The 115,343-nt window shown below is 65.7% G+C and carries 91 protein-coding genes, 2 tRNA genes, 3 rRNA genes and 4 riboswitches (1 of these 100 running past the window's edge); of the genes, 65 read left to right on the top strand and 31 right to left on the bottom strand.

Going from position 1 to position 115,343, the window contains the following annotated elements; all coding sequences use genetic code 11:
- From rlmB to LDO14_RS03840, 4 genes are all read left to right on the top strand, one after another.
- A protein-coding gene (rlmB, locus tag LDO14_RS03825; RefSeq protein ID WP_018771186.1) for a 23S rRNA (guanosine(2251)-2'-O)-methyltransferase RlmB crosses the window boundary here: on the top strand, positions 1-388 show its 3' end. Its footprint begins 602 nt before the window's first position; the window shows 388 of its 990 coding nt (coding positions 603-990); the start codon falls outside the window, past its left edge; it ends in the stop codon at positions 386-388.
- A 90-nt stretch (positions 389-478) separates the two neighbouring features.
- Positions 479-2,584, top strand: coding sequence for a glycogen debranching protein GlgX (gene glgX / locus LDO14_RS03830; RefSeq protein WP_056389212.1), 2,106 nt, complete (start codon positions 479-481; stop codon positions 2,582-2,584).
- Between the two features lie 5 nt (positions 2,585-2,589).
- Positions 2,590-3,078 (top strand): ribonuclease domain-containing protein, encoded by a 489-nt coding sequence (locus LDO14_RS03835; RefSeq protein WP_018771184.1) that lies wholly within the window; start codon positions 2,590-2,592, stop codon positions 3,076-3,078.
- A gap of 7 nt (positions 3,079-3,085) precedes the next feature.
- The gene (locus LDO14_RS03840) at positions 3,086-3,442 is read left to right on the top strand and encodes a barstar family protein (protein WP_018771183.1); all 357 of its coding nucleotides are present in this window, start codon (positions 3,086-3,088) and stop codon (positions 3,440-3,442) included.
- A gap of 54 nt (positions 3,443-3,496) precedes the next feature.
- Here LDO14_RS03840 and LDO14_RS03845 read toward each other — a convergent pair whose 3' ends face one another.
- The gene (locus tag LDO14_RS03845; RefSeq protein ID WP_223993857.1) at positions 3,497-5,284 is read right to left on the bottom strand and encodes a thiamine pyrophosphate-requiring protein; all 1,788 of its coding nucleotides are present in this window, start codon (positions 5,282-5,284) and stop codon (positions 3,497-3,499) included.
- A 63-nt stretch (positions 5,285-5,347) separates the two neighbouring features.
- Positions 5,348-7,966 (bottom strand): alpha-glucan family phosphorylase, encoded by a 2,619-nt coding sequence (gene glgP / locus LDO14_RS03850; protein ID WP_208324298.1) that lies wholly within the window; start codon positions 7,964-7,966, stop codon positions 5,348-5,350.
- Between the two features lie 192 nt (positions 7,967-8,158).
- On the opposite strand from glgP, the gene LDO14_RS03855 reads away from it, so the two are divergent.
- The 7 genes from LDO14_RS03855 (at position 8,159) to LDO14_RS03885 (ending at position 22,267) form a co-directional block, all read left to right on the top strand.
- Positions 8,159-10,201 (top strand): alpha-1,4-glucan--maltose-1-phosphate maltosyltransferase, encoded by a 2,043-nt coding sequence (locus tag LDO14_RS03855; protein ID WP_134165860.1) that lies wholly within the window; start codon positions 8,159-8,161, stop codon positions 10,199-10,201.
- Positions 10,198-11,991, top strand: a complete 1,794-nt coding sequence (gene treS, locus LDO14_RS03860) for a maltose alpha-D-glucosyltransferase (RefSeq protein ID WP_018771179.1) — start codon at positions 10,198-10,200, stop codon at positions 11,989-11,991. Before LDO14_RS03855 ends, treS begins: the two co-directional genes overlap by 4 nt.
- A gap of 1 nt (position 11,992) precedes the next feature.
- Positions 11,993-15,697 carry a 1,4-alpha-glucan branching enzyme gene (locus LDO14_RS03865; RefSeq protein WP_223993859.1) on the top strand — a complete coding sequence of 1,235 codons (3,705 nt, stop codon included), beginning with the start codon at positions 11,993-11,995 and terminating at the stop codon, positions 15,695-15,697.
- Between the two features lie 458 nt (positions 15,698-16,155).
- Positions 16,156-17,678 (top strand): 16S ribosomal RNA (locus LDO14_RS03870).
- Between the two features lie 512 nt (positions 17,679-18,190).
- A 23S ribosomal RNA gene (locus LDO14_RS03875) occupies positions 18,191-21,319 on the top strand.
- 173 nt (positions 21,320-21,492) lie between these two features.
- Positions 21,493-21,609, top strand: a 5S ribosomal RNA gene (rrf, locus tag LDO14_RS03880).
- Together the 16S, 23S and 5S rRNA genes form the textbook arrangement of a ribosomal RNA operon.
- A 130-nt stretch (positions 21,610-21,739) precedes the next feature.
- Positions 21,740-22,267 (top strand): hypothetical protein, encoded by a 528-nt coding sequence (locus LDO14_RS03885; RefSeq protein ID WP_018772053.1) that lies wholly within the window; start codon positions 21,740-21,742, stop codon positions 22,265-22,267.
- Here the strand turns inward: LDO14_RS03885 and LDO14_RS03890 are convergent.
- Entirely contained in the window at positions 22,264-23,349 is a 1,086-nt protein-coding gene (locus tag LDO14_RS03890; protein WP_018772052.1) for a LacI family DNA-binding transcriptional regulator, read from the bottom strand. The genes LDO14_RS03885 and LDO14_RS03890 overlap by 4 nt on opposite strands.
- Before the next feature lie 2 nt (positions 23,350-23,351).
- The gene (locus LDO14_RS03895) at positions 23,352-25,085 is read right to left on the bottom strand and encodes a glycoside hydrolase family 13 protein (RefSeq protein ID WP_018772051.1); all 1,734 of its coding nucleotides are present in this window, start codon (positions 25,083-25,085) and stop codon (positions 23,352-23,354) included.
- A 177-nt stretch (positions 25,086-25,262) separates the two neighbouring features.
- On the opposite strand from LDO14_RS03895, the gene LDO14_RS03900 reads away from it, so the two are divergent.
- Positions 25,263-26,633 (top strand): FAD-linked oxidase C-terminal domain-containing protein, encoded by a 1,371-nt coding sequence (locus tag LDO14_RS03900; RefSeq protein WP_018772050.1) that lies wholly within the window; start codon positions 25,263-25,265, stop codon positions 26,631-26,633.
- 3 nt (positions 26,634-26,636) lie between these two features.
- Here the strand turns inward: LDO14_RS03900 and LDO14_RS03905 are convergent, their stop codons facing one another.
- The 4 genes from LDO14_RS03905 to otsA all read right to left on the bottom strand — a co-directional run bounded on the left by LDO14_RS03905 (position 26,637) and on the right by otsA (position 31,835).
- A complete protein-coding gene (locus LDO14_RS03905; RefSeq protein WP_018772049.1) occupies positions 26,637-28,055 on the bottom strand; it encodes a DUF4032 domain-containing protein in 1,419 nt (472 codons plus the stop codon).
- A gap of 153 nt (positions 28,056-28,208) precedes the next feature.
- Positions 28,209-29,291, bottom strand: a complete 1,083-nt coding sequence (ugpC, locus tag LDO14_RS03910; protein WP_018772048.1) for a sn-glycerol-3-phosphate ABC transporter ATP-binding protein UgpC — start codon at positions 29,289-29,291, stop codon at positions 28,209-28,211.
- A gap of 218 nt (positions 29,292-29,509) precedes the next feature.
- Entirely contained in the window at positions 29,510-30,343 is an 834-nt protein-coding gene (gene otsB / locus LDO14_RS03915) for a trehalose-phosphatase (protein WP_018772047.1), read from the bottom strand.
- Entirely contained in the window at positions 30,333-31,835 is a 1,503-nt protein-coding gene (gene otsA / locus LDO14_RS03920) for an alpha,alpha-trehalose-phosphate synthase (UDP-forming) (protein WP_018772046.1), read from the bottom strand. The genes otsB and otsA overlap by 11 nt, the downstream gene beginning before the upstream one ends.
- A 178-nt stretch (positions 31,836-32,013) precedes the next feature.
- On the opposite strand from otsA, the gene LDO14_RS03925 reads away from it, so the two are divergent.
- The 5 genes from LDO14_RS03925 to LDO14_RS03945 all read left to right on the top strand — a co-directional run bounded on the left by LDO14_RS03925 (position 32,014) and on the right by LDO14_RS03945 (position 37,180).
- Complete coding sequence (locus LDO14_RS03925) at positions 32,014-32,901, top strand: thioredoxin domain-containing protein (protein WP_018772045.1); 888 nt, start codon at positions 32,014-32,016, stop codon at positions 32,899-32,901.
- 149 nt (positions 32,902-33,050) lie between these two features.
- Positions 33,051-33,127: transfer RNA gene (locus LDO14_RS03930), tRNA-Thr, on the top strand.
- 68 nt (positions 33,128-33,195) lie between these two features.
- Positions 33,196-33,621: a ChaB family protein gene (locus tag LDO14_RS03935; protein WP_134166099.1), complete on the top strand. Its 426-nt coding sequence runs from the start codon at positions 33,196-33,198 to the stop codon at positions 33,619-33,621.
- An 85-nt stretch (positions 33,622-33,706) separates the two neighbouring features.
- Entirely contained in the window at positions 33,707-35,887 is a 2,181-nt protein-coding gene (locus LDO14_RS03940; protein ID WP_223993861.1) for an elongation factor G-like protein EF-G2, read from the top strand.
- Between the two features lie 39 nt (positions 35,888-35,926).
- Complete coding sequence (locus LDO14_RS03945; RefSeq protein ID WP_056391193.1) at positions 35,927-37,180, top strand: MFS transporter; 1,254 nt, start codon at positions 35,927-35,929, stop codon at positions 37,178-37,180.
- 77 nt (positions 37,181-37,257) lie between these two features.
- On the opposite strand, the gene mmsB is transcribed toward LDO14_RS03945, so the two are convergent.
- The 3 genes from mmsB to chvE all read right to left on the bottom strand — a co-directional run bounded on the left by mmsB (position 37,258) and on the right by chvE (position 41,321).
- A complete protein-coding gene (mmsB, locus tag LDO14_RS03950) occupies positions 37,258-38,532 on the bottom strand; it encodes a multiple monosaccharide ABC transporter permease (RefSeq protein ID WP_018772041.1) in 1,275 nt (424 codons plus the stop codon).
- Between the two features lie 4 nt (positions 38,533-38,536).
- The gene (gene mmsA / locus LDO14_RS03955; protein ID WP_026266198.1) at positions 38,537-40,066 is read right to left on the bottom strand and encodes a multiple monosaccharide ABC transporter ATP-binding protein; all 1,530 of its coding nucleotides are present in this window, start codon (positions 40,064-40,066) and stop codon (positions 38,537-38,539) included.
- Between the two features lie 106 nt (positions 40,067-40,172).
- Positions 40,173-41,321: a multiple monosaccharide ABC transporter substrate-binding protein gene (chvE, locus tag LDO14_RS03960; protein ID WP_043425664.1), complete on the bottom strand. Its 1,149-nt coding sequence runs from the start codon at positions 41,319-41,321 to the stop codon at positions 40,173-40,175.
- Positions 41,322-41,566: 245 nt separating this feature from the next.
- Here chvE and araB point away from each other — a divergent pair, with 245 nt between their 5' ends.
- The 7 genes from araB to LDO14_RS03995 all read left to right on the top strand — a co-directional run bounded on the left by araB (position 41,567) and on the right by LDO14_RS03995 (position 48,084).
- The gene (araB, locus tag LDO14_RS03965) at positions 41,567-43,321 is read left to right on the top strand and encodes a ribulokinase (RefSeq protein ID WP_018772038.1); all 1,755 of its coding nucleotides are present in this window, start codon (positions 41,567-41,569) and stop codon (positions 43,319-43,321) included.
- A complete protein-coding gene (locus LDO14_RS03970) occupies positions 43,318-44,034 on the top strand; it encodes an L-ribulose-5-phosphate 4-epimerase (protein ID WP_018772037.1) in 717 nt (238 codons plus the stop codon). The genes araB and LDO14_RS03970 overlap by 4 nt, the downstream gene beginning before the upstream one ends.
- A 56-nt stretch (positions 44,035-44,090) precedes the next feature.
- Positions 44,091-45,611 (top strand): L-arabinose isomerase, encoded by a 1,521-nt coding sequence (gene araA, locus LDO14_RS03975; protein ID WP_018772036.1) that lies wholly within the window; start codon positions 44,091-44,093, stop codon positions 45,609-45,611.
- Between the two features lie 48 nt (positions 45,612-45,659).
- Positions 45,660-46,673, top strand: coding sequence for a LacI family DNA-binding transcriptional regulator (locus tag LDO14_RS03980; RefSeq protein ID WP_018772035.1), 1,014 nt, complete (start codon positions 45,660-45,662; stop codon positions 46,671-46,673).
- Between the two features lie 107 nt (positions 46,674-46,780).
- Positions 46,781-46,984 carry a hypothetical protein gene (locus LDO14_RS03985; RefSeq protein ID WP_018772034.1) on the top strand — a complete coding sequence of 68 codons (204 nt, stop codon included), beginning with the start codon at positions 46,781-46,783 and terminating at the stop codon, positions 46,982-46,984.
- Positions 46,985-47,076: 92 nt separating this feature from the next.
- Complete coding sequence (locus LDO14_RS03990; RefSeq protein ID WP_026266196.1) at positions 47,077-47,379, top strand: DUF4193 domain-containing protein; 303 nt, start codon at positions 47,077-47,079, stop codon at positions 47,377-47,379.
- Between the two features lie 159 nt (positions 47,380-47,538).
- A complete protein-coding gene (locus tag LDO14_RS03995; protein ID WP_018772032.1) occupies positions 47,539-48,084 on the top strand; it encodes a hypothetical protein in 546 nt (181 codons plus the stop codon).
- A 79-nt stretch (positions 48,085-48,163) separates the two neighbouring features.
- Here the strand turns inward: LDO14_RS03995 and LDO14_RS04000 are convergent, their stop codons facing one another.
- Positions 48,164-49,720, bottom strand: coding sequence for an APC family permease (locus LDO14_RS04000; RefSeq protein WP_018772031.1), 1,557 nt, complete (start codon positions 49,718-49,720; stop codon positions 48,164-48,166).
- A 221-nt stretch (positions 49,721-49,941) separates the two neighbouring features.
- On the opposite strand from LDO14_RS04000, the gene LDO14_RS04005 reads away from it, so the two are divergent.
- Positions 49,942-50,421, top strand: coding sequence for a DNA starvation/stationary phase protection protein (locus LDO14_RS04005; protein WP_018772030.1), 480 nt, complete (start codon positions 49,942-49,944; stop codon positions 50,419-50,421).
- A gap of 81 nt (positions 50,422-50,502) precedes the next feature.
- On the opposite strand, the gene LDO14_RS04010 is transcribed toward LDO14_RS04005, so the two are convergent.
- On the bottom strand, positions 50,503-52,062 hold the full coding sequence (locus LDO14_RS04010) for an MFS transporter (protein ID WP_223993863.1): 1,560 nt from the start codon (positions 52,060-52,062) through the stop codon (positions 50,503-50,505).
- Positions 52,063-52,147: 85 nt separating this feature from the next.
- On the opposite strand from LDO14_RS04010, the gene LDO14_RS04015 reads away from it, so the two are divergent.
- From LDO14_RS04015 to LDO14_RS04030, 4 genes are all read left to right on the top strand, one after another.
- On the top strand, positions 52,148-52,684 hold the full coding sequence (locus LDO14_RS04015) for a TetR/AcrR family transcriptional regulator (RefSeq protein WP_018772028.1): 537 nt from the start codon (positions 52,148-52,150) through the stop codon (positions 52,682-52,684).
- A gap of 93 nt (positions 52,685-52,777) precedes the next feature.
- Positions 52,778-52,875, top strand: a riboswitch (glycine riboswitch).
- Positions 52,876-52,901: 26 nt separating this feature from the next.
- Positions 52,902-53,009, top strand: a riboswitch (glycine riboswitch).
- Positions 53,010-53,062: 53 nt separating this feature from the next.
- Entirely contained in the window at positions 53,063-55,909 is a 2,847-nt protein-coding gene (gene gcvP / locus LDO14_RS04020; RefSeq protein WP_223993865.1) for an aminomethyl-transferring glycine dehydrogenase, read from the top strand.
- 11 nt (positions 55,910-55,920) lie between these two features.
- Positions 55,921-57,069 (top strand): glycine cleavage system aminomethyltransferase GcvT, encoded by a 1,149-nt coding sequence (gene gcvT, locus LDO14_RS04025; protein ID WP_223993867.1) that lies wholly within the window; start codon positions 55,921-55,923, stop codon positions 57,067-57,069.
- A 142-nt stretch (positions 57,070-57,211) separates the two neighbouring features.
- Positions 57,212-58,651, top strand: coding sequence for an L-serine ammonia-lyase (locus LDO14_RS04030; protein ID WP_223993875.1), 1,440 nt, complete (start codon positions 57,212-57,214; stop codon positions 58,649-58,651).
- Positions 58,652-58,697: 46 nt separating this feature from the next.
- Here LDO14_RS04030 and LDO14_RS04035 read toward each other — a convergent pair whose 3' ends face one another.
- Positions 58,698-59,243, bottom strand: coding sequence for a TspO/MBR family protein (locus LDO14_RS04035; protein WP_056389195.1), 546 nt, complete (start codon positions 59,241-59,243; stop codon positions 58,698-58,700).
- A gap of 121 nt (positions 59,244-59,364) precedes the next feature.
- Between LDO14_RS04035 and LDO14_RS04040 the strand changes: the two genes are divergently transcribed.
- The 3 genes from LDO14_RS04040 (at position 59,365) to LDO14_RS04050 (ending at position 63,469) form a co-directional block, all read left to right on the top strand.
- Positions 59,365-60,498, top strand: coding sequence for a peptidoglycan bridge formation glycyltransferase FemA/FemB family protein (locus tag LDO14_RS04040; protein ID WP_056389176.1), 1,134 nt, complete (start codon positions 59,365-59,367; stop codon positions 60,496-60,498).
- 132 nt (positions 60,499-60,630) lie between these two features.
- Positions 60,631-61,947 (top strand): peptidoglycan bridge formation glycyltransferase FemA/FemB family protein, encoded by a 1,317-nt coding sequence (locus LDO14_RS04045; RefSeq protein ID WP_018769527.1) that lies wholly within the window; start codon positions 60,631-60,633, stop codon positions 61,945-61,947.
- A gap of 34 nt (positions 61,948-61,981) precedes the next feature.
- A complete protein-coding gene (locus LDO14_RS04050; RefSeq protein ID WP_018769528.1) occupies positions 61,982-63,469 on the top strand; it encodes a threonine/serine exporter family protein in 1,488 nt (495 codons plus the stop codon).
- Here the strand turns inward: LDO14_RS04050 and LDO14_RS04055 are convergent.
- Entirely contained in the window at positions 63,466-64,305 is an 840-nt protein-coding gene (locus LDO14_RS04055) for a siderophore-interacting protein (protein WP_144601296.1), read from the bottom strand. The two genes, LDO14_RS04050 and LDO14_RS04055, sit on opposite strands and share 4 nt — an antisense overlap.
- 14 nt (positions 64,306-64,319) lie before the next feature.
- Positions 64,320-65,090, bottom strand: a complete 771-nt coding sequence (locus LDO14_RS04060; protein WP_144601295.1) for a uracil-DNA glycosylase — start codon at positions 65,088-65,090, stop codon at positions 64,320-64,322.
- 140 nt (positions 65,091-65,230) lie between these two features.
- Here LDO14_RS04060 and LDO14_RS04065 point away from each other — a divergent pair, with 140 nt between their 5' ends.
- The 5 genes from LDO14_RS04065 to groL all read left to right on the top strand — a co-directional run bounded on the left by LDO14_RS04065 (position 65,231) and on the right by groL (position 69,748).
- The gene (locus tag LDO14_RS04065; RefSeq protein ID WP_144601294.1) at positions 65,231-65,560 is read left to right on the top strand and encodes a DUF3263 domain-containing protein; all 330 of its coding nucleotides are present in this window, start codon (positions 65,231-65,233) and stop codon (positions 65,558-65,560) included.
- Between the two features lie 51 nt (positions 65,561-65,611).
- A complete protein-coding gene (locus LDO14_RS04070) occupies positions 65,612-66,250 on the top strand; it encodes a LytR C-terminal domain-containing protein (protein WP_056389168.1) in 639 nt (212 codons plus the stop codon).
- A gap of 53 nt (positions 66,251-66,303) precedes the next feature.
- The gene (locus LDO14_RS04075) at positions 66,304-66,510 is read left to right on the top strand and encodes a cold-shock protein (RefSeq protein WP_134165653.1); all 207 of its coding nucleotides are present in this window, start codon (positions 66,304-66,306) and stop codon (positions 66,508-66,510) included.
- A complete protein-coding gene (locus tag LDO14_RS04080) occupies positions 66,510-67,823 on the top strand; it encodes an ABC transporter substrate-binding protein (protein WP_223995113.1) in 1,314 nt (437 codons plus the stop codon). The genes LDO14_RS04075 and LDO14_RS04080 overlap by 1 nt, the downstream gene beginning before the upstream one ends.
- Before the next feature lie 290 nt (positions 67,824-68,113).
- Complete coding sequence (gene groL / locus LDO14_RS04085) at positions 68,114-69,748, top strand: chaperonin GroEL (RefSeq protein WP_018769535.1); 1,635 nt, start codon at positions 68,114-68,116, stop codon at positions 69,746-69,748.
- Positions 69,749-69,898: 150 nt separating this feature from the next.
- Here groL and LDO14_RS04090 read toward each other — a convergent pair whose 3' ends face one another.
- Entirely contained in the window at positions 69,899-71,209 is a 1,311-nt protein-coding gene (locus LDO14_RS04090) for an extracellular solute-binding protein (RefSeq protein WP_018769536.1), read from the bottom strand.
- A 292-nt stretch (positions 71,210-71,501) separates the two neighbouring features.
- On the opposite strand from LDO14_RS04090, the gene LDO14_RS04095 reads away from it, so the two are divergent.
- Complete coding sequence (locus LDO14_RS04095; RefSeq protein WP_144601291.1) at positions 71,502-72,623, top strand: ribonuclease HI family protein; 1,122 nt, start codon at positions 71,502-71,504, stop codon at positions 72,621-72,623.
- A 25-nt stretch (positions 72,624-72,648) separates the two neighbouring features.
- Here the strand turns inward: LDO14_RS04095 and LDO14_RS04100 are convergent, their stop codons facing one another.
- From LDO14_RS04100 to LDO14_RS04115, 4 genes are all read right to left on the bottom strand, one after another.
- Entirely contained in the window at positions 72,649-72,936 is a 288-nt protein-coding gene (locus tag LDO14_RS04100) for a WXG100 family type VII secretion target (protein WP_018769538.1), read from the bottom strand.
- A gap of 106 nt (positions 72,937-73,042) precedes the next feature.
- Complete coding sequence (locus tag LDO14_RS04105; protein WP_018769539.1) at positions 73,043-74,554, bottom strand: HAMP domain-containing sensor histidine kinase; 1,512 nt, start codon at positions 74,552-74,554, stop codon at positions 73,043-73,045.
- A gap of 2 nt (positions 74,555-74,556) precedes the next feature.
- Entirely contained in the window at positions 74,557-75,267 is a 711-nt protein-coding gene (locus tag LDO14_RS04110; RefSeq protein WP_018769540.1) for a response regulator transcription factor, read from the bottom strand.
- A gap of 73 nt (positions 75,268-75,340) precedes the next feature.
- Positions 75,341-75,841: a DUF427 domain-containing protein gene (locus LDO14_RS04115; protein ID WP_026265813.1), complete on the bottom strand. Its 501-nt coding sequence runs from the start codon at positions 75,839-75,841 to the stop codon at positions 75,341-75,343.
- Between the two features lie 245 nt (positions 75,842-76,086).
- Between LDO14_RS04115 and LDO14_RS04120 the strand changes: the two genes are divergently transcribed.
- Both LDO14_RS04120 and LDO14_RS04125 read left to right on the top strand, forming a co-directional pair.
- Positions 76,087-76,344, top strand: coding sequence for a hypothetical protein (locus LDO14_RS04120; RefSeq protein ID WP_018769542.1), 258 nt, complete (start codon positions 76,087-76,089; stop codon positions 76,342-76,344).
- Positions 76,345-76,349: 5 nt separating this feature from the next.
- Positions 76,350-77,219 carry an FHA domain-containing protein gene (locus LDO14_RS04125; protein WP_018769543.1) on the top strand — a complete coding sequence of 290 codons (870 nt, stop codon included), beginning with the start codon at positions 76,350-76,352 and terminating at the stop codon, positions 77,217-77,219.
- 19 nt (positions 77,220-77,238) lie between these two features.
- Here LDO14_RS04125 and LDO14_RS04130 read toward each other — a convergent pair whose 3' ends face one another.
- Genes LDO14_RS04130 through LDO14_RS04140 form a run of 3 tightly spaced genes read right to left on the bottom strand, consistent with a single transcriptional unit; the run spans position 77,239 to position 81,616 of the window.
- Positions 77,239-78,885, bottom strand: coding sequence for a DNA repair helicase XPB (locus tag LDO14_RS04130; protein ID WP_223993877.1), 1,647 nt, complete (start codon positions 78,883-78,885; stop codon positions 77,239-77,241).
- A 12-nt stretch (positions 78,886-78,897) separates the two neighbouring features.
- Complete coding sequence (locus tag LDO14_RS04135) at positions 78,898-81,372, bottom strand: helicase-associated domain-containing protein (protein WP_134165645.1); 2,475 nt, start codon at positions 81,370-81,372, stop codon at positions 78,898-78,900.
- Positions 81,373-81,382: 10 nt separating this feature from the next.
- On the bottom strand, positions 81,383-81,616 hold the full coding sequence (locus tag LDO14_RS04140) for a hypothetical protein (protein ID WP_223993879.1): 234 nt from the start codon (positions 81,614-81,616) through the stop codon (positions 81,383-81,385).
- Positions 81,617-81,842: 226 nt separating this feature from the next.
- Here LDO14_RS04140 and LDO14_RS04145 point away from each other — a divergent pair, with 226 nt between their 5' ends.
- Together LDO14_RS04145 and LDO14_RS04150 are read left to right on the top strand one after the other, a co-directional pair.
- A complete protein-coding gene (locus LDO14_RS04145; protein WP_018762148.1) occupies positions 81,843-82,226 on the top strand; it encodes a cold shock domain-containing protein in 384 nt (127 codons plus the stop codon).
- Between the two features lie 7 nt (positions 82,227-82,233).
- Positions 82,234-82,782, top strand: coding sequence for a DUF3027 domain-containing protein (locus LDO14_RS04150; RefSeq protein ID WP_056389144.1), 549 nt, complete (start codon positions 82,234-82,236; stop codon positions 82,780-82,782).
- Between the two features lie 79 nt (positions 82,783-82,861).
- On the opposite strand, the gene serC is transcribed toward LDO14_RS04150, so the two are convergent.
- Positions 82,862-83,992, bottom strand: coding sequence for a phosphoserine transaminase (gene serC, locus LDO14_RS04155; protein WP_056389141.1), 1,131 nt, complete (start codon positions 83,990-83,992; stop codon positions 82,862-82,864).
- Between the two features lie 293 nt (positions 83,993-84,285).
- On the opposite strand from serC, the gene LDO14_RS04160 reads away from it, so the two are divergent.
- From LDO14_RS04160 to LDO14_RS04205, 10 genes are all read left to right on the top strand, one after another.
- Positions 84,286-84,987, top strand: a complete 702-nt coding sequence (locus LDO14_RS04160; RefSeq protein ID WP_018769550.1) for a metal-dependent transcriptional regulator — start codon at positions 84,286-84,288, stop codon at positions 84,985-84,987.
- Between the two features lie 107 nt (positions 84,988-85,094).
- Positions 85,095-85,339, top strand: a riboswitch (cyclic di-AMP (ydaO/yuaA leader).
- A 10-nt stretch (positions 85,340-85,349) separates the two neighbouring features.
- Positions 85,350-86,171, top strand: a complete 822-nt coding sequence (locus LDO14_RS04165; protein WP_134165667.1) for a M23 family metallopeptidase — start codon at positions 85,350-85,352, stop codon at positions 86,169-86,171.
- A 112-nt stretch (positions 86,172-86,283) separates the two neighbouring features.
- Positions 86,284-86,479, top strand: a riboswitch (cyclic di-AMP (ydaO/yuaA leader).
- Between the two features lie 70 nt (positions 86,480-86,549).
- The gene (locus LDO14_RS04170) at positions 86,550-87,227 is read left to right on the top strand and encodes a C40 family peptidase (RefSeq protein ID WP_134165666.1); all 678 of its coding nucleotides are present in this window, start codon (positions 86,550-86,552) and stop codon (positions 87,225-87,227) included.
- 163 nt (positions 87,228-87,390) lie between these two features.
- Positions 87,391-88,158 carry an NlpC/P60 family protein gene (locus tag LDO14_RS04175; RefSeq protein ID WP_018769553.1) on the top strand — a complete coding sequence of 256 codons (768 nt, stop codon included), beginning with the start codon at positions 87,391-87,393 and terminating at the stop codon, positions 88,156-88,158.
- Between the two features lie 268 nt (positions 88,159-88,426).
- Positions 88,427-88,927 carry an HNH endonuclease gene (locus LDO14_RS04180; RefSeq protein ID WP_018769554.1) on the top strand — a complete coding sequence of 167 codons (501 nt, stop codon included), beginning with the start codon at positions 88,427-88,429 and terminating at the stop codon, positions 88,925-88,927.
- Between the two features lie 95 nt (positions 88,928-89,022).
- Positions 89,023-89,697 carry an NTP transferase domain-containing protein gene (locus LDO14_RS04185; RefSeq protein ID WP_223993881.1) on the top strand — a complete coding sequence of 225 codons (675 nt, stop codon included), beginning with the start codon at positions 89,023-89,025 and terminating at the stop codon, positions 89,695-89,697.
- On the top strand, positions 89,694-89,990 hold the full coding sequence (locus LDO14_RS04190; protein ID WP_018769556.1) for a DUF6457 domain-containing protein: 297 nt from the start codon (positions 89,694-89,696) through the stop codon (positions 89,988-89,990). Before LDO14_RS04185 ends, LDO14_RS04190 begins: the two co-directional genes overlap by 4 nt.
- A complete protein-coding gene (locus tag LDO14_RS04195; RefSeq protein WP_223993883.1) occupies positions 89,987-91,480 on the top strand; it encodes a molybdopterin-binding protein in 1,494 nt (497 codons plus the stop codon). The genes LDO14_RS04190 and LDO14_RS04195 overlap by 4 nt, the downstream gene beginning before the upstream one ends.
- 50 nt (positions 91,481-91,530) lie before the next feature.
- The gene (fdhD, locus tag LDO14_RS04200) at positions 91,531-92,409 is read left to right on the top strand and encodes a formate dehydrogenase accessory sulfurtransferase FdhD (RefSeq protein WP_223993885.1); all 879 of its coding nucleotides are present in this window, start codon (positions 91,531-91,533) and stop codon (positions 92,407-92,409) included.
- Between the two features lie 125 nt (positions 92,410-92,534).
- Complete coding sequence (locus tag LDO14_RS04205; protein ID WP_223993894.1) at positions 92,535-95,567, top strand: glycoside hydrolase family 38 C-terminal domain-containing protein; 3,033 nt, start codon at positions 92,535-92,537, stop codon at positions 95,565-95,567.
- Between the two features lie 212 nt (positions 95,568-95,779).
- Here LDO14_RS04205 and LDO14_RS04210 read toward each other — a convergent pair whose 3' ends face one another.
- Positions 95,780-96,517, bottom strand: a complete 738-nt coding sequence (locus tag LDO14_RS04210; protein WP_223993896.1) for a hypothetical protein — start codon at positions 96,515-96,517, stop codon at positions 95,780-95,782.
- Positions 96,514-97,245, bottom strand: a complete 732-nt coding sequence (locus tag LDO14_RS04215) for a hypothetical protein (protein ID WP_223993898.1) — start codon at positions 97,243-97,245, stop codon at positions 96,514-96,516. The genes LDO14_RS04210 and LDO14_RS04215 overlap by 4 nt, the downstream gene beginning before the upstream one ends.
- A 250-nt stretch (positions 97,246-97,495) precedes the next feature.
- Here LDO14_RS04215 and LDO14_RS04220 point away from each other — a divergent pair, with 250 nt between their 5' ends.
- Together LDO14_RS04220 and LDO14_RS04225 are read left to right on the top strand one after the other, a co-directional pair.
- Positions 97,496-99,163 (top strand): ABC-F family ATP-binding cassette domain-containing protein, encoded by a 1,668-nt coding sequence (locus LDO14_RS04220; protein WP_223993900.1) that lies wholly within the window; start codon positions 97,496-97,498, stop codon positions 99,161-99,163.
- Complete coding sequence (locus LDO14_RS04225) at positions 99,160-101,073, top strand: ABC transporter ATP-binding protein (RefSeq protein WP_223993902.1); 1,914 nt, start codon at positions 99,160-99,162, stop codon at positions 101,071-101,073. Before LDO14_RS04220 ends, LDO14_RS04225 begins: the two co-directional genes overlap by 4 nt.
- A 10-nt stretch (positions 101,074-101,083) precedes the next feature.
- On the opposite strand, the gene LDO14_RS04230 is transcribed toward LDO14_RS04225, so the two are convergent.
- From LDO14_RS04230 to LDO14_RS04240, 3 genes are all read right to left on the bottom strand, one after another.
- A complete protein-coding gene (locus LDO14_RS04230; protein WP_142068542.1) occupies positions 101,084-101,521 on the bottom strand; it encodes an NUDIX domain-containing protein in 438 nt (145 codons plus the stop codon).
- The gene (locus LDO14_RS04235) at positions 101,518-102,012 is read right to left on the bottom strand and encodes a DUF6314 family protein (protein WP_223993904.1); all 495 of its coding nucleotides are present in this window, start codon (positions 102,010-102,012) and stop codon (positions 101,518-101,520) included. The genes LDO14_RS04230 and LDO14_RS04235 overlap by 4 nt, the downstream gene beginning before the upstream one ends.
- Before the next feature lies 1 nt (position 102,013).
- A tRNA-Arg gene (locus tag LDO14_RS04240) sits at positions 102,014-102,086 on the bottom strand.
- An 83-nt stretch (positions 102,087-102,169) separates the two neighbouring features.
- Here LDO14_RS04240 and LDO14_RS04245 point away from each other — a divergent pair.
- Entirely contained in the window at positions 102,170-102,943 is a 774-nt protein-coding gene (locus LDO14_RS04245; protein ID WP_223993906.1) for a DUF998 domain-containing protein, read from the top strand.
- Here LDO14_RS04245 and LDO14_RS04250 read toward each other — a convergent pair.
- A complete protein-coding gene (locus LDO14_RS04250; protein ID WP_056389110.1) occupies positions 102,940-103,566 on the bottom strand; it encodes a hypothetical protein in 627 nt (208 codons plus the stop codon). The two genes, LDO14_RS04245 and LDO14_RS04250, sit on opposite strands and share 4 nt — an antisense overlap.
- Before the next feature lie 32 nt (positions 103,567-103,598).
- On the opposite strand from LDO14_RS04250, the gene LDO14_RS04255 reads away from it, so the two are divergent.
- The 10 genes from LDO14_RS04255 to LDO14_RS04300 all read left to right on the top strand — a co-directional run bounded on the left by LDO14_RS04255 (position 103,599) and on the right by LDO14_RS04300 (position 115,335).
- The gene (locus tag LDO14_RS04255; RefSeq protein ID WP_134165632.1) at positions 103,599-104,429 is read left to right on the top strand and encodes an inositol monophosphatase family protein; all 831 of its coding nucleotides are present in this window, start codon (positions 103,599-103,601) and stop codon (positions 104,427-104,429) included.
- Between the two features lie 90 nt (positions 104,430-104,519).
- Complete coding sequence (pcrA, locus tag LDO14_RS04260) at positions 104,520-107,075, top strand: DNA helicase PcrA (RefSeq protein WP_223993908.1); 2,556 nt, start codon at positions 104,520-104,522, stop codon at positions 107,073-107,075.
- 20 nt (positions 107,076-107,095) lie between these two features.
- Positions 107,096-107,812, top strand: a complete 717-nt coding sequence (locus tag LDO14_RS04265) for a hypothetical protein (protein ID WP_026265816.1) — start codon at positions 107,096-107,098, stop codon at positions 107,810-107,812.
- A gap of 225 nt (positions 107,813-108,037) precedes the next feature.
- A complete protein-coding gene (gene sucC, locus LDO14_RS04270) occupies positions 108,038-109,207 on the top strand; it encodes an ADP-forming succinate--CoA ligase subunit beta (protein ID WP_018769571.1) in 1,170 nt (389 codons plus the stop codon).
- An 11-nt stretch (positions 109,208-109,218) separates the two neighbouring features.
- Complete coding sequence (sucD, locus tag LDO14_RS04275) at positions 109,219-110,121, top strand: succinate--CoA ligase subunit alpha (protein WP_018769572.1); 903 nt, start codon at positions 109,219-109,221, stop codon at positions 110,119-110,121.
- A 191-nt stretch (positions 110,122-110,312) separates the two neighbouring features.
- Positions 110,313-111,044 carry a FadR/GntR family transcriptional regulator gene (locus LDO14_RS04280; RefSeq protein ID WP_018769573.1) on the top strand — a complete coding sequence of 244 codons (732 nt, stop codon included), beginning with the start codon at positions 110,313-110,315 and terminating at the stop codon, positions 111,042-111,044.
- A gap of 219 nt (positions 111,045-111,263) precedes the next feature.
- The gene (locus tag LDO14_RS04285; RefSeq protein ID WP_223993910.1) at positions 111,264-112,613 is read left to right on the top strand and encodes an MFS transporter; all 1,350 of its coding nucleotides are present in this window, start codon (positions 111,264-111,266) and stop codon (positions 112,611-112,613) included.
- 9 nt (positions 112,614-112,622) lie between these two features.
- Positions 112,623-113,399, top strand: coding sequence for an SDR family NAD(P)-dependent oxidoreductase (locus tag LDO14_RS04290; protein ID WP_223993912.1), 777 nt, complete (start codon positions 112,623-112,625; stop codon positions 113,397-113,399).
- Between the two features lie 115 nt (positions 113,400-113,514).
- Positions 113,515-114,204, top strand: coding sequence for a GntR family transcriptional regulator (locus LDO14_RS04295; protein WP_223993914.1), 690 nt, complete (start codon positions 113,515-113,517; stop codon positions 114,202-114,204).
- 132 nt (positions 114,205-114,336) lie between these two features.
- Positions 114,337-115,335 (top strand): sugar phosphate isomerase/epimerase family protein, encoded by a 999-nt coding sequence (locus LDO14_RS04300; RefSeq protein ID WP_018769577.1) that lies wholly within the window; start codon positions 114,337-114,339, stop codon positions 115,333-115,335.
- The last annotated feature ends 8 nt before the right edge of the window (positions 115,336-115,343 follow it).

Below are 115,343 nucleotides of genomic sequence, written 5' to 3' on the forward strand. Positions count from 1 at the left end.
CTTCAGCGGCCACGGCGTGATCGTGCCCGAGCGCCGCTCGGTGGGCGTCACCGCCTCGGCCTGGAAAACCAGCGCCGGCGCGGCGGTCCGCGTGCCCGTGGCCCGCGCCTCCAACCTGAACAACGCCCTGAAGCAGTTCAAGAACATGGGCATCTTCGTCCTGGGGCTCGACGGCGACGGCGACGTTTCGCTGCCTGACCTCACCCTGGCCAAAGAACCGGTGTGCATCGTTGTGGGCTCCGAGGGTAAGGGCCTGAGCCGCCTGGTCCGTGAGAACTGCGACCAGATCGTCTCCATCCCCATCGACTCCGCCATGGAGTCACTCAACGCGTCGATGGCCGTGGGCATCTCGCTGTACGAGGTCTCCCGCCAACGCGCGGCGGGGTAAGTACTTCCAGCCCGGTATCCCGGGATGGTTACCCGGCGCCGCTGTGGCGTACGGGCAGGTCAGGTGCCGCTGGCGGCTACTATTTAGGTGATGGTCATGCCGCTCTTCGACACTGCTTCCGCCATGGATGCCTCCTCGGCTGTTCCCCTCGGTGTCAGCGTTCCGCGCGCTGATTCCGGAGGTACCCGCCACCACGCCGGCGCGCGCGCCAACGTCGCCTGCCTTGCCCCCGGGGTGTCCAGCCTGGACATCGTGTACTGCCCTCCGGGCGGCCAGTGGCGGGTCCAGACGCTGCCCAACGTTACGCGCGGCGTCCATCACGGCATTGTCGAGGACCTGCCCTACGGATCGCACTACGGCTTCTGTCCCACGCCGGACCGCCAAACCCTGCCCTCCGGGCTTCCTGCAGGCAATGGGAACGGTTCCCGCAGCCAGCCCCTGCTCCTGGACCCCTATGGCCGGGGAGTGGACCAGCGCGACGGCGTCCTCACCAGCGTCCGGACCGCAACCGACTTCGACTGGGGGTCGGACGAACGCCTGCGCCTTCCCTGGCGCAACACGATCGTGTACGAAGCCCACGTCCGTGGCCAGAGCATGCTCCATCCCGACGTGCCGGAAGAGCTGAGGGGCACCTATGCCGGCCTGGCCCACCCAGCCGTGGTGGAGCACCTGACCAGCCTGGGCGTTACCTCCGTCCAGCTCCTGCCGGTGCACTTCCACGTCGATGAGCCGCACCTGCAGGACCTGGGACTGACCAACTACTGGGGGTACAACACCGCTGCGTTCTTCGCCTTGCACCCCGGGTACGCCACCCGGGCCGCCCGGGAGGAAGGCCCGCAGGCTGTCCAGGATGAGTTCAAGGCCATGGTCAAGGCACTCCACGAGGCCGGGCTGGAGGTCATCCTCGACGTCGTCTATAACCACACCGCCGAGGCCGGCCCGGGCGGACCGGTCCTGAGCTTCCGCGGACTGGGGGAGGACACCTACTACCGCGTGGACGGTCACGGCAGGTACATCGACACGACGGGCTGCGGCAACACGCTGAACTTCGCGGACCAGCGCGTGGTCCAGCTGGTGACCGATTCCCTCCGGTACTGGGTGGACGAATACCACATTGACGGGTTCCGGTTCGACCTGGCCGTCACGCTCTGCCGGGACGCCGCGAACGAATTCGACCCCGAACATCCTTTCCTCACCGCTGTCGCCGCCGACCCCGTGCTGTCCGAGGTCAAGCTGATTGCCGAGCCCTGGGACATTGGCTACGGAGGCTGGCAGACAGGCCGCTTCCCGCCCGGATGGGTGGACTGGAACGACCACTTCCGGGACGCCGTCCGTACCTTTTGGCTGGCAGACCGTGCCGCCATCGACACTGGCGGGCACGGCGGGACCATGGCCAAACTCGCCGACGCCCTGTCCGGTTCCGCCAGCCTCTTCCAGGCGTCCGGCCGGTCACGCCTGGCATCGGTCAACTTCGTCACCGCCCACGACGGCTTCACCATGAACGACCTCGTGTCCTACGACCGCAAGCACAACGAGGCCAACGGCGAAGAGAACAGGGACGGGCACGGGGACAACCGCAGCTACAACCACGGCGTGGAGGGCCCCACCGAGAACGGTGTGATCCTCGCCCGGCGGGCGCAGTCGCGGCGGAACCTGATGGCATCACTGATGGTTTCGCTGGGGGTTCCCATGATCACCGCCGGGGACGAGCTCGCCCGGACGCAGCAGGGGAACAACAACGCCTATTGCCAGGACAATGCCATCACCTGGCTTGACTGGACCATGACGCCGGAAGCGCACGAAATGCTGCGCAGCACCAAACGGTACATCCGCCTGCGCAAGGAGTTCCTGGCTGCCCAGCCGCATGATTTCCCGGTGCGGGACGAGCAGTCCTACCTCTACTGGTTCGACCAGCACGGCCAGCCCATGTCCGCTGAACGCTGGAACGATCCGCACCACCGCGTCATGCAGCTCCTGCTGGGTGACGACGGCGGCGAACTGGCCGGCCTGGTGGTAGTGAACGGCAGTGCCTCGGACGTCACGGTCACCCTGCCGGACGCCGGGAGGAAGAATCCAAGCCTGTTCGAGCTTCGGCTGACCACCTCGCCCCGCCACAAGCAGCGGCAAGGCATCCAGGTGGCTTCGGGGGAAACCGACCTGGCCGAGGCCAACTCCATCAGCATCTACCGCACGTAGCTCACATGCGGAACCGCTCCATCCTCCCCCTGCTCCTGGCCGTGCTGGTAGTGCTGGCCATCGTGGCGTTCGGCGGTGCCGGGCTGCTGGGCCGGCAGACGGAAGGCACGACGCCGGAAACTGCTTCCAGCCGCACCCCCACACCGGGCGGAGCGGCAACGTCCCCGGCAGCGAAGCAGTCCCCGCCGCAGCGGGGCGCGAACCCGTCCAGCCTGCCGGAGATCAGGGAGTCTGCCCTTCCCGTGGAGGGCCGCCGGGTGCTGGGGCTGATCCGGGCGGGCGGTCCGTTCCAGTACAGCCAGGACCAGCAGGTGTTCGGCAACTTCGAGCGGGTCCTGCCGGTCCGGAACCGTGGCTATTACCGCGAGTACACCGTCCCCACCCCCGGCGAACCGGACCGGGGCGCGCGGCGCATCGTGGCCGGTGACGGCGGGGAGAAATATTACACCAGTGACCACTACGCAACGTTCAAGTACATAGCGGAAGGCAGCTAGCGCAACCATGAGAATCTTCTCCGGCGACACCTGGACCCTGGAAGAGCTGCAGGAACAGGTGGCGGATGCCGGCCGGCGCAGCGTGGTGGTCCCACCCGCGGACAGCAAACGTGCCGTCCTGGAAACCTTCGGTGAGGTCCTGGATTTTCCCGAACACTATGGCGTGAACCTGGACGCGCTGAACGACTCGCTCCACGACTTCGCGGACAGCATCACCGACAATGGCAACCCACCCGTCACGGTCCTGTGGCAGGTGGCTGCCCCGTTCCGCAGCGACAGGTCGTTCGGGATCATCTGCGAAATCCTGCAGGACGCCGAACGGTACGCGGGCAATGACCTTGCCGTCACCGCCGTCATGCTCTGACCCGGCTCCCGTCCTGAAAGTCCCGTTCCTCCCCAAGGGACCGGGCACACGCGGCTAGCCCTCCGGTCGCTCCTCGTGCGCGGCATAGGTGTCCAGCAGCGCAGAGGCCCGGCCGCCGTCGTCCTCCGCTGACAGCCCTTTCCGCATGCTCTCCGCCTTCTGGCGCCCGGCCGGGAACGGCGGAAGCAACGGGACCTCGGGGTCGGTCAGTACGTCGATCACCACGGGGCAGTCCGCGGCGAAGGCCTGGTCCCAGGCGTCTGCGATTTGCTCCGGGTCCTCCACCCGGATGCCCCTCAAACCCAGCAGTTCCGCGTAGCCGGCGAACGGAAAATCGGGAAGCTCCTGGCTTGCGGCAAACCTCGGCTCGGCCTCCGACTCACGCTGCTCCCACGTGACCTCGGTAAGTTCCCGGTTGTTGAAGACGCACACCACGAACCGTGGGTCCTGCCACTGGCGCCACCTGTGCGCCACCGTGACCAGCTCGGCCACGCCCAGCATCTGCATGGCACCGTCCCCGGCCAGGGCCACGAGCGGGCGGTCCGGATGCGCCAGCTTGGCGGCAATCCCGTAAGGGATGGCGCAGCCCATGCTGGCCAACGTCCCGGACAGGTGCGCCGGGACGTTCAGGGGCAGCACCAGTTGACGGGCATACCAGTAAACACAACTTCCGACGTCGAAACTCAGCTGGGCGTTCTCCGGCAGCCTGCCGTTAAGCTCACGCACCACACGTTCAGGATTAATGGGGCTCGCCGCAACTGCAGCCCGGTCTGCCGAGAGGATGCGCCACCGGCTGACGGCCTCCTCCACATCTGAACGCCATTGGGTGCGTGGGCGGTGTTCCAGCCGTTGGTTCAAGGCTTCCAGGGCGGACGCGGCGTCTCCCGCCAGGCCCACCTCCACGGGGTAGCGGTTGCCGATCTTCTTCTCGTCAATGTCGATCTGCACGGCGCGCGCGGCCCCGGGCGGCGGGTAGAACTCGGTCCAGGGGTCGTTGGAACCCACTATGAGGAGGGCGTCGCAATTGCCCAGAAGGTGGGCACTGGCCGTGGTGCCCAGATGCCCCATGGTTCCCACCGCGAAGGGCAGGTTCTCATCCACGTAGGGCTTGCCCAGGAGGCTGGTGGCGATGCCGGCCCCAAGCTTTTCCGCCACGGCAACCACTTCCTTGCCGGCGTGCCTGGCACCCTGGCCCACCAGGAGGGCTACCCTCTCTGCGGAATTGAGGAGGGCAGCTGCGGCGGCCAGGTCTTCCCCGCGGGGGCTCTTGGCCGCAGCACTCCAGGAGGGGGCTGTGACAACGATGCCGTGCTGCTGTTCCAGCTCCGGGGCAGGCGCGGACTGCACGTCATGCGGAATGATGGCCACGCAGGGGGAGGAGGTTGCCTTCGCCGTCCGGAAGGCACGGTCCAGCACCATGGGCACCTGCTCGGGCGCGCTCACCAGCTGCACGAACTGGGAGGCGACGTCGTTGAACAAGGCGTTGAGGTCGATTTCCTGCATGTAGGCCGAACCCAGCACGGTGCGGCTCTGCTGCCCCACGATGGCCACCACCGGCACGCCGTCCAGCTTCGCGTCGTACAGCCCGTTGAGCAGATGGACGGCGCCGGGGCCTTGGGTGGAGGTCACCACGCCCACTCCGCCCGTGTACTTGGCATGGCCCACGGCCATGAAGGCCGCCGACTCCTCATGCCGGGCCTGGACGAACTCAACCCGTCCATCGGTGCGGCGCAGGGCACCCATGAATCCGTTGATGCCGTCCCCGCTGTAGCCGAAGACCCGCCCCACACCCCACGTGGTGAGGCGCTCCACGATCACATCCGCTACCGTACGTTCGGTCATTGCGCCCTCCTGCGTCGGGTTGGTCCCTGCCTGCCCAGGAGCCGTACCCATCGGAGCGGCGGGCTAAGCGTTGACGATCAGCCCCAGCTCCGCCTTGGAGGCCAGTGCTTCATGCCGGGGCAGTACGCGGACGGTGTATCCGAACGGTCCGGAGCGGTCGATCACCAGCGAACCGCTGAACAGGTGCCGTCCGTTGCCAAGGTCCTCCTTCACCTGCAGCTCCATCATGGTGATGTCTGCCAGGGCGTCGTTCTCTTCGGCCCGGCCATAAGCCACTTCCACGCAGACATCCTCGGGGGTGAGGGCATTCAGCGCTATGTAGGCGTTGACCTGCAGTGTGTCGCCGATCTGCGGATCCTCGGACACACCCACGGAATCCACGTGCTCCACGTGCACCTGGGGCCAGGCCCCGCGGACCTTGGCCGACCACGACGCCAGGGCACGGGCCTGGGCATAGGAGTTGGCGGTGGCGCTGCGGCCGGCTTCGGCGGCGGGGCGGTACAGGATGTTCACGTAGTCGCGGAGCATGCGCTCCGCGGAAACGGCCGGACCCAGGTGGGACAGGGTGTGCTTGATCATGGACACCCAGTGCGTGGGGACCTTCTCGCTCCTGGTGGTCGAAGGCCCGGCAGCTCCTGCCCCCTCGGATACCGTGCTCCCGTAGAAGCGCGGTGCCACCTGCGTTTCAAGCAGCTCGTACAGCGCCGCCGCCTCGATGTCGTCGCGTTCCTCGGGGGAGGCGTCGTTGTTGGCGGTGGGAATCGCCCAGCCGTTCTCGCCGTCGTACATCTCATCCCACCAGCCGTCCAGGACGGACAGGTTCAGCGAGCCGTTCAGCGCCGCCTTCATTCCGGAGGTCCCGCAGGCCTCCAGCGGCCGCAGCGGGTTGTTCAGCCAGACGTCACAGCCCGGGAACAAGGTCCTGGCCATGGCGATGTCGTAGTTGGGCAGGAACGCGATACGGTGCCGCACCTCGGGATCGTCCGTGAAGCGCACCAGGTCCTGGATCATTTTCTTCCCGGCATCATCGGCAGGGTGCGACTTTCCAGCGATGACCAGCTGGATGGGGTGCTCCTTGTGCAGCAGCAGGGCCTTGAGCCGGGCAGGTTCGCGCAGCATCAGGGTGAGCCGTTTGTAAGTGGGCACCCGGCGGGCAAAACCGATGGTCAGCACATCCGGGTCCAGGACGCTGTCCGTCCAGCCCAGCTCGGCGTCGGCCGCGCCGCGCTTCTTCCAGGCAGCGCGCAGCCTGCGGCGGACGTCCTCCACCAGCGCAGCCCGCATCTCCCGGCGAAGCGCCCAGACATCGGCGTCGCTGACGTTGTAGGCCAGGTCCCATTTGCCCAGCGCTTCCGCCTCGCTGCCGAACTGGTCGCGGGCCAGTTTGGAGATGCGGCTGTCCACCCAGGTGGGCACGTGCACGCCGTTGGTAACCGAGGTGATGGGCACCTCGGAGTGGTCGAAGCCCGGCCACAGGGCGGAGAACATGCCGCGGGACACTTCGCCGTGCAGTTTGGCCACGCCGTTGGCGCGCTGGGCAAGGCGCAGGCCCATCACCGCCATGTTGAAGACGGACGGGTTGCCGTCCGCATAGTTTTCCCTGCCCAGTTCCAGGACCCGGTCCAGCGGCACCGCGGGAGCCAGGCCGGCCTGGAAGAAGTGGCTGATCTGGTTGATTTCGAACCTGTCAATGCCTGCCGGGACGGGCGTGTGCGTGGTGAACACCGTGGAGGCACGCCCCGCGGCCAGTGCTTCGTCGAAGCTCAGGGCCTGTTCACCGGACATCAGCTCCTGGATGCGTTCGATCCCAAGGAACCCGGCGTGCCCTTCATTGGTGTGGAACACCTCCGGTGCGGCGCAGCCTGTCAGCTTCTGGAAAGCGCGCAGGGCCTTGACGCCGCCCATGCCGAGCAGGAGTTCCTGCTGCAGCCGGTGGTCGCCGCCGCCCCCGTACAGCCGGTCCGTGATGCTGCGGGCGGCATCGTCGTTGCCCGGCACGTTGGAGTCCAGCAGGAGCAGGGGAACGCGTCCGACGTCGGCACGCCAGATGTGTGCCAGCAGCCGCCTTCCGTTGGGGAGGGGGAGTGAGATCTGCAGGGCCTTGCCGTTGCCGTCGGGGGACGGCTCGCGGAGCAAGGTCAGGGGCAGCCCGTCCGGATCCAGGACCGGGTAGGTCTCCTGCTGCCAGGCATCGCGCGAGAGTGATTGCTTGAAATAACCCGCCTGGTACAGCAGGCCCACCCCGATCAGGGGAACACCCAGGTCCGAGGCAGCCTTCAAGTGGTCACCGGCCAGGATGCCCAGGCCGCCCGAATACTGGGGGAGGACCTCGGTAATGCCGAACTCGGGGGAGAAGTAGGCGATGGAGGCTGGGGCGTCCGGGCCCAGGCCCTGGTACCAGCGGGGCTCCTCAAGGTACCGGTCGAGGTCCTCTTCGGCAGCCCGCACCCGGTCCACCACTGACTGGTCCGCGGCGAGCCGCTGGAATTCCTCGCGGCTGACCATTCCCAGGAAGCCGATGGGATCCTGCCCGCTTTCCTCCCAGAGGCGCGGGTTCAGTGCCGCGAAAAGCTCCCGCGTGGGCCGGTGCCAGGACCACCGCAAGTTGCTGGCCAGCCTGGCCAGGGGCCGGATGGGCTCGGGGAGGACTGTACGGACCGTAAACCTGCGGATTGCCTTCACCTGCGTCACACTAATCGACAACATGCGCGGCTGGAACCAGCTTTCGGTTTCTTTTGGGTAAATGACAGGGGCGTGAAGAAATTGGGCCGCGGCGCGAGGAATTTTAGTGAGCACGCTTAGCAATCCTGGCCATTTCTCGCTAACGTCGAGCCTGTGACGACTAACTCAGGAACCAGTGCCGCATCCACCAAAATGCCCCAGCGCCGTATCACGGAGGGCCTTCGGTTCGGGCGTTTTCCCATTACCGCAGTGCAGCCCGTCGTCGAGGGCGGCAAGTTTCCGGCCAAAGCCCTGCCCGGCGAAGCCATCGTGGTGGGCGCCACCGCCTTCCGCGAAGGGCATGACCAGCTCGGTGTGAGCGCCGTGCTCCTGGACCCCTCCGGCGCGGAGCGCCAGCGTGTGCGGCTCGCGCCGCCCCGCGGGGAACGCGGCATGGGAACGGACCGCTGGGAAGGCGTGCTCACGCCGTCGGAAACCGGGAACTGGTCCTTTGTGATCGAAGCCTGGCACGACCGCTACGGCACCTGGCACCACAACGCCGAGGTGAAGATCGACGCCGGGATCGACGTCGAACTCATGCTTACCGAAGGTGCCAAACTGCTGGGCGAAGCGTCCACCGAGGACTTCCGGGACGAGGTGGACCGGGCAGCGCTGCGGCACGCCTCCGACGTCCTGGCCGACCAGTCCCGCAGCACCGAGGAACGGCTCGGGGCAGGGTTCAGCCAGGAAATCGCTGACATCGTGGCCCGGCAGCCCATCCGGGAACTGGTGACGGTTTCCGAGAAGTTCCCCCTCCTGGTGGAGCGGGACCGCGCCGGCCGCGGCGCCTGGTACGAGTTCTTCCCCCGCTCTGAAGGCGCGGTCAAGGACCACAACACGGGCGCTTGGACGTCAGGAAACTTCCGGACCGCGGCAAGGCGGCTCGACGCCGTGGCCGCCATGGGCTTCGACGTCCTGTACATGCCGCCCATCCATCCCATCGGCGTGCAGCACCGCAAGGGACCCAACAACACCCTGGTTGCCGGCCCCAATGATCCCGGCTCGCCCTGGGCCATTGGAGCCAAGGAGGGCGGCCATGACGCCATCCACCCCGACCTCGGTTCCTTCGAGGACTTCGACGCCTTCGTGGCGCGGGCCAACGAACTGGGCCTGGAAGTTGCCCTGGACCTTGCGCTTCAGGCAGCCCCGGACCACCCTTGGGTGGAGTCCCATCCGGAATGGTTCACCACCCGGGTGGACGGCAGCATTGCCTACGCCGAAAACCCGCCGAAGAAGTACCAGGACATATATCCGCTCAATTTCGATAATGATCCTGAAGGGCTTTCCCGGGAAATTCTGCGGATTGTCCTGTTGTGGGTCAGCCACGGCGTAAAGATTTTCCGGGTGGATAACCCGCATACCAAACCGGTGTGGTTCTGGGAATGGCTTATTGCCGAAGTGAATAAAACGGTCCCGGGCGTGGTGTTCCTCGCCGAAGCGTTCACCCGCCCCGCCATGATGCACGCACTGGGCAGGGCCGGCTTCCAGCAGTCCTACACCTACTTCACCTGGCGCAACACCAAGAAGGAGATCGAGGCGTACTTCGACGAAGTCAGCCACGAATCCCCGGCCTTCTTCCGCCCCAACTTCTTCGTCAACACCCCGGACATCCTGACCGAATACCTGCAGTACGGCGGCCCCGCCGCGTTCCGGATCCGGGCGGTCCTTGCCTCCACCGGAAGCCCGCTCTGGGGCGTCTACGCCGGCTACGAACTGTACGAGCATGTGGCCCGGCCCGGCGCCGAGGAGTACATCGACAACGAGAAGTTCGAGTACAAGGCCCGCGACTGGGACGCCGCAGCCGAGTCCGGGCGCTCGCTGGCACCGTACATCACACGGCTGAACCACATCCGCCGTGACCACCCGGCGCTGCTGGACCTTCAGAACCTGACGGTCCACCAGAGCACGGACGAATCCACGGTGGTGTACTCCAAGCACAAGACCCTTCCCGACGGGACCAAGGACACCATCATCGTGGTGGTCAACGTGGACCCGCATGTCACCAAGGAAAGCAGCGTGGTGCTGGACCTGGCAGCCCTGGAGCTCGATCCGCAGGACCGCACCCCGGGCGGCGGCTTCTACGTTGACGACCTGATCTCCGGCCAAAGCTGGGAGTGGGGCGAGTACAACTATGTGCGGCTCGACCCGCACGTGGAACCGGCCCACATCCTGAGCGTGAGGAGAATGCATTCGTGAGTTTTAATCCGCAAAGTTCCGGCCACTTCACCCCAAAGAGCACGTTCGAGCTAAATGCCCCTGGCCTCCAGCATGACCCGCTGTGGTACCGCAAGGCCGTGTTCTATGAAGTACTTGTCAGGGCCTTTGCGGATGCCAACGGCGATGGGTCCGGGGATTTCTCCGGGCTCATCGACCGGTTGGATTACCTGCAGTGGCTGGGCGTTGACTGCCTCTGGCTGCCCCCGTTCTTCCAGTCACCGCTGCGCGACGGCGGCTACGACATCTCCGACTACAACTCCGTCCTGGACGAATTCGGCACCATCAGCGATTTCAAGCGCCTCGTGGCAGAAGCCCATGCCCGCGGCGTCCGGGTGATCATCGACCTGCCCCTGAACCACACTTCCGACCAGCACCCGTGGTTCCAGGAATCGCGGAAGGACCCGGACGGCCCTTTCGGGGACTTCTACGTCTGGAGCGACACGGACGAGAAGTACCAGGACGCGCGCATCATCTTCGTCGATACCGAGGAATCGAACTGGACGTTCGATCCCATCCGCCGGCAGTTCTTCTGGCACCGGTTCTTCAGCCACCAGCCTGACCTGAACTTCGAAAACCCGAAGGTGATCGACGCCGTCTTCGACGTTGTCCGGTTCTGGCTGGACCAGGGGATCGACGGTTTCCGGGCAGACGCCATCCCCTACCTCTTTGAGGAAGAGGGCACCAACTGCGAGAACCTCCCGGCCACCCACGAGTTCCTCCGCCGGCTGCGGGCCATGGTGGACGAAAGCTATCCCGGCCGCGTCATCATTGCCGAGGCAAACCAGCCGCCCACCGAAGTGGTGGAGTATTTCGGCACCGTTGAGGAACCCGAATGCCACATGGCGTTCCACTTCCCCATCATGCCCCGCCTCTATTACGCGCTGCGGGACCAGAAGGCCGCTCCCATCATCGAAACCATGCGCGACACCCCCGACATCCCCGAGGGCGCGCAGTGGGGAACATTCCTCCGGAACCACGACGAGCTGACACTGGAGATGGTCACCGCCGATGAGCGCGCGGCGATGCTGGGCTGGTACGCCCCCGACCCCCGGATGCGGGCGAACATCGGCATCCGGCGCAGGCTGGCACCGCTGCTTGATAATTCCCGCGCCGAGATCGAGTTGATCAATGCCCTCCTGCTCTCGCTTCCGGGCAGCCCCTTCCTGTACTACGGGGATGAGATCGGCATGGGGGACAACATCTGGCTTGAGGACCGCGACGCCGTCCGCACCCCCATGCAGTGGAACCCGGACCGGAATGCCGGCTTCTCCCATGCGGATCCCGGCAAGCTGTACCTGCCGCCCATCCAGTCGCTGGTCTACAACTACGGCATGGCCAATGTCGAAGCGGAGGCTGCCCACTCCGGGTCCCTGCTGCGCTGGACCCGGCAGATCCTCAGCGTCCGCAAGAACCACCCGGCTTTCGGACTGGGCGGGTTCAAGCACGTGGAGGCGGACCACGACGCCGTCCTGGCCTACCTCCGTGAACTGCCGGACAGCAACCCTGCGGGCGTCGATGGAGAAATAATTTTGTGCGCCTTCAACCTCTCCCAGCACCCCGTCGCCGCCACGCTGCGCATTCCGGAATATGCCGGGCGCGGGTTGCGCGACGTCTTCGGTGGACAGATCTTCCCCGGCATCGGCGATGACGGCACCCTCACCCTGACCCTCGGAAGCCATGACTTCTTCTGGCTCCGCATGCGGTCGGCGGGGTCCAATCCGTCGTCGCCCTTCACCCAGGCCATGCCCATCCTGTCGATAGAGAACTGAGATGAACCAGCCAATCCTCACTCCCGCCCTGACCGCGCTGCTCAAGGAATGGCTGCCGCAGCAGCGATGGTTCCCCGTCAAGACACCCGATTTCGCCATTTCCCAGGCCGGCAGCCTGGGCCTGGAGGATCCCACCGGGCACGCCGCGCTGGCCGTATTCCTCCTCAACGTCACCATGGAGGGGCCCGACGGCGGCCCGCGCAGCGCCGTGGTCCAGGTCCCCTTGAGCTTCCGCCCGGCACCGGCCGGCGGCATGGAACGGGCGCTGGTAGGCGAAGCCGCGGGAATGGATCCAACCCGTCCCTGGGTCTACGACGCTGTCCACGACCCCGACTTCGTAGGCGCCTGGCTCGACCTCATCCGGGACGGGTCGAAGGCCGCGAGCGGCAGTGCCACCGGATTCCGGGTGGAAGGGCCGCACCGCCTGCCCACTGCCAAGGGCGTGGTGAAGGTGCTCTCGGGGGAGCAGTCCAACAGTTCAGTCATCGTGGACGACGGCGAATCTGCCGCCATGGTGAAATTCTTCCGCGTCCTGTCGGACGGGACCAACCCGGAGATTGAAGTCGGTGCTGCCTTGACCAGGGCCGGCACAGCGGAAGTCCCCGCCACCCTGGGCTGGGTCCGCGGGGAGTGGCTCGGAAAATCCGGTAACGCCGGACAAAGCAGCCGCTACGTCCAAGGTGAGCTTGCGGTGGCCCACGAGTTCCTCGCCGGCGGCCGCGACGCCTGGCGGCTGGCGGTTGACGCCGCCCGCTCCGGCACCGACTTCACGGCAGAAGCCCGCGCCCTGGGCGCGGCCACCGCAACGGTGCACAAGCGGTTGGCGGAGGCACTGGGGCAGTCAGCCGAGCCCGAACCCGGAAAGGCGCCAGGAGCTGCTGTTGCCCAGCGTGTCCGCGCTGCTTGGGCGGAAGCCCGTGCCGCCGTCGGGCCTTACGATGACGCTCTGGACGCCCTGCTGGCCGGCCTGGACAAGGTTCCCGCCGGGCCGCTGCAGCGCATCCACGGCGACCTCCACCTGGGCCAGATCCTCCTCGTGACCGGACAATCCGGCGACCAATCGCGCTGGGCCATCCTGGATTTCGAGGGCGAGCCCCTGCGGCCCATCTCCGAACGGAACGTCCCGGACGTACCACTCCGGGACGTGGTGGGAATGCTGCGCTCCTTCGACTACGCGGCCGGTGCGGCGCAGCGCGAGCAGGAAGGTGCACAGGTCCCGGACAGCTGGGTCGACGATTGCGCCGATGCCTTCCTTGCCGGGTACGCGGGGGTCATTCCCGGCACGGTGGACCGGACCTCGCCCCTGTTTGTGGCATTGTGGCTGGACAAGGCGCTGTACGAAGTTGTTTATGAAATGCGTAACAGGCCCGACTGGGTGGCGATTCCAGTAAACGCCTCCAGGCGGCTCCTAAGCGGTAACGGTGCCGGCGATCAGGCCGGTGCAGCATCGGAAGGTAACAAAATGACAGGCTCAGCACGAACTGACCAGCCGGGGGTGCCGCTGCACGTGGATGAAGGCACCCTGGGCAGGATCGCGAACGGTGAACACCACGCCCCCCACTCCGTCCTGGGCGCGCACCTGGACGACTACGGGCATGTCACCATCCGCACCGTGAAGCATCTTGCCGAAGCGATCACCGTGGTCACCCAAGCCGGTGAAGTGCCAATGCAACACGAGGCACACGGCGTTTGGGTTGCGGTCCTGGATCCGCAGGACCAGGGCCACGTTCCCGACTACCGGCTCTCGGTCACCTACCCGGGCAAGGACCCGGTGACCATTGATGAGCCCTACCGCTACCTGCCCACCGTAGGCGAAGTGGACCTGCACCTCATTGGTGAAGGCCGGCACGAAAAACTGTGGCAGGTTCTCGGTGCCCACGTGCGGCACTACAAATCATCGCTTGGGGACGTCAACGGTGTGTCGTTCGCCGTCTGGGCCCCCAACGCGCAGGCCGTCCGGGTCAAGGGCGATTTCAACGCCTGGGACGGACGGGAAAACTCCATGCGGTCGCTGGGTTCCTCCGGTGTCTGGGAAGTGTTCATTCCCGGCGTCCCGGCAGGTGCCTGCTACAAGTACGAGATCCTGACACGGGGCGGCTACTGGGTCGAAAAGGCCGATCCGCTGGCCTTCGGCACGGAGGTGCCACCACTGACGGCGTCCCGGGTGGTGGAACCTTCCTACGCCTTCAAGGACGACGAATGGATGGAAGCACGGGCCAAACGGGACCCGCACAACTCGGCCATGAGCGTCTACGAAGTGCACCTCGGGTCCTGGCGGCTGGGCCTTGGCTACCGTGAACTCGCCGACGAACTGGTGGAGTACGTCAAATGGCTCGGGTTCACGCACGTGGAATTCATGCCCGTCGCGGAGCATCCGTTCGGCGGTTCCTGGGGTTACCAGGTCACCTCCTACTTCGCACCCACGTCCAGGTTCGGACATCCCGACGAGTTCCGCTACCTGGTGGACGCCCTCCACCAGGCGGGCATCGGCGTGCTGCTGGACTGGGTGCCTGCACACTTCCCCAAGGATTCCTGGGCATTGGCCCAGTTCGACGGCGAGCCTCTTTACGAGCACGCGGATCCGGCGCTGGGGGAACACCCGGACTGGGGCACCCTGATCTTCGACTTCGGCCGCACCGAGGTCCGGAACTTCCTGGTGGCCAACGCGCTGTACTGGCTGGAGGAGTTCCATATCGACGGCCTGCGTGTGGACGCTGTGGCCTCCATGCTCTACCTCGATTACTCCCGCCAGGAAGGCCAGTGGCGGCCCAACCGCTTCGGCGGAAGGGAAAACCTGGAAGCCATCTCCTTCCTGCAGGAAGTCAACGCCACCGTCTACAAGACACACCCCGGCGCCGTCATGATCGCGGAAGAGTCGACGGCCTTCCCGGGCGTCACCGCTCCCACCAGCCACGGTGGCCTGGGCTTCGGCCTGAAGTGGAACATGGGCTGGATGCACGACTCCCTCAAGTACATCTCCGAGGATCCCTTCAACCGCAAGTGGCACCACGGAACGGTCACCTTCTCCCTGGTCTACGCCTTCACGGAGAACTTCCTGCTGCCCATCAGCCACGATGAAGTTGTCCACGGCAAGGGCTCCATGCTCCGCAAGATGCCGGGCGACCGCTGGCAGCAGCTGGCCAACCTCCGCGCCTTTTTTGCCTACCAGTGGGCGCACCCCGGCAAGCAGCTCATCTTCATGGGGACCGAGTTTGGCCAGGAAGCGGAGTGGTCTGAGCAGCACGGACTGGACTGGTGGCTCGCGGACATCCCCGCGCACCGCGGACTGCAGCTGCTGACCAAGGACCTGAACGAGCTGTACGCTGCCACACCCGCCCTCTACACCCAGGACAACGTTCCTGCGGGTTTCCAGTGGATCAACGGGGGAGACGCCGACCGTAACGTCCTGTCCTTCATCCGATGGGACGCCGACGGCAACCCGGTCGTCTGCGCCATCAACTTCTCCGGTACGCCGCACGTCGGCTACACCCTTGGAGTTCCCACGGCCGGCGCATGGATCGAGGTCCTTAATACGGACCACACCACCTACGGCGGATCGGGTGTGCTGAACAGTGGAGAGCTGAAGGCCACCAACGAGGGACAGGATGGCCAGCCGGCCACCCTTACTGTCACGCTGCCCCCGCTGGGAGCGTCCTACTTCAAGCCCGGGGCCGCATCGGCTGACCAGGCCGACGGGAAGAAATAACGGCAGATGCAGTAAGCGAAAGGCCCGGAATCCGCGTGGTTCCGGGCCTTTTGGCTGCCCGCAGGACGCCCTCCGGCAGCGGACTGGCGATCCGTAATGAGTGGTGGTAGAGTTTATTTCCGCGCTGCTCCACGGAGTCAGACGGAAAACCGAACCCCCCAAGCTAACGCTGAGGATGGTCGCGGACGCCGGTTTGACACGAGAGAGATCAGCCGGTAAGTTTGGAAAGTTGCTCCGGAGCGAGCCTGGACGTTGGTTTGGGTGGTGCCGGGTGTGTCTGTTGTTTGAGAACTCAATAGTGTGCCAAGTTTGTTGATACCGATTATGTATGTAATTGGTTGATTGTGCTGTGCCGCCACCCCGTGGTGTGCATGGTGTTTTTAGCTGGTTTCAAATTTTGTGCAGCTGTTTCTGCCGTTATTTCCGGTGGTTGTGGTTGTGTCTGTTTTTGTTTTACTTCAACGGAGAGTTTGATCCTGGCTCAGGATGAACGCTGGCGGCGTGCTTAACACATGCAAGTCGAACGATGATGCCAGCTTGCTGGTGGATTAGTGGCGAACGGGTGAGTAACACGTGAGTAACCTGCCCTTGACTCTGGGATAAGCCTGGGAAACTGGGTCTAATACCGGATATGACCTTCCATCGCATGGTGGTTGGTGGAAAGCTTTTGTGGTTTTGGATGGACTCGCGGCCTATCAGCTTGTTGGTGGGGTAATGGCCTACCAAGGCGACGACGGGTAGCCGGCCTGAGAGGGTGACCGGCCACACTGGGACTGAGACACGGCCCAGACTCCTACGGGAGGCAGCAGTGGGGAATATTGCACAATGGGCGAAAGCCTGATGCAGCGACGCCGCGTGAGGGATGACGGCCTTCGGGTTGTAAACCTCTTTCAGTAGGGAAGAAGCGTAAGTGACGGTACCTGCAGAAGAAGCGCCGGCTAACTACGTGCCAGCAGCCGCGGTAATACGTAGGGCGCAAGCGTTATCCGGAATTATTGGGCGTAAAGAGCTCGTAGGCGGTTTGTCGCGTCTGCCGTGAAAGTCCGGGGCTCAACTCCGGATCTGCGGTGGGTACGGGCAGACTAGAGTGATGTAGGGGAGACTGGAATTCCTGGTGTAGCGGTGAAATGCGCAGATATCAGGAGGAACACCGATGGCGAAGGCAGGTCTCTGGGCATTAACTGACGCTGAGGAGCGAAAGCATGGGGAGCGAACAGGATTAGATACCCTGGTAGTCCATGCCGTAAACGTTGGGCACTAGGTGTGGGGGACATTCCACGTTTTCCGCGCCGTAGCTAACGCATTAAGTGCCCCGCCTGGGGAGTACGGCCGCAAGGCTAAAACTCAAAGGAATTGACGGGGGCCCGCACAAGCGGCGGAGCATGCGGATTAATTCGATGCAACGCGAAGAACCTTACCAAGGCTTGACATGAACCGGACCGCTGCAGAAATGTGGTTTCCCCTTTGGGGCTGGTTTACAGGTGGTGCATGGTTGTCGTCAGCTCGTGTCGTGAGATGTTGGGTTAAGTCCCGCAACGAGCGCAACCCTCGTTCTATGTTGCCAGCACGTGATGGTGGGGACTCATAGGAGACTGCCGGGGTCAACTCGGAGGAAGGTGGGGACGACGTCAAATCATCATGCCCCTTATGTCTTGGGCTTCACGCATGCTACAATGGCCGGTACAAAGGGTTGCGATACTGTGAGGTGGAGCTAATCCCAAAAAGCCGGTCTCAGTTCGGATTGGGGTCTGCAACTCGACCCCATGAAGTCGGAGTCGCTAGTAATCGCAGATCAGCAACGCTGCGGTGAATACGTTCCCGGGCCTTGTACACACCGCCCGTCAAGTCACGAAAGTTGGTAACACCCGAAGCCGGTGGCCTAACCCCTTGTGGGAGGGAGCTGTCGAAGGTGGGACTGGCGATTGGGACTAAGTCGTAACAAGGTAGCCGTACCGGAAGGTGCGGCTGGATCACCTCCTTTCTAAGGAGCACCTCCAACTCTTCTGTGCTGGTGAATGCCGGTGTGGGGGGTTGTCAGGAAGCAAGCCCGCAGCATGGACGATTGTTCCGTGGCGGGTGCTCATGGGTGGAATATCAACAAATAGGTGCCTGGTGGCACGGACCGGTTTGGTTAGTACGAATGTTTTGTTCTTCTCTTCGGGGGAGGGCGGGTGTTCTGGAACGCGGCTGGTTTGGGTTGCTGGGTAGTGTTTGGCACACTGTTGGGTCCTGAGGCAACAGGGCCGGGGGTTTTCCTTCGGGTTTGTTTGTTTCTGGTTTCCCTGCCGTGACGTTCCGTGCGCCTGTTTGGGTGTGTGGGGTGTGTGGTGTGGGGTTGTTGTTTGAGAACTACATAGTGGACGCGAGCATCTTGTATAAGAAGCAATTTCCAAGATTAATGAACCTGGATCTGGCTGCGCTGTTGATGCCCTTTGGGGTGTTGGGGTGTGGTTGGTTTCTGTGGTTCTCTCGAGAAATGTTTTTGATCTTTGTGGTCAAGTTTTTAAGAGCACACGGTGGATGCCTTGGCATTAGGAGCCGAAGAAGGACGTAGGAATCTGCGATAAGCCTGGGGGAGTCGATAACCGGACTGTGATCCCAGGGTGTCCGAATGGGGAAACCCCGCCGAGCGCGCGAGTGACTCGGTGACCCGTACCTGAACACATAGGGTGCGTGGGGGGAACGCGGGGAAGTGAAACATCTCAGTACCCGCAGGAAGAGAAAACAATAGTGATTCCGTTAGTAGTGGCGAGCGAACGCGGATCAGGCTAAACCGTTCCATGTGTGATAGCCGGCGGGCGTTGCATGGTCGGGGTTGTGGGACTTTCCATACCAGTTCTGCCGGGCTGGTGGGGTGTGATGTGCGCGCATAGGTGAACGGTTTTGAAAGGCCGGCCAGAGAGGGTGTTAGTCCCGTAACCGTAATGTGTTTGTACCGCCTGTGAGAGTATCCCAAGTAGTACGGGGCCCGAGAAATCCCGTGCGAATCTGTCAGGACCACCTGATAAGCCTAAATACTCCCTAATGACCGATAGCGGACCAGTACCGTGAGGGAAAGGTGAAAAGTACCCCGGGAGGGGAGTGAAACAGTACCTGAAACCGTGTGCTTACAATCCGTCGGAGCCAGTCTGATTCTGGTGACGGCGTGCCTTTTGAAGAATGAGCCTGCGAGTTAGTGTTACGTCGCGAGGTTAACCCGTGTGGGGCAGCCGTAGCGAAAGCGAGTCTGAATAGGGCGTGTGAGTGGCGTGATCTAGACCCGAAGCGAAGTGATCTACCCATGGCCAGGTTGAAGCGACGGTAAGACGTCGTGGAGGACCGAACCCACTTCAGTTGAAAATGGAGGGGATGAGCTGTGGGTAGGGGTGAAAGGCCAATCAAACTTCGTGATAGCTGGTTCTCCCCGAAATGCATTTAGGTGCAGCGTTGCGTGTTTCTTGCTGGAGGTAGAGCTACTGGATGGCTAATGGGCCCTACAAGGTTACTGACGTCAGCCAAACTCCGAATGCCGGTAAGTGAGAGCGCAGCAGTGAGACTGTGGGGGATAAGCTTCATAGTCGAGAGGGAAACAGCCCAGACCACCAACTAAGGCCCCTAAGCGTGTGCTAAGTGGGAAAGGATGTGGAGTTGCCCAGACAACCAGGAGGTTGGCTTAGAAGCAGCCACCCTTAAAAGAGTGCGTAATAGCTCACTGGTCAAGTGATTCCGCGCCGACAATGTAGCGGGGCTCAAGTACACCGCCGAAGTTGTGGCATTCACATTTTAGCTAAGCCCTTGTGGTTCAGGCGTGTGGATGGGTAGGGGAGCGTCGTGTGGGCGGTGAAGTCGCGGTGTAAACCAGCGGTGGAGCCTACACGAGTGAGAATGCAGGCATGAGTAGCGAAAGACGGGTGAGAAACCCGTCCGCCGAATGATCAAGGGTTCCAGGGTCAAGCTAATCTGCCCTGGGTAAGTCGGGACCTAAGGCGAGGCCGACAGGCGTAGTCGATGGACAACGGGTTGATATTCCCGTACCGGCGAAAAACCGCCCATGCTGAGCGGGGGATACTAACTGCCCGAAGCCTGCCCGAGCGCCCTTGTGGTGTGAGGGTTTTGGTGGAGCGCAGGACCTGATCCCGGGAGGCAAGCGTATTAACAGGTGTGACGCAGGAAGGTAGCCGAGCCGGGCGATGGTTGTCCCGGTCTAAGGATGTAGGGCGAGTGGTAGGCAAATCCGCCACTCATGGTGCCTGAGATCTGATGGGACCCCCGTTTGGGGGGATTTGGTGATCCTATGCTGCCGAGAAAAGCATCGACGCGAGGTTTTAGCCGCCCGTACCCCAAACCGACACAGGTGATCAGGTAGAGAATACCAAGGCGATCGAGAGAATTATGGTTAAGGAACTCGGCAAAATGCCCCCGTAACTTCGGGAGAAGGGGGGCCCCAACCTTGATACACCCTTGCGGTGTGGAGGGGATCGGGGCCGCAGAGACCAGGGGGAAGCGACTGTTTACTAAAAACACAGGTCCGTGCGAAGTCGCAAGACGATGTATACGGACTGACTCCTGCCCGGTGCTGGAAGGTTAAGAGGACCGGTTAGCCGCAAGGCGAAGCTGAGAATTTAAGCCCCAGTAAACGGCGGTGGTAACTATAACCATCCTAAGGTAGCGAAATTCCTTGTCGGGTAAGTTCCGACCTGCACGAATGGAGTAACGACTTCCCCGCTGTCTCAACCATAAACTCGGCGAAATTGCAGTACGAGTAAAGATGCTCGTTACGCGCAGCAGGACGGAAAGACCCCGAGACCTTTACTATAGTTTGGTATTGGTGTTCGGAGTGGCTTGTGTAGGATAGGTGGGAGACGTTGAAGCCCGGACGCCAGTTCGGGTGGAGTCATCGTTGAAATACCACTCTGGTCACTTTGGACATCTAACTTCGGCCCGTAATCCGGGTCAGGGACAGTGCCTGATGGGTAGTTTAACTGGGGCGGTTGCCTCCTAAAAAGTAACGGAGGCGCCCAAAGGTTCCCTCAGCCTGGTTGGCAATCAGGTGTCGAGTGTAAGTGCACAAGGGAGCTTGACTGTGAGAGAGACATCTCGAGCAGGGACGAAAGTCGGGACTAGTGATCCGGCGGTACATTGTGGAATGGCCGTCGCTCAACGGATAAAAGGTACCTCGGGGATAACAGGCTGATCTTGCCCAAGAGTCCATATCGACGGCATGGTTTGGCACCTCGATGTCGGCTCGTCGCATCCTGGGGCTGGAGTAGGTCCCAAGGGTTGGGCTGTTCGCCCATTAAAGCGGTACGCGAGCTGGGTTTAGAACGTCGTGAGACAGTTCGGTCCCTATCCGCTGCGCGCGCAGGAAATTTGAGAAGGGCTGTCCTTAGTACGAGAGGACCGGGACGGACGAACCTCTGGTGTGTCAGTTGTACTGCCAAGTGCACCGCTGATTAGCTACGTTCGGATGGGATAACCGCTGAAAGCATCTAAGCGGGAAGCTCGCTTCGAGATGAGATTTCCATACACCCTCGGGTGTGAGAGGCCCCCAGCCAGACCACTGGGTTGATAGGCCGGATGTGGAAGCGAGGACTAACGACTCGTGAAGCTGACCGGTACTAATAGGCCAACAACTTACACCACACAGATACATACAAACTCTGCTTGCGTCCACTATGTGGTTCCCAACCAACAACCCCCCAACACACGGGGTTGTCACGGCACGGAACCACCACAACTGAATAACAACACCACAATGTTGTAACCACCAGACTTCCCACCCCCGAACAAAACACCGGGCGGGCGGGTACAAGGGTTACGGCGGTCATAGCGTGGGGGAAACGCCCGGTCCCATTCCGAACCCGGAAGCTAAGACCCACAGCGCCGATGGTACTGCACCCGGGAGGGTGTGGGAGAGTAGGTCACCGCCGGACACACATTAAGCAGGGCCCTGACAACGAATGTCAGGGCCCTGCTGCTTTAACCGAACAGCACAAAGAGGATGCCCTGCCTCCGGGCGGACTCTACCCCCGGGCACCGTGCCCGGGGGTAGAGTAGTCCCTCATGAGCAGCATCTTCAGCCACCCGCAGGACCCTTTCGAAGAAGCCGGACAGCGGGCAATTGAGCCGCTGGAACCGGTGGTCCACACCGTAGTCGTGCCCGGTCCCGTGGCCCGGGCTTTCGTTGGTTTCACGGAGCACACCCACCTCTGGTGGCCCCTTGAGCAGCACAGTGTCTATGGTGCCGGCTCCTACGTGGAGTTTGAAGAGAACCTCATCCTCGAAACAGCCGATGACGGCCGCACCAGTATCTGGGGAACCCTTGATGACTGGCAGCCGCCCCTGTCCTTCCATGCCACCTGGCATCCCGGCACTACGGCGCTGTGGTCCACCGAGCTCCTGGTGGCGTTCCGCGCCCTCGGCGGCGGAACTGAAGTCCGGGTCTTCCATGAAGGGTGGGAAGGCGCCGAGGATCCTGCCGCCGCGCGTCAAGAGTACGCGGAGGCGTGGCCCCGGATCCTGGACAGGTATGCGCGGTTCATGGGCGCCGGGGACGCCGCAGAGGACAGCGCGACTGGAGGCGTGGCCTAGCCCCGCCCCGCGGCCTTGTCCGGCGGCACGGCGGTGCTGTTCCGGATCACAAACTCCGTAGGGTATTCCTGGTCCCGCGCTCCATCCGCCGCTAGGCCGCCGTCGGAACCTGCGCCCTCGGAACTTGCGCCCTCGGAACTTCCACCCGCATTGTCCAGCAGGGCCAAAGCAGTGGCAGCCGCGAGCCTTCCCTGTCCGCGTGGATCCTGGCTGATGGTGGTCAGCCCAAAGGTCTCTGCAAGTTCGTGCCCGTCAATCCCCACGACGGAAAGGTCCTGTGGGACCTGAAGGCCGAAGTCCCGGGCGGCGAGCATGATGCCCACGGCCATCTCGTCGGACGCGGCGAAGACTGCGGTGGGGCGGTCAGCGGAGGTGCCCAGGAGCCGGCGGCCCGCCGCGTACGCGCCCTGGATGGTGAAGTCGGCCGTGGCCTGCCACTCTTGCCGCACCGTCAGCCCGGCTGCTGCCATAGCCGCTGCAAAGCCCTTCTGGCGCAGCTGCGGAAGGTTGAAGTCCCGGTTCAAGGCCGCATCCCCGGTAACATGCGCGATCCGGGTATGGCCCAGCCCGATCAGGTGCCGGGTGGCCATCATGGCCAGGCCTTCGTCGTCGATCCTTATGGTCGAGGCGCCCCGCAGCGCCCCGCCGATGCCCACAATCGGACGGTGCACGGCGAGCAGCTGGCCGATCTCTTCCTCGCTGAGTACCAGCGCCACCGCAATGACGGCGTCCAGGCGTTTCCGCAGCAGGAAGTCGTTCAAAATGCTGCTGCGGTGCTCCGGCTGCTCTCCCACGTTGTACAGCGTCAGGTCGTAGCCGGCGTCCAGGAGGGCTTCCGAAACGCCCTCCAGGACCGAAGAGAAATACCAGCGCTGGACGTTGGGCACCACCAGGCCGATGTTGTGGTTCCGCCCGGAGGCGAGGCTGGAGGCGTGGTAAGAGGGGACGAACCCGAGTTCCCGTGCCGCCTCCTGCGCAAGGCGGCGGCTCCTGGAGGAGACGTTGGACTTGCCGCTCAGCGCCCTGGAGACGGTGGCCACGGACAGGCCGGCCCGGCTGGCAACTTCTTTGATGCCCGCCATGGTCAGCCTGCTGCTGTGATGCGGATCCAGGCGGTTTCGCCCGAAGCCAGCAGTCCTTCCGTGCCGGACCTCGTACTGCGGATAAGGACGCGGCCCGCAGGTATCTCCAGCGGCTCGTGGTTCAGGTTCATAACCACCAGCGTAGTGCCGTTGAGGTAGCCCAGCGATGACCCGGTGCACCAGTCCTCGGCCCAGGACAGGGATCCCCGGCCCAGGTCCAGGTCGCGGCGGCGTGCCAGGGCGTCGCGGTAGAGGGACAGGTGCGACGACGGCGATTCCGCCTGCAGGTCCCTCGCCAACCCGCCAAAGGAAGCGGGAATGGGCAGCCATGGTTCATTTCCCGAACCGAAGCCCAGGTGTTGTTCTCCGGCACGCCAGGGCAGCGGCACCCGGCAGCCGTCACGGCCAAGCCGCTGCCCGCCGGTCCGGGCGAACGTGGGGTCCTGGCGCAGGTGGCCGGGGATGTCGATGCCGTCCGGCAGCCCCAGCTCCTCGCCCTGGTAGAGGTAGGCGGCACCGGGCAGTCCCAGCATGAACAGCGAGGCAGCAGCTGCGCGCTGCCGGCCGAGTTCCTCATCCGGCTGGGGATCGGCCGCCCCGATGCCGTCGCCGTCCCGTGGGCCATGGCCGTTGTAGCCAAACCGGCTGGCATGGCGGACCACATCGTGGTTGGACAGCACCCATGTGCTCGGGGCGCCGACGCCGTCAAGGACGGTCAGGGAATCGGTGATGACCGAGCGCAGCCGGTAGACGTCCAGGCCCGCATGGAGGTAGGGGAAATTGAACGCCTGGTGCATCTCGTCGGGCCTGACCCAGTGGGCCAGCCGGTGAAGGTCCACGCTTGCCTCGGCGCAGAGGATCCGGTCCGGGCCGTACTCGTCCAGGATCAGCCGCCAGTTGCGGTAGATGTCGTGGACGCCGGGTTGCCCGAACATGGGTGCCTCGTGGCCGGGGTACCCGTCGCTGTTGCCGCCATCGGCCCGGCCGCCCCAGGCGGGCAGGCCCGGGGCCTTGACCAGGGCATGGGCTACGTCCACCCGGAAACCGGACACGCCGCGGTCCAACCAGAAACGCAGCACGCGCTCGAACTCGGCGTGGACGGCGGGGTTGTCCCAGTTGAAGTCCGGCTGGGAGGAGTCAAAGAGGTGCAGGTACCACTGGCCCGGCCGGCCGTCGGCGTCTGTTACCCGTGTCCAGGCAGGTCCGCCAAAGTGTGACTGCCAGTTGTTCGGTGGCTCCTCTCCGTCAGGCCCGGTGCCGTCACGGAAGATGAACATGTCCCGTTCGGGGCTACCGGCCGGTGCCGCAAGGGCTGCCTGGAACGCCGGATGCTGGTCCGAACAGTGGTTGGGCACCAGGTCCACGATGACCCGCAGGCCCAGGCGGTGGGATTCGGCCATCATGACGTCGAAGTCGGCGAGTGTGCCAAAGATCGGGTCAACGTCGCAGTAGTCGCTGACGTCGTATCCGGCGTCACGCTGGGGGGAACGGTAAAAGGGTGACAGCCAAACAGCGTCGACACCCAGGTCCGCCAGATGCGGCAGTTCCTCGGTAATTCCCGCGAGGTCTCCCACGCCGTCACCGTTCAGGTCCCGGAATGACCGGGGGTAGACCTGATAGATCACGGCAGAGCGCCACCAGCCGGGAGCGGTATCGGCAGCGTGGATGAGCGTCAGGGGGCCAGTGGCAGCTGAGGTGTCCTGGGTCACAGTATCGACAGACATGAAAGCCAGCATAGCGGCGGACGGGCGATAAATGAAAACGCTTCCATACATGTTTCGCCTAATTTTGCACGAACTTTCGAGGCTCTGCAGTCCAACAACTGGAAGCGATTGCACGCCGGCAAATCCAGAAGACCGGAGCGTCGCACGCCCTAGACTGGGTAGACATGTCCGACGACGGGTGGAGGCTTTGTGGGAAGCATCGTTGACGAGCTGGAGGCCATCCTGGCGCCAGGGCAGCTGGATGTCAGCGAGGTCTCGCTCCGGCGGTACGCCATCGACCAGGCCCCCGTCATCGATTTCCAGCTTCCCCTGGCGGTGGTGTTCGCCGAATCAGTGGCCGACGTGCAGGCGGTGATGAAAACCTGCGCCGGCAGCGGAGTGGCCATTGTCCCCCGGGGTGCGGGTACAGGCGTTTCCGGTGGTGCCCATGCCACCAGGAACTGCATCATCCTTTCGCTGGAGCGGATGAACCGGATCCTCGCCCTGAACCCAGACGATGAGACAGCCATGGTGGAGCCCGGCGTGGTGAACGCGGTCCTCAACGAAGCCGCAGCAGCGCACGGCCTCATGTATGCCCCCGATCCGGCCAGTTTCCGAAGCTCCACCATCGGCGGGAACGTGGCCACCAATGCCGGCGGCCTGCGCTGCGCCAAGTACGGGGTCACCAGGGATTCGGTCCTGGCACTGGATGTGGTCCTGGCCGACGGGTCCCTCATCCACACAGGCCACCAAACCTTCAAAGGCGTGGCGGGCTATGACCTGACGGGCCTCTTCGTGGGATCCGAAGGAACCCTGGGCGTCGTCGTCGGAATCACCGTGCGCCTGAAGTACCTGCCACGGGAAGTCCACACCGTGGCCGCCTTCTACCCGGACTTCAGGATGGCTGCCGCAGGGGTCCTGGCCGTAGGCAAGGCACGCGTCCAGCCGGCGATCACGGAACTGCTCGACGGCGGTACCCTGGCCCAGCTCGACGACATCCACGGCTCCGACCTCACCGCCCGCGGAAAATCACTCCTGCTGGTCCAGACCGACGGGTTTGGCGCCGCCGCGGAAGCGGAGGTTGTGCGCCAGGTCCTCCGCGCCGGCGGGGCAACGGTGACTACTGAGGCAAGCGCCGAGGCGGAGCGCCTGGTGGAACTCCGCCGGCACAGCAGGGGGACGGAGGTGGACGACGAGTACCGTGTAGGCGAGGACGTGGCCGTTCCCCGCTCCCGGTTGGTGGACTACGTCGCGGAACTCGAAGCCATGGCCGCCAGGCAGCAGGTACACCTCAAGGTGGTGGCCCACGCGGGTGACGGCAACCTGCACCCCACATTTTGGATCGACCGGCAGGGGGCAAGCGTGGACTCCGCAGCCATGCAGCGGCTGCAGGCGGCACTGGACGAGTCCATCACCGCGGCGCTGGCGATGGGCGGCACCATCACCGGTGAGCACGGAGTAGGGCAGTACAAGCTCCGGTGGCTGGGACAGGAGCAGCCGGAACCGGTGCGGGAGCTCCAGCGCAGGATCAAGGACCTGTTCGATCCCGCGGGGATCCTCAACCCCGGTAAGGCGATCTAGGACTCAGTCGTCCGAATCCGGGTATTCGTCCACCGATTCGTCTTCGCCGTAACGGGACTCCTCGGTCTCCACCTCAAGGATTTTCAGCAGCTCGGTATCAGGGTTCAGCATGATCGCGGCCTCGTCCCGGCGGTGCCGGAGGATCGAGTCGATGTAGGACTGGACAGCTTCCGCCAGCGGAATGTGGCGCTCCTGCTTCTCGGACATGTACCACCGGTGCTCCAGGACCTCGTGGACCACTTCGGCGTGCTCCAGTTTGCCGGACAGGTCCCGGGGAATGGCGCGCACGATCGGTTCGAAGATCTGGCTGACCCACAGGTGGGCGCTGTATTCCTCATCCATGTCCGGGTTGTTGTCCGCCCGGAAGGAGTCCATGTCATTGAGGAGGCGGCGGGCCTGGTTCTCCTGGGCGTCCAGGCCGGTAAGCCGCAGCAGCCGCCGCTGGTGGTGCCCCGCGTCCACCACCTTGGGCTGGAGCTGGATGGTGGAGCCGTTCTGGGTGGTCTTTATGGCGTATTCCTCGACGTCGAAGCCGAGTTCGTTCAGGCGCCGGATGCGGGCGCTCACCCGCCAGCGTTCGCCCAGCTCAAAGGATTCCTTCTCCGTCAGCTCGGCCCACAGCCGCCGGTAGCTGTCCATGATCAGCTCACTGGTGGCCACGGGGTCCACCTTTTCCTCGATGAGACCGCCATCCAGGAGGTCCATCAGCTCGCCGGCGATGTTCACCCTGGCGATCTCAAGGTCGTATTCGCGCTGGCCGGTGGAGAGGTCGGGGTAGAGCTCACCGGTTTCGGCGTCCACCAGGTAGGCGGCAAACGCGCCGGCGTCGCGGCGGAACAGGGTGTTGGACAGCGAGACGTCGCCCCAGTAGAACCCGATCAGGTGCAGCCGCACCATGAGCAGCGCCTGGGCGTCGATGAGGCGGGTCAGGGTGTCCTTGCGCAGCATCTGCGAAAACAGTGCGCGGTACGGCATGGAGAATTTCAGGTGCCGGGTCACCAGGACGGGGTTCAGCGGGCGTCCGTCAGGGGTGGTGCGGCCGGTGATCACGGCCACGGGTTCCACGCAGGGGACGTCCAGCCGGGCCAGCTTGCGCAGCATGTGGTACTCGTGCCGGGCCACATGCTCGGAGGTTTCCTTGATGGCAATCACCGAGCCGCCAAGGTGGGCGAAGCGCACGATGTGCCGGGAGATGCCCCGGGGGAGTGCGGCCAGGTACTGCGCCGGCCACTCCTCGAGGGCGATGTGCCAGGGCAGGTCCAGCAGCTCCGGATCCGCCGCTGCGGCGGTGATGCTCAGCGAGGAGGCTACCGAAGCGGCCTTGTTCTCGTCGGCGCTGGCGGCCACGAACCGCGGGAGCTTACCCACCTGGGCATAGTCTGTGGGTTCGTCATGCCACTGGGCGCTGTGTTCCTCGGTCATGGGCTCAATTCTTCCGTACTCAGGGCAGGGACGGTAAATCCTGTGCGGCCATGGTTAAAGGCCGACGGCGGCCCGCACCGTTGCGAAAAGGTGCGGACCGCCGTCAGTTACGCGCGTGGGTGGGCCCACGCCGTTAGGGTGCCGGTGGGGAGTTTAGTCGCCCAGGCGCAGGCCGGTCTTCGTGTCGAAGAGGTGCACGTGGCCGGACTGCGGACGGACGTAAATGACCTCGCCCTTCATCGGGGGGCGGCGGCCATCGACACGGGCCACGATGTCGTGGTCCTTGCCGTCCAGCGTGGTGTGGCCGTAGACGTAGGCGTCGGCGCCGAGCTCTTCAACGACATCTACCTCAACCTTCAGGCCTTCGCCGTGCGGAGCGGTTTCCAGGTCCTCGGGACGGCTGCCCAGCGTAACCGTGGAGCCGTGTGCCTCTTCGAGGACGTCGCGCGGCACGGGGTAGACGGTGCCGCCGAACTGGACGCCGCCGTCGACGACGGGAAGTTCCAGCAGGTTCATGGCGGGGGAGCCGATGAAGCCGGCAACGAAGACGTTCTTGGGGCGGTCGTAGAGGTTGCGGGGGGTGTCCACCTGCTGCAGCAGGCCGTCCTTCAGCACGGCGACGCGGTCGCCCATGGTCATGGCCTCGACCTGGTCGTGCGTGACGTAGACGGTGGTGACGCCCAGGCGGCGGGTCAGAGATGCGATCTGGGTGCGGGTCTGGACACGGAGCTTGGCGTCCAGGTTGGACAGCGGCTCATCCATGAGGAAGACCTGGGGGTTACGGACGATTGCGCGGCCCATGGCAACACGCTGGCGCTGGCCGCCGGAGAGTGCCTTCGGCTTGCGGTCCAGGTACTGCTCAAGGTCAAGGAGCTTTGCGGCTTCGCGGACGCGCTCGGCGCGCTCTTCCTTGGAGACGCCGGCGATCTTCAGGGCGAAGCCCATGTTGTCGGCCACAGTCATGTGCGGGTACAACGCGTAGTTCTGGAAAACCATCGCGATGTCGCGGTCCTTCGGCGGAACATCGGTGACGTCACGGTCACCGATCAGGATGCGGCCTGCGTTGACGTCCTCCAGGCCGGCGAGCATGCGCAGGGAGGTGGACTTGCCGCAGCCGGAGGGTCCAACGAGGACCAGGAATTCGCCATCGGCGATGTCGATGTTGAGCTTATCGACGGCGGGCTTATCTGTGCCCGGGTACAGACGCGTAGCGTTATCAAAAGTAACTGTAGCCACAGTTATCAATCCCTTCACCGGCAGGTACGTGCCGGACGATCCGTTGTGAATGGTTCATGTTTATTCAGTTGTGTTCCCACAAAATGCTCCGCGGCTTTGCGCGGAGCACCACGTGACGCCGCACGGTTGTTGTGCGCCACATCACACCCAAGAGTATGCCAGAAGTTGCTTCTTTTACCGCAAATGTTACGGATGTCACATGTGCTTCCGGCCGCGGGCTATCCGGAAGCGGCCTGGGGGTCTTCCTCGGCGACGGCGATGCTCCGCTCCTGGAGCAGGGCTTCCAGCAGCTCCGCGATATGGACAGGCGCCTCCACCCGGTATTGGGCCTGGGTGAAATCGAGGCCAACCTTGACCCCTACGTCGCCTGGTTCAAGCCGGCCGAAAGCGTCCTCGTCCGTCACGTCATCACCGGCGAACAGCACGGCAGTGGCCCCGGTGGCCTGCCGCAGGAAGCTGACGCCTTCGCCCTTGGAGGCATTGACCACGGAGGTCTCCAGGACGCGCTTGCCCTCCTTGAGGAAGATGCCCTTTCGCTCCTGGAGCACCGACCGGGCTGCTGACACCGCGTCCTCGGCCACGTCATCCGCAGCCAGTCGGGTGTGCAGGACGACGCCGGCGGGCTTGTATTCCAGGGACGTGCCAGGCGCCTCCGCGACGATAGCCGCCAACTCGGCGCGCACCTCTTCAAGGAGGGTCTTCTGGCCGTCGTCCAGCGTCAGTTCCGTGGAGCCCGGCCCAAGCCAGGCTTCGGCCCCATGGCTGCCAATCAGCAGGGTGTCCACGGGCGGGGACGCCACCTCGCGCAGGCTGGCGAGGGCGCGCCCGGAGATGAGTGCCGTCGTCGTGCGTGGAAGCACGGCGAGCCCCGCGAGCGCCGCGGCTGAGCGTGGAAGCGGCCGCGCATCCTGGGCGCGGCCCACGATGGGGGCGATGGTCCCGTCAAAGTCCATGGCCACCAGCAGGTGCTCCGTACCGGCAATGCGGTGCAGCGCTTCCCGCAGTTCGGGGGTGAGCGCCAGCGCTGCCTTGGTGTGGCCGTCAGGAGTCATCGCGGACCACCTTCTCGTTCAGTGCGTTCAGGAAGTCGGCGGACCAGTGGTCCACGTCGTGTTCGAGGATTTGCTTCCGCATGGCCCGCATCCTGCGGCCGGACTCCCGCGGCTGCATCTCCACGGCACGCATGATGGCGCTCTTGAGGCCGTCGATGTCGTGCGGGTTCATCAGCAGTGCCTGCTTGAGCTGGTCGGCTGCGCCGGCGAACTCACTGAGGACCAGCGCGCCGTCGTTGTTGGTGCGCGCCGTGACGTATTCCTTGGCGACCAGGTTCATGCCGTCCCGAAGGGCCGTGACCAGCATGACGTCGGCGGCAAGGTACAGCGCCACCATCTCCTCCACGGGGTAGCTGTGGTGCAGGTAGCGGACGGCGGTGTTCTCGATGGTGTCGTAGGTGCCGTTGATGTGGCCCACCGTGCCCTCCACCTCCTCACGCAGGAGCCGGTACTGCTCGACGCGCTCGCGGCTGGGGCTGGCCACCTGGATCAGGGTGGCGTCTCCAACCGAGAGCTTGCCGTCTGCCAGGAGCTCCTCGAAGGCTTTAAGCCGGTGCCTGATGCCCTTGGTGTAATCCAGTCGGTCGACGCCGAGCAGGATGGTCTTCGGGTTCCCCAGATCCTGGCGGATCTGGCGGGCGCGCTCAATGATGTCCGGCCTGGCGGCTAGCTCGCTGATGTGCTTGACGTCGATGGAGATGGGGAAGGCCTGTGCCCGGGCAATGTGTGTGACCTGCCCGTCCTGGCCCTTTACGTGGACCTGCTGCTGCTTAACGCTGGCACCGAGGAAACGGCGAGCGGAGCGCATGAAGTTTCCGGCATCGCTGGGCCGCTGGAAACCCACCAGGTCTGCGCCGAGGAGTCCGTCGATGATGGCCTGGCGCCACGGCAGCTGGGCAAAGATCTCCGGCGGAGGAAACGGGATGTGGTTGAAGAATCCGATGCGCAGGTCCGGCCGCGCCTCGCGCAGCATGCGGGGCACCAGTTGGAGCTGGTAATCCTGCACCCACACGGTGGCGCCTTGGTCCGCATGCTGTACGACGGCGTCGGCGAACCTGCGGTTGACCCTTCGGTAGGCGTCCCACCAGGTGCGGTGGAACTCCGGCGGGGCAATGACGTCATGGTAGAGCGGCCAGAGGGTGGCGTTGGAAAACCCCTCGTAGTACAGCTCCACGTCGTCGTTGCTGAGCTGGACCGGGACGAGGTCCATGCCGCCGTGGCTGAAGGGTTTGACAGTCTCGTCCGGCGCGCCGTGCCATCCGACCCAGGCGCCGTCTGTCTTGGTCATCATGGGGGCCAGGGCGGTCACCAGTCCCCCGGGGGAGCGGCGCCAGCCAGACTCGTCATCACCGGCATCCCCTGCCGCGACCCGGTCAACAGGCAGCCTGTTGGAGACCACCATGAAGTCGTACTTCGTATGGCCGGCATGGCTGGGACCGGAGCTGCCGGCCGTTGCTTTGCCGGCGGGTTTTTCCTGGACGGGTGTTTGCATTGCTGCCCCCTGGGGTTGCTTGTGCCTCTTAGCCACCCTAGCCGGACGGAATCATCGGGGCTATTCGTCCGTTGGTCAAGCCGGTGGAATGGTTGAAACCGCAAGCGCTCAGCTTTCTCCCCTAAAATGTTGGAGTGCCACGAAGTGGTCCCCCTACGTCGACCGACCCAAGGAACTCATGAGCCCCGCAAACGAAGTACGTAAGTCCAAGGCTGAGCGAACCGCGGAGGCGCGGGAAAAGGCGCGCCTGATCAGGGAAGAGCAGCTGAAGAAGGACAAGCGCAACAAGCTGCTGATCGGCTGGGGCATCGTGGCGGCAGTGGTGGCCATCCTGGTGGTGGTGGCGCTGGTGGTGACGAACAGCCTCAAGCAGAACGCCCCCATAGCGGACCAGGGCCCCACGCCTGCCAACGCCAACGTGCATGGCGGCGTCACTTTGCTGGCCAATACGGATGTGGCCAAGTCGGAACCGGCCACGGTTGACGCCGCCTCCCTGGGGGACGCGCCGAAGACGGCGCCCGCCGAGGTAGTGGCTCCCGGCGCCGAAGCGGAGGCGGGCAAGCCGGTCAAGGTGGTCCTCTACATCGACTTCATCTGCCCCATCTGCAAGAACTTCGAGACCCAGTACAACGACCAGCTCACGTCGCTGCGCAACGAAGGCAAGATCACCGTTGAGTACCGGGCCCTCGGATTCCTGGACAGCCGGTCCACCACCAACTACTCATCCCGGGCCGCCAACGCAGCAGCGTGCGTGGTCAACGAATCCCCGGAGAAGTACTCCGATTTCGTCAACGCATTGTTCGCCAAGCAGCCGGCGGAAGGCAGCGCAGGCCTTTCCGACAGTGATTTGAAGAAGATGGCGTCCGACATGGGCGTCAACATCGGTTCCTGCGTCGATGACAAGACCTACCGCCCGTTCGTGAAGTTCACCACGAAGGAGGCCGCGGCCATCGGCGTCACCGGTACGCCCACCGTGTTCGTGGACGGCAAGCAGTGGGGCAAGGGCGACAGCGCGCAGACGCCGTTCCCGGACTTCCTGCAGGCAGCCATCGCCGCCAAGGGCTAAGGATTCCCAGCCAGGGCAGGGGCCCGCTCCGGACCGTTTCCGGGGCAGGCCCCTGGCGCATTCACCGCCGGTAGTCCGGCGTTTTTACGCCCGGCGGGAGTTGGGCTAACCTTATCTAGCGCCTTCACGGTGCACGCCCGCAGGGGCGCGCCTCCTTAGCTCAGTTGGCCAGAGCACCGCTCTTGTAAAGCGGGGGTCGTCGGTTCGAATCCGACAGGGGGCTCCATTCAACCTCCGGGTTTAAGCTGGATCCATCCACATAATCAGCGTGCTGACTAAAGGAGGATGGGTGCCATGCCCAAGACCGGCAAGAACGATCATGCCCGCAAGGAAGAACTTCCTTCCACCCTGCAGCGTTCTGAGCAAAAGGCGCAGGACACATTCGCCAAGACCTATGATTCCGCCCTTGAGTCGTACGACCAGGATGAGCAGCGGGCGGCCCGCGCAGCATACGCATCCCTGAAGCACAGCTACGAGAAGGTGGGCGACCACTGGGAGCCCAAGGAAAAAAGGGGCCCGTCGGACAAGCGCGCAGAACAGGGCATCCGCTCCTCCGAACCCACCGCGGGCGGAGTCAACGCCAATGCGTCCAAGGACCACCTCTACAAACTGGCCAGGGAACTGGACGTCAAAGGCCGCTCGAAGATGGACAAGGGTGAATTGGTCAAGGCCATCCAGAAGGCCAACGACGCCGCCACCCGCAAAGCCCGCAGCAAATAGCCTGTGCTCTTGCCGTCCTGCCGTCCAAGGTGTCGAATCAGAGGGACACGTCAGGTCGGGTCGGCGATGATGCCAGGAGGTTCCAATGTCGGTGAAGAGCACCAAGGAGTCAGCGCGGGCGGGAGGCGGCAGGAACGGGCCTGAGTCAAAGCGCGCCGACCAAGCCACCGGCATCGCGGCCCAGGACCCGGCGCGGATCCGGAACGTGGCCCTGGTGGGTCACTCGGGCGCCGGGAAAACAATGCTGATCGAGGCGCTGCTGGCAGCCAACGGCATGATCACGCGCAAAGGCTCCATCGCCGACGGATCCACGGTCAGCGACTCGGACCCCGCCGCGGTTCACCAGCAGCGCTCCGTCACCCTGTCCCTGGTGCCCCTGATGGTGGACGAGACAAAAGTGAACCTCCTGGATACACCGGGCTACCCCGACTTCATTGGTGAGCTGCGGGCGGGGCTGCGCGCCTCCGATGCTGCCCTCTTCATAGTGTCGGCCGTGGACGGAATCGACGCCACCACCACCGCCCTGTGGGGCGAGTGCGCGCACATGCTGCTGCCACGCGCCGTCGTGATCACCCGGCTGGACCACCCGCGGGCAGATTACGACGGCGCCCTGGCCGCCTGCCGCAAAGCGTTCGGCGAGGGCGTGCTGCCGCTGTGTGTCCCATTGCCCTCAGCAGAGGAGGCCGCCGGGCCGCTGTCCCTCCTGGGCCTGCTGTCCCGGGAGGTAACGGACTACTCCTCCGGCGAGGCAACCCCTGAAGTCCGGGCCGCCACGCCGGATGAACTCGCGGCTGCCGGGCCTGCCCGGGGCGCACTCATCGAGGGCATCATCGCCGAAAGCGAAGACGAAACGCTGATGGACCGCTACCTGGAAGGCGAGGACATCGACACCGGAGTGCTCGCAGCAGACCTGGAAACCGCCGTCGCACGTGGCTCGTTCTTTCCCGTGCTGCCCACGTCCGCCGTCACCGGGCTGGGGACCGCCGAACTGCTGGACCTGCTGGTCCGCGCCTTTCCGCCGCCAGGGGAGCGCAGCCTGCCGGACACCACCGACCTCGCGGGGGAACCGGCCGGAATCCTGTCCTGCGATCCGTCCGGCCCCCTCGCCGCCGAGGTGGTGCGCACCTCCAACGATCCCTTCCTGGGCCGCATCTGCCTGGTGCGGGTGTTCAGCGGCACACTCCGGGAAGACTCGCCGGTCCACGTGGGCGGCCACGGCCTGGCCGACCGGGGTCACCAGGACCATGACACCGATGAACGGGTGACCCATATCTACTCACCGCTGGGTGCCACCCTTCGCCCCGTCCCCTTTTGCGTGGCGGGGGACATGTGTGCCCTGGCGAAGCTGGGCAGCGCTGAAACCGGCGACACCATTTCCGCCCGGGAAAGCCCGCTGCTGCTCGCCACGTGGGAAATGCCTGAGCCGCTGCTGCCGGTTGCCGTGGAAGCCGATTCCCGCAGCGACGAGGACGCGCTGGCCCGCAGCCTGGGCCGGATAGCGGCGGGTGACCCCACCTTGCGGGTGGACCGGAACGCCGAAACGCATCAGCTGGTGCTCTGGTGCATGGGCGAAGCGCACGCGGAGGTGGTCCTGGACAGGCTGCGCGAACAGGGAGTGAAACTGCACACCGTGGACGTGGTGACGCCGCTGCGGGAAACCTTTGCCACCGCCGCCTCCGGCCACGGCCGCCATGTCAAGCAGTCCGGCGGACACGGCCAGTACGCCGTGTGCGACATCGAGGTGGAACCGCTGGAGCGCGGCGCGGGGTTCGAGTTCGTGGACAAGACGGTGGGCGGCGTGATCCCGGGAACGTTCATCCCGTCCATTGAGAAGGGCGTCCGGGCCCAAATGGACAAGGGCGTCGCCGCGGGCTTTCCCGTAGTTGACCTGCGGGTTACCCTGGTGGGCGGCAAGGCCCACAGCGTGGATTCGTCGGATGCGGCGTTCCAGGCGGCCGGGGCGCTGGCGCTCCGGGAGGCCGCGGCAGCAGGAAGGATCCAGCTGCTGGAGCCGGTGTCATCCGTCTCCATCACGGTCGCCGATGAACATGTGGGCACAGTGATGAGTGATTTGTCCGGCCGGCGGGGACGCCTCACCGGCACCACCTCTTCCGGTGAGGGCCTCACGGAGATCAGCGCCGAAGTCCCGGACCAGGAACTCCTGCGGTATGCGGTGGAACTGCGGGCGCTGACCGCCGGCACCGGGCGCTTCCGCCGCCAGTACCTGCGCCATGACCCCGTACCCCCCAATTACAGCCCATCCTGAGCCCGCCATGGCAGGAACAGATACAGGGAACGGCCGCCGGTGAACGCCGCAGCACGAAAGATCCAGACCGTATACCTGACGCTGACGTTGGGCAACACCCTTGCGGCGTCGTTCATTTGGGGCATCAATACGCTGTTCCTGCTCGACGCCGGGCTGACCAACCTGGAGGCCTTCGCAGCAAACGCCTTCTTCACTGCCGGGATGGTGCTTTTCGAAGTGCCCACCGGGGTAGTCGCGGACAGCTGGGGGCGCCGGACCTCCTTCCTGCTGGGCACCGTAACCCTGGCAGGATCCACCTACCTCTATTACCTGCTGTGGCAGTTGTCCGCACCGTTCTGGTGGTGGGCCGGGGTGTCGGCGCTGCTGGGGCTTGGCTTCACCTTCTTTTCGGGGGCAGTGGAAGCCTGGCTGGTGGACGCCCTGCACTTCTCCGGTTACGACGGCGGCCTGGAAGCGGTCCTGGGCCGCGGCCAGATGGTTTCCGGGATCGCCATGCTGGCAGGGTCAGTGGCCGGCGGCGTCATCGCGCAGGCAACGAACCTGGGCGTGCCGTTCCTGCTGCGCGTCGCGGTGCTGGTGGCAATGTTCGCGGTGGCCTTCCTGCTCATGCACGACGTCGGCTTCACCCCGGAGCGTTCGGCCCACCCGGTGCAGGCCACGCGGGCTGTCCTGCGCGCCTCGCTGGACGGCGGCCTGCGGAACCCGCCGGTGAGGTACATGATGCTGGCTGCGCCGTTCACCGAGGGCGTGGGATTCTATGTCTTCTATGCCCTCCAGCCTTACCTGCTGCAGCTCTTCGGAGATCCCAGGGCCTACGCCATCGCAGGCCTGGCAGCGGCCATTGTTGCCGGCGCGGACATCCTGGGCGGCTGGCTGGCTCCGCTGGTCCGGAAACTGGTCCGCCGGCGCACCACCGTTCTGATCATTTCTACCATCACCAGCTCGGTGGTCCTGGTGGTGCTCCTGGCCACCAGCATCTTCTGGCTGGCACTGGTGCTCCTGGCACTCTGGGCCGTGGTGGCCTCCGCCGGAACCCCCGTGCGCCAGGCCTACCTGAACGACATGATCGGCTCGAAACAGCGGGCAACCGTCCTGAGCTTCGCCTCGCTCATGGGGTCCAGTGGGGGAGTGGTGGTGCAGCCGGCGCTCGGCAGGGCCGCAGACCTCTACGGCTACCCGGCATCGCTCGCATTGGGCGGCGCGGTGCAGCTGCTGGCGGCACCCTTCATCCTCCTCAGCCGCCGCCGGCGCTCGCCGGCAGATGTTGCTACCGGGCTCGCGGCAGCGCCCTGAGCCGCAAAGACCCGGGCCCCGGACGCGTCGTCCAAGGCCCGGGTCTGCACGAAGCAGCGCCGCGGCCGCGGTAGCCGCTACTTGACGCCCACGGTTTCGCTGGCCGCCGGCGTCGGCTTTTCCTCGGCGGGCGGGGGCGTAGTCTTCAGCTTGAACCGCTTGCCGAGGTCACCACCGCCGCCGCTGCGGTTCTTGTTGAAGATGTCGAAGCCGACGGCGACAAGGAGTACCAGGCCCTTGATGAGCTGCTGGTAATCGGTGCCCAGGCCCAGGATGGACATGCCGTTGTTGAGCACGCCCATGATCAGGCCACCGATCATGGCTCCCGCGACTGTTCCGATGCCACCGGTAACGGCGGCGCCACCGATGAAGGCCGCGGCGATGGAGTCCAGTTCGAAGCCTGTTCCACCGGCGGGCTGTGCCGAGTTGAGCCGCGCAGTGAAGACCAGGCCTGCCAGTGCGGCGAGCACGCCCATGTTCACGAAGAGCCGGAACGTGACGGCCTTGGTCTTGATGCCTGACAGTTCAGCTGCATGGAGGTTGCCGCCGATGGCGTACGTGTGCCGCCCGAAGACACTGTTGCTCATCAGGGCGGTGTAGGCGATCACCAGGACGGCCAGGACCACCAGGACGATCGGGGTGCCGCGGTAGGAGGCCAGCAGGAAGGTGATGATGAGCATGAGCAGCGCCGTGAAGGCGGTTTTGATGACGAACCAGACCAGGGGTTCGCTTTCGAGATCGAACTTCCTGCGGATCCTGCGCTCTTTGAGGGCCTGGATCAGCAGTGCCACCGTAGCGCCGACACCCAGGATGACGGTGAGCCATTCCAGGACGGAGGTGCCGCCGGAGATGTCCGGAAGGAAACCGCCGCCCAGGGCCCGCAGTTCGGCGGGGAAGGGGGTGATCTGCTGGTTCTTGAGGGTGATGAGCGTGAGTCCGCGGAAGATCAGCATGCCCGCCAGCGTGACGATGAAGGCCGGGATCCCCACATAGGCGATCCAGTAGCCCTGCCAGGCGCCCACAAGGGCACCCACCACCAGGCAGGCAGGGATTGCGGCCCACCACGGCCAGCCCCAGTGCACGATCATGACGCCGGCCACCGCACCGATGAACCCGGCAACGGATCCGACGGAAAGATCAATGTGCCCGGCGATGATCACCATCACCATGCCGATGGCCAGGATGAGGATGTAGCTGTTCTGGACCACCAGGTTGGTGACGTTTTGCGGTTCCAGCAGGATCCCGCCGGTCAGCCCCTGGAACAGCAGGACGATCAGGATCAGGGCAACGAAGATGCCAACCTGGCGGAGGCGGCTGGTGAGGAATCCGAGCGATTCTCGTAAGGCGGACATTTCGCTATTCCTTCTCTTTGGTCATGTAGTGCATCAGGGTTTCCTGGGTGGCCTCGGCGATGGGGACTTCGCCGGTGATGTGGCCGGCGGCGAGGGTGTAGATGCGGTCGCAGATGCCCAGGAGTTCGGGAAGTTCCGAGGAAATGACGATCACGGCTTTTCCTTCGGCCGCCAGTTTGGCGATGATCGTGTAGATCTCGAATTTTGCCCCGACGTCGATCCCGCGGGTGGGTTCATCGAGGATGAGCACGTCCGGGTCGGAGAACATCCATTTGCTCAGCACCACCTTCTGCTGGTTGCCGCCGGAGAGCTTGCCGGTGATGGCGGCCACCGAGGGCGCTTTGATGTTCATGCTCTTCCGGTAGCCGTTGGCCACCACGGTCTCCTGGTTCTTGTCCACGAAGCCGCGTTTGGCGAGCTTGCGCAGCGCTGCCAGGGAGATGTTGCGCTTGATGTCCTCGATGAGGTTCAGGCCGTAGTGCTTGCGGTCCTCGGTGGCGTAGGCGATGCCGTGGCGGATGGCGTCGGAGACGGTGGAGGTGTTGATTTCCTCGCCGTACTTATAGACCTTGCCGGACATTGCGGTGCCGTAGGTTCGGCCGAAGACGCTCATGGCGAGTTCGGTGCGCCCGGCGCCCATCAGCCCGGCAAGTCCCACCACCTCGCCCTTCCTGACATGCAGGTTGGCGTTGCGGACCACCATGCGGCTGTGGTCCTGGGGATGCCGGACGGACCAGTCCTCGATCCGGAGGACTTCCTCACCGATGTTCGGCTCGCGGTCCGGGTACAGGCTCTCCAGGTCGCGGCCCACCATGCCGCGGATGATGCGTTCCTGGGTGATCTGGCCTTCATCGAGCCGGAGGGTCTCAATGGTTTTGCCGTCCCGGATGATGGTGACGGCGTCGGCCACCTTCCGGATTTCATTGAGTTTGTGGCTGATGATGATGCTGGTGACCCCCTGGCCCTTCAGATGGAGGATCAGGTCCAGCAGGTGGCCGGAATCCTCGTCGTTGAGGGCGGCCGTGGGCTCGTCCAGGATGAGCAGCTTCACTTCCTTGGACAGCGCCTTGGCGATCTCCACGAGTTGCTGCTTGCCCACGCTGATGTGCTGGACGGGGGTGACGGGGTTTTCGTCGAGGCCCACGCGGGCCAGCAGCTTTGCTGCCTCCAGGTTGGTCTTGCGCCAGTCCACCCATCCGTTGGTGGCTTGTTCATTGCCAAGGTAGATGTTCTCCGCGATGGAGAGGTACGGGCTCAGCGCCAGTTCCTGGTGGATGATCACGATGCCCCGCTTCTCGCTGTCCGAGATGCTGGAGAAGTTGCAGGGTTCGTTTTCGAAGAGGATTTCCCCTTCGAAGGTGTTGTGTGGATAGACGCCGGACAACACTTTCATGAGCGTTGATTTGCCGGCGCCGTTTTCGCCGCAGATGGCGTGGACCTCTCCACGGTTCACATCGAGGGTGACGTCCTGCAGCGCTTTCACGCCGGGGAAGGTCTTGGTGATTCCTCGCATTTGAAGAATGGGTGTGTTCATCGTCAATTCCCACTGACTGGTCGAAGCTTGGCCGTCCTGCTGCTGCAGGAGGTTGCGGGCGGGGCTGCGGCCGGATGGAGGTCCGGCCACAGCCCCCGGACGCTGACTACTTGACGTCGGCGTCGGTGTAGTAACCCGAGTCGATCAGTTCCTTCTTGTAGTTGTCCTTGGTGATGATCACGGACTTCAGCAGGAAGGCCGGAACAACCTTGACCTTGTTGTTGTAGGTCTTGGTGTCGTTGGTTTCAGGTTCCTGGCCCTTGAGGACGGCGTCGACCATCTTGACGGCCTGTGCGCCGAGCTGGCGGGTGTCCTTAAAGATGGTGGAGTACTGCTCGCCCGCGACGATGGACTTCACGGAGCCCTTTTCGGCGTCCTGGCCGGTGACCACCGGAAGGCTTCCCTTGGCGTAGCCGCCGGTGCTGGTGAGGGCGGAGATGATGCCGATGGACAGGCCGTCGTACGGGGAAAGGACGCCGTTCAGCTTGGTGCCCGAGCTGTAGGCGGAGGTGATGATGTCCTCCATGCGCTTCTGCGCCACGGGTGCCTGCCAGCGAAGGATGGCGGCCTGCTCAAACTTGGTCTGGCCGCTGGGGACCTTCAGGGTGCCGGCATCCATGTAGGGCTTGAGGGTGTCCATGGCGCCGGTCCAGAAGAAGTTGGCGTTGTTGTCGTCCGGGCTTCCGGCGAAAAGTTCGATGTTGAAGGGGCCCTTGCCGTCCACCTTCTTGCCGCTCGCGTCGACCAGGCCCAGGCCGGTCAGCAGCGAGGTGGCCTGCTGGACGCCCACGGTGTAGTTGTCGAACGTGGTGTAGTAGTCCACGTTCGGAGTGCCGTTGATAAGGCGGTCGTAGGCGATGACCTTGACGTTCTGCTCCTTGGCCTTGGCCAGGACGTCGGTCAGGGTGGTGCCGTCGATGGCAGCGATGATCAGGGCCTTGGCGCCCTTGGTCAGCATGTTTTCGATCTGCGAGACCTGCGTGGGGATGTCGTCGTTGGCGAACTGGAGGTCCGTCTTGTAGCCGAGGTCTTTCAGGGACTTCTCAACATTTGCGCCGTCGGCGATCCACCGTTCAGATGTCTGGGTTGGCATCGAGATGCCAACCAGCGAGTCGCTGGGCTTCGCTGCGCCGCTGGATTCGCTGGTTCCGCCACGGGAGCCGCAACCGGTGGCTCCCACGGTCAGGGCGAGGACAAGGGCCACCGCGCCCATGAGTTTTCTGATTCTCACCATAATCTCCTTCCGCGGCAGCATTGCCGCGAAGTGTTGTTGGGCCGGGAAGCAACGGTGCTCCCGGTCCTGGCCACATGGTTGATGTGTCGGTTCAATATAGACTGATTTGTGAACGCTAACAAGAGCCTGCTCCCGGAAACTCCGAAATCTTTCGATGTCATTGACTTCTTCTTTGTTAGCGTTCACACTTGCTGCAGCACTTAGCTCGACCCTGACCCTACAAAACCGGTAATGAGGCCGCTTGCCTCCCGGATGGAGGCAACCCCATGCCAGATGCGCTGTTCACTTCCAGCTCCGACCCCCGCCACGACCACTGCGTGGTCGGCGTGGACTTCGGGACCCTGTCCGGCCGCGCCGTGGTGGTGCGGGTCCGCGACGGCAAGGAGCTTGGGAGCGCCGTCCATGAATATCCCCATGCGGTGGTGACCGGCTCCCTGCCCGGTGACGTGGCGGGCGACGACGGCACGCGGCTTCCCGGCGAATGGGCGCTTCAGGTGCCCAACGACTACCGGGACGTCCTGCGCACCGCCGTTCCTGCCGCGGTGGCTGACGCGGGGATCGACCCGGCCGCCGTCGTCGGCATTGCCACCGACTTCACCGCCTGCACCATGGTGCCCGTGAAGGCCGATGGCACGCCGCTGAACGAATTGCCGGGCTATGCCAACCGCCCGCATGCCTACGTGAAGCTCTGGCGCCACCACGCCGCCCAGGGGCAGGCCGACCGGATCAACCGGCTGGCGGCCGAACGCGGCGAAGACTGGCTTCCCCGCTACGGCGGCCTGATCTCGTCCGAGTGGGAATTCGCCAAAGGCCTGCAGCTGCTGGAAGAGGACCCGGAGGCCTACGCCGAAATGGACCACTGGGTGGAGGCGGCCGACTGGATCGTCTGGCAGCTGTGCGGCCGCTACGTCCGCAACGCCTGCACCGCCGGCTACAAGGGCATCTACCAGGACGGGCGGTACCCCTCGGAGGATTTCCTGGCCGCCCTGAATCCGGACTTCAAGGACTTTGTCAGTTCCAAGCTGGAGCACACGATCGGGCGGCTGGGGGACGCCGCAGGGACCCTGACGGCGGAGGCTGCAGCCTGGACCGGGCTGCCGGAGGGCATCGCCGTGGCCGTGGGAAACGTTGACGCCCACGTCACTGCCCCTGCTGCCAAGGCCGTGGAATCCGGCCAGCTGGTGGCCATCATGGGCACCTCCACCTGCCATGTGATGAACGGCAGCGAACTGCGTGAAGTGCCGGGAATGTGCGGGGCAGTGGACGGCGGCATCGTGCCCGGCCTGTGGGGCTACGAGGCCGGTCAGTCCGGTGTGGGGGACATCTTCGGCTGGTTCACCAAGTACGGCGTCCCCCCCGAATACCATGAGGCTGCCGGGGACGCGGGGCTGGGAATCCACGAGTACCTCACCGGACTGGCGTCGCGGCAGGCCATCGGGGAGCACGGCCTGATCGCGCTCGACTGGCACTCGGGCAACCGCTCGGTCCTGGTGGACCACGAGCTGTCCGGCATCGTGGTGGGCCAGACCCTTGCCACCCGGCCCGAGGACACCTACCGTGCCCTGCTGGAAGCCACGGCCTTCGGAACCCGCACCATCGTGGACGCCTTCCGCGACGCCGGGGTTCCGGTCAGGGAATTCATCGTCGCGGGCGGCCTGCTCAAGAACAGGCTGCTGATGCAGATCTACGCGGACGCCACCGGCCTGCAGCTGTCCACTATCGGCTCGGAGCAGGGCCCGGCCCTGGGATCGGCCATCCACGCCGCCGTGGCCGCGGGTGAATACGCGGACATCCGGGAAGCCGCCGCCGCCATGGGCGCCGAACCCGGCGAGGTCTACACGCCGATCCCGGAAAACGTTGCCGCGTACGAGGAACTGTTCCAGGAATACAGGGCACTGCACGACTACTTTGGCCGCGGCGGCAATGACGTGATGCACCGGCTCAAGGCCATCCAGCGCAAAGCCGCCCGGGCCAGCCTGCCCGGCTCCGCCGCCGAACCTGCCGTGGGGGTCTCCGCATGAGCACCGACACCGGGATCCTGGAAACCATCGCCCGGGTCCGTGAGGAAGTGTGTGCGCTGCATGCCGAGCTGACCCGCTACGAACTGGTGGTGTGGACCGCAGGCAACGTTTCCGCCCGGGTGCCGGGCACCGACCTCATGGTTATCAAGCCCTCCGGGGTCGCCTACCAGGACCTGACCCCGGAACAGATGATCGTGACGGACCTGCACGGCATGCCCGTCAGGGGCACCAACGTCGGTGGCGGCGGGACCGTGGACTGGGGCAACCCGCCGCTGTCGCCGTCGTCGGACACCGCAGCGCACGCCTACGTGTACCGGCACATGCCGGAGGTGGGGGGCGTGGTGCACACCCACTCCACCTACGCCACTGCCTGGGCTGCCCGGGGGGAGGCCATTCCGTGCGTGCTGACCATGATGGGCGATGAGTTCGGCGGCTCCATCCCGGTGGGCCCATTCGCGCTGATCGGGGACGACTCGATCGGCCACGGGATCGTGGAGACGCTGAAGAACTCCAATTCACCGGCGGTCCTGATGCAGAACCACGGCCCCTTCACCATCGGCAAGGACGCCCGCTCCGCGGTGAAGGCCGCCGTGATGTGCGAGGAAGTGGCCCGCACCGTCCACATCTCCCGCCAGCTGGGCGAACCGCTGCCCATCGACCAGGGCTCCATCGACTCCCTCTATGCCCGCTACCAGAACGTCTACGGCCAATAAACAACACAGGCCAGTAATCCACGGCGCCGTCATTACACAACTTCCCAGGAGAATCCATGAGCACCGCAGCAAGCACCTCCCTCGACGGCTACGAGGTCTGGTTCCTCACCGGCAGCCAGCACCTGTACGGGGAGGAGGTCCTCAAGCAGGTGGCCGCCCAGTCGCAGGAGATCGCCAACCAGCTCAACGCCAATTCCGCCGTCCCGGTCAAGATCGTCTGGAAGCCGGTCCTCACCGATTCGGATGCCATCCGGCGCACCGCCCTGGAGGCGAACGCCGATGATTCCGTGATCGGTGTGACCGCCTGGATGCACACGTTCAGCCCGGCCAAGATGTGGATCCAGGGCCTGGACCTGCTGCGTAAGCCCCTGCTGCACCTGCACACCCAGGCCATCCGGGACCTGCCGTGGGCGGACATCGACTTCGACTTCATGAACCTGAACCAGGCCGCGCACGGCGACCGCGAGTTCGGGTACATCCAGTCCCGGCTGGGCATCGCCCGGAAGACCGTCGTCGGGCATGTCTCCAACCCCGAGGTGGCACGCCAGGTGGGCTCCTGGCAGCGCGCCGCCGCCGGCTGGGCCGCCGTCCGCACCCTTAAGCTGACACGCTTCGGGGACAACATGCGCAACGTCGCCGTCACCGAAGGCGACAAGACCGAGGCGGAGCTGCGCTTCGGCGTCGCCGTGAACACCTGGTCCGTCAATGAGCTCGCGGACGCCGTGCACGGCGCGGCGGAGGCCGACGTCGACGCACTGGTGGCGGAATATACGGACCTTTACGACGTGGTGCCGGAGCTCCGCGCAGGCGCGGCCAGGCATGAATCGCTGCGGTACGGCGCCCGGATCGAGCTGGGCCTGCGCAGCTTCCTCGAAGCCAATGGCTCCGCCGCGTTCACCACCTCCTTCGAGGACCTGGGCGCGCTGCGGCAGCTTCCCGGCCTCGCCGTGCAGCGGCTCATGGCCGCCGGGTACGGGTTCGGCGCCGAAGGCGACTGGAAGACCGCCATCCTGGTGCGCGCCGCGAAGGTGATGGGTGCCGGCCTGCCCGGCGGTGCGTCCCTGATGGAGGACTACACGTACCACCTGGAGCCCGGGTCCGAGAAGATCCTGGGCGCCCACATGCTGGAAGTTTGCCCCTCCCTCACGGCGTCGAAGCCGCGCCTGGAAATCCACCCGCTGGGCATCGGCGGCAAGGAGGACCCGGTCCGCCTGGTGTTCGACGCCGATGCCTCCCCGGGCGTCGTCGTCGCCCTGTCCGACATGCGGGACCGTTTCCGCCTGGTGGCCAACGCCGTCGACGTGGTTCCCCTGGACCAGCCGCTGCCAAACCTGCCCGTGGCCCGCGCCCTGTGGCAGCCGAAGCCGGACTTCGCAACCTCCGCCGCCGCCTGGCTCACAGCCGGCGCAGCCCACCACACCGTGCTCTCCACCCAGGTGGGCATGGACGTGTTCGAAGACTTCGCCGAGATCGCCAAAACCGAACTGCTGACCATTGACCACGACACCACCATCCGGCAGTTCAAGAAGGACCTGAACTGGAACGCCGCCTACTACAAGCTGGCAGGCGGGATCTGATCCAATGGCACGGCTGAGCTCCCGGCGCCCGCCACGGACAACAACCCCGTGACGCACGGCAAACCACGCCGGCTGCCGAGGCTTGAGGACGTGGCGGAGCTGGCCGGGGTCTCACACCAGACCGTGTCACGGGTGGTCAACAACCACCCCAACGTGAGCCCGGGGACGCGGGAAAAAGTGGAAGCGGTGATAGCCCGGCTCGGCTACCGCCGCAACACCGCAGCCCGGAGCCTGGTCACCCGGCGCTCGCAGACCATAGGCGTCCTGGGCAGCGAGCTCTCCCAGTACGGTCCTGCCAATACATTGCTGGGCGTGGAACGCGCTGCGAGGGACGCCGGATATTTCGTCAGCGTCGCCGCGTTGCGGGAGGTCAGCCGGGACGCGATCCTGGACGCCGTCAGGCACTTCCTGGACCAGTCGGTGGACGGCATCGTGGTGATCGTTCCGCACCTTGAGACGCTGGCCGCCCTGGCGGAACTTCCCATCGGGGTCCCGGTGGTGGCCGTTGGACCCGAGGGGAATGACACTGTTGGCGGCGTCAGGGTGGACCAGCGCCGCGGGGCCGAACTCGCCGTGCGGCACCTCATTGGGCAGGGGCACGTCAGGATCGGGCACGTCGCGGGCCCGCAGGACTGGATCGATGCCGTGGCGCGTGCCGACGGCTGGCGGTCCACCCTTGCCTCCGCAGGACTCGAGGCGGACCTGATCATCGAAGGTGACTGGAGCGCCGGCAGCGGCTACGCCATCGGCCGACGGATCGCGGCCACCCGCCGGGCCACCGCCCTCTTCGTGGGCAACGACCAGATGGCCCTGGGAGTCCTGCGCGCCCTGACCGAGGCCGGCATCAAAGTGCCGCAGGACGTGTCCGTGGTGGGCTTCGACGACCAGCCCGAGGCCGGCTATTTCAGTCCGCCGCTGACGGTGGTCCGGCAGGACTTCGAGGAACTGGGCCGGCGGTGCATGCAGATGATGTTGACGGCGTTCAGCGGCGCGGAAGGACCCCGGACACTTGTCGTGGAGCCGGAACTCGTCCTGCGCAGCAGCACGGCACCGCCCGCCTGAAGAACCCGCCTGCCGAATCCGGCCGGAGATCCTGCCGGCAGCTGATTTAATCCGGGGGAGACCGGCGCGAAACGTGGCCACAACAATCGCTGCGTAGTTTTCAGTGCATGACGGCTACCCTGCTCATCCGACTCCGCGACTGGCTGCTGGACACCTTCACCTACGAATCCGAGTCCAGTGCCGCCGGCGCCATGGCCGACGCCACCCGGTGGGGCTGGCTTCCGGCCTTGAGCGGAGTGTCCCTCGGTGCCGACCAGGCCCGGTCCGGGCATGCAGGAACAGCGGGCGGAAGCGGCAGAATGTCTGCTTAGCCACACTATTGCGCCGGTAGCGCGATAATGCCCTAAACTGCTGCACTGAGGTGCCTGAAATGGCGCTGCGCAGCAACGAAAGTGAACACGCTATGGCTACCGATTACGATGCTCCACGCAAGCAGGAAGAAGAGTCGCCGGCCGACTCTCTCGAGGCCCTCCAGGCGTCACGGGGCGGCAACGCGCAGACCGCGGTTATCGATGTCGACGAGAACGACACCGCTGAAGGCATCGACCTGCCCGGCGCCGATCTGTCCAATGAGGAACTGACCGTCATTGTGGTTCCCGAGCAGTCCGATGAGTTCACCTGCTCGTCGTGCTTCCTGGTCCGGCACCGCTCCCAGGTTGCCCGTGAAAAGGACGGCCTGAAGTACTGCCGCGACTGCGAAGGCTGAGTGTCTTCCTGATTTTTGCCGGCGCCGGCCACCTCCCCGAGGTGGCCGGCGCTGCTTTGTCCCCGGACGCCGTCGTTATCAAAATGCCCCCTCGTTTCCCGGTCCGGACACTCCTACGCTGGAAGCATCCAATGGTCTTTAGTCGTGGATGGCACTGCTATGAAGAAGTTCCTCACCTGGCTCGCGGCAATCCTGTTGGCTTCCGGGCTGGGAATCGTGGTCCAGGCGCCCGCCTCGGCGGCGCCCTACTGCGGCCTCACATGGGGCTCCCTTGCGAAGACCGGGCAGGATACGGGGACCGCATCGGTCACCAATGTCCGGACCGGGCAGCACTACTGCTTCGACCGGCTGGTGGTGGACCTCAACGGGCCCGCCGTGTCCTACACGGTGCAGTATGTGCCGCGGATTGAGCAGGAAGGCTCCGGGGCCTTCATCCCGGTACGGGGCGGCGCGCGCCTGCATATCAGCATCAAGGCGCCGTCCTACGACCAGAACGGCAACCCCACCTACAACCCGGCGGACAAGGCTGAACTCAGCAACGTGGCCGGCTACCAGACGTTCCGCCAGGTGGTTTCGGCCGGAAGCTTCGAGGGGTACACAAGCCTCGGTCTGGGCGTCCGGGCCCGCCTGCCGTTCCGGGTCTTCACCCTGGCCGGTCCCGGCCCGGGCTCGCGCCTGGTGATCGACGTGGCGCACTACTGGTGAAAACGAAAAAGGTGCCGTGCCCCTGATGGGGGCACGGCACCTTTTTCGTTCAGGCAGCGTTGTGGCGGCCTCCAGCGATCTATTCCGGCACTACCAGCGCGGGGGTGTCCCGCTTGAGGGTTTCGCCGCGGAAGAAGCCGGGGTGCGTGCGGGACATGACCAGCATGACGACGGCGCCCAGGGCCAGGATGCCGATGCCCAGGATGAACACCAGGCCCACGCCGAAGACCTCGGAACCACTGCCGAACTCCGGCGCCAGGCTGTCCACGGCGGTCTGGACGAACACCACGAACAGGCCCACGCCGCCCACCACCGGGCATACCAGCCGCAGCAGGAAGTGGCGGGTGCTGTTGAACAGGCTGTGGCGGAAGTACCAGGTGCAGGCCAGCGCGGTGAGGCCGTAGTAGAAGCAGATCATCAGACCCAGGGCCAGGATGGTGTCATTCAGGACGTTTTCGCTGACCACGTGCATCACCGCGTAGAACCCGGCGGACAGGATGCCGGCGGCGATGGTGGCGTAGCCCGGCGTCGCGAACTTCCTGCTGATCCGGCTGAACGGTTCAGGCAGGGCGCCGTAGTGCGCCATGGCCAGCAGGCTTCGGGACGGCGACATGAACGTGGACTGGAGGGAGGCCGCGGAACTGGACAGCACGGCGAGGGACATCAGGATGGCGAAGGGGCCCATGATGGGGGAGGCCAGGGCCGTGAAGATGTTCTCTTGGTTGTCGGCGTTGTTCAGGCCGTTGCCGGTGTCCCCGACGCCGGCGAACATCATGGTGGCGATGCTGACCAGGAGGTAGATGGCCAGGACGATGACGGCGGTCAGGGTGCCGGCCAGTCCGGCCGTCTTCTGGCCGTTCGCTGTTTCCTCGTTGACCGTGAGGCACACATCCCAGCCCCAGTACACGAAGATCGACAGCGAGATGCCGGCGGCAATCTGGCCGAACGTCTCGATCTTCGTGACGTCGAACCAGTCCCAGCTGAACGGGATGGCCGTTTCGGACGTGGACCAGTTGGCGAAGGCCATGGCGACGAACAGGCCCAGGACCAGAAGCTGGAAGCCCACCAGGCCGTACTGCACCACCTTGGTGGTGTGCAGCCCGCGGTAGCTGACCCAAACAGCCAGCGCCACGAACACGAAGCAGGTCAGGACGTTCAACGCTTTGTTGCCGGCCAGGTCTGCCAGTTCCGGTGAGCCGGTGAGCTGGGACAGGAAGAGGTAGAAGAAGTCGACGGCGACGCCGGCCAGGTTGGACAGCACGATGATGTTGGCGGCCAGCAGGCCCCAGCCGCCCATCCAGCCGACCCAGGGGCCGAAGGCTTTGGTCACCCAGGTGAAGGTTGTGCCGCTGTCCGGGGAGTCGGCATTGAGCTCCCGGTAGGCGAGCGAGACCAGGATCATGGGGATGAACCCGATCAGGAAGATGACTGGCAACTGGAGTCCGGCTTCATTGACGGTGGGTCCGAGTGCGCTGGTGAGGGTGTAGGCGGGGGCGATGGTTGAAATGCCCAGGACGACGACGGCGAGGAGCCCGAGCTGCCCGCCCTTGAGGCCTTTGGCGCTGACGCCGTCCGCGGACGGGGCGTGGGCGTGCGGACCGGGTTTGGCCGTACTGGTGCGGATTGTCTCTGTCATGGCACCACTTTCTGGAAGGCTGTGAGACGGAGGTCACTATATGAATGGCGTTCATTTAGTATGGGGGTGCCGGACCTGTGATGCAAGACGCAATATGAATCACATTCGTTTATGACTTCCTTTCCAAATTAGTAAGCTCACTGAGAAATTGCCGAAAGCCCTGCCGCCGCTAGGTGCTCGGCTGGTAGCGTCGGCCGTATTGGACCACTTGAGGAGGACGCATGAAAGCTTCACCGACACTGACCAACAATCTGCAGGCTGTCCTGGCCGACCTGATCGAACTGCACGTCCAGGGCAAGCAGGCGCACTGGAACATCGTGGGCACCAACTTCCGCGACCTGCACCTGCAGCTTGATGAGATCGTCGACGCTGCCCGCCAGTTCGCCGACGACACAGCCGAACGAATGCGCGCCCTGCATGCACTCCCGGACGGCCGCAGCTCCACCGTTGCCGAAACCACCAGCCTGGCCCAGTTCCCTGAAGGGCTGATCAGCACTACGGATGCCATCGAGCGGATCGTTGCTGCCATGGAAGCCGCCGTGGGCACCATGCGCAAAGTCCATGACGAGGTGGACGAGGAGGATCCCACCTCCGCGGACCTCCTGCACGAGTTCATTGCCCGGCTGGAGCAGTTTGCCTGGATGGTACAGGCTGAAAACATGAAGCCGACCGCCAAGGTCACAGCCGCCGACTCCAAGTAGCCGGCAGCCACCCGCCTGGACCCTTTGGGCGCCTGGTATCGGAATTAATCCGGTACCAGGCGCCCTTTTTGTTTCGCTTGGTTAGGCCGCTTTCGGCACCTTCCGCAGCACGACGGCGGCGAGGACTGCCGCCGTCGCCATCAGTACCAGCCCAATTGCCGCAGTGATGTGCACGCCGGAATCAAACGCTGACGCCGCAGCGTCCCGGACGGTGTCCGACAGGGAAGCGGGCAGCAGGTTTGCTGCTTCCACTGCGCCGGCAAGTGTTTCCCTCGCGCTGTGCAGGGAGGAGCCGGGCAGCATGCCGTCAAGGCCTGCGGGCAGCCGCAGGTTCTGCTGGTAGGACGCCGTCAGGATGGAGCCCAGTACCGCCGTGCCCAGCAGCGACCCCACCTCGTAGCCGGTCTCGGAGATTGCCGCGGCAGCGCCTGACTTCTCCGGCGGCGCGGACCCGAGGATGAGGTCGTTGGAGATGGTTTCGGCCGTACCCACGCCCAGTGCAAGGACCAGCAGGGCTGCCAGCAGCAGCGAGGGGCCGCCGTCGTGATTCCCGAATGCCACCATGGTGTAGCCGGTGGCACTGAACGCCAACCCCGCAGCCACCACGTATCCCGGGCGGACCTTGCGGACCAGCGGCACCACCACCAGGCCGGCCACCACCGTGGCGGCCAGTGCCGGGATCATGGCAACGCCCGCTGCGGACGGCGTCATTCCCTCGAGGAGTTGGAGGTGCTGGGCGAGGAACAGGATGAAGCCGTTGAAGGAGAACAGGGCAAGGATGTTGGCGCTGATGGCCATGCTGAACACCCTGTTCCGGAACAGGGACATGTCCAGCAGGGGGTGCGCCAGCCGCTGCTGCCGCTGCACGAACACCGCCCCCATGGCCAGGCCGAAGGCGATGGCGCCCAGACCTGCCGCCCCTGGACCTTCGGTGGCAACTGCCTTGATCCCGTAGACAACGGGCACCATGACCAGCATGGAGAGCAGGATGCTGGGGATGTCCACCTTGCCGGGTGCCGGATCCTTCGATTCCGGGATGAGGGCCGGTCCAAACGCCAGCAGGGGGACCATGAGGGGGACCGCCACCAGGAAGACGGCACCCCACCAGAAGTGCTCCACCAGCCAGCCGCCGAAGATCGGACCCAGGGCCGCGCCGCCGGAGAATCCGGCGGCCCAGATGGCGACGGCCAGCCTGCGGCGATTGGGCTCGGGGAAAATGTTGCGGATCAGCGACAAGGTGGACGGCATCAGCATGGCGCCGAAGAATCCCAGGGCGGCGCGGCCGGCGATGAGCCATTCCGGCGCGGGTGCAAAAGCCGTCGCAACGGACAGCGCGGCAAAGCCGATGCTGCCAAGGATGAGCAGCCTCCGCCGCCCAATCCGGTCGCCGAGGCTTCCCATTGATACCAGCAGCCCGGCCAGCACCAGGGGGTAGGCGTCAACGATCCACAGCAGCTGCACGCCTGTGGGTTCCAGGGCCCGGGCGATGGCCGGCAGCGCGAACGTCAGTGCGGTGTTGTCCACCGCCACCAGCAGCACGGGAAACATCAGCAGCCCCAGCGCCAGCCAGTCGCGCCACGGAGGACGCACGGAAGTGCTGCTTGCCTGCCCGGTTGCAGAACTCTCGATGGAAGTGGTCATGAGATAACTATACCGTCCGGACGGTATAGTTTAAAAATGCGACGGTTTTCCTTATTCCTGCACGGGGGAGGGCATGATGGAGGGCATGCCCCGAAAGCCTGTTGCCCGTGACGCGGTCCTTGACGCCTTCGAGTCCCTGCTGATTGAAGTGGGTGAGCGGGCGGCCACCCTCGATGCCGTGGCGCGCAGGGCCGGCGTATCCAAAGGCGGCCTCCTCTACCACTTTCCCAACAAGGAAGCCATGATTGCCGTGTTGCTCGACCGCCTGGAGGGCCTGGCGGGCGAGGATGCCGATGCCATGGCGTCGGCAGCTGAAGGCGCCGCGGCCTACTTCATCCGTTCCTCGGTCTGGGCGGATACCCCTTTGGACCGTGCCATCGTGGCCGCCACCCGGCTTGCAGAGGTGGCCCACGAGGAGACGCGGCGCCGCTTCGCGGCCATCCAGCAGCGCTGGCTGGACGAAATTGCTGCGGATGTGGGACCTGGGCTGGCCAAGGCAGTCCTCTATATGGGGGACGGCCTGTACTTCAACGCCATGCTGTCCGTGGCCCCTGCGCCGGCCGGGGGAGCGGCCGCTGACGTGGAGGAACTCCTGGCCGCGCTGGAACGGCTCCGCAGGTAGCTCCGTCATTTGCCGGGAGGGGTTGCCGCGTAGGACAATAGAAAGTTGTGAGGGCTGTCACCGGCCTTCATGATCCAACAAATGAATAGCCTTTGATCTGCGGCGGGAGAGTTCTGCCGGAAGTACAGGCAGGCGCCGTAGGAGCAAATCCTCCCCAGGAATCTCGCAGGCCCCCGTACCGCCGCGGCGAGGCACCTCTGGAAAGCAGCAGGCAGTCTTATTCTCTTTTGGAGAGGTAGGGACTGTTGTGCTCACCGACGGTGCAAGCGGGTCCTGCCCAGGCAGGGAACGCGGAAACTCTCAGGTCCAATACAGAGCGGGGAGGAACCCGAATAGCTGTGGCGTACCCTTCGCCGCCTGAGTAAATGGAGTTCCTTCGTGTCGGTTACCCCAGCCTCCACCACTTTCGTAGACCGCCATATCGGCGCGCGCCGCCAGGCCGACGTCGACACCATGCTCAAAGCCGTGGGCTACGACTCGGTCGATTCCCTTGTGGACACCGCGGTTCCCAAGGTCATCCGCCAGGACACCGCCCTTCGCCTGCAGGACGCCCTCAGTGAGGTTGAAGTCCTCACGGAACTGCGGAAGCTTGCCGCCAAGAACAAGACGGCGGTGCAGCTGATCGGCCAGGGCTACTACGACACCGTGACTCCGCCGGTGATCCGCCGCAACATCCTGGAATCCCCGGCCTGGTACACCGCCTACACGCCCTACCAGCCGGAGATTTCCCAGGGCCGGCTTGAGGCGCTGCTGAACTTCCAGACCATGGTGCAGGACCTTGTGGGCCTGCCCATCGCCAACGCTTCGCTGCTGGATGAAGCAACGGCGGTGGCCGAGGCCGTGCTGCTGATGCGCCGTGCCAACAAGACCAAGCCCGCGGCAGACGGCAAGACCGTCCTGGACATCGACGTGCTGCCGCAGACCATCGCCATCGTGCTGGGGCGTGCGGAGGCGCTCGGCTTCGAGGTGGAGGTCGCCGACCTGTCCAAGGGCCTGCCCGAGGGCGACATCAACGGGATCGTGCTGCAGCAGCCCGGCGCTTCCGGCCGCGTCTGGGACCAGTCCGCGGTGATCTCTGCAGCGAAGGACCGGGGCGCGCTGGTCACGGTCGCTGCGGACCTGCTGGCCCTGACACTGATCACACCTCCGGGCGAGCAGGGCGCGGACATTGCCGTCGGCTCAGCCCAGCGTTTTGGCGTGCCGCTGTTCTTTGGGGGCCCCCATGCCGCCTACATGGCTGTCCGCAAAGGCCTGGAGCGTTCCTTGCCTGGCCGCCTGGTTGGGGTGTCAAAGGACGACGCCGGCACGCCTGCCTACCGGTTGGCCCTGCAGACCCGCGAGCAGCACATCCGCCGCGAGAAGGCCACGTCCAACATCTGCACCGCCCAGGCGCTGCTGGCCATCGTTGCGTCCATGTACGCCGTTTACCACGGCCCCGACGGACTGAAGGCGATTGCCCAAACGGCGCACCGCCACGCCCGTAGCCTGGCGGCCTCGCTTGCGGCCGCCGGCGTCGAGGTGCTGCACACGAGCTTCTTCGACACCCTTACGGTCCGGGTCCCCGGACGGGCTGCTGGCATCATCGCCGACGCCGAGGCGCGGGGCATCAACCTGCGCAGCGTCGACGCCGACACCGTAGGCATCGCCCTCGATGAAACCACGACGGCGGCCATCGTCGCCCAGGTTGCCGACGTCTTTGGCGCCACGGTTGCCGAGGTCCAGGGCTTTGGGCTGGAGGCCGCCGTCGAGCGTTCCTCCGACTACCTGCAGCACCCGGTCTTCAACACGCACCGGTCTGAAACCCAGCTGCTGCGTTACATCCGCAAGCTCTCGGACCGCGACCTGGCGCTGGACCGCACCATGATCCCGCTGGGTTCATGCACCATGAAGCTGAACGCCACGGCCGAGATGGAAGCCATTTCCTGGCCGGAGTTCGCCTCGATCCACCCGTTCGCCCCGGACTCCCAGACCGAAGGCTGGCGCGAACTCATCGCCGGCCTGGAAGCGGACCTGACCACGATCACCGGGTATGACCAGGTGTCCATCCAGCCCAACGCGGGCTCGCAGGGCGAGCTCGCCGGGTTGCTCGCGATCCGCGGCTACCACCATTCCCGGGGCGAGCAGCAGCGCAACGTGTGCCTGATCCCGGCCTCGGCGCACGGCACCAACGCCGCCTCCGCCGTGCTCGCGGGCATGAAGGTGGTGGTGGTTGCCACGGCTGCCGACGGCACCATCGACCACGACGACCTGACGGCCAAGATCGAGGCCAACAAGGACGTCCTGTCCTGCATCATGATCACCTACCCCTCCACCCACGGTGTCTACGATGGGGATGTCCGCGAAGTCTGTGACGCTGTGCATGCTGCCGGCGGCCAGGTCTACATCGACGGCGCCAACCTCAACGCCCTGGTAGGGCTGGCCCAGCCGGGCCAGTTCGGCGGGGACGTGTCCCACCTGAACCTGCACAAGACCTTCTGCATCCCGCACGGCGGCGGGGGACCCGGCGTCGGGCCCGTTGCCGCCAAGGCGCACCTGGCACCGTTCATGCCGGGCGACGCGAACAAGGCGGCGCACGAAGCCGGGCACGGTGTGGCGATCTCGGCGTCCCGGTTCGGTTCGGCCGGCGTGCTGCCGATTTCCTGGGCCTACGTGAAGCTGATGGGCGGTGAGGGCCTGACCGAGGCCACCAAGTCCGCGCTGCTGGCGGCCAACTACGTCGCGTCCCGCCTGAACGAATACTTCCCGGTCCTCTACACCGGTGAAGGCGGGCTGGTGGCGCACGAGTGCATCCTGGACCTGCGCGAACTCACGGCGAAGACGGGAGTCACGGCCGAGGACGTGGCCAAGCGGCTGATCGACTTCGGTTTCCACGCCCCCACCCTTTCGTTCCCTGTCGCGGGCACGCTGATGGTGGAGCCCACCGAGTCAGAGGACCTGGCCGAGATCGACCGCTTCATCGAGGCCATGATCAGCATCCGCAAGGAAATCGACCAGGTGGCCAACGGCGACTTTGCTGTAGCGGATTCACCCCTGCGCCGCGCACCCCACACGGCGGCCGCCGTCGTCAGCTCTGGCTGGGACCGCGCCTACCCGCGGGAGCAGGCGGCGTTCCCTGCCCACCACAAGCAGGACAAGTACTTCCCGCCCGTGGGACGCATCGACGGCGCCGCAGGTGACAGGAACCTCATCTGCTCCTGCCCGCCGCTGGAAGACTTCGAAAACTAAGGACCGGCGCCATGACCGAGAAATACACCGCGCTTTACGACGAGCACAAGAAGCTTGGAGCTTCCTTCACGGACTTCGGCGGGTGGCAGATGCCGCTGAAGTACAGCTCGGAGCTTGCTGAACACCATGCCGTGCGCCGGGCTGCCGGCCTGTTCGACCTCTCGCACATGGGCGAGGTCTGGGTGACCGGCCCCGGCGCCGCCGCCTTCCTGGACTACGCCCTGGTGGGAAAGATCTCCGCCATGGCCGTGGGCAAGGCAAAATACTCGCTGATCTGCAATGAGGACGGCGGTATCGTCGACGACCTCATCACCTACCGACGCCCTGCCGCGCAGGACGGCACCGACGTCTTCCTGGTGGTCCCCAACGCGGGCAATGCCACCGTGGTGGCCGCTGCCCTGCAGGAACGGGCCGCCGGGTTCGATGTTGTAGTGGAGGATGCCTCAGCCCGCACGTCGCTGATCGCCGTCCAGGGCCCCAAGGCCCAGGAACTCCTGCTGCGCCTGGTCCCGGCCGCGCAGCACGCACTGGTCACTGAGCTGAAGTACTACGCCGCCGTCAGCGTGCCGCTCCTGGTAGGCGGCGCCGGAAAGGAACTCCTGCTTGCGCGCACCGGGTACACGGGTGAGGACGGGTTCGAAATCTTCGTGGGCAACGGCGATGCCCCCGCGCTGTGGCAGTCACTGATCGCCGTCGCCGACGACAGGGAACTGACCCCGGCAGGCCTCGCCTCCCGTGACTCCCTGCGCCTCGAAGCGGGAATGCCCCTGTACGGCAACGAACTGTCGCTGCAGGGCGACCCGTTCGCCGCCGGCCTCGGCCCCGTCGTCGCGCTCTCCAAGGAAGGCGACTTCGTCGGCAAAGCCGCCCTGGCCGCCAAAAAGGAAGCCGGAGCCGGCAGCACCTCCGGCCGCCGCCTCGTTGGGCTCAAAGGCCAGGGCCGCCGCGCCGGACGCGCGCACTACCCCGTCCTCAAGGACGGCGCCACGGTTGGCGAAGTCACCTCCGGCCAGCCGTCGCCCACCCTTGGCTACCCCATCGCCATGGCCTACGTCGACGTCGAATACTCGGCACCCGGCACCGCCCTCGACGTGGACCTCCGTGGCAAGGCGGAGCCATTCGAAGTCGTCGACCTCCCGTTCTACAAACGCCAAAAGTAAGCCCTGTACCGCACCGTGGCCGGCTTCGGGTCCGGCTCTGCCGGCCCCTGGTGCGCATGGACCGGTGTGTCGAGGCTGACAGGACGTACAGGAAGTGGGTTGAGCGGCAACCGAACCAGATTTAGTTAGGAAATACCCCGTTATGGCTGTTGGAGTCTTTGACCTGTTTTCGATCGGGATTGGGCCTTCGTCGTCTCATACTGTGGGGCCGATGCGGGCTGCTGCGGTGTTCGCTGAGGAGCTCAAGGGCCTGGGTGTCCTGGGTGATGTGGCGGGGTTGCGGGTTGATTTGTATGGGTCGTTGGCGGCGACGGGTCATGGGCATGGGACGATGACCGCCGTTTTGTTGGGGTTGGAGGGGTTCCATCCGGAGTTGATCCTGCCCGCCGAGGTGGAGGAGCGGCTGGCGTCGATCGCGGGGACCGGGGTGCTGAACCTGGCCGGTGCTGTGGCCTTGCCGTACGGGGTGAAGGATATGGTGCTGCGGCCGTTGACGGTGTTGCCGCGGCACACGAACGGGATGACGTTCACGGTCACTGATGCGGCCGGGGAGGTGCTGCATTCGGCGACGTTTTTCTCGGTGGGTGGCGGGTTCATCGTCCGTGAGGGCGAGGAGGACGCGGCGCAGCAGGAACTGGACGCGTCCAAACAGGAACTGCCGCTGCCGTTCCGGACCGCGGCGGAGCTGCTGGGGCACTGCGCGGTGACCGGGCTGGGCATCGCCGACGTGATGCTCGTGAACGAAAAAGTCTCCCGGGACGAGGAGCAGATCCGGGCGGGGTTGCTGCAGATCTGGTCGGTGATGGAGGGCTGCGTGGCCGCCTCGTTGAGGCGGGAAGGGGTGCTGCCGGGCGGGTTGAAGGTCCGCCGCCGCGCCCCTGACTGGTACGACCGGTTGAAGAAGGAATCCGCGGGCGGCCCGGTCGAGGAGACGGATGCGGCGTGGGACGCGGGCCCGTTCGATGCCAAGTATTGGCAGGAGTGGGTTAATTTGGTGGCGTTGGCGGTGAATGAGGAGAACGCCTCCGGCGGGCGGGTGGTCACCGCCCCGACGAACGGGGCGGCCGGGATCATCCCCGCGGTGCTGTTCTACGCCCTGCATTTCGCCCCGGGCATGGACAAAGCCACCCAGGAGGACCGGGACGCGGTGGTGGTGCGGTTCCTGCTGGCCGCGGGCGCGGTGGGGGTGCTGTACAAGGAACAGGCCTCGATCTCCGGGGCCGAGGTCGGCTGCCAGGGCGAGGTGGGGTCGGCGTCCTCGATGGCGGCCGCGGGCCTGGCCGAGGTCATGGGCGGGACCCCGGCGCAGGTGGAGAACGCCGCGGAAATCGCGATGGAACACAACCTGGGCCTGACCTGTGACCCGATCGGCGGGCTGGTCCAGGTCCCCTGCATCGAACGGAACGCGATCGCGGCCGCGAAAGCGATCAACGCCGCGAAAATGGCGCTCTGGGGCGACGGCACCCACCGCGTGTCCCTGGACGAAGTCATCATCACCATGCGCGAAACCGGCAAGGACATGTCCTCCAAATACAAAGAAACCGCCATGGGCGGCCTCGCCGTCAACGTCGTCGAATGCTGATCCCCACCTGGCAACGCGACGCCACAGGCCACGCGGAGACCATCGCTTAGTTATGCGCCGCGGCCCACCAGTTCAGGCTGGCCGCAAACACCAGCCATGACACGTAGGGCAGCAGGAGCAGCCCGGCCGTGCGGCTGATGGGACCAAAATACACAACGGTTACTGCGACGGCGGCGATCAGGGCAAGGATGATGGCCAGCCCCAGCCACAGGGCCGGCGTGCCAAGGGCGGGGTAAAGGGCGAAAAACGCGGGGGTCCAGGCAAGATTGAGGACCAGCTGGACGGCGTAGGCGGCCATTGCCGGACGTGTCCTGCTGGTCCGCCGGCGCCAGACCAGCCACGCTGCGACAGCCATTGCCGCATAGAGGACGGTCCAGACGGGACCAAACACGCCGTTGGGCGGGGACCAGGGCGCCTTGTCAGCGGTGGCGTACCAGCCGGAGACATTGGCCGCCGAGGCCAGGCCGCCCAGCGCCGCCACCAACAGTGACGCCACCAGGAATCCGATAAGCGCGGCCACCTGCACCCCGGCGCTGTAGGGCTGTCCGTCGCTCCCCGTGCGGGCTGTAGTCTCTTCCCCATCCGGCCTCATGCCTACACCCTTGTTGACCGCCAACAGCGGCGTCAAGCGGGCATTCTGAACGCGGATGCCGCCCGTGCACCGCCGGTCGGCGAAAAGCCGGAAGCACATCAGGCTTTAGACTTGAGGCTGCATGTCCGCACGCACCCAGAACTACCGAAACCGCGCACAGACCCGATTGGACAAGGCCCCCTTGCGACAATTCACCGCACGTTTTGCCACCGCCGAGGAAATTGAAAACTGGGACAAGCACGTCACGGCCAATCCGAACGGCGGCAATATGCTGCAGTCCGCCGCCTATGCATCGGTCAAGAACGGAAGCGGCTGGAAAGTCCGGTTCCTAGTGCTGGAAAGCCCCGGAAACTCCAGCTACAACCTGGTGCTGGAGAAGAGCTTCCCCGTCCTGGGACGGTTGTGGTACCTGATCAAGGGCCCCGACCTGGCCGATGCAGCGGACCTCGGCCCCGTCCTTGAATCCGTTGCCGCGTTTGTCCGGGGCAGGAAGCTGAATGTCTTCACCATCAAAGTGGAACCGGACATTATCGACTCCGACGAGGTGCAGAAGGAACTGCGCGCGGCCAACCTGGTGAAAGCGCCCAATATCCAGTCCAACGACTCCACCGCCCTGCTGGATATCTCCGGCTCCGAAGAGGCAGTATTCAAAGCCATCTCCTCGCGCGCCCGCAATGCCATCCGGCGTGCCGAACGCGAAGGCTGCCAGGTGGTCCGGCAGGAACCCGGACCTGAAACCTACCGCGCCCTGTACGACCTGATGGTCAACACCGTCAGCGCCAAGGGATCCATGCCCCTGCGGAGCTACGATTACTACGCACAGTTCTGGGATGAGTTCAGCAACCGCGGCCAGGGCAACTTCTTCTTCACCTACGAGGACGGAAAGCCCAGCGTGGGCGCATTCGTCATCAACTACGGTGCCAAGGCAACCTACAAGGACGGCGGTTCCACCCAGAACCGCAAACAGTACGGTGACTCGCACCTGGTCCAATGGGCGGCCATCCGCCGGATGCAGGAACTCGGCTGCACCGAGTACGACTTCTGCGGCACGCCTCCAGCTGCGCGCATCAAGGACAAGACCCACAACCTTTACGGAATGGGCATGTTCAAGACCAGCTTCACCAAGACAGTGACCGACTTCGTGGGCTGCCACGACTACGTCCTGTCCCCGCTGCGGCACCGGCTTTGGGTCAAAGGCGGCGAAAAGATCTTCCGCCGGATTGAAACCGCACGGACCGGCCAGCAGTTCTACTGACCTGCAGCCGCCAGAACCGCAAAGCTCCCGCGACCCCCGCCGGACCAGCACGCCCGCGTGCCGGCCGCCCCGAACACCGCCCGCCCATCGCGCGCCCACCAGGCCGCGAAGAGTCCAGAAGAAGGTCACCCCTTGAATCCAGTTTCCGCCGCTACCGGGCTTGAATACGCCAACCTCAGCGACGCCGACTTTGAGGCCTTCGCCCTGAAGCACCCGCAGAACAGTTTCCTGCAGTCCATTGATTTTGCCCGTTTCCAGCGAGCACGCGGCCAGCAGGTGGAACTCTTCGGAGTCCGGCGCAATGGGGAACTCGTGGCGGCAGGAAAGCTCAACTACACCACAAACCGCCTCGGCTACACCGTCTGTGAATGCGCCAAGGGCCCCCTTATGGACTACACGGACCGGAACCTGGTGGGCGCCGTCGTCGAGCTTCTCCGCAAGCACGCGGCAGGCCGCAAAGCCGCTGAACTGCGGATCTCGCCGAACGTCAGGTACATCGCCCGGGACGCCGACGGCGCCGAGCACCCCGACGTCGAGGACAACCGGCCCCTGGTGGCCGACCTGGAACGGCTGGGGTTCAAGCACCAGGGCCTGGACATGAACTTCGTCAACGTCAACTGGATGTTCATCAAGAACCTGGTGGGCATCCAGGACGCCGAAGAACTGATCATGAGCACCAGCTACCGGACGCGCAAAGCCATCCGCAAAGCGGAAAAGAACGGCGTCTTCCTGGAACAGGCCACCCTGGACACCCTGGACGACTTCTACGGGGCCCTGAGCCGGGCCGGTGACGAAAAAGGATTCGTCTACCGCGAACGCGCCTACTACGAACACCTGCTCCGGACCACCACCCCGGAATTCACCAAGCTGATGATGGCGAAGATCGACATCCCGGCCTACCGGAAATCCATCACTGAGCGCCTGGAAACGGAGTCAGCCACCGCAGCAGATCTCCGCCGTGAGGTGGAGGAGACCGGCAGCAAAAAGAAGGCCAACCGGCTCAAAGTGGTACAGGACCTGGTGGACAGCTACGAGCGGAGCCTGAAGGACATCGAAAGGTTCCCCGACTCCGTGGGGACGGCCACCGTGGCAGCCATCCACTTCGTTTGCTACGGCGATGAGGTGGTGTGCGTCATCGGCGGCACCGTCCAGGACTACATCTACTTCAACGGCGCAACCTCCCTGTACTGGGGAATGATGCTGCATGCCCTCGAGAAGGGATACCCGCGGTACAACTTCTACGGCACCTTCGGCATCTCCGGCCAGGACGAGGAAGGCCACGGCGGCTACGAATTCAAGAAGGGCTTTGGCGGCGAAGTGGTCCAGCTGGTGGGAGACTTCGTCGTGCCGGTGCGGCCCGCCGTCTTCCATGCCAACAGGCTCGCCAGGTCCGCTGCGGCCGCCGCCCGCACGCTGCTGGGCAAGTTGCCGCTGAAGCGTGCAGCCTGACCGTCCATAAACCGCGTACAGGGAGGAAGCGGGCATGACCGAACGGCACGAACGGCCAGGGCACAGGCCAAAGACTGACGGCCTGCCCAAGACTGAACCGCTGACCCCTGCGCAGCTTCGGCAGGACGCTGCCGCCAAGAGGATGCTGCGCCGCCTGGTGCAGGGCGAGAATCCACCAACCGCCCCGTTGAGCATCGTGGACCGGCTGGCGGGGAGTCCCTACGCCAACCCCACCATCCAGGTGGGTGGCGTGGACACCTCCGCCCGGAAGACCCTGGATTTCGCCCTGCACCTGGCCGAGACCATGTTCCGGTATGGCGCCGGCGCCCTGGAAGTGGAAACCAGCATCATTGCCGTCACCGCGGCCCTGGGGCTGAAGAACATCGAGGTGGACATCACCAACCAGTCCGTGGGTATCAACTACGCACCCAAGGACCAGACGCCGATCGCCCTGCTGCGCGTGGTGCGCTCCTGGACCAACAACTATGCGGGCCTGGCCAAGGTGCACCAACTGGTCACGGACATCGTGGCCGGCGGCGTGGGCCGGGATGAGGCGATCCGCCGGCTGAACGAGGCCATCACCAGCCCGAAACCCTATCCGCGCTGGATGGTCACGGCCGCCTTCGGCATCTTCGCCGCCGTGTTCGTTGGCGTGCTGGGCGGCGGTCCGGTGTCCTCGGCAGTTGCGTTCGTGGCCAATATCGGCATCAGCCTGCTGGCCCGGCAGCTGGGACGCTGGCGCGTACCGGACTTCTTCATCACCGCCAGCTGCTCTTTCGTGGTCACCATGCTGGCGCTGCTGCTCTGGCAGTTCGGGCTCACCGCATCGCCGTCCATCGTGGTGGTGGGCGGCATCCTGCTGCTCCTTCCCACCGGGCGCCTGGTGTCCTCCGTGCAGGATGCCATCAACGGCTTCCCGGTGACGGCGGCCGGACGGTTCCTGTCCACGCTGCTGACGTTCGGCGCCATCGTGGCAGGGATCGCTGTTGCCTTCGTGGTGGGGGAGCTGACCGGGCTGCAGCGCATCGACGTCACCCAGACCTTCCCGCCCGCCTACGATCTGTGGGTCCTCATCATCTTCGTAGCCGCCGCCGTGATGGCCATCGGCATTACGGAACAGACCACCTGGAAGCTCCTGCTGCCAACCGCAGCCGTAGGCGTGGCGGGCTACCTGGTGCTGCTGGGCTGCGGCCTGCTGGGCATCGGCGACCGTTTCGCCCCTGCCATGGCCGCCGTCGTCATTGGCCTGCTGGCACGGGTGGTGGCGCTGCGGATGGGTGCGCCGCAGCTGGTGGTGGCAGTTCCCGCAGCCCTGATCCTGCTGCCCGGCCTCACGATATTCCGGTCCATGTACGTCCTCACCGTTGAGGAGTCCGAGATCCTGGCCGGCGCCGGAGGAATGCTCAGCGCCGGTGCCATCGTGCTGGGAACGGCCGGCGGGATCGTCCTGGGCGACGTGCTGGCCCGGCCCCTGACCCGCAGCCTGGCAAGCAACGAGCGGCGCCGGGCGCGCCGCCGCTAGATCTGGCCGACCGGGAGCTTTTTCTCGGCCTGGAACACGTCCTCCACGCGGCCCTGCGCCCAGTAACCGGAGAGGGACACCTGCCGGCGGTCCAGGCCGCGCTGCTTGAAGAAGATTTCGCGGAGGGCCTTCATATAGCCGCGTTCGCCATGTGCAAACACATCCACGGTGCCGGTGGGCCATTCGGCCTCCGCCACCGCCCTGACCAGCAGGTCGCTGGCACCTGCCGGTGTGCCGTTGCGGGCCAGCCAGGTAATCTCCAGCCCGGCAGGGGCGGAAACAGGCTGGATGTCGGCCTCGGAACCTACCTCCAGGAAGGCAAGCCCGGTTGCCTCCGCGGGCAGGGCCTCGATGCATGCGGCGATGGCAGGAAGCGCTGCCTCATCACCGGCGAACAGGTACCAGTCGGCCTCGGGGTTGGGGTTGTAGGCGCCGCCGGGTCCGGTGAAGGTCAGTGTCTCGCCCGGCTGTGCCCCTGCCGCCCATGGACCCGCCAGGCCCTCGTCGCCGTGGACCACGAAGTCGATGGCGAGTTCGCTCGCCTCCGGATCCACCCAGCGCAGCGTATAGGTGCGGGTGAACGGCCACTGCTCGCGCGGCATGGTTTCCCGGACGGCCCACAGGTCCAGCGGGGAGGGGTAGTCAACCCCGGGCTGCGGGAAAACGATCTTCACGTACCGGTCCACGAAGCCGTTGTTGGCGAAGTCGCTGAAGCCCTCCCCGCCGGCCACGATCCGGACCATGTGCGGGGACAGCTGTTCCTTGCGCAGCACGGTCAGGGTGACCTGGGGGCGGCTCTTCTTCGTGGCGCTGGTGGCGGCGGGGACGGTGCTCATAAGGCAAGCCTAAGCTAGGGCGACGGCGGGAGTTCCCAGGTTACGGCCGTTGCACCCTGTTCGCGCAACAGTTGGTTCACCCTGCTGAATGGCCTGGAGCCAAAGAACCCGCGGGAGGCGGACAGCGGGCTGGGGTGCGGGCTGATGACGGCGGGGGCGCCTGCCAGCAGCGGCTGGAGGCCCTCCGCCTCCTTGCCCCACAACACCGCCACCAAAGGCATCCTGGACCCATCCGCGGCCCGGCGGCATGCCAGGGCGGTGACGGCCGCCGTCGTAATGTCCTCCCAGCCTTTGCCCCGGTGGGACCCAGCAGATCCTGCCCTGACCGTGAGTACCCGGTTCAGGAGCAGCACGCCCTGCTCCGTCCATGCCGACAGGTCGCCATGGACGCGCGGCGGAATGCCGAGGTCCGATTCGAGTTCGCGGTAGATGTTCACCAGGCTGCGGGGGAGGGGGCGCGTGCGGGCATCGACGGAAAACGACAGCCCGACTGCGTGCCCCGGGGTGGGGTAGGGGTCCTGGCCCACGATGAGGACCTTGACGCCGGCGAGCGGCTGGCGGAAGGCGCGCAGGACGTTCGACGGCGGCGGCAGGAGTTGGTGCCCGGCCGCCTCTTCAGCAGCCAGGAAGGCCAGGACCGACCGGAGCTTGCCCTCCACTCCCTGCAGTGCCGTGGCCCAGTCCGGCGCCATGAGCTCCGCCAGGGGCAGGTCAGCCAGGTCAGCGAAGCGGGTGCCGTCCGCCGGGTCCTGCTGCAGCTCGAACAGCGCATCCGATTCAAACATCGTTCCATTCTTGCAGGCCATCGGGGGACGCCCGCCCGCGGCACCGGGCCGGTGCAGGCGCGGGGCGCGAATGACACCCGTGTTATTCGACCGGTAGCATGGGGGTAAGACATTTACCGTAACCAGCGAAGGAGTGTGCCGTGGCGGAACCGGCCCGGGAACACCTGCCGGAGCAGGATCCACGGAAGTCCCTTTTGGCGGATTTCACCCTCCGTGAGTCCTCCCTCTCCGAGCGCGAACAGCAGATGCTGGCCCTGGAACGGCAATGGTGGAAGTACGCAGGGGCCAAGGAGCAGGCCATCCGCGACCTCTTTGACCTCTCCGCGACCCATTACTACCAGCTCCTGAACGCACTGATCGACCGCGAGGATGCGCTGGCACACGATCCCATGCTGGTGAAGAGATTGCGTAGACTACGTACGTCGCGCCACCGTGCGCGCACTGCCCGGCGCATGGGATCCGACGCTTAACAACCCCCAGGCCGGGACAACAGCCGCAATCAACAAGGATGTCCTTCCACCATGACCAGATACGCCCGCGATGAATTCGACAAGGTCCCGGAGGCCGCGTCGCGACAAGGTGTCCACCGGACGGCCTCGGCCCCGTCCCGGGTGCGGCTGTGGCCCATCCTGGTAGTGGGGATGGCGGCCCTTGCCATAGGGCTGGTGTCCTTCCTGATCCTTCCCAAGCTGGGATTCAGCGCCACCGCGAGCCAGGCATCGGCGAGCGTGGAGTCAGCTCCGCTGGCCGGAACCGGAACCACCCCATCGGCCACGCAGGCATCCGCGCCTCCTGCTTCGCCGTCTCCGTCTGCTTCGTCTGAACCAACCCAAAGCAGTGACCCGGAGCCCCAGGCCACACCTTCCGCCACCCGGGAGGCAGCCGTCGACAGGACGCAGGCAGTGGCGGTTTACAACGCGGCAGGCACGGCAGGGCTGGCCAGCCGGGTGGCCGGAACCGTCCAGGCGGACGGATGGCGCCTCGGCCAGGTAGGCAACTGGTCCGGCGCCCCGCAGAAATCCTCCGTGATCTTCTACTCCGGCCCCCAGCAACTGGCAAACGCACAGGCGCTTGCCGGGCTGCTCAACATCCCCACCGTGGTGAACAGCACCGAATTCCAGGTGCCGCTCGTGGTGGTGCTTGGCCCCGGATACCGCTAGCCGCACCCGCTCCGCCCACGGCTGCATAACCCCAACGGAAAGAGTTGTTCATCATGGCACTGGGAACCGTCAAATGGTTCAACGCTGAAAAGGGCTATGGCTTCATCACCGTTGACGGCTCCGGTGATGACGTTTTTGTCCACTGGTCCGCGATCCAGGGGGAGGGCTACCGCGCACTGGATGAGGGGCAGAGGGTGCAGCTGGAAGTCGGGGAGGGCGAAAAAGGTCCCCAGGCAGAAAACGTCCGGCCCGCCCAGTGATGCCGTTTTACCGTTCCCCGGTCCGCGGCCGAGCGGCGCTGGCCGTTTCCCTGGGGGCAGTCCTCGCGGTCACAGCATGTTCGGGCGCCGGCGGCAACGCCAGGGTGGACCCGGTCGAAGCCTCCGGCGATGGCGTCCTCCGGGTGGGCCTGATCCTGGACAACACCGGCGGCAATGCCTTCCTTAATGCGCCCCAGCTGGCGGCCGCCAAGCTGGCCGTCCAGGAAATCAACGCCGCCGGCGGACACAAAGGCCGGCCGGTGGAGCTGCTGCCGGCGCATCCGGACCAGGAAGCCGCAGGCCAGGCCAAGGACCTGGTGGCCGCCAAGGCGGACGTGGTCATTGGACCCACCGATTCCAGCCACGCGGCCGCCGCCGTGGACATCCTGTCCCACGCACGCATACCCCTCATCTCGCCGGCCAACACCGCTGCCGCCCTCTCCGGGATCGCCAGCGGAGGCTACTACTTCCGCACGGCCGCGGCCGACGTCGCGCAAGGTCCTGTGCTGGCCAAACTCGCCAAGGACGCCGGGGCCGCCAGCATCACCGTGGTGTACCAGGAAGGTGCCTACGGCAAGGACCTGTCGGCTGCCGTCACGAAAGCCGCGCAACAGTCCGGCCTGACGGTCCTGCCCGGAGCCGCCTTCAAGCCCGGCGCCGCCGCCGAAGCCGCACGCTCCGCAGCCAAGGCCAGCCCTGACGCCGTGGTCCTGGTTGCCCGGGAAGGGGCGCAGGGCGCGTTGGCCGAGCTGAACAACTCCGGCCTCAGGGGTTCAAAAGTTCTCCTCAGCGATGGCGCCTTTGCCCGCTACGGATCAGGGCTCGCCTCCCGGACCCTGGACGGCGCCCGCGCCGTCGTCCCGGGCCAACTGCCCACCGCCGCCTTCCAGGGAAAGCTCCTGGCCGTTGATCCTTCCCTGAAGGACGTCTCGTATGCTGCTGAAACCTACGACGCCGTTACCCTGGCGGCCCTGGCGGCGGCAAGGGCCCAGGACGATGCCGGACGCTCCATCGCCGCCAACCTGGTTCCGGTTTCGGGTGGCGCCGCATCAGGCAGGACCACATCCCAGGGGATGCCCTCCGCAGGGACGCCTGCCCCGGGGGCAACGGTCCCGCCCGCCCCGTGCCTGACGTACAAGGAGTGCCTGGGCGGCCTTGCTGCCAATCCGGACATCAATTACGACGGCGAGTCAGGACCGGTTGCCTTCGACTCCAACGGGGATATCACCACCGCCGTTTTCTCCGTATTCACCTACGGCCCCGAGAACAACCCCACCCCCACCGGCCGGGAGACGGCCGGACATTCAAGCTGATCGCCCTGGGCGAAGCCGCTGCCCCTACCCGCCCGTCCGGCGTCTTTTCGCTTGCACTCTCACCTGGGGAGTGCTAATTATTGAGTTAGCACTCTGACGTACCGACTGCTAAAGCAAAGCCTGGTTCCGGCCGGCGGCGCGGGGCACCGGACGAGGAGCGAAAGAAACACCTCACTTCAGTGAGATCCCCTCCCGGAGGCATACAGAGGCCGCCGTCAAAGGATCGTCCGTCGCGGGCACTGCAGCGAAGGTTCATTCTTAACGACTGTCCCGAAAGGACTACTGCCGTTATGGCCAAGATCATTGCATTTGATGAAGAGGCACGCCGCGGCCTTGAGCGTGGCCTGAACACCCTCGCCGACGCCGTTAAGGTCACCCTCGGCCCGCGTGGACGCAACGTCGTCCTCGAAAAGAAGTGGGGGGCCCCCACGATCACCAACGATGGTGTTTCCATCGCCAAGGAGATCGAGCTGGACGATCCTTACGAGAAGATCGGCGCTGAGCTGGTCAAGGAAGTTGCCAAGAAGACCGACGATGTTGCCGGCGACGGCACCACCACGGCCACCGTCCTGGCACAGGCCCTGGTCAAGGAAGGCCTGCGCAACGTTGCCGCCGGCGCCGACCCGCTGTCCCTCAAGCGCGGCATCGAGAAGGCCGTCGAGGCTGTCACCCGCGAACTCCTGGCTTCCGCCAAGGAAATCGAAACCAAGGAAGAGATCGCGGCCACCGCCTCCATCTCCGCCGGTGACGACGAAATCGGTGCCCTCATCGCCGAAGCCCTGGACAAGGTGGGCAAGGAAGGCGTTATCACGGTCGAGGAGTCCAACACCTTCGGCCTGGAGCTCGAGCTCACCGAAGGCATGCGCTTCGACAAGGGCTACATCTCCGCCTACTTCGTCACGGACGCCGAGCGCCAGGAAACGGTCCTTGAGGATCCGTACATCCTGATCGTCAACTCCAAGATCTCCAACGTCAAGGAACTGGTTGCTGTCCTGGAAAAGGTCATGCAGTCCAACAAGCCGCTGCTGATCATTGCCGAGGACATCGAGGGCGAGGCCCTGGCCACCCTGATCGTCAACAAGATCCGTGGCACCTTCAAGTCTGTCGCCGTCAAGGCTCCGGGCTTCGGCGACCGCCGCAAGGCCCAGCTGGCCGACATCGCCGTCCTCACCGGCGGCCAGGTCATCTCCGAAGAGGTTGGACTCAAGCTGGAGAACGCCGGCCTGGAACTCCTGGGCCAGGCCCGCAAGGTTGTTGTCACCAAGGACGAGACCACCATCGTTGAAGGTGCCGGCGACGCCGACCAGATCGCCGGCCGCGTTTCCCAGATCCGCGCCGAGATTGAGAATTCGGACTCCGACTACGACCGCGAGAAGCTGCAGGAGCGGCTGGCCAAGCTGGCCGGCGGCGTTGCAGTCATCAAGGCCGGTGCCGCCACCGAGGTTGAGCTCAAGGAGCGCAAGCACCGCATCGAGGACGCAGTCCGCAACGCCAAGGCTGCAGTTGAAGAAGGCATCGTGGCCGGTGGCGGCGTGGCCCTCATCCAGGCCGGTGCCAAGGCATTCGCCAACCTGCAGCTCTCCGGCGACGAAGCAACCGGCGCCAACATCGTCCGCGTTGCCATCGACGCCCCGCTGAAGCAGATCGCCTTCAACGCCGGCCTCGAGCCGGGCGTCGTGGTGGACAAGGTCCGCGGCCTGCCCGCAGGCCACGGCCTGAACGCAGCCACCGGCGAATACGTCGACCTGCTGGCTGCCGGCGTCAACGACCCCGTCAAGGTAACCCGCTCTGCCCTGCAGAACGCGGCTTCCATCGCTGGCCTGTTCCTCACCACCGAAGCAGTGGTGGCTGACAAGCCGGAGAAGAACGCCGCCCCCGCAGGCGGAGACGACATGGGCGGCATGGGAGGCATGGGCGGCTTCTAAGCCCTCCTGCTGGGACCTCTCCCGCCAACCGCAAAGTGCGGCCCCCTCGTTTGCGAGGGGGCCGCACTTTTGTGCCGGAGGTTTTGTTCCCGGCCACGGATGCGGCCTGTGCCGGCTTGGCCGCCCGGACAAGGAGCTGTGGGAGGGGAGTTACTTCCGGGCCGAATCCAGCATCCCCTGGACTTCCTTCTTGAAGGCTTCCGCCGCGGCCTGCGGGGTCATCCGGTCGTACAGCACTTCATCCGTGTACCTCCTGATGACGTTCTGGACGCTCCCTGCACCCACGGGCGGGACAGGCGGTGCGTCCTTGATGTCCGGGGCTATGTCCTTCAGGAATCCAACCACGGTGGTGTCAGCCGGCTTAAGCTGCGGGGTGATGCCCGAAACGATGTCCGGATTGGTGGGGACGCCCCTGTCGGTCATCAGGATGGCACCCGCCTCCGGACTGTTGGTGAGGTAGTTGATGAACTCCGCGGCCTGCTGGGAATGCTTCGAACGGGAGGATGCAGACCAGAACATGGTGGGCTTGTAGTACATGCCATTGCCGGCCGAGGCGCCGTCGACGCTGGGGGCCCGCAGTATCTTTATGCTGCTGCCGGTGGTGGCTTCAAGGGAACCAAGCTGGTTGGTCCACCACCAGGCCATGGCCACCCGGTTTGTTCCGAACAGGCTTTCCTCCAGTCCTGCCCCTGCATCCTCGGTTGCCACGGTGGCCGCCGGGCTGGCCTTGGAGTCGCGCTGTTCCTTGATCCGTTCCCAGAAGGACGCTGCAGTCGCGGCTTCAAAGTCGAGCTTGCCGTCCCCTGAGTACAGATTCTCGCCGTGCTGGCGCAGCCAGATGATCAGGTCGGCTTCGTTGCTGCCATAAGCGGCCCCGTAACTCTTCCCGTCACCTGCTGCGCTGATCTTCGCCGCCGTGTCCACGAAGTCTTTCCACGTCCAGGTCTTGTCGTCCGGCACGGGCACTCCCGCTGCCTGGAACACTTTCGTGTTGGCCATGATGACATAGGCGTTCCGGCCTGTGCTCAACCCGTACTGGGCGCCGCCGTACTGGCCCGACGCAAGCGCTTCCTTGTCCAGTTTTGAGGTATCGATGCCGTTTTGCCTGGACAGGTCCATCAGCGCCCCGCGGCCGCCGTATTCGGCGATGTATTTCTGGTCCATCTGGACGACGTCGGGCGCATCGTTGGCGGCGGTCTTCGTTGCCAGCTTGTCCCAGTAGCTGGACCATTCTCCCGGCTCCGCTTTGATCTTGATGTTCGGGTGCGATGCCTCAAAGGCCGCGATGACCTTGTTTGTCTGTGCGTTCAGGTATTCATTGCCCCACCAGGCGAACCGCAAGGTCACCTGGCCGTTGTCGCCTGAACCGCCGGGGGCCCCGCAGCCGGTGGCCAGGATGGAGAGTGCCAGCGCGGCCGCGCCCAGCTGGAAGCGGCGCCGGCTTACGACTGGAATCGTCATTGATGTTCCTTCCGGATGGGCTCCTTGTGCGCCGGGGTCGCCGTGATGCGCTGACCGGCGAAGATCAGAAACCGTTTTCTCGAGTGATGAAGTGATTGTGTCGCGCCCGGCATGCTCACGTCAAGAAGTTTCGGTAAGCGTTTTCCCAACCCCTGTCGCTTCGGCCGTCAAAGTTGCGCTTACGACCATTCGCACAGCCCGCTGCCGGGGCACCGAAGGGGTGCGGCAGCCCGGCCAGGCTGGGATGCTGTGGCGTCGGTCCAATGTCGGTGGCTTCTGGCAGGATGGTTTGGTGACGATTACTGCAGCGGCTGATGGTTCGGCCTTGGGAAATCCCGGTCCGGCCGGCTGGGCCTGGTATGTGAATGACGATTGCTGGCGGGCCGGGGGCTGGCCGCACGGGACCAACAACCAGGGTGAGCTGATGGCTGTCCTTGACCTCCTGCGCGCCACCGCCCACCTGCCCGGTGAGGACCTGCGCATCCTTTGCGACAGCCAGTACGTGATCAACTCAATTACCAAATGGATGCCGGGCTGGAAGCGCAAGGGCTGGCGCAAGGCAGACGGAAAACCCGTCCTGAACGTGGAACTGTTGAAGGAACTCGACCGCGAGCTGGCCGGCCGGGTTTACACATTTGAGTGGGTCAAGGGCCACGCCGGCCATGAGCTGAACGAGGCTGCGGACGAACGGGCCAGGGCCGCGGCAACGGCGTACCAGCAGGGCGTGGCAGCAAGGTCCGGGCCCGGGTTCCCCGGCGGACACCACCCTGGCGCGCACCACGCAGCTGCACACCACGAAGCCGCACACCAACCTGCTGCGACCCCATCCGGCTCCGGACATGCGGCCGACGGGCAGCCCTCCGGTATTGGCTTCCCGCCCGCCACCCTGGACATCCCGACCGCTGCTCCTGGGCGCCCGGTACCAGGGGCCGGCGGCGGCGCACCGGCCGCGGGCGCCGGCAGGCCGCGCGCCACCCCTGAACCGCTCCCGGCCTTCGATGAACTTGACCTGTTCAGCGAACTGGACACAGACGCCCTTGACATGGCCGAGGCAACGCAACAGGCCGGCGCCATCCCGCCTGAGGCGCTGGTCGAAGAGCTCGAACGTGAGCTGCTGGGCCCACTGGTGCGGGGGGATATCGGCCGGACGGCTGTCCTGCTGCACCCGGACTTCATGGAGATTGGCAGCTCGGGAAGGGTCTGGACCCGGGACGCCATGATGATGGCCCTCGAAGAGGATCCCGGTGAACGGACCGATATCGAAATCCTGGGCGCTGACCGCATCGGCACCAGCGCGGTCCTGCTGACTTACCGCAGTTTCGCCCGCTCAGGCACCACGCTGCGCAGCTCCCTGTGGGTCCTCGACGGCGGCCGGTGGCGGCTACGGTTCCATCAGGGAACGCCGGAAGCGTAGGCGAACCGTTCAGCTCACATGGGCGTCAGCTGAACCGCTGCGTGTTTCCCTGCTCCGCCTGGGCATACGTGGCCGCTGCAGAGGCCAGGGCCGCGTTGATGGACGCCAGCGACGCCTCCACCCGGCCCTGGGTGATGGTCCATTCGGTGATGAGCGCCTGGAAGTTGGTGGCCGCTGCACCGCGCCATGATCCCTGCAGTTCGTCGAGGCCACGCTTCATTGCGTGCACGTCCGCGCTGATCCGGTCCACGGTGGCCTGGACGTTCGCGGACTTCAGCTGCAGTAATTCGGTGTCGACGGAAATAATGCTCATGGCTGTGCCTTTCGATACGGCGGGCGGAGCGCCCCCGCGCCCGGCGGATCCGGGCTGCTGGGACGAGCCTATGGAGCAGAACCGGGCGGCAGCCATGGCCGGAGGACTATATGTGGATAACCGACCCGTCGCTGCCCTTGGCCCCTGCGGCACTGCGGGCGGTGGTTTCCTGCCCGTCCACGCCGCCAGTGCGGGCGGAATCCTCTCGCCGCGGAAGGCTCACCACCAGCGTGGCGCCGCCGCCGTCGGTCTTTTCCACCCTTACCGAACCGCCGTGCGACCCCACGATGGCCGCCACGATGGCGAGCCCGAGGCCGCTGCCGCCCGTCTCCCTGGTCCGGGACGTGTCAGCCCGGTAAAAGCGTTCAAAGACCTTGGCTGCGTCCTCTTCCGAGATACCCGGCCCATGGTCCCGGACTTCGATGATGGAACGTTCTTCGCCGTCGGTCCCGCGGACCCCGACGGCGACTTCGATGGGGCTGCCCTCCGGGGTATAGCGCAGGGCATTGCCCACGAGGTTGCCCACCACCTGGCGCAGCTTGGCCTCATCCCCAAGGACCGGGGCCGGTGCCGCCGGTCCGCCGTCGAGTCCGGTGAGCGTGATCAGCCGGGACCGGTCGCTGGCCTGGGTATCAACCACGGCGTCGTGCGCAATCAGTTGCAGGTCCACGGGCTTCTGCTGCAGCGGCCGCTGTTCGTCGAGGCGTGCCAGCAGGAGCAGGTCCTCAACCATCGAACCCATGCGCTTGGCTTCGCTTTCGATCCGGCCCATGGCTGTGGCCACGTCTTCGTCCGTCGCCAAGGCGCCGTGGCGGTACAGTTCGGAGAACCCGCGGATGGTGACCAGGGGAGTGCGCAGTTCGTGGGACGCGTCGGCGGCGAAGCGGCGCATCCGTGCCTCTGAGGCGGTCCGTGCAGCGAACGCGGTCTCGATGTGCGCCAGCATGGCGTTCAGCGAGCTGCTCAACCGGCCCAGCTCGGTGGCAGGGTTCTCCACCTCCACACGGCGGGAGAGGTCACCGGCGGCAATCGCTGCCGCAGTCTTCTCCACGCGGGCCAGCGGCCGGAAGGACCTCGACACGGTCCAGCTGGCAATAAGCGAGGCCAGCAGCAGCGTCAACAGGCCCACCCCGGTGACCACCAGGGTGGCGTGCTTGAGGACATCGTCGACGCTCTCCAGGGGGAGGCCGATGACCACCACGGCGGTGGTCTGGCCGTTCTGGACGGTCACTGCCACCACCCGCCAGTTTTCCCCGTCCGTTCCACGGACCTGGAAGGGAACCAGCCCGCGTGCCTGCGCCTGCTCCACGGTGATGGCGCTGATGTCCGGGTGGTCGTCCGGATCGCCGCCGAAGGTGTACGGCTGCTCACCCGGGGCGAAGAGCATCAGCGAATAGTCGGTGGGAATGGAGCTGGGCGCCTGCAGCTGCGTGAACGAGCGCTGTTTCCGGGCAGAGTCGACGGCGGCATTCAGCTTGTCGTCCACCTGCCCCTGTAGATAGCTGTGCAGCAGCGTCAGTGTGACCGCTCCGGTCACCGTCAGGGCCACAATCAGCAGGGCCATGATCATGGCCACCAGCTGCGACCTGAGCGAGGCCGACTTCCACCGCTTCAGCAAGGTCAGCGCTTTTCAGCCGTCCGGAGCACGTAGCCCACGCCGCGCTTGGTCTGGATCAGGGCCGGCGCCTCCGGGTCGATGTCCACTTTCCGCCGAAGGTAGGAAATGTAGGACTCCACGATGGACGCGTCGCCGTTGAAGTTGTACTCCCACACATGGTCCAGGATCTGCGATTTGGACAGCACCCGGTTGGGATTGAGCATGAGGTAGCGCAGCAGCTTGAATTCCGTGGGGGAGAGCTCGATGACAGTGCCCCCGCGCCGCACCTCGTGGGCGTCGTCGTCGAGTTCGAGGTCGTCAACGCGGATCACCGCATCGTCGTCCAGCAGGGGCTGCGTCCGGCGCAGGACGGCGCGGATCCGGGCCACCACTTCGTCGAGGCTGAAGGGCTTGGTGACATAGTCGTCACCGCCCACGGTGAGGCCGGTGACCTTGTCCTCGGTGTCGTCCTTCGCGGTCAGGAAGAGGACCGGGAAGTGCTTCCCGGCGGCACGGAGCCGGCGGGTCACGGTGAAGCCGTCCATGTCAGGCAGCATGACGTCCAGCACGGCCAGGTCAGGGGCGTGCGTGTCGGCCGCGGCGAGGGCATCGCGCCCGTTGGCAGCGGAGACCACTTCAAAGCCGGCGAACCGCAATGACGTGGAGAGGAGCTCGCGGATGTTGGGTTCATCGTCGACGACGAGCAGCCTGGCTTCTGGACCGTTCTTGTTCATGTTCCCATCATGCTCCCAGTCTCTGGGAGTTGTCTGGATATTCGTTGTGAGCATGATGAAGGCCCGCTTGGGCTTACCAGTCCATAGTTCCCGGCTCGCCTTTGAAGGGACCCACCACGCGGCTGGTGATCCAGCCACCATAGAAGCGGCCCGGCTGCGCCTGCACCCGTTCCCCGTCAACTTCGCAGAAATCCATCCTCCCGGCGTAGACGGCCACCCGCCCGGCGAGCGCCTCAAACCCGGACGCCGGCTCGGGGTAGGACCAGGCAGCGCCGTCCGCCTCCTTACCCCCGCCGCGCACCGTCAGGTAATTGGCCGCGCCCTTGAACTCGCAGAAGCTGCTGCCGGCAGCAGGCTCCAGCGCGCCGGAGACGAATGCTGACTGCCGGACGTAGTACACCGGTGGATGGCTGGTCTCAAGAACGCGCAGCGAGTCGGTGGTGTCAAGGATCACCTCGCCTCCAAGTACGATGCGTATGCGTTCCGTGCTGGGTTCGATCCGCGGCGGCCGGGGATAGTCCCAGACCGACTCCTGCCCGGGCCCGGGCACGACGGGAATGATTCGTGGACTCATGCTTCCAGTGTGCGTCGCAGACCGCTGTTACGCACCAGGGAACCCAATTCACGGCAAGAACGTTCCGCGCCCCGCATCTTCCCCCGCCCTGCGGCCGGGAATACAGTGATGCTTGCCGGGCGGTCAAGCCCGGCACCAGCGTTCCAACGGATCACCGGCTGCCGCCTCGTCCCGTCCCTGGTGGTCCCGCGCCAACAACGGTAGTAACCCGATAGTTCCTGGCCCATCGAAGGGGATAGACCATCATGACTGACCTGAGTGCTTCTGAAAACGCAGCTGTAAACGAACGCAGCATCCGGGATTGGGCAGACCTTGCCGAGGAGATGTGGTCCTATCTCACCGGCAAGGGTGCTGCGATCAACTACCAGTTCGTCGATATGACCATTGAAGTTCCACGCGACATCGGCCCGGACGCGCCGCGCGCCACATGGAAGCTCAACGGCGGCCTGCGCGTCACCACCAGCGACAGGGATGCCGCCGGGTCGGACGCGAACCGCGGCTGACGGACATGCCCCAGTACCGTCTGGACGTTGATCTGGACTTCTCCTACACGGACGAGTCCGGTGCCGTCACCTCGGGCAGCGCCAGGGCCGCCGGCACCGAGGTAACAGTGTCCCTGGAAGGCCTGGCGCCGTTGACCGGCGGCGGGCTGCCCTCCCTGGAGGAGATCAAACCGCTGGCGGAGCTGCTGGCCCGCAAGGCGGTGAGCATCACCGTGGCCGGCCCCGGCGGAAACATCCTCAGCCTGGGCAACGTGGCCAGCCCTGCCTCCCAGCGGCTGGTCACGCGTTCCCCCCACATCAAGCTCGGCAAACTCGGCTCCCTGCTGCCGTTGGTCCGCCAGGGCAGGCGGAGGCCCAAAGGAATGCGGCTGCTGCCGCCGTCGACTCCCTTGCCGCTGGTGCCCACTGTCCAGCGGAAGATCACCCGCCGCATCACCACCACCCACTACGCCAGGGGCGGTGGCCGGCCGCGGCTGATCTTTGTCCAGGACGCCGCCACCTGGACCGGGCAGATTCCGCGGGAGGTGGCCCTCACGGCAGACGTTACAACGATAGGGAGCGGCGCAGGCGCGGACGTCCGGCTCGAGGGCCTGGCGGAGCTGCACGCCGAAATCAGGCACGACGGGCAGGATGAATACGTCCTGGTACCGAACGGTCCCGTCAGCGGCAGCGTCTCCCGGACGGGACCATCCGTCCTGCGGACCGGGGCAAGGATCCAGATGGGGCAATGGTGCCTGGCCTTCTTCCGGGAGGAATTTGCGGACCACGGCCGTCCCTACGGCGGCCGCAGCGGCGGGGAACTGGCCTACGAACGCCCGCAGTTCGATCCCAGAACGGGCACCATGGAGCGCGACAGTTCCGAGGGCGTGACGTGAACGGCGTGCACGCTGCGGGTCAGTCCGCGGCGTGCACGTCCTTGGCGTCCATGATCCGGTAGGCATACCCCTGCTCGGCCAGGAACCGTTGGCGCCTGGCAGCGAACTCCTGGTCCAGGGTGTCCCGTGCCACGAGTGAGTAGAAGCGGGCCGCCCTGCCGTCCTTCTTGGGCCGCAGCAGCCGGCCCAGCCTTTGCGCCTCCTCCTGCCGCGAGCCGAAGGAGCCTGAGACCTGGATGGCCACCGAGGCCTCCGGCAGGTCGATGGAGAAGTTGGCCACCTTGGACACCACAAGGGTCTGCAGCTCCCCGGCGCGGAACGCGTCAAAGAGCCTCTGCCGTACCTTGACGGAGGTATCGCCCTTGATCACCGGTGCCTGCAGCCGCTCGCCCAGATCGTCCAGCTGGTCAATGTACTGGCCTATCACCAGCAGCTGCTCGCCGGCGTGCAGCGCCACCAGCTGCTCCACCACCTGTGTCTTGGATTCGGAGGTGGCGCACAGCCGGTATTTGTCCGCGTCGTCGGCCATGGCGTAGGCCACGCGTTCGTCCTTTGGCAGGTCGACGCGGACCTCCACGCAGTCGGCCGGCGCGATGTAGCCCTGGGACTCGATGTCCTTCCAGGGTGCGTCATACCGCTTGGGTCCGATCAGGCTGAACACCTCGCCCTCGCGCCCGTCCTCCCGGACCAGGGTGGCGGTCAGCCCAAGGCGGCGGCGGGCCTGCAGGTCGGCCGTCATCCTGAAGATCGGTGCGGGCAGGAGATGGACCTCGTCGTAGATGATGAGTCCCCAGTCGTGGCCGTCCACCAGTTCCAGGTGGGGGTAGATGCCGCCGCGCTTGGTGGTGAGCACCTGGTAGGTGGCGATGGTCACCGGCCGGACCTCTTTCAGGGCGCCGGAGTATTCGCCCACTTCCTCCTCTGTAAGGGAGGTGCGCCTGAGCAGTTCGTCCTTCCACTGCCGGGCGGCCACGGTGTTGGTGACCAGGATCAGTGTGGTGGTGGAACCGGTGGCCATGGCCGCGGCCCCCACCAGGGTTTTGCCGGCGCCGCAGGGCAGCACCACCACCCCGCTGCCGCCCGCCCAGAAGTTTTCGCTGGCCAGGCGCTGGTAGGGCCGCAGTTTCCACCCGTCCTCGTTGAGGGAGATCAGGTGCGGCGTGCCGTCCACGTAACCGGCCAGGTCCTCCGCCGGCCAGCCGAGTTTCAGCAGCAGCTGCTTGAGCTGCCCACGCTGGGAGGCATGCACCACCACCGTCTCGCCATCGATCCTTGGACCCAGCAGCGGTGCGATCTTTTTGGCCCGGATCACTTCCTCCAGCACGGGGTAGTCATCGGTCCGCATGACCAGTCCGTGGCGCGGGTCCTTTTCGAGGCGGAGGCGTCCATACCGGGACATGGTCTCCTCGACGTCGATCAGCAGCGAATGCGGAACCGGGAAACGCGAGTACTTCAGCAGCGCATCCAGCACCTTCTCCGCATCCAGCCCGGCGGCCCGGGCGTTCCACAGCCCCAACGGGGTCAGCCGGTAGCTGTGCATGTGCTCGGGCGCCCGCTCCAGCTCGGCGAACGGCGCAATGGCGTGCCGGGCCTCGGTGGCCAGCTCATGGTCCACCTCGAGGAGGATGGTTTTATCGCTTTGGACGATCAGGGGTCCGTCGGTCACGCGGGGAATCCTTTACTGGCGCAGTTCCTCTGCGGCCTCAATGTCGATGATGCGATGGACGGACAGGACCCGCTCGGTGTCCTTGGCAGGATCGAACACGCGGACCCGGCCCCCGCTCACAGAAAGCGGAACAACAATTTCCAGGCTTGCATTCCCCAGATTGTCCACCACGTTCATGTGGATCCGCTGCTTCAGCCGGATGGCCCGTTGCAGTGCCTCAAGCCCCAGCTGGGTTGCTGCCTCGCCGCCGGCGGCGGTACCGGGGTGGTGTCCGACGGCGGGGCCCGGCCGCCGCAGGACGTCCAGCTGGGCGTCAACCTCCTCCGCCGCGGGCGCCATCCGCGGGGCGGTATAGACGGGACGCAGGCTTTCCTGCGGTACGGAAGACCGGCGGACGTGGGCGGCGGGTTCGACGCCGTCCACAGAAGGGGACAGGCCCAGGCTCCGAAGTGCGGCGGCGAGTTCGCGGGGCGGTGCCGACGACGTGAGGACCGTGGGGGAAAGGCGGGCCAGGCCGAGCTGCGCCGCTTTGGGCCCCGCCAGCAACTCGCGGAGTGCGGCTTCATCATCGCTCTGGACAAAGCTTGCGGCCTGGCCCACCCGGAGCTGGCCGTGCCGGGAGGCCGTGTCCTCCACCAGGTACTCCAGCGGCTGGGGGACAGCGGTGGCGGAGTGTTCCCGGAGAAACGCCAGCAGGCCTGCGGCGTCGTAGCCCTCATCGAGTGCCCGTTTGATGGACGTCGCAGAGAAGCGGTAGATGGTGGCCGGGCCCTGCCCCTCGGCGTCCGCCATGACCAGGAGCTTTTCGGTCAGGGCGGGAGCGAGGTAGCCGGGGGCAACGGCGGTCAGGTCTGCCTGCAACAGCACATGGTTCAGGGCTGCCGGCAGGTGCTCGCCAAGGATGGCAAGGGCAGCATCGGGCTGGTCTTCGGCGAACGCGCTTCCGAGTTGGCTCAGCGCACCTGAGCCCACCAGGCCCAGCATCTCCGCCTCGGCGAGGACTCCCCGGATGAGGGAACTGAACCGCCGGGCCATCCGCGGCTGGGACCATTCCGCACGCTGCAGGACCGCGGCGGCATCCAGCACGGGCACGGTGCCGTCCGGTCCTGCAGCTTCGAGCGTGAGTTCGTGCAGGATCTCCAGGATGCGCTTGCGGACCACCGGGGCGTCAGGCCGCTGCGCACCGGCGGACAACGCCGGGATGGTGGCTCCTGACGGTCCCCGGGATGGTGCTGCCGCTGCCGTGTTCATGGGCTGGCCCACCATAGATGGCACGCGCTCGCTGGCCAGCCAGGCGTTGACCAGCCACAGCCATTGTTCCTGCCTCGGCAGCACCAGCCATTCCAGCTGCGGCGGCTGCACCCATGAGGACGAGTCGACGTCGAGGCGGATCAGGCCTGCCAGGCCGCACAGCTCCAGCAGCCGGCCCGTCACGCCCTGGTCGACGCGCAGCTGGTCGGACAGGCGGCGCATCTCGCGTATCCCCACGCCTCCGCTGCGCAGCGTGGCCAGCGGGTTCTCCCTGACGGCATGCAGCAGTTCGGAGACCAGCCGCAGGGTTTCAGAGATGGCGCTGAGCGCTGCATTCCTGCGCAGCGCCGCGGTGGTCCGGCCAAGCTCCGGGACCGGCGGGGACAGGGTGAAGTCGTCGATGATCGCCCCGCCGCGCAGGGCCAGCCCCACGCTGTGCGGCAACTCCACATGGGCGGCATCCAGCGGAACCAGCAGCCCGCGCGCAAGGAGCCAGTCCACGGGCCCGACGTCGGCACCCTCCGTGGTGACCGACGCTTTCCGTTGCGCCTGGGGGACGGCACCCATGGCCCAGTTGCGGAACCTGGCGAGCAACGCCGTCGTCCGTTCCGGGGCGTTGGCGAGGATGTCCCGCAGTGCCTCGGGGGAGGAGGTCCAATGCTGGAGCGCCAGCGCCGCCTCCATGGGCGTGCTGGCATCGTGGATCGCGAATCCGCCGCGGTGCAGTTCGGAGACCAGCTGGACCACCCGCTGGGCGAAGGCCGGCTGCAGGCGGACCAGCTCCGTGTAGCTGCGGCCCAGCCCGGCGGGATAGATTCCCACCACATCCTTGAGGGAGCCGACAGGGAGGTAGTAGTGGTGCCCGGCAGCCTGGGCGTGGGCGCCATGCGGGGGGACCGCAGGATGCGCCAAAGCGAGTTCCTGCAGGGTGTCCATGATCTGTTCGATGACGGCCAGGGATGAACCCCGGATCAACTGGTGCAGGCCCTCCGCCGAGGCGCTGTGCCCGGTGTCCGTGTTGGTGCACAGATGGAGGGTCTCAAGCACCTGCATCTGCGGCCGGGTGAGGCGCTCCAGCGCACGCTGGACGCTGACCCGTGAACTGGCACGCGCCGCCAGCGCGGCGAAGTCCGGAACAGAGGGGGAAATGAGGTCCGGCCGCGCGGCGAACAACGCGCGCAACGAGTCGTCGCTGCGCGCCTCCAGGTCCTTGCCGAGCGCTCGAATGAGGGACATCAGTCCAACGTTACCGCGGCTCCCGCTTCCCCGCCCGCCGCCTGGCGGCAACGCCGTCCAGGACCACCAGGAGCATCAGGACGAAGGCCGCCGGCAGGCCGTAAAGGGCCGAGTAGGTGACCCAGGCGGGGGCGACCGTGTTGGCGAAGGCAAGCGCCATCACAGTTCCCACAGCAATGAGGGACAGCACGGCTATAACAGCGGCGAGGACCATCAGCGGCCGCCGGTAACGCAAGGGAGTCATGGACGTAACGCTACAGCGGCAGCAGCGCCGCAAGTGAAAGCACCGGGAGCTTGCGCCCGGGGCGGAACGGTGCGGCCGGAAGCGTGATTAGGGCACGCGGCAGGATAACCTTGAAGGATACAGACCAACACGGTTTGCGCTGGCCATACCTTGAACCCGCACAACAATGCGGACGCGGTGGCAGCCGGCCGTGTCTCATGACAGCAGAACGAAGAAGGTTGATTACGTGCCTACCGGCAAGGTCAAGTGGTATGACAAGGACAAGGGCTTTGGGTTCCTCGCGGGCGAAGACGGCCAGGAGGTCTTCCTGCCCAAGTCGTCGCTGCCCGAGGGCGTGACGGAACTGAAAGCGGGCACCCGGGTGGAGTTCGGGGTTGCGGACGGCCGCAAGGGCGCCCAGGCCCTGGGCTTGCGGGTGCTGGACAAGACCCCGTCCATCGCCAAGGCCAAGCGCCCCAGCGCGAAGGACCTCGCCCCGCTGGTTCAGGACCTGGTGACCGTCCTGGACAACCTGTCCGGAACCTTGTCCAAGGGCAAGTACCCGGACGGCAACAAGGGCAAGGCCATTGCTGCCGCCCTGCGTAAGGTTGCCGACGAGCTGGACGTTTAGGCTGCCCATGGACCCCCAACCTGATCAGCCGGGCACGCCAGTGCAGGAGCAGGCTGCCAAGACCCAGCCCAAGCGCAAGGCAGGCGTGCCCGTGTGGCGCACGGGCAAGCCCGATGCTTTCCTGGCCGCGGCGGTGGACACCGCCCGGGCTGCAGTGGAGGGCATCACCCCGGCCGGCACCATCGGGCCGCACCTGGCAGCCAAGAGCGAGGGCGACCGGCTGGTCACGCACCTGTTCGAATCCCGGCTGCCCGGCTATGTGGGCTGGCAGTGGTATGCGGTACTGACCCGTAACTCGCGCTCCAAGGTGGTCACGGTCAACGAGTTGGGCCTGCTGCCGTCCGGGGACTCCGTCCTGGCCCCGGAGTGGGTGCCGTGGGCCGAACGCGTCCGTCCCGAGGACGAACAGCAGCAGGAGCCGGAACAGCAGGAACCGGAACAGCAGGAGCCCGGGCAGGGGACCCCGGATGGGCTTCCGGCAGCGGAGCGGGAACCCGGGGATGAAGGGCCGGCCGACGACGGCGCGGAGCCTGACGCCGAAACAAGGACTTCCTGACCACAAACAAACGGCGCCGTCCAGGGGAAACCCGGGCGGCGCCGTCGTGCTTTAACTGTGGTTACTTGCGCAGCTCGGGTTACTTGCGCAGCTCGCCCACCACGTAGTCGATGCTGGCCAGCAGGGCGGAGACGTCGCTGGGCTCGATGGCCACGAAGGTGGCGATGCGCAGCTGGTTGCGGCCCAGCTTCCGGTAAGGCTCGGTGTCCACGATGCCGTTGGCGCGCAGGACCTTGGCCACGGTGGCGGCATCAATCGATTCGTCGAAGTCGATCGTGGCGATCACGTTGGAGCGTTCCTCGGGCTTGGCCACGAACGGGGTGGCGAAGCCGGACGCTTCCGCCCAGCTGTAGATGCGGCCGGCTGAATCGGCCGTCCGTGCAGCCGCGAAGTCCAGGCCGCCGTTGGAGTTCAGCCACTGGACCTGGGCATTCAGCGTCACCAGCGTGGACAGCGACGGGGTGTTGTAGGTCTGGTTCAGGCGGGAGTTATCGATCGCGGTCTGCAGGTCCAGGAAATCCGGGATCCAGCGGCCGCTGGCCTTGATGCGCGCGGCGCGTTCCAGCGCTGCGGGGGAGAACAGGCCAAGCCAGAGGCCGCCGTCGGAGGCAAAGTTCTTCTGCGGGGCGAAGTAGTAGACATCGCTCTCGGCAACGTCCACGTCCAGTCCGCCGGCCGCCGATGTGGCGTCCACGAGGACCAGTGATCCCTCGTCGGCTCCGGCTACCCGCTTGACGGGGGCGGCGACGCCGGTGGAGGTCTCGTTCTGCGGCCAGGCGTAGACGTCCACGCCGGCCTCGGCCTTGGCTGCGGGCCGGGTGCCGGGCTCGGACTTGATGATGGAGGAGGCTTCCAGGAAGGGCGCCTTGTTGGTGGCGGCGGCGAACTTGGACCCGAACTCACCGAAGGACAGGTGCTGGGCCTTCTTCTCCACGAGGCCGAAGCTCGCGATGTCCCAGAAAGCCGTGGAGCCGCCGACGCCGAGGACCACCTCGTAGCCTTCCGGGGCGCGGAAGAACTGGCTCAGCCCTTCACGGACCGCTCCGACCAGGTTCTTGACCGGGGCCTGCCGGTGCGATGTGCCAAGGATCGTCTTGGAAGCTGCTGCCAGCGCGTCGATCTGCTCCTGCCGGACCTTTGACGGGCCGGCTCCGAACCGCCCGTCCTGGGGCAGGAGGTCGGCGGGGATCGTGATGCTGGTGTCGCTCACAGGTGCTCCAATTCGGCGGGGACAAAAGTTTGGTCCGGAAGGGCGGGCGGTCGGTGGCCGGCAGCGCCGGTGGCTGCGCTGCGGGCCATTCCCATTCTGCCTGAACCGCCGCCGGGGGCGGGAGCCAGGCCCGTCATAGTCCGGACAGTGAGACGTGCCGTCCCCGCGCAGCCCCGCGGGGCGCGGCTATTCGGACAAAGTCAAAATAGGCTAAGCTTTCCCCCGGACTACTTTGCGCGAAGAGGCGATACGGTGGGACAACGCAAGGTACTGCGCTCGAGGAGCTGAGCTGGATGACGGATCTGATCGACACTACGGAGATGTACCTCAGGACCATTCTGGAGCTTGAGGAAGAAAACATCGTTGCCCTCCGGGCCCGTATCGCCGAGCGTCTGCGCCACTCCGGTCCCACCGTTTCCCAGACCATCGGCCGCATGGAGCGGGACGGGCTGGTGGTCGTGTCCGGCGACCGGCACCTGGAACTCACGGACACGGGCCGCAAGCGCGCCACGGAGGTCATGCGCAAGCACCGGCTGGCCGAACGCCTGCTGGCAGACGTCATTGGCCTGGACTGGGCCTACGTCCACGACGAAGCCTGCCGCTGGGAACATGTCATGAGCGAGCGCGTTGAGCGCCGCATCTACGAGATGCTGGACCACCCCACCGAGTCGCCGTACGGCAACCCCATCCCTGGCCTTGCGGCGCTGGGCGGCCAGGCGGGGCCCGGCTTTGCCGACGGCGCCATCAGCCTGGTGGAAGCGATGAAGAATTACGGGCCCGCCTCCGGAGTGACCATCAGCCGCCTGGCGGAGCCGATCCAGGTGGAACCGGAACTGCTGGCGCAGCTGGACGAGGGCGGTATCCGGCCGGGTGCCGCCGTGGCGCTGGAACGCGTGGGCGAATACATCTCCGTGCGGGTCCCCGGAATCGAAGGCGCATTGGAGCTGCCGCCCGAGGTTGCCGCCCACGTCTTCGTGGCCATCAGCCAGCCCTGATCGGGACGCCCATACCCCATAGAGGGGCAACCACGCAAAGGTAACGGAATTGTTACCTAGGGTCTTAAGCCCCTATAGTGGAACCAAGCGTTGATACATAAGCGTTACCTGATCCGGAGCCGAGCTCTGCCAGCGGGTCAGGTGCACGAGTCGTTACTGGCAGAGGCGGGGGAACCACAAGCGGCAGCGGGGGACTGCCTTGGGGTGAAGTCCGTCAGCAGCAAGCCTCTCCAGTGAAGGATTCTTCCGGGAATACCCCCTGTGCAGAAGCTTGCCTACGGCGGACCGGGTCTTTGATCTCTCTGACCCGAATCCGACAGCTAACTCCGCAGGCTTCTTCCAGAGAGGAACCCTTCTTGACCATGCAGACCTCCCGGGGCCGCCGCCGCGCGGCCGGCCCCCCTTCGGCACCCCGGGTTGCCGAAGTTGTCGCAGCGGAGCGCCCCCGCGACCTGCATCGTGACGCGCGCCGCCGCCGGGGTCCCTTCCGGCAGATGACGGAGTTTGCCGCCGCCAGCGGTATTGGCCAAAAAGCCGGCATTGCCCTTGCCGCCACAGGCCTGGTGCTGACGGTCACGGTGCCCGCCACGAGTCCCGTCATGGCCACGGATGCCGCCGGCAGTGCCCCCATGGCCGCGTCCGCCGTCAGCCCCCAGCCCCAGATCTCGGCCGATGTCGGAGCACAGATCGACTTCAGCCGGTCGGCCGTGGTGACCCAGGCCGACCCGGACGGGAAGCTGAAGCAACTCCTGAGCGCCCAGTCCGCCGGCTCCGTCACGCGTGCCGCTTCGGCCGGCACCCTGGCTGCACCCCTCGCCTCCCTCACCACCGCTTCCCCCTTCGGCTACCGGGTCAGTCCGATCACCGGAGGCTCCGGAGACTTCCACCGGGGCCAGGACTTCGTGGCGCAGTGCGGGACCTCGGTCCTGGCCGCCGCGACAGGTACCGTGACCTTTGCCGGCTGGCACCAGTTCGGTGGCGGAAACCGCGTGGTCATTGACCACGGCAACGGGCTGGAGACCACCTACAACCATCTCTCGTCCTTCAACGTCAAGGTGGGCCAGACCGTCTCCCGCGGGGACGTGGTGGCACTGAGCGGTACCACGGGCGCATCCACTGGCTGCCACCTCCACTTCGAGGTGCAGGTCAATGGCGAAGTTGTCGATCCCATGGGCTGGCTGTAGCCAAATGGTTGCCCGCTCTCACATGTCCGCGACGCGCCGTGACCTGAATGTGACATTGAAGCAAAACTGCTGTACCGTCTAACTCGCGTCAACTTTTCCGAAGTTGACGCTCTTGAGTGGATTGCCTAACTCTGCCACCGCTCAAGGTCCGTTCGCATTTCATCGTCTGGCAGGGGCGGGGGAACCAATTTTGGCCTTCATGTTCAGAAGGCCTTGGGGTTAAGTCACAAGCTTCCCAGGAAGCAGCGTGGCCGGGTGACTCCCATCCGAATCCGACAGCTCACCTCGCAGGCATTGGGAGAGGCTACCTTCGTGTCTTCACGCCATCATTCTGCGCGCCACCGTGCGCAAACGGTTCGCACCAACCCCCTGGACGCCATGTCCAAGGCCGTCAGTGCAAATGCCGGGACCGTAGGCCGCCAGGCTGCCGTTGTGGCAGCGGCTTCCGGCCTCATCCTGAGCATGGGCCTGCCCGCCACGGCAGCTGACACCACGGCCGGTGTCTCTGCCTCCACCGAGTCCGGCTCGTCCCAGGCAGCCCTCGCTGTCACGGCCGCACCCACGGCCACGGTGTCCTTCGAGCGTCCGGTCGTCAAGACCACCGCTGCTCCGAAGGTGGAAGCGGTGCGTACCCAGTCCACGGCCTCGGCGAACCGCGCCACCACTGCAGGCCAGGAGGCGTCTCCGGCCGCCAAGACGGCGGAGACCGTATCCGCTGCGGCAACCTCGGGCATCGCTGCCATCGCCTACACCGGCATCGGCCACTCCTACGTGTGGGGCGGCACCAGCCCGGTCACCGGCTGGGACTGCTCCGGGTTCGTGCAGTGGGTTTACGCCCAGGCCGGAATCAGCATCCCCCGCACCAATGCGTGGAGCATCATGACTCCCACCTCCACCCCGCAGCCGGGTGACCTGGTTGTCCAGAACGGTGGCGCGCACGTCGGCATCTACGTCGGCAACGGCATGATGATCAGCGCACTCAACCCCTCCCAGGGCACGCTGCTCCACTCGCCTGCAGCCACTGGCACCTCCTCGTACTACCACTACGGCAACTAGTTCTTGGGCTTAACGCTCCAAGGGCTATTTCTTTGCCCAAGGCTTTTTCGCTAGAAACCACATCCCCGTTCGGGACGCGCCGACGTACCCCCAAGATGCCGGCGCGTCCAACAACCTTCGCCTGCCTACAAGCGGTTTGAGGGAAAAACGAAAGAGAGAACTGATGACGACTCGTGCCACCGCACGGCATCGCGCCGAGGTCACCAAAACCAACTCGATCGCTGTTATTGCAAAGGCCGTCAGCGACAACGCAGGCGGCATGGGCCGCCAGGCTGCGGTTATCGCTGCCGCTTCCGGCCTGGTCCTGACCAGCGGCATCGCGGCCAACGCTGCCGACGCCAACGTCAAGCGTGATTCCGCTCCGGCGTCCGCACTGGAAGTTGAATCCGCAATCGACGCCCCGATTTCCGCGGCTTCCACCATCGCCATCAGCTACGAGAAGCCCGCTGTCACCACCACGCCGGCTCCCGTCGCCGAGCCTGAGCCCCAGGTCGAGGTGCAGGAAGCTGCTCCTGCCGCCGAGCCCGTTGCGGCTCCCAAGGTCACCGCCAAGGTTGCCACCGCTGCTGCTCCGGCCGCTCCCGCTGCCCAGGCTTCCGCCAGCGGCAAGGGCGCTGCAATCCTCTCGGCCGCCTACGCCCAGCTCGGCGTTATGCAGGACTGCACCATGCTGGTCACCAACTCGCTGGCCGCCGTCGGCATCCACTTCCATGACTGGCCCGCCGGCTACCTGTCCCTGGGCCGCACCGTGAGTGCAGCCGAAGCGCAGCCGGGCGACCTGATCTACTACGCTGACGGCGGCGCGGGCATGGCCCACATTGCTGTCTACGCCGGAAACGGCATGGCAGTCCACGGCGGCTACAACGGAAACCAGACTGTGGTCTTCAGCGCAAACGTGGGTTCCGGCCCCGTGTTCATCCGCGTCAACTAAGCATCCCAAGGCAGGCCTGAACGGCCGCAGGCCTGGCAATGCCCCCAAGGACCCCCGCCATCCCGGTGGGGGTCCTTCGCGCTTAATCGGCCCGCGCCGCCCGCGGCCGACCCTCCCGCGGTGTCCAGCCGTTGTCCTGCTCCAGAGTGGCGATTACCCGATTCTGCACTTCTTTGTTTACTCTTGTGATGTCGATCCATAGCCCGGACATGCCGAGGGCAGCCGGCCCTCGTGCCCCTGACGGGTGCGGCCGTGAAGAGGTAAGTGCATGCGCACTCTCGTTCTGAATGCTGGATATGAACCGCTGGCGGTTATTACTTTCCGCCGGGCGCTGGTGCTTGTGCTCACAGGCAAGGCAAGTGTGGTGGCCGAAGGTGACGACCCCGTGGTGGGCCCTACTGACATTCTGGGCCGCCCGTCCGTGATCCTCCTCAACCGCTACATCCGGCCCCGGTACAACCACTCCACGGCCGTCAGCCGCAGGGGCGTACTCCGGCGCGACGGGCATAAATGCGCCTACTGCGGGAAAGCGGCGCACACCATTGACCATGTTCACCCCAAGTCCCGGGGCGGGGCCGATTCGTGGGAGAACCTGGTGGCCGCCTGCCTGCGCTGCAACAACGTCAAGGGCGACCACACTCCAGCGGAGATGGGATGGACCCTGCGGTTCGTGCCCGAACCGCCGCACGGAACCATCTGGCAGATCAAGGAACTGGAGAAGCCCACGCCGGCCTGGGACCCCTTCCTGCTTCCGGAACGCGCCGCCTGACACCCCGCGCTGCCTGAGTTGCCGTGATGCTCCGGTGCGCCGGACGTTCTGACCCGCAGTGCGGCCCCTACGCTGCCGGTCGCTAGGCTGGGGGAGTGGAAGTGAACGGGCTTGCCTTTGATGCCGTGATCCTGGCCGGGGGGAGGTCATCGCGGCTGGGCGGCGTACCCAAGCAGTCGCTCGTCTTCCAAGGCCAAACCCTCCTCGAACGCGCTGTCGCTGCCGCCGCGGGGGCCCGGCATGTGGCAGTTGTGGGCGAGATGGCTTCCCTGCCAATCTGGCCTCCCAACCTGCTGAGCTGCAGGGAGCAGCCGCACTTCGCGGGCCCGGCGGCAGCCATAGCGGCCGGGCTGGATGCGCTGGCGGACATCGGCGAGGGTGCGCCCTACCTCTTGGTGCTGGCCTGCGACATGCCGCTGGCATCCCAAGCGGTGGCAGCGCTTCAGGAAGCTTTGCAGATGTCCACGGCGGCCGACCCGGCAAATGTCATGGCTGCCGAAGGCGACCGCCCACAGCCACTGGTGGGTTTTTACCGCACGCCTGAGTTAACAAAGGCGTGCAGGGACCTCGCTGCCCGCGGGGCGCTGGTCAACGGCTCTGTCAGGTCGCTCCTTGCTAATCTGGACGTGCAGCTTGTCACAGTCCCTGCCGGGTCCACCTCCGATGTGGATACCTGGGATGACGCTGCCGCGCTGGGGATTGCCGCCGGGAACCAGAGCGAACGCCAGGACCGGCAGACGGGCGGAGCAAACGTGGGAGGCAATTCGTGAAGAGCCAGGACGAAACTCTGGAAGAGTGGTGCAGGGCACTTCTCCAGGCGTACAAGCTTGAGGACGTCCAGGTGGACGTCAACGCGGTGCTGGCGCTTGCGGGCGTCGCCGCCCATGCTGTGGTCCGGCCAGCCGCTCCGCTCACCACTTTCATCGCCGGGTTCGCTGCGGGCCTGGCTTCGGCTCCCGGCAGGGAGATGGACGCTGAATCAATGGATGCGGCCCTGGCCGTTGCCCGCACCCTGGCAAAGGACTACGAGGCTGAGGCTGCCGCCGGGACTCCCGGCGAATGACCGCTGAACCCCAAAGCGATCCGGAAGCGCCACCTGGCAGCGAAGCGGAAGGGCCGGCCGGCATAGCTGGACCCGGACCCACTGGACCCGGACCCACTGAACCCGGAACCACTGACTCCGGCGCAGTCCAAGCCGGGACGGCGGAAGCAGGGCATGCGGGCCAGCACCATGCCGCCCACACGTGGGAAGAGGCCCGGCAGGCGGCGTTCGACGCCGCAACCCCCATTCCTCCCGGACCAGTGGCACTGCGTATCGCGTTGGACCGCAAACTGGACCAGGACATTGTGGCCCTCCAGGACATGCCCCACTATGCGTCCTCGGCCATGGACGGCTGGGTAGTCAACGGAAGCGGCCCCTGGATCCCGGTGGAACCCGGCACCCGGCTGGCACCGCACCAGGCCAGCCCCATCGCCACCGGCGGCCTGATTCCTGCAGGCGGCAAGGCAGTTCTTCGCACCGAGAGCGCAGTCCTTGGCCAGGACGATGAAGGACTCCCACTCCTGATGACCGGAGGCAAGGCCCGCCCGGGCGAGCCCCGCGCGGGAGAGCACATCAGGAAAGCCGGGGAGGAAGCCCTGGAAGGGGACATCCTGGTCAAGGCGGGGGTGGAGCTCAATCCCGCCCACCTGGCACTTGCCGCGCTGGCAGGCTACGACGATGTGCAGGTCCAGGGAAAGCCCGTGGTGCGCCTGGTCCTGACAGGGTCCGAAGTGGTGGAACGCGGCACGCCGGCCCCGGGCCAGGTCCGCGACACCTTCGGCCCGCAGCTGCCGGACGTCGTCGCCATGCTGGGCGGCATACCCGGCGGGCAGCAGCGAATCGGCGACTCCTATGACGAATGGCTTTCGGCGCTCGAAGACGTACTGCCGGACGTGCCGGACGCGCCGGACCTGCCGGCCGACGTCGTCATTACTACCGGTGGCACCGGGCGCTCGGGAACGGACCACCTCCGCAGGGCAGTGGCCGAACTCGGCGGCCGGCTCATCATCGATGGCGTGGCCATGCGGCCCGGCCACCCCGCCGTGCTCGCCGAACTGCCCGACGGACGCTTCGTTTTGGGGCTTCCCGGCAACCCGCTCGCGGCCATGATGGCCCTTTCCACTGTGGGGGCCCCGCTGCTGGCCGCACTGGGGCACCGTCCCATGCCGGCGGTGGAGGAGGTGCCGTGCGGGACCATGATCGAGCCGGACCCCGGGCGTACCCGGCTGATGCCGTTCCGGCTGCTGTACGGCATGGCGTCCCCGGCGCAGCATACGGGGCCAGGGATGATGCGCGGGCTCGCCGCCGCGGACGGTGTGCTGGTAGTGCCACCGCACGGCGTGCAGCTCGGCGAGCCGGTGCCCGCGTTCGCCCTGCCATGGGGGCCGCCAATACCTCCTACCCAGGACGGCCCGGCCAAAGCCAAGCCAAGAAGTGCCGCACGGACAGGCCAGCCCAAGGGTAAGCCGGCACCCAGCGGACCCGTGGACTGGAGCGCCCTCCTGGGCTGAGGCGGCCCCTGTTGGTGCCATGATGGAGTAATGAACAAGCAGGGTGGAACATGGGACGCGTAACCCAGCGCCGCAAGGTGCACAAGTATGTCCTGGACGGTTCGCCGGGAGCCCTGGAGTACCCGGTCCGCCACCGCGAAGACGTCCTCGCCGTCGAGGAACCGCTGGAGATCCGGCTGGGAAAGCTTTCCTATTCGGTCACCATGCGAACCCCGGGGGACGACTTTGACCTGGTGGCTGGATTCCTGGTGTCCGAGGGGGTCATATGGGCCCCCGAACAGCTGGTTTCGCTGCGATTCTGTGCCGGCGAGGACGAGAACGGTGTCCAGACATTCAACGTGGTGGAGGCCCAGCTGCGGCCGGATGTGCCAGTTCCCGACACCGGCCGCAACGTCTACACGTCCAGCTCCTGCGGCATCTGTGGAACGGACTCCATCGAAGCTGTCCAAAAGTCCTCCCACTTCAGCCCCCGGACGGACCCGTTGACTGTGGACGCGGAAGTCCTGGCCGCCCTGCCGGGGATGCTGCGGAAGTCCCAGCGTGTCTTCGAGGACACCGGCGGCGTGCACGCGGCAGGCCTGTTCAGGATCGATGACGACGGCGAGCCGCAGCTCCTGTGCCTGCGTGAGGACGTGGGACGCCACAATGCCGTGGACAAGGTGGTGGGCTGGGCACTGCGCGAGGGCCTCCTGCCTCTTACCGGAACCGTCCTCCAAGTATCTGGCAGGGCGTCCTTCGAGCTGGTCCAGAAAGCATCCCTTGCGGGCATTCCCGTCCTGGCTGCCGTGAGTGCCCCTTCCAGTCTTGCCGTGGAACTGGCCGAGGCGAACGGCGTGACGCTGGCGGGTTTCAGCCGGCACACCAGCTTTAACGTCTACGCCGGGGACTCGCGGATCCTGCGCCCTGCACCAGCCGTGCCCAGTGGCTAGGAGGGCCAATGCACGGCTGGGACGTGGCTGCCCGGGCAAGGGGGTTGGTTGCAATGCTGCCGGAGGGTAGATTTGTCCATCGAATGGACGCGATGATCCAGCCCCGAGCCTAAAGAGGACTTATTTTGCATGACGACCGCAGGATCACGGAAGTCCGCCTGGCCAGGTTTGTGCGCGAGCGCATCGCCCCTGCCGTCTACAGCCGGACGGTCCCGCTTGACCTGAGCAGTTGGGAGGCCCCCGGTGAACCGGTCCCCGCGCTCGAAGCGATGCGGCAGGAGTTCCAGCCGCAGGAGCACGGCGCCGCCTGGGGCCGGCCGTGGGGGACCACTTGGCTCCGGCTGCAAGGGGAGGTGCCGGAATCCTGGGGCGGCGGCCCGGAAACCACCGTGGAGGTGGTGGTGGATCTTGGGTTCACCACCGAAGCGCCCGGGTTCCAGTGCGAGGGCATCGCCTGGCGGCCTGACGGGACCATCATCAAGGCCATCTCACCCCGCAACCAGTACATTCCCGTGAAGCTGCTGGGCGGCGGCATGGCCGTGGACTTCTACGTGGAGGCAGCCGCGAACCCGGACATGGCGCAAGGCTGGACCTTTGCCGCCACCCCGCTGGGAGACAAGGCGACCGCCGGGGGAGCACCCCAGTACCGGCTGGGCAACATCGCCATCGCTGAACTCAACCAGTGCGTGTGGGAACTCCAGCAGGACGTGTGGACGCTGGCCGGCCTCATGGAACAACTCCCCCTGGAGCTTCCCCGCCGCCATGAGATCCTCCGGGCCTTCGAACGCATGATGGACGTGATGGACCCTGACGATGTTGCCGGGACCGCGCCGGCAGGACGGCAGGAGCTCGCCGAAGTCCTTGCCCGCCCCGCCTACGCATCCGCGCATCAACTGGTTGCCACGGGCCATGCCCACATCGACTCGGCCTGGCTCTGGCCGGTCCGTGAAACCATCCGCAAATGCGCCCGGACGTTCTCCAACGTGGTGGCACTGATGGATGAAGACCCGAATTTTGTCTTCTCCTGTTCGTCCGCGCAGCAGCTGGCATGGATCAAGGAGCTGTACCCGGAGCTGTACAGCCGGATCCGGGAAAAGGTCCGGGCAGGCCAGTTCGTGCCCGTCGGCGGCATGTGGGTGGAATCGGATACCAACATGCCCGGCGGCGAAGCCATGGCGCGGCAGTTCGTGGAGGGCAAGGGCTTCTTCCTGGCGGAGTTCGGCATTGAGTGCAGGGAGGCGTGGCTCCCGGACTCGTTTGGATACAGTGCCGCCCTGCCCCAGATCGTGAAAGCCGCGGGCAGCCGCTGGTTCCTTACCCAAAAGATCTCCTGGAACCAGACAAACAGGATGCCGCACCACACCTTTAATTGGGAGGGAATCGACGGCACCCGGCTGTTCACCCATTTTCCGCCGGTGGACAGCTACAACTCGGACCTCAGCGGCAGGGACCTTGCCCACGCCGAGCGCAACTACCGGGACCACGGCCGCGGGACGGTGTCGTTGGTGCCCTTCGGCTATGGCGACGGCGGCGGCGGACCCACCCGCGAAATGCTTGCGGCGGCTGCCCGCACCGCGAATCTGGAGGGATCGCCCAGGGTCAGGATCGGCTCTGCGGAGAGTTTCTTCCTGCAGGCCGAGGAAGACTACCCGGCACTGCCTGTCTGGGTGGGCGAAATGTACCTGGAGTTGCACCGCGGCACGTACACCAGCCAGGCGCGGACCAAGAAGGGCAACCGACGCAGCGAGCACCTGCTGCGTGAAGCGGAACTGTGGTGTTCCACGGCTGCAGTCCGGTCGGCCGGCGCATACGACTATCCGGATGCCGAGCTCAAGCGGCTCTGGCAACTGGTACTGCTGCAGCAGTTCCACGACATCCTTCCCGGCAGCTCCATTGCCTGGGTCCACCAGGACGCCGAGCGTAACTACCAGGCCATCGAAAAGGCGCTTGAAGCAATCATCGGCCAGGCAGCTGCCGCCATGCTGGGCTCCGGGGACCGGCAGTTCCTGCTTAACGCTGCGCCGCACGCAAGGAATGGAGTGCCCGCCCTTGCGGCAGCGGAACCAACGCCGCTCCCTGGGCCGGTGCTCGCCACGCCACACCACGGCGGCTACATCCTGGACAACGGGATTATCCGGGTCGAGGTGGACGCCGATGGACTCCTCGCGTCCCTGCGTGACTACGCCACCGGACGAGAGGCCATCGCCCCTGGCCAGCGCGGCAACCTGCTGGAACTGCACCGCGACACCCCCAACGAATGGGACGCCTGGGACATCGACGAGTTCTACCGCCGCAATGTCACTCCGCTGGTCCACGCGGAGTCGGTCCGGCTGGCCAATGAAGACGGCAGCGCCGTGGTGGTGGTGGAACGGATGGCAGGGAGCTCGCCGCTGACCCAGCGCATCACATTGGCCCCCGGCAGCCCGTCACTGGAAATCACCACGGCCGTGGACTGGCAGGAGCGCGAAAAGCTGCTGAAACTCGGCTTTGCCCTCGACGTGCGGGCAGACCGGTCAGCTGCCGAAACACAGTTCGGCCACGTCTTCAGGCCCACCCACACCAACACCTCCTGGGAAGCCGCGAAGTTCGAAATCTGTGCCCACCGGTGGATCCACGTGGGGGAGCCCGGCTACGGGGTGGCGGTGGCCAACTCCTCCACATACGGCCACGACGTGGGCAGAAGCATCAGGGAATCCGACGGCGGAACCACCACTACGGTGCGCCTGTCCCTGCTGCGGGCTCCTAAGTTCCCCGACCCCGACGCCGACCGCGGACACCAGGAGTTGACGGTGACCATCCGCCCAGGTGCTGACATTGCGGCCGCCGTCCAGGAAGGGTACCGCACCAACCTGGCGCCCCGGCTGGTCAGCGGCGGCACCGCGGTGGAGCCGCTCTTCTCCGTCAGCAATCCGGCCCTGGTCATTGAAGCGGTGAAGCTGGCCCAGGACGGATCGGGCGATGTGGTGGTCCGGCTCTATGAGTCGTTGGGGCAGCGGTCCGTGGGAACTCTCACAGCCAACTTCCCTGTCAATGGCGTGGTGTCGACGGATCTCCTGGAGCGTGCCGCCGAGGCGCCCGGAATTGTTCCGGCAGATACCGGTGCCGAGCTCGCGCTCCGGCCGTTCCAGTTGGTGACATTGAGGTTTGCCAGGAAATAGGATCAGTGTCCCTTGGGGGCCATGGTCCTTAAATAGGCTGAGTGGGGGCGGTCCCCAACGATCCGCCACCACTCATCCCCCCAATGCGTGCAAAGGCCCCCGGGGCGGCCGGCGCTTTGGAATTTATCCCCGTTCGAAAACGCTTGGCAGCCCCGCCTTCACACATTCATGATTGTTTCACATTCTAATGTTTTTGTGAAAGCGCACGAAGGTTACATTTCGGTAGATGTCCTCCGGCGTGCCGCGCCGCGCGCATTGACCATTTTGGCGACCCAGATTAATGCCAGCCCGACGACGAAGCACAGCACGGCCGTGTAGTTAATAAGGAACTCTATCTGGCCAAGGGTGGGCGGGATAAGAGGGAAAGACAAACTCAGGCCCGTGGCTACGGCGCCAAGACCCAGCAGCCCCGCGGCAACCCGGACCAGGGCGGGAAGCCGGCCGAAGACTGCACGCACCATTGCCGGCAGCAAAGCCAACGTTATGTAGGCGGGGTAAGCCCGGCCGGCGGCCCCGTAATACTCCAGTAAGGCAGAGTTCCAGGGATCCGTACCCACAACCCCTGTCAGCCCGGCCGACGACCCGCTAGTGCCCATCATGAAGAACAGCGTCACCATGACAACGGAAATGACCGCAAGGACCGAAACCCCGGCCCTTCCGGTTATGAGCCTGTACGCATCCCTTGCACCGAAGCCCCTGGAAACGCGGATACCCATGAAGAAGATGGCGCCGAAAATGACGAAGCGCAGCAACAGGTTGGCCAGGTTGATCCCGCCCAGCGCCTGGTCGATGACGATGTACGGCCCCTGGATGCTCAACAGGATGGCCAGGGTCATCAAGGCAAAGATGCCGAAAAGGGAGCGGTTTTCTCCTCTGAGTGTGCTGGGGACGCGGGCCACCGCAATAAGGGCGCAAATGGCCAGCGTGCTCCATTGAAGGGTTTCGATCATCCCAGGTTCTCCCAAATTTTTTCTGTCTGCGCTTGGTCCTGCTCCTGGCGGCGCAGTACTTTGCCCATTGCCTGAAGCCGGTCTCCAGCAAGGGCTGTGAGTTCTCCGTCGGTGAGGCTGTCCAGCGCCGCCTGCCGGGCACCGGGAGGCCAGCCGGCCTCCTCCTCCGTAATGATTCCCGTGGCCACCAGTCCGCCGGCGGGTCCCACTCCGGCCGCCAATGCCGTCGCTAAGGCGAGCTCCGGGGACAGCCGGTTGGCGGTCAACTGGGCGGAATAGTTTTGCGGCGCCACTCCCGTGGAGGCGGACACGCGGTGCCGGACCTCGCCGTCGTCTATGGCATCGACCCAGTTCTTCACGGAGGTGGCGTGCGGGGCAGGAGTGAGGGCGGGAGAGGCTGCTCCCCGGGCCGCGTCCATTGCGGGGCGGGCCAGGAGCGCCCGCAGGAGGTCCGGCGTGGAAATCTGGCTGACCAGCTCGCTGCGGGTGGGTGGACGCGGAGGGCTTCCCAGGGCGCTGTAGGCGTCAAACCCGGACAGTGAGTCGACGGGGTTGATGTTGTACGCGCGGCTGATGCTGACCACCGTGCTCACGGAGACTTTGCCCCGGACCAGCTGCTGGGCCAGCGTGGTCCGCTTGATTCCGGAGACCCTGCAGACGTCTGCAGTGCTGGCATCTGGCGCGATGCCTTGCAGCCAGCGCTGGAACGCCTTGGCAGGAAGGGTCATGGAGTGCTCTCTGCAGAACGGGTGGTGAGGACGATTTTACCGTGCCGTCCCCGCCCCGGCCGTGCCGCCGATTTTGCCCATGGTCCACCTTCGCCTATAGTTGATGGTCGAGCCCGCTGGTCCGTACACCCCCCAAGTCCGGACCAGCGGGTTCTTCTATGTCCTGCAGCCCCAGCGGCGCCGCGGCCCGGTTTTCGCCGCCTCTGCCGGCCGTCGGCGGCTGTCCGGGCAGCGGCGAAAGGACGATTCGATGACTGCAACCCTTGTTGCGAAAGACATCTCCGGTGGCCACGGCCACCGGGTGCTCTTTTCCGGGCTCTCGCTGACGGTTGCCCCCGGCGACGTGGTGGGCGTGGTGGGTGCCAACGGTGCCGGTAAATCGACGCTGCTGCGCCTCCTGGCCGGTGTCGACCAGCCCCAGCAGGGCTCGGTCAACCTTGCGCCGTCCGATGCCTTCGTTGGATGGCTCCCTCAGGAGCACGAGCGCATTGCCGGCGAAACAGTGGCGGCCTACATTGCCCGCCGCACCGGCTGCGCGGAGGCGACCGCCGACATGGAGTCCACCGCGGAAGCACTCGGTTCCGGCGCTCCGGGGGCGGATGACGCCTACGCCCGTGCCTTTGACCGCTGGATGGCCTCCGGCGCCGCTGACCTGGACGACCGCGTCCCGGCGGTGCTGGCAGACCTCGGACTGGACGCCGGCGCCGATGCGCTGATGACGGGTCTTTCGGGCGGCCAGGCCGCCCGGGTGGCCCTGGCGGCCCTCCTGCTGAGCCGCTTCGATGTGGTGCTCCTGGACGAGCCCACCAACGACCTCGACCTCGCGGGGCTGGCCACCTTGGAGAACTTCGTAACGGGGCTGCGCGGCGGCGTGGTGCTGGTCAGCCATGACCGCGAATTCCTGGCGCGCTGTGTGACCCGCGTCGTCGAACTTGACCTGGCACAGAACAGTGTGGCTGTCTACGATGGCGGCTACGACGCCTTCCTCGAGGAACGCGCTGTGATGCGGCGGCACGCCCGCGAGAAGTACGAGGAGTTTGCCGCCACCAAGGCAGACCTGGTCTCGCGGGCACGGACGCAGCGGGAGTGGAGTTCGCAGGGCGTTCGCAATGCCATGAAGAAGAACCCCGACAACGACAAGATCCGGCGCGCCGCCAGTACCGAATCCTCCGAAAAGCAGGCCCAGAAGGTCCGGCAGATGGAATCCCGGATCGCCCGTCTGGACGCGGTGGAGGAGCCCCGGAAGGAATGGCAGCTCCAGTTCAGCATCGGCCAGGCACCGCGCTCCAGCGCCGTCGTCGCCACCTTGCGCAAGGCCGTGGCACGCCAGGGCGACTTCACGCTGGGACCGGTCAGCCTCCAGCTCAACGGCGGCGAGCGCGTGGGCATCACCGGCCCCAACGGCGCCGGCAAATCCACCCTCCTGCGCCTGCTGCTGGGCACCCAGGCGCCGGACGACGGCGATGCCTCCATGGGTGCCTCCGTCGCCGTCGGCGAAATAGACCAGGCCCGCGGGCTGCTGGACGGCGCCCTGCCGCTGGGCGACGCTGTCGAAGCGGTGCTGGCGGACTGGAACAGTGCCGACGTTCGCACGCTCCTGGCCAAGTTCGGCCTCAAGGCGGACCACACGTCGAGGACCGTGGATTCCCTGTCACCGGGTGAGCGGACGCGGGCGGCCCTGGCGCTGCTCCAGGCCCGCGGCGTGAACCTGCTGGTGCTGGACGAACCGACCAACCACCTCGACCTGCCGGCCATAGAACAGCTGGAAGAGGCCCTTGAAAGCTACGACGGAGCGCTGCTGCTGGTCACCCACGACCGCCGGCTGCTGGAAAACGTTCGACTCGACTACCGGTGGCACCTGGAAAACGGCACGGTCCAGGAACTCCACCACACTGCAACCCAGGAGAAACAGCCATGAGCATGGACCGCGTAGCCTGGAGTTCGCTCTACAACATCAGCACCGCAAAGAGCGCTTCGAAGCCATTTTCCAAAGAGACCCTGAAGCGGGTGCTGGCCTTTGCCGCCCCCCACAAGGGCAAGCTCATCGCCTTTGTGCTCTCCTCCATTGCGGCTGCCTTCCTGGCCGTCGCCACCCCGGTGCTTGCCGGCAAGGTGGTTGACGCCATCATCGCCAAGACCGGCGTTGACACGGTCATCTGGCTGGCAGTGCTGATCGCCATCGTGGCCGTCGGTGAGGCCGGGGTGGGGCTCTTGACCCGCTGGCTGTCCTCGACCATCGGCGAAGGCGTCATCGTGGACCTGCGCACGCGGGTGTTCGACCACGTGCAGCGGATGCCCATTGCCTTCTTCACGCGGACCCGCACGGGCGCGCTGGTCAGCCGCCTCAACAACGATGTCATCGGCGCCCAGTCCGCCTTCGCCGGAACCCTTTCCGGGGTGGTGAGCAACTCGGTGGCGCTGGCCCTGACGCTGGCCGTGATGCTCAATACGTCGTGGCTGGTGACCGTCCTCGCCATGGTGCTGCTGCCGATCTTCCTGATTCCGGCCCGGCGCATGGGCTCCAAGCTGGCTGACCTGCGCCGGGAAGCTGCCGCGCACAACGCCGCCATGGGCACCCAAATGACCGAGCGGTTCTCGGCGCCGGGCGCAACCCTGGTCAAGTTGTTCGGGCGTCCTGACGAGGAATCCCGCGAATTCGCCGCCCGCGCGGGCCGCGTCCGGGACATCGGCGTCCGCATGGCGATGCTGCAGTTCACCTTTGTCACGGCCCTGACCCTGGTGTCCGCGCTTGCCCTGGCACTGGTGTATGGCCTGGGCGGCTGGCTTGCCCTGGGCGGCCAGCTGGCACCCGGGGATGTGGTGGTGCTGGCACTGCTGCTGACCCGGCTCTACGCTCCGCTCACGGCCCTGTCCAACGCCCGGGTGGAAGTCATGAGCGCCCTGGTCAGCTTTGAACGCGTCTTCGAGATCCTGGACCTGCAGCCGCTGATCCAGCAGAAGCCGGACGCGAAGCCCGTTCCTGCCGGCCCCGTGTCCGTCGAATTCGACAACGTCCGCTTCGCCTACCCGTCCGCGGACAAGGTCTCGCTGGCCTCGCTGGAGGAAGTCTCCACCCTGGACACCCGCGGCGGCGAGGAAGTGCTGCACGGCGTGAGCTTCCGGGTGGAACCGGGCCAGACGGTGGCGCTGGTGGGTTCCTCCGGCGCCGGCAAGTCCACCATCGCCCAGCTGCTGTCGCGGTTGTACGACGTCGACTCCGGCGCAGTGCGTCTCGGCGGCACTGCGCGGGGCACCGGGCTGGACGTGCGGGACGCCACCTTCGATTCGCTGCGGGACACCCTGGGCATGGTGACCCAGGACGGCCACCTGTTCCATGAAACCATCGCGTCCAACCTTCGGCTGGCCAAGCCCGACGCAACCGAAGAGGAAATGTGGGACGTGCTGCGGCAGGCACGGCTGGAGACGATGATCAGGTCCCTGCCGGACGGGCTGGAAACGGTGGTGGGGGAGCGCGGCTACCGGCTTTCCGGCGGCGAACGCCAGCGGCTGACCATTGCCCGGCTCCTGATCGCGCAGCCCCGCGTCGTCATCCTCGACGAGGCCACCGCTGCCCTGGACTCCACGAATGAAGCCGCCGTGCAGGCAGCCCTGGGCGCCGCACTCGAGGGGCGGACCGCCGTCGTGATTGCCCACCGGCTGTCCACCGTCCGCGCGGCCGACGCCATCCTGGTGGTCGAGGGCGGTCAAATTGTGGAACGCGGAACCCACACGGAGCTCCTGGCCGCCGGCGGCCGCTACGCCGAGCTCTACCGGACGCAGTTCGCGGAGGCCACCGCCGTGGCCCAGGAGTCCGTCCCCGAGTTCTAGGGTTGATCAGCTAAGCCTGCGCGGCTCCCGGGACTGCCCGGGCGGCCAGCAGGGGCAGGATGTGGTCCGTCAGCAGTGGCGCCAGGTCCCGGGCCTGTCCGGCGCCGGAAGCCAGGACGTCCAGGTCCAGCCAGCGGATCTCGGCAATCTCAGCTGAAGGGTGTGCTGACCAGGTGCCCGGAGCGGTAAAGACGGTGGCTTCAATGTCAGTGGCGGCCTCGTTGGCTGCGTCGGCGATCCACACGCCCATCAACACCAGTTCGCGCGGGTCGATGGTGATGCCCACTTCTTCCTCAAGCTCCCGGGCTGCGGCCTGCACAGCTGTCTCGCCCGGTTCCGGCTTGCCGCCCGGGTGCATGAACATGGTGGTGCCGCGCTTCCGCACGGTCAGCAGGCGGCCGGTGTGGTCGAACACGCAGACGGCGGAAACCACGATGCGGTGTTTCATGCCGGTGCCTGCGTCCGCACCAGGTGTGAAGTCAGCAGCAGGTCCTTGCGCGGACCGGTGACATCCCAGCTGTAGCTGAAGTGGTCAGGGTCCTCCAAGGTGTAGGTCACCCGGTAGGTATCGGGATCACACCAGTGGCTGTCCAGGTTGGCTTCCGGCGTGAAGCTCATCCGGTGGAAGGGGCGGCCGTCGGGGAAGAAGAAGTCCAGCGCGTCAGGGCGCCCGGTGGTCCGCAGCAGGTACTCGCGTGAGGCGGGGCCGGAAAAAGCAGGCCAGCGCATGGTGCCTTCCTCACGGAAGGCCACGCCGTCGTCGTCCGTGGGGATGAAAAGGACGACGCCGGAAAAGGTTCCGCGGGTGCCCTCCGACCTGTCCAGCAGGTCGCGCTCCACCAGCCAGCGGCCCGGGTGGGTGTTGTGGCTTGCGGCGCCGGCCGGCTGGTTGCCCAGGAGGTAGGCGCGGAGGCTGGGCTCCGGGACACGGGAGTTCAAGTGCCCTCGATTGGAATCGAACCAACGACACCGGCTTTAGGAGAGCCGTGCTCTATCCACTGAGCTACGAGGGCGGGCATCCGGTGGTTCGGCGGGGCCGGTCCGTCCGGACACGGTTACAAGCATACAAGGTGCCGGGCCGTACTACGCTCATGGCATGAGTCCAGCCCCCACTGCCGCTCCCGCCGCCGCCTTCATTCCGAACGTTGCGTCCACCCGGCAGTACATCGGGGCCTGGGCAATCCTGAGCGTGCTGCAGTATTTCGCCGCGGAGGCAGCCGTGGCCATGGCGTGGTCCGGACCCCGTCCCTACGACCTGCGGACCGGGTACATCAGTGACCTCGGTGCCCTCCACTGCGGGACGTTCTCAGGCCGGGACGTCTGCTCACCCCTGAACTGGCTGATGAATGCCTCGTTCGTGGTCCAGGGCCTTGGCCTGCTGGTGGGGGCGGTGATGCTGACGTCCGGGCTGCTGCGCGTGGGTGCCCGCCCCGGGACCAGGGTCGGCTGGGGCCGCAGGGGACCCTGGCTCGCGGCCGCCGCGGTCCGGCTGCTCACCGGAGCCGCCGGGGCAGGGACGGTGGTTGTGGGCCTGGTCCCGGAGGACGCCGGCTCACCCTGGCATTATGCCGGCGCCGTCACGTACTTCGTGACGGGTGGTGCGGCCCTGCTGGTCCTGGGACTCCTGTGGCTCCGGAAGACCGGGATGGCGTGGTTCCTGGTGGCCTGCGGCGGCGTGTCACTGGCCGCGGTGGCAACCGGCGGGCTTACCCGCATGATGGTTCCCGAGCCCGGGACGCTGGAACGGCTCATGGGGTACCCCGTGACAGTGGGCATGGCCGCCGCCGGGCTGGTCATTGCACAGCGGGTGCACCGGCACCGGAAGGAACAGCGGGCGGCGGCTGCGGCGGCCCGGGTAACTGCCGGCTAGGTCTCGTTCCGTTTCCGGCTGTTCAGGAACACAGCCGCGGCCCCGGCCAGGAGGCTCAACACCAAAAGCACCCACCCCGCCACCGTGAGGCCGGACGCCAGGGCAACCTGGCCGGCGTCGGGACCTTCCGAGGCCATCATGGCGTCTATGGCCACGTTCCCCCACAACCGGACCACAACGAACAGCATGGGCAAGGCCCACAACGCCCAGCGCAGCCCCTTCCGTGCCACATTGGTCCCAATGAGCAGCAGCCACGTGAAGCCGAAGATCAGCGGGAAGAGGGTCCCCGCGGTCTTGTGGACATAGTTCAGCTGGCCCAGGGCATCGCCGTCCATCGCTGCCTGCAGGCGGCCGATGTAGCCGGGATCGAACCCGCCCACCAGCGAATCGGGCATGGCCAGGCCCTTGGTGAGCTGGGTGAGCTGGTCCAGGGTCAGCAGGTGCAGGTACCAGAACAGGAACAGGCTTGCCACCACGCCGGCAACCACAATCAGGTTGCTGTTGCCCTGAGCCTTCTGCGGCGTCCGCGCCGTGGTGGGGTTCACGACAGGTGGAAGGTGGTGCTGCGGCACAACCGCTTTGTCGCCGTGCTTCTTGATCCTCTGGGCAGGGGTTTTGGCCATGGCACCATTATCCCGCCCCATAAACTGAAGCCATGACCACTGGCCGACACAGCGCAGCTGTTCTTGATCCCGCACTGGACGACTACGAACTGGCGGCCGCGCTGGTCCGCGAAGCCGGGCAACTGGCGCTCCTCATGCGCATGGCCGGCCTGCAGTCGGAACAAAAGACCTCCGTCTCGGACGTGGTGACGGCGGCGGACCACGCCGCCGAGGCCTACGTGCTGGAGCAGCTCCAACGTTGCCGGCCGGATGACGGCATCCTGGGTGAGGAAGGCGCCTCCGTCCAGGGAACCAGCGGCCGTACCTGGGTGATCGACCCCGTGGACGGCACCTACAACTTCCTGCACGGATCCACCTACTGGTGTTCCGCCATTGCCCTGAAGGACCGCGATGATGTGCTGCTGGGCGCCGTCTTCCAGCCGGAGGAGGACAAACTGTGGCTCGGCGGCCGTGACCGGCCCGCCACCCTGAACGGTGGCCTCCTCACCGGTTTCAGCGACGACGGCGGCAAACGCAACGCCACCAGCGTCGCCGAGCTTGGGGCCGCCACCTACATCCACCCCACCTGGCTGATGGATCCCATGTGCGCCATGCCCTGGCACGCGGCCGCCACCTCCGCCGCGTCCCTCCGCATGCTGGGATCCGGGTCCTGCGACCTGGGCCGTGTCGCAGACGGGCAGCTGGGGTGCTGGTTCCAGCACAGCTGCCCGGAATGGGACTGGCTGCCGGGCAAGGCGATCGTCCGGGCGGCGGGGGGCGCCGTGGACACAGTCCGCGTCAACGGGCTGGAGTGGTTCCTGGCAGGAGGAACGACGGCGGTTCAGGAGTTGCGTGCAGCCCTTCAGTCAGGCTCGGTGGCCTGAGGCGGTTGCCGGCACTGGTTCACGGGTCAGCGGCAGTAATCCACAGGCTGGAAGGCGTTGTCGGTCCCACCGCCTAGACTTGTATGCACCATGGATATGTTGTTTGACCCGTACTCTGACGGACCGTTCAAGGCCGCTCCTGCCGCCACCGCCCGCACCAGGACGGGGCCGGAGGGCGTTGCCACCACGGCCGGGCCCGGCGGAATGCCGGCCAGCCAGGCCGGCTGGCAGCAGAACAACGGGGTCGGGCACCACCGGGACCGGGACAGCACGGACAGGCACGACGGCGGCCGGCACCAAGGCAGCCACCGCCCGGACGCTGCCCAGCTGCTGGAGGGGCTGAACCCCCAGCAGGAGGAAGCGGTCAAGCATGCCGGGCCGGCGCTGCTGATCGTCGCCGGTGCCGGATCCGGAAAGACCCGGGTGCTCAGCAACAGGATCGCGTACCTGATCGCCACCGGCCGTGCCCACCACGGCGAAATCCTGGCCATCACCTTCACCAACAAGGCCGCCGCGGAAATGCGGGAGCGCATTGAGGCGCTGGTGGGCGGACGCGCCAAGATCATGTGGATCTCCACGTTCCATTCCTCCTGCGTGCGGATCCTGCGGCAGGAAGCGGCCAACGTCGGCCTGAAATCCAATTTCTCCATCTACGACTCCGCCGACTCCCTGCGGCTGGTCACCCAGGTCTCCAAGGCCCTGGACCTGGACCCCAAAAAGTTTGCGCCCAAGGCCATCCAGCACAAGATCTCGGCGTTGAAGAACGAGCTCATCGACGCCGATTCCTTTGCCTCGGCAGCCAATTACAACGACCCCTTCGAACATGCGGTCGCGGACGTTTACAAGGGCTACACCCAGCGCCTCCGGCAGGCCAACGCCATGGACTTCGACGACCTGATCGCCGAGACCGTCTACATGTTCCGTGCCTTCCCCGCGCTCGCCGAGTCCTACCGCCGCCGGTTCCGCCACGTGCTGGTGGACGAATACCAGGACACCAACCACGCCCAGTACGCCCTGGTGCGGGAAATCGTGGGGGAGGGCCCGGGCGCGTCGGAACTCACCGTGGTGGGTGACTCGGACCAGTCCATCTACGCCTTCCGCGGGGCGGACATCCGGAACATCGTGGAGTTCGAAAAGGACTACCCGGAGGCCCGCACCATCAAGCTGGAGCAGAACTACCGGTCCACCCAAAACATCCTGAGCGCGGCGAACTCGGTCATCTCCCGCAACCCCAACCGTCCGGAAAAACGGTTGTGGACCGCCGAGGGCGAAGGCCACAAGATCATCGGCTACGTCGGCGAAAATGAGCACGACGAAGCGCAGTTCATCGCCAAGGAGATCGACCGGCTCCAGGACGAGGAGAACCTGCGCCCCGGCGATGTTGCCATCTTCTACCGGACCAACGCCCAGTCCCGCTCCATCGAAGACGTCCTGGTGCGCGTGGGCCTGCCGTACAAGGTGGTGGGCGGCACCCGCTTCTACGAGCGGAAGGAAATCAAGGACGCCCTGGCGTACCTGCGCGTCCTGGTCAACCCGGATGACGACGTCAACCTCCGCCGTGTATTGAATGAGCCCAAACGCGGCATCGGCGACCGCGCCGAAGGCGCCGTCGCGGCCCTGGCCCAGCGTGAGCGGACGTCGTTCATGGAGGCAGCCCGCCGCGCCGACCAGGCGCCCGGCATGGCCACCCGGTCCGTCAACGCCGTCCTGGGCTTCGTGAAGATGCTGGACGACCTGGCCGAGGTTGCCTCCGGATCCGGGGCGGCCGCCGCCCTGGAAGCCGTGCTGGAACAGACGGGCTACCTTGCCGCGCTGCGATCCAGCACCGATCCGCAGGACGAGTCCCGCGTGGAGAACCTGGCTGAACTCGTGGCCGTAGTTCGCGAGTACGAGCAGGAGAACCCGGAAGGAAGCCTTGGCGCGTTCCTGGAACAGGTCTCCCTGGTAGCGGACGCCGACCAGATCCCGGATGCTCCCGGCGCGGACATCGACGCCGCCGTCGCCGAGGCCAAACGGCTGGGCGTGGTGACCCTCATGACCCTGCACACGGCCAAGGGCCTGGAATTCCCCGTGGTCTTCCTGACCGGCATGGAGCACGGCCTCTTCCCGCACCAGCGCTCCGCCACCGACCCCAAGGAACTGGCCGAGGAACGACGCCTGGCGTACGTGGGACTGACCCGTGCCCGCAAGCGGCTCTACGTGACCCGGTCCGAGGTGCGCAGCATGTGGGGCCAGAGCCAGTACAACCCCGCCAGCCAGTTCCTCGAGGAAATCCCGGCGGAGCTCCTGGAATGGAAGCGTGAAGGAACCAGCAGGCAGGCCGGCGGCTGGGGCGGCGGTTCCATCGGGTCCGGCCGCTACAGCGGGTCCTTCTGGGGCGCCGGCACTGCCCGTGGCGCGGCAGCGGACTCCTCGGCGGGATTCAACGCCGACGTTCCGGCGTTCATCGCCAAGAACCGGGTGCAGCCGCAAAAGGAAATCATCGCCGTCAGCGTGGGAGACAAGGTCAACCACACCAGCTTCGGCAACGGCACGGTCCTGGCGCTTGAAGGAGCGGGGGACAAGACCGTGGCCAAGGTGAAGTTCGACGTCGGCGAGAAGCGCCTGTTGTTGCGGTACGCGCCGCTGACCAAGCTCGACGCCTAAGCCGCCCCCGGCCGGGCATAATGGAGCCCATGCGACGGAATGTCTGGGGGATGCTCGCCGCCCTTCTCCTCCTCATTGCTGTCACCGCCACGGGATGCAGCGTGACCACCAAGGACCCCTCCTACGTTCCACCGGCCCCGCTGCCGCCCATGGAACAACTGGAAAAGGCGCCCTTGGCCGACGCCAAGACATACTCCAGCGGTGGCGACGTCCTCTCCTTCATCACCGCGGACCGCACCATCGCCTGTTCATTGACGTCCGCGCGCGGGGACCACGTGAACCTGCCGTACCAGCAGAACCGCTACGGCGACGCTGCCAACAACAAGCTGCCCATTGTCCCGGTGGCCCACTGCGAGCTGGCCACCTATCAGCCTCCCCAACCCGGGGACGTTAGGGATGACTGCGCCGGAACCCACCTGGGCTACCTGGGCGGCGTGGCCCTGCTGGCCCCGGACAGTGCACGCTACGGCGAATGCCGCTCCGGCGTCACGTCGATGGAAGCGGCCTACGGACCCAAGGGGACCAAGGCCGGCCCGCTGGCCCAGCTACCTGTGCTTGCGGACGGTCAGAACCTCGAACGGAACGGGCTGCGCTGTTCCGCCTACAACGGCGGCGTGGCGTGCGGAAACGTCTCCGCCGGCGTCGGATTCTTCATCTCCCCCGAACGTTACGAACTGGTCCCGGGCCCCGCCAAAAGCAGTGCATCCCCGCAGGCAGAGGGCCCAAAAACCCCGTAAATCCGCGGTTTTTCTACGCTCCATAGAATAGTGTGCTTACTCACATAAGAGGTAGTCTGGGACGGCCCGGTCCCTCCAAAGGACTAGAGTTCCCCATGGAGCATTACGCCGCGTGGCTCGTTTCCAGACAGGCCGCCGGTGCGTGCAATCCGCAGCCCGGTCATCGTCTTTTCGGATGGTGTCCGACTGTACAGAAACTACTTCGACGTAGAAGGACACTAAACCGTGGACCTGTTTGAATACCAGGCGCGCGATATGTTCGAGGCGCACGGTGTACCCGTGCTTGCCGGCATCGTGGCGTACACCCCAGAAGAAGCAAAGGCAGCCGCCGAGAAGATCGGCGGCGTAACCGTTGTCAAGGCACAGGTCAAGGTAGGCGGCCGCGGCAAGGCCGGCGGCGTCAAGGTGGCAAAGTCCGCCGACGAAGCGTTTGAGCACGCCACCAACATCCTGGGCATGGACATCAAGGGCCACACCGTTAACAAGGTGATGATTGCCCAGGGTGCGGACATCGCCGAGGAATACTACTTCTCCGTCCTGCTGGACCGGGCCAACCGCAACTACCTGGCCATGTGCTCGGTTGAGGGCGGCATGGAAATCGAACAGCTCGCCGTCGAACGCCCCGAAGCGCTGGCCAAGATTGCCATCGACCCCGCCGTGGGCATCGACCAGGCCAAGGCGGACGAGATCGTCGCAGCTGCAGGCTTCGCCGAGGAACTCCGCGGCCAGGTGGCAGGCGTCATCCTGAAGCTCTGGGACGTCTTCAAGAAGGAAGACGCCACCCTGGTGGAGGTCAACCCGCTGGTCAAGACCGGCAACGGTGACATCCTGGCCCTCGATGGCAAGGTTTCCCTCGACGAGAACGCCGACTTCCGCCACCCGAAGCACGCGCAGCTCGAGGACAAGGACGCAGCGGACCCGCTTGAGGCCAAGGCAAAGGCGCAGGACCTCAACTACGTCAAGCTCGACGGCGAAGTAGGCATCATCGGCAACGGCGCCGGCCTGGTCATGTCCACCCTCGACGTCGTGGCCTACGCCGGCGAGAACCACGGCAACGTCAAGCCCGCCAACTTCCTGGACATCGGCGGCGGAGCCTCCGCAGAGGTCATGGCCGCAGGCCTGGACGTCATCCTGGGTGACGAGCAGGTCAAGTCCGTGTTCGTCAACGTCTTCGGTGGCATCACCGCGTGCGACGCCGTCGCCAAGGGCATCGTTGGCGCGCTGGCCGAGCTGGGCCACTCCGCCAACAAGCCGCTGGTAGTCCGCCTTGACGGCAACAACGTCGAGGAAGGCCGCCGCATCCTCACCGAGGCCAACCACCCGCTGGTAACCCTGGCCGCCACCATGGACGAGGGCGCCGACAAGGCCGCCGAGCTCGCCAACGCAGCTAAGTAAAGGGACGCACCATGTCTATCTATCTGAACAAGGACTCCAAGGTCATCGTCCAGGGCATCACCGGCGGCGAAGGCACCAAGCACACCGCGCTGATGCTTAAGGCGGGCACCAACATCGTCGGCGGCGTCAACGCCCGCAAGGCCGGCACCACGGTCCTGCACGGCGACAAGGAAATCAACGTCTACGGCACCGTCAAGGAAGCCATGGCGGAAACCGGCGCCGACGTCTCCATCGTCTTCGTGCCGCCGGCATTCACCAAGAACGCCGTTGTGGAAGCCATCGAGGCCGGCATCGGCCTGGTCGTGGTCATCACCGAAGGCGTCCCCGTCCAGGACTCCGCCGAATTCTGGGCCCTGGCCCAGTCCAAGGTGGATGCCGACGGCAACCAGGTCACCCGCATCATCGGCCCGAACTGCCCCGGCATCATCACCCCCGGCGAAGCGCTGGTTGGCATCACCCCGGCCAACATCACCGGCAAGGGCCCCATCGGCCTGGTTTCCAAGTCGGGTACCCTGACCTACCAGATGATGTACGAACTGCGCGACCTGGGCTTCTCCACCGCCATCGGCATCGGCGGCGACCCCATCATCGGCACCACGCACATCGACGCCCTGGCCGCGTTCGAGGCTGACCCCGAGACCAAGGCCATCGTGATGATCGGCGAAATCGGCGGCGACGCCGAAGAGCGTGCAGCCGACTTCATCAAGGCCAACGTCACCAAGCCGGTCGTCGGCTATGTGGCCGGCTTCACCGCGCCCGAAGGCAAGACCATGGGCCACGCAGGTGCCATCGTCTCCGGTTCCGCCGGTACCGCCCAGGCCAAGAAGGAAGCCCTCGAGGCTGCCGGTGTCAAGGTCGGCAAGACGCCGTCCGAGACAGCCAAGCTGCTCCGTGAGGTCTACGCAGCCCTCTAGCAGTCCTGCACAACGCGGGGCCACCCGGCCCGGTTCCCCTTTGGGGGCCGGCAGGGCGGCCCCGCGTTTGCTGTTTAACCCACCTGACTGTTTGACGCACGACGACGGCGGGCAGCGCGCGCCCGAGTGCGTCGAGTAATGTTGAGGAAGGAAAATCAGGGCGCCTTGCGCGCGCAGGCAGGGGATGACGGATGGCAGAGAAGCGACCGACCCTGGTCGACGCCGTCGTCGACAAGGTCCTTGAGCACATCCTCAGCGGAGAGATCAAGGCCGACGACGCCCTGCCGCCTGAAGCGGATATCGCCAAGGAGTCCGGTGTCAGCAGGCTGACGGCCCGCGAGGCCATGAAGGTATTGAAAGCGCAGGACGTGGTGTACGTCCGGCGCGGGCTGGGCACCTTCGTCAACCCGCCCGAGCGCTGGACCGGACTGGACGCCATCATGCGCGCAGCCTCCAGGGGAGTGGCCTCGGACCAGGTGGCACTCCGTTTGCTCGAGGTCCGCCGCATGGTGGAGACCGGCGCGGCCGAACTCGCTGCCTCCCGGCACCGGCCGGCTGACCTCGCCGCGCTGCAGGACAGCGTGGAGCAGATGGAAGCGGCCCACCATGCCGGCGACGTGGACGCGCTGACCGTGGCAGACATCGCCTTCCACGACACCGTTCTGCGCGCGTCCGGCAACCCGTTCGTGCCGGCCCTGCTGGGCCAGCTGTCCACCCTGCTCTACGCCATGCGGCGCGAAACCTCGGCGTTCCCCGACGTGCAGCGGCACGCCATCCACCACCACAAGATGGTCCTGGCCGCCATCGCCGCCGGAGACCCGGCCACCGCCCGCTCCACCATGGATGCACATATCACCCAGACTTTCGAGGATTACGAGCACTACCTTGCCGTGTCCAGCCGTAGCGGAGCCGCGGCCCGCTAGCCGCCTGTCCGGGCCCGTCCCATCGGGGTATTCCCTGTCAGCGGCATCCCCACCAGGCCGCGTCCGCAGCCGTGTTGACGCTCCCGTCCCCTGTGATTAGAATCTCATACAGACATCAGACATCTGATATCACCCCCAAAAAATGCCGCCAGCCAAAGGAGTCGTCATGCGCGCGCATTCCCTTTTCGAGGGTCCCCACACCACCCTGGGAGGCCTGCGATGACCTCCCGTGCTGCTGCCCCCGCTCTCAGCGAGTTGGGCGAGACCACCCTCCGCAAGGTTCGTCGGAGGCTCATGCCCCTGATCGTCCTCCTGTACTTCATTGCCTACCTGGACCGGAACAACGTTGGTTTCGCCAAGCTCGGCATGCAGGGGGACATCGGACTGACCGAGGCCGCCTACGGCCTGGGCGCCGGCATCTTCTTCCTCGGCTACGCACTGCTTGAGATCCCGTCGAACGGCGGCATGTACCGCTATGGCGCCCGCAAGTGGATCGCCCGCATCCTCATCAGCTGGGGCATCTTTGCCACCGCCATGTTCCTGGTGAACGGTGAAGCGTCGTTCTACATCATCCGCTTCCTCCTCGGTGCCGCCGAGGCAGGCTTCTTCCCGGCCATCCTCTTCTACCTGACCCTGTGGTTCCCCGCGGCGCAGCGCGTGACGGTGCTGGGCATCTTCATCCTGGCCCAGCCCATCTCCAACGCCCTCGGCGCCCCGGTGTCCGGCATGCTCCTGAACCTGGAGGGCGTGGCAGGCCTGCACGGCTGGCAGTGGCTCTACATCCTGGAAGGCATTCCCGCCATCCTGTTGGGCATCATCACCCCCTTCGTCATGACGGACCGGCCCGAACACGCCAAGTGGCTCAAGCCGGAAGAGCGTGAGTGGCTCTCCAACACCATGCGCGCCGAACTGGCCCACAAGCAGAAGTCCGGCAACCACAACTTCCTTGCCGGATTGAAGGACCCCCGCACCATCGCATACTCCGCCCTGTACTTCGGCCTGGTATGCGGCATCTACGGCCTGGGCCTCTGGCTGCCCACCATCGTCAAGGCGCTGGGCAAGTTCGACTCGACCCAGGTGGGCTTCATCGTCTTTATCCCGTACGCCATCGCTGCCGTCTTCGTCTACTTCTGGAGCAAGCGCTCGGACCGCACCGGCAACCGGGTATGGCATGCCAGCATGAGCATGGTGCTCGCCGCCGTCGGCCTCCTGGGCGCAGGCTACCTGCTGCCGGTCAATGCGGTGCTCGCCATGGTGTTCCTTACCCTTGCGGCCATGGGCATCTACTCCGCCATCGCGCCGTTCCTTGCCATGCCCTCCGCAGCCCTCACCGGTGCTGCAGCGGCTGCCGGCCTCGCCATGGTCAACTCCCTTGGCAACCTGGGCGGCTTCGTGGCGCCCTACATCGTGGGCATCCTCAAGGACGCCACCGGAAACAGCCAGAGCGGGCTGGTCTTCCTGGCCGCCTGCCTCGCCGTGACCGCCGCCGCCACCTACCTTTACGCACGCAAGCGGCCGGAGGGTGTCTCCGCCCCCGGGGTCACAGTTCCTGCCGCCGAAACCCACTAGGACGCATCAATGACTACACAGCACACCTTCCCCGCAGAGCGCACCGCTGTCCTCACCGGGGCAGCGTCTGCCCGCGGCATTGGCCGGGCAACCGCTGACCGGCTGGCCAGCGAGGGCTGGTCCATCGCCATCCTGGACATCAATGCCGAAGACGCGAAGGCCGCGGCTGCCGAAATCGGCTCCAGCCGTGCCGTCAAGGCCATCGGCGTGGGCGCCGACGTCTCCGACGAGGCATCGGTTGACCGCGCCATCACGGAAATTGAGGAGGCGCTTCCGCCCATCGTCGGACTGGTCAACCTGGCCGGAATCAGCTCACCCACCCCCTTCATGGAGACCACGGTGGCGGAATGGGACAAGGTCTTCGCCATCAACATGCGCGGCACCTTCCTTGTTTCCCAGCGGGTCCTCAGGGGCATGATCGAGCGCGAACTCGGGAGGATCGTCAGCATCTCCTCCATCTCGGCCCAGCGTGGCGGCGGCACCTACTCCAAGGTGGCCTACAGCGCCTCGAAAGCCGGCATCATCGGTTTCACCCGTGCGCTGGCCCGTGAAGTGGGTGAACACAACATCACCGTGAACGCCATCGCCCCCGGTCCGATCGACACTGACATCATGGGCGGAACGTTGACGGACGAGCGCAAGGCTCAGATGTCCGAGGGCATCATGATGGGTCGGGTGGGAACCCGGGAGGAAGTGGCGGCGCTGATCGCATTCCTGCTCAGCGAGGACGCCGGCTACATTACTGCCGCCACCTACGACATCAACGGCGGCCTGCAGGTTTCCTGACCACCGGTTTCCGCTGGTGCAGTGCTGCCTGCCGGCCGTACGGCACCAGCGGGACGTGTCCTGGGACACCCCATCCCACGCGCTCCCGCACATTTTCCGGCTATAGGATTTCTACATGGCAACCAAGAACCAGGCCTCCGGCGGCGTGAGCAGGCAGGTCCTCGCCGACCACGTTTACGAAGCGCTTCTTGTTGCCCTGATGGACGGCCGGCTGGAGGCGGGAACCCCGGTCAGCATCGACGGGATGGCCAGGGAGCTGGAGGTTTCCCCGACGCCGGTGCGCGAAGCGCTCGCCCGGCTGGAAGCGACCGGGATGGTGCGGAGGATGGCCCTGCGCGGCTACCGTGTGGCACCGCTGTTCTCCCCGGAAGAACTGGCCGACCTGATGGACGCCCGCCTGGTGATCGAACCGGCCAATGCCTTCATGGCCTGCAAGCATGCTGACCCGGAACTGACCGGGCAGCTGGAGCAGGCCATCGAGGACCTCAAGGCAGCCCCGCGCGGTCCATCCTTCACGGAGTTCCGCGCCTACTGGGAAGCCGATGAACGGTTCCACCGGCTCATCGCCGAGTCCGCTGACAACCAGTTCCTGCTGTCCGCATACAACGCCCTGGGTGGGCAGGTGCAGCGCTTCCGCTTCTTTGGCGGCCTGGGCGTGACCGATGCCGACTACGCCATTGCCGAGCACACCGAGATCCTCAAAGCCTTCGAGACCGGCGACGCCGATCTTGCCCGGCAGAAAATGATCGACCACATCGAAGGCGTCAAGCAGCGCTCGCAGCACGACAGCGAAGTGCGCAGCTAGCACGCACGCCCATGGGCCCAATATGGCCCGACTTTTTCACCAACCTCCGCCCGGGAGGAACAGAGAGGCCCTTGACAGGGTCTCGAATAGCGTAGATCCTATAGGAAATGCGATCCTAAATTTGGAGTGACAATGCCGTACACCGCTGAAAACTGGCCCATCGCTGCTGCCCTGCTGCAGTTCCCGGGAACAAGGCCGGACGGGACCACCGCCCAGGAGGCCCCCGCCAGCGACTGGCAGCAGGTCTTTGAAGAAGTCGCAGACGCCGGCTTCAGCAACGCCGACCTCACCGACAGCTGGGTGCGCCCGGGCGATCTCTCAAGCGCCCGTCTGGACGAACTGAAGGCCGCGGCCAGTGCCGCCGGCCTCGGGCTTCCCTCCATCTCCGCCATCCGCCGCAGCGTGATTGAGGAAGGCAAGTGGGAGGAAAACCTGGCCTACACCCACCGGACCATCGACGCCGCTGCGCAGCTCGGTTGCGAGGTCGTCTCCATCGGCCTGCACCAGGCCATCACCCCGGAGCAGCAGAAACAGCTCTGGTTCTGGACCGTTGAAGGCCACAAGGACCCGGTAGCGGACAAGGAAACCTGGAACAACGCCGTCACCCGCATCCGGGAGGTCGGCAAGCACGCCGCTGAACTCGGCCTCCTGGTGTCCCTGGAGATGTACGAGGACACGTACCTCGGCACTGCTGACTCCTCCGTGCAGCTCGTCCAGGACGTCGACCTGCCCAACGTTGGACTGAACCCCGACCTGGGCAACCTGATCCGCCTGCACCGCCCCATCGAAGACTGGCGCGAACTGGTGCACAAGACGCTGCCCTACTCCAACTACTGGCACGTCAAGAACTACATCCGCGACGAGGACCAGGCCCGGAACCACTACGTCGCCATGCCGGCGCCCATGGAATCCGGCCTCATCAGCTACCGCGAGGCCTTCCAGTTCGCCATCTCGGTGGGCTTCCAGGGCATCATCTGCACCGAGCACTACGGCGGCGACGGCCTGAGCGTCACCGCCGCCAACCAGGACTACCTGCGCCGCCAGGTCCTGCCCAAGCGCGATGGCTACACCCTGGGCACCAGCATGGTAGCGCAGGGCCGGCAGGCCCCGGCGGCTGTCCCCGCACGCTAAGCCACGGC

The organism is Arthrobacter sp. NicSoilB11, from assembly GCF_019977375.1.
Taxonomy (GTDB): Bacteria; Actinomycetota; Actinomycetes; order Actinomycetales; family Micrococcaceae; genus Arthrobacter.

What these genes read in the sequence shown, in the direction of transcription:
- LDO14_RS04300 (WP_018769577.1), top strand. Translation starts at nt 114,337, where the DNA reads ATGCCGTACACCGCTGAAAACTGGCCCATCGCTGCTGCCCTGCTGCAG.
- LDO14_RS04295 (WP_223993914.1), top strand. Translation starts at nt 113,515, where the DNA reads ATGGCAACCAAGAACCAGGCCTCCGGCGGCGTGAGCAGGCAGGTCCTC.
- LDO14_RS04160 (WP_018769550.1), top strand. Translation starts at nt 84,286, where the DNA reads ATGACGGATCTGATCGACACTACGGAGATGTACCTCAGGACCATTCTG.
- LDO14_RS04285 (WP_223993910.1), top strand. Translation starts at nt 111,264, where the DNA reads ATGACCTCCCGTGCTGCTGCCCCCGCTCTCAGCGAGTTGGGCGAGACC.
- LDO14_RS04250 (WP_056389110.1), bottom strand. Translation starts at nt 103,566, where the DNA reads ATGGCCAAAACCCCTGCCCAGAGGATCAAGAAGCACGGCGACAAAGCG.
- LDO14_RS04170 (WP_134165666.1), top strand. Translation starts at nt 86,550, where the DNA reads ATGTCCAAGGCCGTCAGTGCAAATGCCGGGACCGTAGGCCGCCAGGCT.
- LDO14_RS04070 (WP_056389168.1), top strand. Translation starts at nt 65,612, where the DNA reads ATGACCAGATACGCCCGCGATGAATTCGACAAGGTCCCGGAGGCCGCG.
- LDO14_RS03925 (WP_018772045.1), top strand. Translation starts at nt 32,014, where the DNA reads ATGAGCCCCGCAAACGAAGTACGTAAGTCCAAGGCTGAGCGAACCGCG.
- LDO14_RS04005 (WP_018772030.1), top strand. Translation starts at nt 49,942, where the DNA reads ATGAAAGCTTCACCGACACTGACCAACAATCTGCAGGCTGTCCTGGCC.
- LDO14_RS04125 (WP_018769543.1), top strand. Translation starts at nt 76,350, where the DNA reads ATGCCCCAGTACCGTCTGGACGTTGATCTGGACTTCTCCTACACGGAC.
- LDO14_RS04050 (WP_018769528.1), top strand. Translation starts at nt 61,982, where the DNA reads ATGACCGAACGGCACGAACGGCCAGGGCACAGGCCAAAGACTGACGGC.
- groL (WP_018769535.1), top strand. Translation starts at nt 68,114, where the DNA reads ATGGCCAAGATCATTGCATTTGATGAAGAGGCACGCCGCGGCCTTGAG.
- LDO14_RS03905 (WP_018772049.1), bottom strand. Translation starts at nt 28,055, where the DNA reads ATGACCGAGGAACACAGCGCCCAGTGGCATGACGAACCCACAGACTAT.
- LDO14_RS04180 (WP_018769554.1), top strand. Translation starts at nt 88,427, where the DNA reads ATGCGCACTCTCGTTCTGAATGCTGGATATGAACCGCTGGCGGTTATT.
- LDO14_RS04150 (WP_056389144.1), top strand. Translation starts at nt 82,234, where the DNA reads ATGGACCCCCAACCTGATCAGCCGGGCACGCCAGTGCAGGAGCAGGCT.
- LDO14_RS04175 (WP_018769553.1), top strand. Translation starts at nt 87,391, where the DNA reads ATGACGACTCGTGCCACCGCACGGCATCGCGCCGAGGTCACCAAAACC.
- LDO14_RS03885 (WP_018772053.1), top strand. Translation starts at nt 21,740, where the DNA reads ATGAGCAGCATCTTCAGCCACCCGCAGGACCCTTTCGAAGAAGCCGGA.
- LDO14_RS04140 (WP_223993879.1), bottom strand. Translation starts at nt 81,616, where the DNA reads ATGACTCCCTTGCGTTACCGGCGGCCGCTGATGGTCCTCGCCGCTGTT.
- LDO14_RS04030 (WP_223993875.1), top strand. Translation starts at nt 57,212, where the DNA reads ATGGCTGTTGGAGTCTTTGACCTGTTTTCGATCGGGATTGGGCCTTCG.
- LDO14_RS03890 (WP_018772052.1), bottom strand. Translation starts at nt 23,349, where the DNA reads ATGGCGGGCATCAAAGAAGTTGCCAGCCGGGCCGGCCTGTCCGTGGCC.
- LDO14_RS04255 (WP_134165632.1), top strand. Translation starts at nt 103,599, where the DNA reads ATGACCACTGGCCGACACAGCGCAGCTGTTCTTGATCCCGCACTGGAC.
- sucD (WP_018769572.1), top strand. Translation starts at nt 109,219, where the DNA reads ATGTCTATCTATCTGAACAAGGACTCCAAGGTCATCGTCCAGGGCATC.
- glgX (WP_056389212.1), top strand. Translation starts at nt 479, where the DNA reads ATGGTCATGCCGCTCTTCGACACTGCTTCCGCCATGGATGCCTCCTCG.
- LDO14_RS04165 (WP_134165667.1), top strand. Translation starts at nt 85,350, where the DNA reads ATGCAGACCTCCCGGGGCCGCCGCCGCGCGGCCGGCCCCCCTTCGGCA.
- LDO14_RS04120 (WP_018769542.1), top strand. Translation starts at nt 76,087, where the DNA reads ATGACTGACCTGAGTGCTTCTGAAAACGCAGCTGTAAACGAACGCAGC.
- LDO14_RS04280 (WP_018769573.1), top strand. Translation starts at nt 110,313, where the DNA reads ATGGCAGAGAAGCGACCGACCCTGGTCGACGCCGTCGTCGACAAGGTC.
- LDO14_RS04230 (WP_142068542.1), bottom strand. Translation starts at nt 101,521, where the DNA reads ATGAAACACCGCATCGTGGTTTCCGCCGTCTGCGTGTTCGACCACACC.
- LDO14_RS03995 (WP_018772032.1), top strand. Translation starts at nt 47,539, where the DNA reads ATGAAGAAGTTCCTCACCTGGCTCGCGGCAATCCTGTTGGCTTCCGGG.
- mmsB (WP_018772041.1), bottom strand. Translation starts at nt 38,532, where the DNA reads ATGTCCGCCTTACGAGAATCGCTCGGATTCCTCACCAGCCGCCTCCGC.
- LDO14_RS04080 (WP_223995113.1), top strand. Translation starts at nt 66,510, where the DNA reads ATGCCGTTTTACCGTTCCCCGGTCCGCGGCCGAGCGGCGCTGGCCGTT.
- LDO14_RS04090 (WP_018769536.1), bottom strand. Translation starts at nt 71,209, where the DNA reads ATGACGATTCCAGTCGTAAGCCGGCGCCGCTTCCAGCTGGGCGCGGCC.
- LDO14_RS04100 (WP_018769538.1), bottom strand. Translation starts at nt 72,936, where the DNA reads ATGAGCATTATTTCCGTCGACACCGAATTACTGCAGCTGAAGTCCGCG.
- LDO14_RS04015 (WP_018772028.1), top strand. Translation starts at nt 52,148, where the DNA reads ATGCCCCGAAAGCCTGTTGCCCGTGACGCGGTCCTTGACGCCTTCGAG.
- LDO14_RS04210 (WP_223993896.1), bottom strand. Translation starts at nt 96,517, where the DNA reads ATGATCGAAACCCTTCAATGGAGCACGCTGGCCATTTGCGCCCTTATT.
- LDO14_RS03845 (WP_223993857.1), bottom strand. Translation starts at nt 5,284, where the DNA reads ATGACCGAACGTACGGTAGCGGATGTGATCGTGGAGCGCCTCACCACG.
- LDO14_RS04215 (WP_223993898.1), bottom strand. Translation starts at nt 97,245, where the DNA reads ATGACCCTTCCTGCCAAGGCGTTCCAGCGCTGGCTGCAAGGCATCGCG.
- LDO14_RS03855 (WP_134165860.1), top strand. Translation starts at nt 8,159, where the DNA reads ATGCCCCAGCGCCGTATCACGGAGGGCCTTCGGTTCGGGCGTTTTCCC.
- LDO14_RS04060 (WP_144601295.1), bottom strand. Translation starts at nt 65,090, where the DNA reads ATGTTTGAATCGGATGCGCTGTTCGAGCTGCAGCAGGACCCGGCGGAC.
- LDO14_RS03935 (WP_134166099.1), top strand. Translation starts at nt 33,196, where the DNA reads ATGCCCAAGACCGGCAAGAACGATCATGCCCGCAAGGAAGAACTTCCT.
- araA (WP_018772036.1), top strand. Translation starts at nt 44,091, where the DNA reads ATGAGCACCGCAGCAAGCACCTCCCTCGACGGCTACGAGGTCTGGTTC.
- LDO14_RS04000 (WP_018772031.1), bottom strand. Translation starts at nt 49,720, where the DNA reads ATGACAGAGACAATCCGCACCAGTACGGCCAAACCCGGTCCGCACGCC.
- LDO14_RS04245 (WP_223993906.1), top strand. Translation starts at nt 102,170, where the DNA reads ATGAGTCCAGCCCCCACTGCCGCTCCCGCCGCCGCCTTCATTCCGAAC.
- LDO14_RS03940 (WP_223993861.1), top strand. Translation starts at nt 33,707, where the DNA reads ATGTCGGTGAAGAGCACCAAGGAGTCAGCGCGGGCGGGAGGCGGCAGG.
- LDO14_RS03895 (WP_018772051.1), bottom strand. Translation starts at nt 25,085, where the DNA reads ATGCTGGCTTTCATGTCTGTCGATACTGTGACCCAGGACACCTCAGCT.
- pcrA (WP_223993908.1), top strand. Translation starts at nt 104,520, where the DNA reads ATGGATATGTTGTTTGACCCGTACTCTGACGGACCGTTCAAGGCCGCT.
- gcvT (WP_223993867.1), top strand. Translation starts at nt 55,921, where the DNA reads ATGACCGAGAAATACACCGCGCTTTACGACGAGCACAAGAAGCTTGGA.
- chvE (WP_043425664.1), bottom strand. Translation starts at nt 41,321, where the DNA reads ATGCTGCCGCGGAAGGAGATTATGGTGAGAATCAGAAAACTCATGGGC.
- LDO14_RS04010 (WP_223993863.1), bottom strand. Translation starts at nt 52,062, where the DNA reads ATGACCACTTCCATCGAGAGTTCTGCAACCGGGCAGGCAAGCAGCACT.
- LDO14_RS03990 (WP_026266196.1), top strand. Translation starts at nt 47,077, where the DNA reads ATGGCTACCGATTACGATGCTCCACGCAAGCAGGAAGAAGAGTCGCCG.
- LDO14_RS04035 (WP_056389195.1), bottom strand. Translation starts at nt 59,243, where the DNA reads ATGAGGCCGGATGGGGAAGAGACTACAGCCCGCACGGGGAGCGACGGA.
- LDO14_RS04220 (WP_223993900.1), top strand. Translation starts at nt 97,496, where the DNA reads ATGACTGCAACCCTTGTTGCGAAAGACATCTCCGGTGGCCACGGCCAC.
- LDO14_RS04115 (WP_026265813.1), bottom strand. Translation starts at nt 75,841, where the DNA reads ATGAGTCCACGAATCATTCCCGTCGTGCCCGGGCCCGGGCAGGAGTCG.
- otsA (WP_018772046.1), bottom strand. Translation starts at nt 31,835, where the DNA reads ATGCAAACACCCGTCCAGGAAAAACCCGCCGGCAAAGCAACGGCCGGC.
- LDO14_RS04040 (WP_056389176.1), top strand. Translation starts at nt 59,365, where the DNA reads ATGTCCGCACGCACCCAGAACTACCGAAACCGCGCACAGACCCGATTG.
- fdhD (WP_223993885.1), top strand. Translation starts at nt 91,531, where the DNA reads ATGGGACGCGTAACCCAGCGCCGCAAGGTGCACAAGTATGTCCTGGAC.
- LDO14_RS04055 (WP_144601296.1), bottom strand. Translation starts at nt 64,305, where the DNA reads ATGAGCACCGTCCCCGCCGCCACCAGCGCCACGAAGAAGAGCCGCCCC.
- mmsA (WP_026266198.1), bottom strand. Translation starts at nt 40,066, where the DNA reads ATGAACACACCCATTCTTCAAATGCGAGGAATCACCAAGACCTTCCCC.
- LDO14_RS04110 (WP_018769540.1), bottom strand. Translation starts at nt 75,267, where the DNA reads ATGAACAAGAACGGTCCAGAAGCCAGGCTGCTCGTCGTCGACGATGAA.
- LDO14_RS04225 (WP_223993902.1), top strand. Translation starts at nt 99,160, where the DNA reads ATGAGCATGGACCGCGTAGCCTGGAGTTCGCTCTACAACATCAGCACC.
- LDO14_RS03840 (WP_018771183.1), top strand. Translation starts at nt 3,086, where the DNA reads ATGAGAATCTTCTCCGGCGACACCTGGACCCTGGAAGAGCTGCAGGAA.
- LDO14_RS04075 (WP_134165653.1), top strand. Translation starts at nt 66,304, where the DNA reads ATGGCACTGGGAACCGTCAAATGGTTCAACGCTGAAAAGGGCTATGGC.
- LDO14_RS04265 (WP_026265816.1), top strand. Translation starts at nt 107,096, where the DNA reads ATGGAGCCCATGCGACGGAATGTCTGGGGGATGCTCGCCGCCCTTCTC.
- LDO14_RS04290 (WP_223993912.1), top strand. Translation starts at nt 112,623, where the DNA reads ATGACTACACAGCACACCTTCCCCGCAGAGCGCACCGCTGTCCTCACC.
- LDO14_RS04135 (WP_134165645.1), bottom strand. Translation starts at nt 81,372, where the DNA reads ATGTCCCTCATTCGAGCGCTCGGCAAGGACCTGGAGGCGCGCAGCGAC.
- LDO14_RS04195 (WP_223993883.1), top strand. Translation starts at nt 89,987, where the DNA reads ATGACCGCTGAACCCCAAAGCGATCCGGAAGCGCCACCTGGCAGCGAA.
- araB (WP_018772038.1), top strand. Translation starts at nt 41,567, where the DNA reads ATGCCAGATGCGCTGTTCACTTCCAGCTCCGACCCCCGCCACGACCAC.
- otsB (WP_018772047.1), bottom strand. Translation starts at nt 30,343, where the DNA reads ATGACTCCTGACGGCCACACCAAGGCAGCGCTGGCGCTCACCCCCGAA.
- LDO14_RS03970 (WP_018772037.1), top strand. Translation starts at nt 43,318, where the DNA reads ATGAGCACCGACACCGGGATCCTGGAAACCATCGCCCGGGTCCGTGAG.
- LDO14_RS03835 (WP_018771184.1), top strand. Translation starts at nt 2,590, where the DNA reads ATGCGGAACCGCTCCATCCTCCCCCTGCTCCTGGCCGTGCTGGTAGTG.
- LDO14_RS03865 (WP_223993859.1), top strand. Translation starts at nt 11,993, where the DNA reads ATGAACCAGCCAATCCTCACTCCCGCCCTGACCGCGCTGCTCAAGGAA.
- LDO14_RS03985 (WP_018772034.1), top strand. Translation starts at nt 46,781, where the DNA reads ATGACGGCTACCCTGCTCATCCGACTCCGCGACTGGCTGCTGGACACC.